This is a genomic window from Halobacillus seohaensis (assembly GCF_042663045.1).
GTDB classification, from domain to species: Bacteria; Bacillota; Bacilli; order Bacillales; family Halobacillaceae; genus Halobacillus_A; species Halobacillus_A seohaensis.
This window is the reverse complement of the sequence record NZ_JBHSZV010000032.1, coordinates 425-115,767: the sequence shown is the minus strand read 5'-3', so window position 1 is coordinate 115,767 and position 115,343 is coordinate 425. Positions and strand designations below refer to the sequence as shown.

Here is a 115,343-nt window from a genome sequence, read left to right as displayed (position 1 = left end):
CGTAGTTACTATGAATTTTTGTTTTTCTGATTCACTTATTATGTAATCCTCTTCAAATTTTACTTTCTTAAACGAAGCTATAAGATTATTCATCACACTATCTATACTGCTAATTCTCATATACAAGTTAGGAGGTATACTTACGTAATCAAATCTGCGTAAATCATCTTGTTTGGATTCAAGTTGAACAGCTAGGTCTTTTAACAAATTTACAATGCGTTTTGTATCGTTAGTAATCTTAAGTTCTTCTATACACTTTTCAAGATAGTTAATTTCTCTGCTAAGTATATTAGAAATGTCAGTAAATACTTTGATGAAGTTATCTAACTCCCTTTTTCTTTCCATATCCCTAGCGAATACTAACTGTTTCTTTACAGAGCTCAAAGTTACTAATCCTGCGATTAAGGTGCCAAGAAATGCACCACCGATAGCCCCGAAAAATTGTAGCCAATCTACAATACTAATGCAATCCAAGCCTTTGCAACTGTTCACTATTTCTACATTGAGTTTATCCAAGACAATCCCCTCTCATTAAACTGACTATTTAAAACAATAGTATCATGTAATCGAATGCAGAGAGAAGCCACACAAGCAAATAACTTTCGTAAAGACGGGGGTTAGTCCGTTAAAATTCGACACAGAGCGATTCTCGTTAAACTCTTGCAAGTACGCGTTATGAAACGTATAATTAGCATTAGGGAAACGGGTTTTACGTGTCGTACGCTAGTTAACCCGTCTAATGTGCGTAGAAATGAACGGTGTGCCCTTCGTGAAAGCCTCCGAAGAAACGATTATCGCATGGATCACTATCTTTGCGACTCAAAATCGTGTTCCTCTGGAGTGCCGGTTCGAACCCGGCCACCGGTACTAAAAAGAACTTAACAAAACGTTAATTTTGAAGACTTTTTGCATATTGCAGAGGGTCTTTTTTGTGTCTTATTACACACTATTTTTTGCCCTTATGTAGTGTGCCATAGTAGTGTGCATTGCCCTATCAATTACACTAATTGAAGGGAAGGCAATTTAACAATGAGAAGAAATAACCGCTTAAATACTGAAGAAATTTAAAAGATTTTTGATGGGGTAACCAGTGATGAAATTGACTTTCGAGAAGCACTAAATAAGTTCCTTGAAGATTGCAACATAAGAAACCTTAGAGGGCATACCATCAAATTTTATCAGAATGAACTATCAACCTTTTATAAAATAATGAAGGAACAAGGAATTGAACCTGCCCCTTCATCTATAACCAGTGAACACATTAAAAGAAATGTGATTCTTTACATGAAAGAAGAACAAGAAAGAAAAATTGTAACTATTAATGCACGTATAAGGGCGGTTAGAAGCTTCTTTAACTTTCTGCATAGGAAAGGATATATAAGAAAGAAGCCCGTTCAAGGTATCAAGCTTTTGAAAGATAGAAAGCAAGCAGTTGAAACCTTTTCACGGGAACAGTTAAAAGAACTGTTCAAGATTCCTGATTTAAGAACGTTCACAGGTATGAGGGATTATGTCCTTATGTCTCTGTTACTGGAAACAGGAATAAGGGCAGATGAGTGTATAGGAATCACTGTAAGGGATGTGAACCTTAAAGAGGGTACTGTCCTAATCAGGAACGCTAAAACCTATAAAGAACGGCTTGTCCCAATTCAAAAGCCTATGCAAAACCTATTGACGAAATACTTGCACATAAGGGGCAGGGTAGAAGATACAGATGCCTTGTTCCTAACAATGGATGGCACCCCAATGTCAAAAAGAAAAATAGAATTACCTTCTATGGAAGGAAAGCAGATATTCAAGGGGTTAGATGCAGTGCTCATACATTTAGGCACACCTTTGCCAAACTAAGTGTAAAAGCTGGGGCAGATATTTTCACACTGCAAGCGATATTAGGACATTCTTCTATGGAAATGGTACGTAACTATGTGAACTTATTCAGTGATGATGTACTAGAAAAGCATAAGGACTTTTCACCACTAAAGAATTTAAAGAGTAGGCTTTAAATTTTTTAAAAAATGAAATCACGGATTTAAAGTAATAATATGGGGCAGTCCCAAGATTCTCTTTAGAAAAGAACAGTAGGGGATTGCCCTTTTTAATTATCACGTATTTTTTTCTTTCTTCAAGTTTTACACAAAATTTTCATACAGTTTTTTGTATATACCTACACTTTTTCAATCCACATAGGGTTTTTCCTTCTTAACATCAAATATTAGTTCACTATACTTGATTTGACTGAATTTCAAATCGACAACACTAAATAGACTTACATATATAGTTATTTATTGGAGAAACTGAAGGTTAAGGAATACCCTATTTTGGAGGGATGAAAATGGATTCTACTCAAGAAAACGATATCAAATTAACATCGGCAGAGATAACAAATCTATGGGCTGCATACATGAATGATAGTGGTACCATCTGCCATTTAAAATATTACCTAAATACAGTGGAAGATACGGAAATTAAATCTGTAATTCAATATGCATTAGACATTTCACAATTGCACGTTAACACAATAACCGAGATTTTCACTCGGGAAGGTTACCCTGTTCCTCATGGTTTTAATTTAAACGAAGACGTTGATGTGACTGCACCAAGGTTGTTTTCTGATACTTATTTTTTAAATAATGTTAATCAGTTGGGAAAGATTGGTTTAAATGCATATAGCATGGCTTTACCTGTTGCAGTAAGAGAAGATGTTTATAGCTTTTTTAGTCAATGTTTAAGTGAATCAGATAACCTTATCAAACAAACGAATGATATATTATTGGCAAAGGGTCTGTTTATCAGGTCACCATATCTCCCAATACCTGAATCATATGATTTTGTAAAACAGAAAAACTTTCTTGCTGGTTATTTTGGAGAAAAAAGACCCCTTACAGGTACCGAAATCACAAACCTATATACCAATTTTCAAAGGAATGCATTAGGGATAGCCACCCTTATTGGTTATAGCCAAGTTGCCCAGGATGAAGAAGTAACACAATTCCTATTAAGAGGAAAGCAAATCGCAAATAAGCACTGTGAAATATTTGGTTCATTTCTAAGAGAAAGTGATTTACCTTGTCCTATGACATGGGATACAGAGGTTACTGATTCTATTACGTACACTTTTTCTGACAGGAAAATGATGTTTTACACTACAGCCTTAATCGCACTTAGTGTTGGATACTATGGAAGCAGTATGTCTATGAGTCCTAGAAGAGATATTGGTGTAATGTATAGCAGACTTGTAGGGGAAATTTTAAAGTATGCTGATGATGGGGCTAAAATCCTGATTAAACATGGCTGGATGGAAGAACCGCCACGGGCACTTGACCGTGATGAATTAGCAAAAAAGGAATAGTGAAAGTGCATTTCGATTGCTTTTAATGGACTGATAAGTAAAACTTCAAATCCTTAGATGTTTTATGTTCGTTTAAAAGAAACTTTAGTATATTCCAGTAACGGGTTAGGTTTAAGGGTACAAAACATTAAATCAACAAAAATAATCAGTCCAATTAGCATATAAATTGGAGTGGTTATTTTTGTTGATTTAACAGAGTCAATAAATAAATGAAAGATAAAACAATCACCAAATCCTCTGTTAAAATCTTAATAATCCGACAGGGGTAAAATGGATATATATGTTAGAATTAAAACAGGGTTTGTTAAATACAAGTAGAAATTTTAGAGGGGGAAATATGGTAAAGAAAAATCTAGGAATTATTTTTACTGGAATACTTCTGGTAACAGTGGTTTTCTTTTATTTTTATAATTCAGAAGAGTTATATGGAAATGATAAGGATTCCATAGTCAAGGTAATTCAATCTATTGAAGGCTATGAAACTAAACAAATTGAAATTCTTAAGATTAACGATTTCAATAAGGTTAGAATTGTAGGGTTTTTGTCTAACAGTAATCCATCTTATATCGAATTTCATAAAAATGAGGAAGGGAATTATGTATGGAAGCATATTGAATCTAAAAATGATGAATCATTTAGTCTGTTTTTATCTTCAGTGGAAGGTTCAAAAATGATGTTCGTGACTAATAATAATAATAAAATTGCTGAAATGCATGTAGAGATAAATGGGAATACATTAGAACGTAAATTCACACCTCATAAAGCGTCTGTCACTTGGATTGATATGCCACAAACCAATAAAGATAGTTACGAATTTCGGAATTATAAATACTACGATAAAGGTGGAAATCTAATTAAAAATAATTAATTCTGCAACTAACTGGTGCTTTCGTTAAACAAGAAACCAAAGTAAGGAAACGTTCGGAACTTTTTGCACCTATTTAGAAAATGAAACAACAAGCCTGTTATTTGGATCAAAAATATAATTCCAAAATAAAATACCTAAAAAGCATACTAATGCCCAATGCGATATTGATCTTAACATATGATTTTTTAGGAATTTGCGTATAATCCCGATAATTGTTTAATTTTTGATGAAAATAATAATGTTTATGGTTGTCACGAGTATTTAAGCTTGTTATACTATTCATTGTACTTTTAAAAATCACTTATTCAAAAGCTTATGAGTTGAAGACTTGATTAAAGAAAGCTAATGAATTTAATTAACGCGGGTGTAGTTTAGTGGTAAAACCTCAGCCTTCCAAGCTGATGATGAGGGTTCGATTCCCTTCACCCGCTCCATTATTATTAATGCTATTATATTTTACTACGTGATTAACGCAGTGTTTCGTTCAATAAAAACGAAGCATTGCGTTTTTTATTGAATCAAAATGGATACAACAATAAGAGGCTCTATAATGAATGTGGTGGTCATGCTTGATATCTATCAGTAGATCATGAGAATATAAAAAATGCACTCCATTCTCTCTTTTGACCCTAAAGTTGTGACACAAAAAGGCAAAGGAGAGGTGTAATAACACAATTAAAGTATTAAAATGCAACTCTTACGGAATTAAGAGATATGAACGCTTAAAGAATAAGATTTTATGGCAACAAGAAATGAAGAACTTAGGATTTTAATCATTGTTGTTTTGGATAGATAAATGGTTGAGGAAACCATCTAACAAGCAGCCAGAATACACGTAGACTCACCCTGCAGAACGCGAAGTGATTTAGACTGCCGTGGCATAGGCAACAAACTATGCGAAAACAGCTAAATCAAAAGGGTGATGGAGATCATTCTCCATCACCACATTTGACAGGGAACCTAATAAGAGAGGAAAGGAGATGCTTATTGATGAATCAACTAAAAAACTTACTTAAACAAATTGATGGAAAAAGTTATAAAGGGTATAAACAAATACAGGGAAGTTATTCTTTTTCTTCTTATGAGTTAAAGATCGATTATGTGCAGGGAGACCCTTTTGCGGCTCCTTCTAAAATCCGCATTCAAGTTCCTAACCGAATAAAGTCAATTGCTCCTGCTTGGAAAGAAACGAAAAACCGTCAAATCTATTCGGAGGATATGATTGCGCGAAAGGTGGCTTCAGTTCTTGAGAAGAGCCATTCTAACGTAAAAGGTTCCGGGAAGAGTGGAATGGTATCGATTGACGAACCGAAGCAGGAGATTTTGGATCGCACGGCGGTTAGTATCGATGGTGATCAGACAACGGTTTGTTTTACTGTAGGTTTACCTGCTAATGGTAGACGCATTAATGGAAAAGAGGCAGACAAACTATTTTTTACGGTGTTGCCTAATGTTATTAAGGAATCGGTTCTCTCCATTAAAGATGAGGAATTTACTGAATTTGTACAGTTGGCTGATCAGCATGATGCTATTTTAGATAAAATGCGAAAGGAAAATCTTGTTTCATTTATTGCTGATGATGCCATTTTGCCAAGAGCAAGTGGTGTAAGTGATCGTCCGATGAAGGAGGCTGTTCCTTTTCAGAGTCCTGAGGTTAATCGGGTCTCTATAGAGGTTCCTCATCGCAGTGAACCTCTTACAGGGATGGGTATCCATAAAGGCATTGTATTAATTGTTGGCGGGGGTTATCATGGAAAAAGCACCCTACTAAATGCGATTGAACGCGGAGTATATCCTCATATCAATGGAGATGGCCGTGAATATGTCTTAACTGATCCGAACGCTGTTAAAGTGAGAGCTGAAGATGGACGTAAGGTGACGAATGTGGATATTTCCCCATTTATTAAAAACTTGCCACGTAAAGCTGACACCACTCAATTTTCTACAGAAAATGCGAGTGGAAGTACATCTCAGGCGGCTAATGTGATTGAGGCGATTGAAGCAGGTGCACAAACATTGTTAATCGATGAAGATACGAGTGCTACGAATTTTATGATTCGAGATGAACGAATGCAGGAATTGGTTGTGCGTGAGAAAGAGCCGATCACTCCGTTTATTGATAAGATTAAGGGAATGCGTGATGAGCTCGATATCTCGACTGTACTAGTTATGGGTGGATCTGGTGAGTATTTCACAGAAGCTGATGATGTGATTATGATGGATGAGTATGTTCCATATAATGTAACAGATCGCGCGAAGCAGATTGCTGAGAAGTACCCAAGCACGAGACAAACCTATAAAGAAGATTTCGGTTCTTTGCCTTCTCGTCATTTTCTTCCTCAGTCTGTTCAGCCTTATAAAGGTAAGAAAGAAAAGGTACAAGCTAAAGGAAAAACGCTTATCCTTATGGGAGCAACAGAAATTACTCTTGATGGCGTAGAACAACTGGTTGACGCTTCTCAAACGAGAATGATTGCCGACTTAATTATGCATTTATATAAAAAAGGAAAACTTAAGAAGCAGCAACCGATTAGTGATTTGCTTGATGAAATAGAAGATCAACTTGATCAAAAAGGGTTAGCTTCCTTTGCACCATTTCAGGATCAGCACCCTGGGGAACTAGCTCGTCCGCGCCGGTTCGAAATTGCTGCAACATTGAACCGCATTCGTACAGCAAAAGTGAATGATATAAGAGGATAGAAAGGAGGTAGTCAAGGTGGACTTTCATCAATTTAAAGAAGAAGTTATCGCTTATAGTAAAGAGATTGGTATTGATAAAATTGGATTTGCTTCTGTCGATGTATTTGGCGAACTAAAGGCGAGACTTAAACGACAACAATCCCTTGGCTATCAATCTGGATTTGAAAAGGGGTCTGTAGATGAACGATCAGAACCAACTCGGTTATTACCAGAAGCCCAATCAATTATTTCCATTGCTTTAGCCTATCCATCTAAAATGAACGATGCCCCCAAAAGCAAAAAAGGAGATCGTCGGGGTATTTTTGCTCGAGCATCGTGGGGACGAGACTATCATGACGTTTTACGAGATAAATTGAATCAACTTGGTTCGTTCTTAAAAGAGCGTTTTCCTGAAGTAGAACTCAAGTCTATGGTAGATACAGGAGAGCTATCCGATCGTGCTGTCGCTGAGAGAGCAGGGATTGGATTCAGCGGGAAAAACTGTGCCATTATCACTCCGGAATTTGGCTCCTATGTATATTTAGGAGAAATGGTAACAAATATTCCGTTTGAACCTGATGAGCCAGTTGATGATAGCTGTGGTGACTGTAATATTTGTGTGGATACATGTCCAACGGATGCACTTATACAAGGAGGCCAACTCAATGCTCAGCGCTGTATAGCCTTCCTGACACAGACGAAAGGGTTCCTTGAGGAAGAATACCGTACAAAAATAGGAAATCGTCTGTATGGTTGTGACACGTGCCAGACCGTTTGTCCTAAAAATAAAAAGAAAGATTTTCATAACCATGAAGAGTTTGAGCCGGATCCTGAGATTGCTAAACCTAGATTGATTCCATTATTATCGATATCCAATCGTGAATTCAAAGAGAAATTCGGACCCATTTCGGGATCTTGGCGCGGGAAAAAGCCGATCCAGCGAAATGCAATTTTAGCATTAGCTCACTATAGGGATGAAACAGCTATCAGTGAACTCATCCGTCTTATGGAGCAAGATCCGCGTCCTGTAATAAGAGGGACTGCAGCTTATGGACTTGGTAAAATAGGAACGAGAGAGTGTTATGAAGCGATTGAAAGCGCAAAAGCTAATGAACATGAAGAAGATGTCCTTTTTGAAATGGATAAAGGACTCAAATTTCAAGAAGTTTAAGCAAAACATCCTTTTCAGAATATAATAGGTTTTGTATAATAGAAAAAACTGTTTAAAAAGAGGGGTTTATTATGAGCTATCAATCGATAATCTATTACGATGCAAGCGAAACTCCTGTAGGATCCCTAACGATTTTGGCAACGGACGAAGGCATTTTACGAATTGATTATGGACATTTTGATGAACTTGTAAGTTTTTATCAAACGTGGACTAAAAAACATTTACTCAAAGGCTCATTTGAACGTCATCCCAATCATCATTATGTCATGCAAGCTAAAATGGAAATTCGTGAGTATTTTGCAAAAGAACGAGAAGTCTTTTCTCTTCCTTTAATTTGTTATGGTACCCCTTTTGAAAAAAGTGTGTGGAGAGCGTTAAAGTCTCACATTCCTTTTGGTGAAACAAGGTCTTACAAAGATATAGCGATCACTTTGAAAGCTTCTCAATCTGTTCGTGCTGTAGGAGGGGCCGTTAATAAAAACCCTTTTTCTATTGTTGTTCCTTGTCATCGAGTGATAGGTAGTAACGGTAAACTTGTAGGTTATGCTGGTGGTCTAGAACGAAAAAGAAAGCTTTTGGATCTGGAATCCAATAAAGAATTAATTAAAGTGCATGGATAACTCCCTTTAACGAGGGAGTTTTTGTATGTATTTTATTTCTTCTTCATATAGTTGTATGAAGGGGGGATTAAGATGGAAGCTATTAAATTATATTGGCAAGATATTTTATCAAGGTTATTAGTGCAAGTAGAAGAACCGTGGTTAGAGCGTAAAGTTCAGGGACTGCTTGAGAGAGGGCAGAAAGTTGAAAGAGCTACATTTTTTATTCAACCCTACCATCGAGTTACATATGAGGAAATAAGAGAAATAACGTACTCTCTAATGATTCGACTATATATTAAAGACATTCATAAATCGTATGTAGAAGAAGGGGTATATCACTGTCAGGCCACGATAAACAGGGGGAATATTTTAGAGCAATCAACCCTAACAGAAAATATTTTACCAAAAGATAAGGTGCGATTAGCTCCGCAATTTTTAAATAAAGAATGGGGAGGAGATCGTGCTACTTTTTATTATGACAGAAGAGAGGCTATTCGTTACGCTGAACAATGGTGGGATAACTATAATCCCGCTTTTCAAAACTTTGATGTAGATTGCACAAATTATATTTCACAATGTTTACATGCGGGTGGGGCACCGATGTGGGGACAGTCTAATCGTAGCAAAGGGTGGTGGCACGGGAATAATAACTGGAGCTACAGCTGGTCCGTTGCACATTCGCTTCGATGGTATTTAAGTGGATCTCGGCAAGGCTTAGTGGCTAGTGAAGTGTCAGAAGCGAGTCAGCTTTCGTTAGGTGATGTCATTTGCTATGATTTTCAAGGAGATGGGCGTTATGATCATACAACAATTGTAGTAAGTAAAACGAGTCAAGGCGAGCCTTTAGTTAACGCTCATACGACGAACAGTCGACAACGTTTCTGGGATTATACAGACTCAACTGCCTATACACCGAATATTGATTATAAATTTTTTCATATTGGAAGTTGATGAGTATGGTATAATGATCAAGTTGATAATGCAACTTGTATAGATCGAGGTGAAAACATGGCAAATCATATTGTACTTTTTGAACCAGAGATTCCCGCCAATACAGGGAATATTGCGCGAACGTGTTTAGCCACCAATTCTCAGCTTCACTTGATTCGTCCATTAGGTTTCTCAACGGATGACAAAATGTTGCGACGAGCGGGGCTAGATTACTGGCATGATGTGACCATTCATTATTATGATTCCATCGAAGAACTTTATGAAAGAAACCCCAGTGGTGAGTATTATTATATAGAGAACTTTGGAACCAAATCTTATGCTGATTTTGATTTCAGTGATGAGGATCAAGAGTGGTTTTTTGTTTTTGGCAGAGAAACAGACGGGATTCCTACGAATCTGTTAGAGGGACTAGAGGATCGTTGTTTGCGTATACCTATGACAGATAAGGTGCGGTCATTAAATTTAGCTAACACGGCTTCTATCATTTTATTCAATGCTTTGAAGCAACAAGGCTTTCCGAAGTTAATAAAATAAATGTCATAAAAAAATCGCATCCCTTATAGAGGTGCGATTTTTTGTGTTATTTTTTTGGGCGTCCTGGTTTCAAATCGTAACCAGAAGCGAAGATGGATACTAAGTATGATACGCACACTAGAATAATTAACGTTAATTTCATGTGAAAAGGCCTCCTTTATTATCTAAACAGACAAGCATGACTGTCTGCTATTATACCCCATTTAGCCGAGTATGTGAATTGTTTGAAAGGATTTGTTATAAGAACAGGTTTTTCCGCTCAAACATATAATGGAAAGTGAACATATGGTGAAATGTAGATGAATAACCCGTGTTCTTAATGGAGGGATCAAATGCTACCTGATGACGCTCATTTTTATGAAATGAATGAGGATATGCGTAGGGCAGACCCGTATTACTATGAGGAAGAACGATTCTTCGGAGGCCCTTTTGTCGGAGGACTTCTTGGAGGATTTATAGGAAGTGCTATTCCACCACTCTTTTTTGATGGAGGATTTGGAGGGGGCTATGGAGGATATGGACCCGGTTATGGAGGGTTTTATCCGCCGCCCTATTACGGTCCGCCTGGTCCGCCCTTTTATCCAGGATACTACTGGTAATGAAAAAACCGCCTCTTTGGGCGGTTTTTTTAATGTGTATATTGATGAATTAAAAGGTTTTGTCTAATGTTTCACCTTGAGACTCATAGCCTTGAGCATACTTAATGCGGCGCTGAGCAGATGTTTCGTTCACTTGCTCATCGGCGTGATAAGAAGAGCGAACCATTGGTCCAGCTTCACAATGTCTAAAGCCTTTCTCCATAGCGATTTTTTTAAGTTCTTCAAATTCGTCTGGGTGATAATAACGTTCAACGTTCAAGTGCTTTTTCGTTGGCTGCAAATATTGACCGATCGTCATAATATCAACGTTATGTGCGAGAAGGTCATCCATTGCTTGTTCGATTTCTTCTTTTGTTTCCCCTAAACCAACCATAAGGCTTGATTTGGTAGGAGTATCTGGACGTATCTCTTTTACTCGACGAAGCAGTTCTAAAGAACGATCATACATTGCACGAGCACGAACCTTTTTCGTTAGGCGTCTGACCGTTTCAATGTTGTGGTTGAAAATGTCTGGCTCTCCGCCCATAAGGGTGTTTAAACTATCGTAGTCACCTTTCATATCAGACGGAAGAATTTCTACCGTACAACTTGGCACACGTCGACGAATTGCTTTTACCGTTTCGCCAAAGACAGCAGCACCTCCATCATTTAAGTCATCACGTGCCACTGCGGTAACAACGACATGCTTAAGACCCATGATTTCAACGGATTCAGCCACACGTTCAGGTTCTCCTAAATCGAGTTCATTAGGTAAGCCTGTTTTAACCGCACAAAAGCGGCATCCACGTGTACAAGTATCTCCAAGGATCATAAAGGTTGCCGTTTTTCGTTCACTCCAACATTCGTGGATATTCGGACAACGGGCTTCTTCACATACGGTATTTAGTTTTTTCTCTCGCATTAGTTTCTTTAGGCCTGTGTAGGATTTGTTCGTGTTGATTTTGATTTTTAACCAATCCGGTTTACGTATGTACTCATCTTTTTTTGGCAAGTTGATCCACTCCTTTTTTTATCTTGCAAAATTCCAATCGTCATGGTTGTACCGTTTTTCAGCAAGATCATAAACTTCTTTCCATTGTTCATCAGTTAAAGTAAAAGGTTCTAAATTAATATCCAAGCCTTTTTCAAAACCTTTCTTAAAAGCTTTGCGCGTTTCGTCAAAACCAATCGGCTGCTCGACTAAATTGTTAATGGAAACAGCTTTATCTCCAAAAGACTGACGAGCTCTTTCCTTAATTCGTTCGTTTTTATAAATAAACATATCAAAAAGCTTCGTTTCATCTACATTGATCGGGATCGATCCATGCTGGAGTATTACACCTTTTTTCCTTGTTTGAGCACTGCCTGCTGCTTTCTTACCATCTACAATTAACTCGTACCAGGAAGGTTCTTCAAAACACACAGCTGACCCATTTGAATTTAATTTTTCCTCTGGAATAGCGAACTCTGCAGAAATATCAAGTTCTTTAAATCCTTCCAGTAATCCTTGTGATAAGACTAAATAGGCTTGTTTTACGGAAGCAGGCATTTGTGAGTGACCTTCTGATACTATTACACTATATGTTAACTCATCATCGTGAAGAACAGCTCGTCCACCCGTTTGTCTCCTCACTAATTCAAATCCATTCTTTTTAATAGCATCAAGGTCAATCTTGCCTTTAACTTTTTGAAAATATCCAACAGAAAGACCAGCTGGCTTCCATCCATAAAAGCGAAGAACAGGTGGGATTTTCCCTTCACTATGCCAATTCAAAAGTGTTTCATCTAATGCCATGTTTACGGCTGGCGTAAGATGACCTGAATCAACAAAGTACCATGTTTCCATCATTTTGACCTTCTTTCCATAGAATATCCTTTATTCAATTAAAATGTTCAAGATAATTCTAACAAGGGAGGGAAAGGGTGTCAAAATAGTTCCAAGGACTTTTTTGATAAATTGCGTTAATTTTGCGTCAATTGCGTGATCACGCAAAAATTGAATTGTGTTGAAATTGTGTGGTACCTGGTACTACACAATTTGGTACCACACAATAAAGGATCGATAGTTTATAATAAGGTTTGGGAGGTGCTTTATGCCGAGAAAAACGAAGAGTTTGGGTTCCGGGTGCTATGTATCATATCACAGCTATAGGAAATAGAAAGGAGGATATTTTTTTATGTAATGATGATCGTAGAATGTATTTAAATCTTATAAAATACACCCAAGTAAAAGTAGGGTACAAGCTACATGCCTATTGTTTAATGAGTAACCATATTCATTTACTTATAGAAACCATTGATTCACCCCCAGGCAAAATCCTGCAACTTCTACATTTGAATTACTCCAAACACTTCAATAAGAAATACAAGCATGTCGGACACGTTTTTCAAAATCGATATTATGACAAAATCATAATGGATCACTTCTATTTCACCTCTGCCTGCAGCTACATCCACTTAAACTCCTCACGAGAAAGCCTCGTAGAATATGAAAATGATACACTTTGGTCCTCTCATAATTATTACCTCAAAGGAGAATCCAACAGCCTCATGACTAAGGAATTACTACTCAGTTACTTACCTTATAAAAACTACCGTGATTGGTTCACCAGCCAAAAAGTAATTTCTCTCAAAGAAAATTAAATTGTGTTGAAATTGTGTGGTACCAGGTACGCATAAAGAATTGTGTGGTACCTTGTACCATTAAGAGAATGAATCTCTTTTACTGCGCATAGGATGTATTAATCTTGTTAGTTACGACGAGGGAGGTCGTTGAGTGGATATTATTAAAAGAATACAGAACCATCGCGAACATGAGGAAGAGTTGAAGTGGGAAGGGACATTTGGGGATTATTTGGAGCTATTAAGAGACAAACCGTACTTGGCACAAACTGCTCATTCTCGTGTCTATAATATGATTACTGAAGCGGGAGTGAAAGAGGGAGAGTCCAATAAAAATTATTCATTTTTCGATGACGACATTTATGGCTTAGAAGATTCCATGGAGAAGCTTGTTGAAGAGTATTTTCACCCGGCAGCTCGTAGACTTGATGTGAGAAAGAGAATTCTCTTATTAATGGGTCCAGTAAGTGGCGGGAAGTCAACGCTTGTTAATTTATTGAAACGTGGTTTAGAAAAGTATTCGTATACGGATAAAGGTGCTGTTTTTGCAATTAAGGGGTGCCCAATGCATGAGGATCCTCTTCACATGATTCCTCATCATTTAAGGGAAGAATTTCAAGCAGATTATGGAATCAGAATTGAAGGAAGCTTGTCTCCTCTGAACACGATGAGATTAGAACAGGATTTTGGGGGACGAATTGAGGATGTATTAGTAGAAAGGATTTTCTTTTCAGAAGATAAACGGACTGGTATTGGAACGTTTAGCCCTTCGGATCCAAAGTCTCAGGATATTGCTGATTTGACAGGGTCGATTGACTTTTCAACGATTGCTCAATTTGGATCAGAGTCGGATCCTCGTGCCTATCGTTTCGATGGGGAACTAAATAAGGCAAATCGTGGCATTATGGAATTCCAGGAAATTCTGAAATGTGATGAGAAGTTTCTCTGGCATTTACTAAGTCTGACGCAAGAAGGAAATTTTAAAGCTGGACGTTTTGCCTTAATATCGGCTGATGAATTGATTGTGGCTCATACGAATGAAGCAGAGTACCGTTCGTTTATTGCGAATAAGAAAAATGAGGCGTTGCATTCACGAATGATCGTTATGCCAATTCCTTATAATTTGAAGGTAGCAGAAGAAGAAAAAATTTATGAAAAAATGATTCGCGATAGTGATATCCGGGATGTTCATATTGCCCCCCACACCCTTAAGGTAGCTGCGATGTTCACCATTCTCACTCGTTTAAAAGAGTCGAAAAAGGCTTCCATTGATGTACTTAAGAAAATGTATTTGTATGATGGGGAAGTTCTTGAAGGTTTTAGTGACGTCGATGTGGATGAGCTTAGAAATGAATTCTCTGATGAAGGTATGAGTGGTATTGACCCGCGTTATGTGATTAACCGAATTTCTTCTACGATTATTAAGAAAGAGATGACGTCAATCAATGCTCTTGATGTTTTACGCTCACTTAAGGACGGATTAGGCAGTCATGCTTCCATTTCTAAAGAAGATCAAGAACGTTATCTAGAATTTATTTCTCTTGCTAGAAAACAATATGATGATTTAGCGAAAAAAGAAGTTCAAAAAGCGTTCGTTTACTCGTATGAAGAGTCGGCACGAACATTACTGGACAACTATTTAGACAATGTGGAAGCATATTGTAATAAATCGAAGCTGCGTGATCCTTTAACGGGTGAAGAGATGAATCCAGACGAAAGATTGATGCGTTCAATTGAGGAACAGATTGGTGTATCCGAAAATGCGAAGAAGGCATTTCGTGAAGAGATTTTAATAAGAATTTCTGCTTATGCTAGAAAAGGGAAGAAGTTTGATTATCAGTCTCACGAACGGTTAAGAGAAGCGATTCAGAAGAAACTGTTTGCCGATCTTAAGGACATTGTCAAAATTACCACATCAACGAAGACTCCAGATGAACAGCAATTGAAAAAAATGAATGAAGTGGTGGCGACGTTAGTGGATGAACATGGTTATAATCCCACTTCTGCGAATGAACTTTTAAAATATGTTGGTAGTTTACTGAATAGATAAAATTTGTAAGGGGCTCTAGCATATGCTAGAGCCTCTTTATGATATAATGTGCAAAAATGTAGAGTAGGTGGAACAAATGTCAAAACGTTATTATGGAATCATTGATGTCGGCTCCAACTCCATACGGCTAGTTATTTATTTAAGGGATAAAAGCGGGCGCTTACGTGAAGTTGAAAACGTAAAAGCGGTAGCACGGTTGAGCACATACTTACAAGAGAATGGTCGACTGTCAGATGCAGGTATCGAAAAAATGATCGTAACATTAAGAAGCTTTGATGAAGTCCTCCAAACGTATCATTTGGAAGAGTCGATATGTGTAGCAACAGCGGCAATCAGACAATCTACAAATCAAAAGGAAATCGTGGAGCAAGTCACTAAACAAATTGGATTTACTATGCGTGTTTTATCAGAAGAAGAGGAAGCCTACTATGGCTATTTAGCTGTGGTGAATTCTACTTCTATTTCTGAAGGATTTACAGTAGACATTGGCGGGGGAAGTACGGAAATTACGTATTTCAAAGATCGCAAGCTTGTGCATTCCCACAGTTTCCCATTTGGTGCCATAACCTTAAAAGAACTCTTTTTTAAAGGTGAACTTCCAACAGAACAAGAATTTATACAGCTGCGTCAGTTCTTAAAGGAACGTTTTCAATCATTGCCTTGGTTAAAAAAACAAAATGTTCCCTTAATTGGAATTGGTGGTGGAGCTAGAAACGTGGTGGAAATTGATCAAAACCTTAAGGAGTATCCGTTAGCGGGACTCCATCAATATAAAATGCTGGATAGTGATTTATCGTTTATTAAAAATTATTTATTTACGCTGCCAATGAAAAAACTGCAAAAGGTAGAGGGCTTATCGAAGGATCGTGCTGACATTATCCTGCCAGTCACGGAAGTTTTTCATTCTTTATATGAACTTACTCAAGCAGATGGTTTTATTTTAAGTCGAAAGGGTCTAAGAGATGGTGTGTTTTATGAGTTACTTACGCAAGGTACAGGAACTCACCTGTTTCCCAACGTTCTTAAAGAAAGTATTCAAGAATTGGTTAATGATTATGACCTGAATTGGGAACAAATTCATCACGTGCAGCATTTAGCAAAACAATTATTTGATCAATTTCATGAGAAAGGAATTGGATCACTTACAAAACAGGACTGGAAAGACGTGAAACGGGCGAGTTATGTATATAATTTGGGAGAATATATTGATAACGAGGCGAGTGCGCAACATACGTTTTATTTATTAGCTAATCGTACAATCGATGGACTCATGCACATGGATCGCTTAAAGCTTGCACTGATGGCTTCATTTAAAAGTAAAACCGTATTCAAACAGTTTATAGGTCCTTATAAAAAATGGTTTCTACACGATTGTCAAAAGCACATAAGAATGCTTGGAGCATTGTTAATGTTTTGCTACAGCCTCGACAGTACTCGAAGAGGAGCAGTTACAGACGTAGAAGTTAATTTAAATAGTGAGACGATAGAAATTAGTTTACTTTGCAAAAAAGACTTTATGCCAGAAGAATATCAAACTGAAAAGCAAAAGAAGCATTTGGAAAAATCATTAAAGCGAAAAATTGAGTTATTTTTTATTTATTCCTGAAATGGTTATAGTTTACAAAAATTTTATATCAGCTTCATTTTTCTATAATAACTATGTAGTAAGCTGAAGGAGAAGACTGTCGAAATGAGGTGAATCATGGATATTGAAGATCTAGATCATCCTAATTATTACAATAATCGTGAGCTTAGTTGGCTTGCTTTTAATGAACGTGTCCTTGAAGAGGCGAAGGATCAGAGCACACCGTTACTAGAACGATTGAAATTCCTAGCAATTTTTTCATCGAATTTGGATGAGTTTTTCATGGTTCGAGTAGCCGGCCTAAAGGATCAAGTAAGAGCTGGATATAATAAACCTGAGAATAAAGCAGGTTTAACCCCTAAAAAGCAACTTAAAGAGATTGCGACTATTAATCATGGGCTTGTAGAAAGTCAGTACGAAACTTATCAACTTATGAAACCATATTTAGATCAAGAGGGTATTTCGATCGTAGCTGTTGACGATTTATCGGATACTCAAGTAAAAGAGCTTGAAAAGTATTTTGATGAGGAAATTTTTCCAGTACTCACTCCTATGGCTGTAGATACGTATCGTCCATTTCCCATCCTGTTAAATAAAACGATTAACTTAGCGACTTTTTTAAAAAATAAAATGGACCACAGTGATCATGCTGAGAAAACAGCTATTGTTCAAGTACCTTCTCTCCTTCCTCGCTTTGTGAAAGTGTCAAACTCATCAAAACAACAGTTTATACTCCTTGAAGAAACAATCAGTTATTTTATTGGGAAATTATTTAAAGGTTATGAAGTGGATTCAATCACTGAATTCAGAATCACTCGAAATGCAGATATGACAATCCATGAAGAGGGTGCTCGCGACCTTCTTAAGTCGATTGAAAAAGAACTAAAGAAACGAAAATGGGGAGCCGCTGTACGTTTAGAAGTTCGCAAGGGTAAATATGAAAACAATATGGTTCGCTTTTTGTTAAGCGTTCTAGAAATTCATGAAAAGGATTTATACATCACAGATGGTCCTTTGGATCTAACATATCTATTTAGTTTCTATAATGAATTAGCTGAGTCTAAAGAACAACTGATTTATGAAAAATTGATCCCTCAACCTTTGCGTGATGTTGAAGCGGGGGAGGATATATTTTCTGTAGCACGTAAGCGTGATATTTTTATGCATCATCCTTATGAGTCATTTGAGCCTGTGGTGGAGTTTGTTTCAGAAGCCGCCAATGATCCGGACGTATTAGCTATTAAACAAACTTTATATCGTGTTAGTGGTGATTCACCGATTATTGACGGCTTAAAAAGAGCAGCAGAGAACGGTAAACAAGTTACAGTTCTTGTAGAGTTAAAGGCTCGATTTGATGAAGAAAACAATGTGCAATGGGCTAGAGAATTAGAGAAAGCTGGTTGTCATGTGATTTATGGAATGACTTACTTAAAAACACATAGTAAAATCACTTTAGTTGTTAGAAAAAAGAAAGATACAATTGAGCGTTTCGTCCATCTAGGAACAGGGAACTATAATGATCAGACAGCCAAGGTATATACGGATATGGGATTGATTACAACTGATGAGGAGTTTGGTAATGATGCAACTAATTTCTTCAATTATTTAAGTGGTTATACAGAAAAGCCTAGCTTTAATCACATTTCTATGGCTCCATTTGATCTCCGCGATGATTTCATCAAGTTTATTGATCAAGAAATCATTTTTCATGATAAGCATGAGAATGGACGTATTATTGCGAAAATGAATTCCTTAACAGACAAGCTGATGATAAAGAAATTGTATGAAGCATCACAAGCAGGAGTGAAAATTGACCTGATTGTGCGAGGTATATGTTGTTTGAAACCCGGAATTGAGGGTATAAGTGAAAATATACGAGTTATTAGCATAGTTGGTCGTTTTTTAGAACATAGTCGTATTTTTTACTTCCATCAAAATGGAGATGAAAAGGTGTATTTGTCATCCGCCGATCTTATGACGAGAAATATGATGAAGCGAGTGGAATTGGCTTTTCCGATTTATGATCCAATGATTAAGCAACGATTAGTTAAAATTTTAGAACTAACTTTAGCTGATAACCTAAAGGCACGAGAACAGGATCAACAAGGAGAATATCACTATGTATCTCCTTCTTCTAGTCGTTTAACAATCAATAGTCAGATGCAATTATTTGATTGGGCGTATCGCGTCCTTGAAGATGAGGAATAAAGTTTCTACTAAAAATGAAAAAGACGTACCAAATGGTGCGTCTTTCTTGTTATAATGTAATTGGTATTCAGACAAAAGAAAAAAAGAGATAAATGTTGAATTTGAGAACGTTTCAACTCTATAATAGTATATGTGTTTGCAAACGTTTACGTTCCAGCATTAGACAACAACTACTTGGAGGTATTTGACGTGGCTAATCAAGGCGCCAGCGAAAGATTTTGGGAAGAATTTCACGGCCCTAATATGGGCTATATTGAGGAACAGTATGAGTTATTCGAAAAAGATCCGAAATTAGTCGATCCTAGTTTAAAAGAAGTATTTGAAAAACATGGAGCTCCTGAGTGGATAAGTGCTTCCGTTTCCCCATCTTCAAACGGAGAAGCTCAAGCTTCCTCTGTAGATATGGTTAAAGTAACCTCAGCACTTAAACTTGTTGAGGCTATTCGACGTCATGGTCATTTAGACGCAAAAATTTATGCGGTAGGAAGTAATGAGAGAGCTGCGACTAATATGCTCGATATCTCAAGATATGGACTTACCGAGAGTGATTTAGAAAATATGCCAGCCGAATGGGTGTGGCCTAATTCCTATATTAAATTAAGTAATGCACTTCAGGTCGTACGTAAACTGAAAGAGACGTATGCGGGAACGATTTCATTTGAATATGATCATGTAAGTCATGAGAATGAAAGACAATGGCTACAACACCAAATAGACACCTCAGATTTCCAAGTGAATCTAAGCAATGAAGAAAAAAAACAATTACTTAGAAGATTAGTTGATGTAGAGGGATTTGAGAACTTTCTAGCAAAAACGTTTGTTGCTCAAAAACGTTTTTCTATTGAGGGGCTCGATGTTATGGTTCCGATGCTTGACTACATTGTTCAAGCATCGTCCCGGGATCAAATTAGTAACATTATGATGGGGATGGCCCACCGTGGGCGATTAAACGTACTAGCCCATGTTCTAGGTAAGCCATATGATCGAATCTTTTCAGAGTTTCATCATTCTCCAGACAAAGAGTTGATTCCTTCTGAAGGTTCAACGGGAATTAACTATGGTTGGACAGGAGACGTGAAATATCACTTTGGCGCACAACGTGAAGTCGGAAATGGGGAAAAGTCTACGACTCAAGTAACGTTAAGCCACAATCCTTCCCATTTAGAATATGTTAATCCTGTAGTTCAAGGGTTCACAAGAGCGGCCCAGGATGATCGTACAAAAGTAGGATATTCCAATTTAGATGAAGAAGAAGCTTTTGGTATCTTAATTCATGGAGACGCTGCCTTTATTGGCGAGGGTGTTGTAGCTGAATCTTTAAATATGAAAGATTTACCTGGCTACCGTACAGGGGGGACTCTTCACCTTATTGCGAATAACTTAGTTGGTTTTACGACCAATCGTAAGGATGGTCGTTCTACGCGCTATGCAAGTGATTTAGCAAAAGGTTTTGAGATTCCGATCGTACACGTGAATGCCGACGATCCCATTGCTTGCTTATCAGCGATGTCTCTAGCTTATGAATATCGTCAGAAATTCAAGAAAGACTTTGTTATCGACCTTGTCGGGTACCGTCGTTATGGACATAATGAGATAGACGAGCCTCGTTCAACTCAACCAACACTTTATAATGAGATTGATAACCATCCAACGGTTCCTCATCTGTTTGAAAAACAGTTAGTGGAAGATCAAGTAGTTGAAGAAGGTACATTAAATCAAATGTTTGAGGAAGTAGGAAGTAAACTACGTGAAACCTACAACAATATGAATGAAAATGAAACAAAAGAAGCCGACGTTAAAGATCGTCCAGGTGGAGTGGAAAGACCACTTGATGAAATCGTTACAGCAATTGACTTAGAGCGATTGAAAAAATTAAATCGAGACTTATTAAAGCGTCCAGAAGGTTTCAACGGCTTTAAGAAGCTCGAAAAAATACTTCAGCGTCGCGGGGATATGTTAGAAGAAGGTAATAAAGTAGACTGGGCGACAGCGGAGTCCCTTGCCTTTGCATCCATTATTGAAGACGGTAAGCCTATTCGGCTAACGGGACAAGATACGGAGAGAGGAACCTTTGCTCACCGTCACATGGTTCTTCATGATGTGGAAACAGACGAAACGTATTGTCCTATGCATGGGTTAGATCAGGCTAATGCTTCTTTTGATATTTATAATAGTCCGTTATCTGAAGCGGGTGTCTTAGGTTTTGAATATGGTTATTCTGTACAGGCTCCAGAGGCTCTTGTTATTTGGGAGGCTCAGTTTGGAGACTTTGCCAATGCCGGTCAGGTTATTTTTGATCAATTTATCGCAGCAGGACGAGCTAAATGGGGCGAAAAGTCCAATATGGTTTTCCTTCTTCCACATGGATATGAGGGGCAAGGACCTGAACACTCAAGTGCTCGTTTAGAACGTTTTCTACAATTAGCTGCAGAAAACAACTGGACCGTTGCTAATGTGACATCGTCAGCTCAGTATTTCCACCTCCTTAGACGTCAAGCAGCTATTAGTAATCAAGAAGAAGCAAGACCACTTGTGCTAATGTCACCTAAGAGTTTATTAAGAAACCAGCGTGTAGCTGCTGAGGGTAGTAAATTTAGTGAGCTGAACTTCCAGCCGATTTTAAGACAACCTGGTTTAACGAAAGAAACGAAAAAGGATAAAGCAAAAGTTAAATCCCTATTGCTAGGAACTGGAAAAATGATGGTTGAAATTGAAGATTCTGTTGAAAAAATTGAAAAGCAGTCTTTTGATACGATAGATGCTTTACGTGTGGAACAAATCTATCCTTTCCCAACAAATTATTTGCAGGAGATTTTAGACGAGTATCCGAACTTAGAAGAACTCGTTTGGGTGCAAGAAGAACCGCAAAATATGGGGACTTGGTATTTTGTTGAAGGTATTCTTCACAAAATGCTTAAAAAAGGTCAAATTCACCGTTATGTTGGAAGGCAACATCGTGCTTCTCCATCTGTTGGTGAGCCAAACATCCATAAAACAGAACAAAACCGAATAATTAATGAAGCGCTACAGTTGTCTAAAGGAGGAACTAACAAATGAAGGAAATTAAGGTCCCTGAATTAGCTGAATCTATCACAGAAGGTACTATAGCCGAATGGCTCGTGAAAAAAGGTGATCAAGTTGAAAAAGGAGATGCAATCCTTGAGCTTGAAACAGACAAAGTTAATGTTGAAGTGAATGCAGATGCAAGCGGAATACTTGCTGAACTTGTAAGAGAAGCAGGTGAAGATGTAGAAGTTGGTGACGTCATTGCCAAGGTTGATGAAAATGGTGAAGCTGGTGGATCTTCTAATGAAGGAGATACTTCCAATGAATCAAAAGCAGAACCTGAAGAAAAGTCTGAACAAACATCAGAGCAAAAACCTAGTGCTCCAGCTGCAAGTTCAGAAGACGTATCAACAGAAGACTCTTCTTCTGAACAAAAAGGGTCCAAAGGTGATGTAGTTGCTACACCGGCTGCTCGAAAGCGCGCTCGTGAATTAGGCTTGAATCTTAGTGATATTACTGCAAAAGATCCTTTAGGCCGCATCCGTCCTGAAGATGTTGATGCTGCTGCCCAAGGTGAACGTAAGAAAGAAGAGAAGCAAGCAGCTCCTAAACAAGAGAAAAAAGCTAGCAAACAAGAGTCAAGTGAAAAAACAGAGTTTGATAAACCTGTTGAACGCGAGAAAATGTCTCGTCGCAGACAAACCATTGCCAAGCGTTTAGTGGATGCACAGCAAAGCTCAGCTATGCTGACTACTTTTAATGAAGTTGACATGACGAATGTGATGAAGTTGCGTAGTGAACGCAAAGAGTCATTCCAAAAGAAGCATGACGTAAAGCTCGGATTCATGTCCTTTTTCACAAAAGCTGCGGTTGGAGCCTTAAAAGAATTTCCACTAATCAACGCTGAGATTCAAGGCAATGAAGTGATCAAAAAGAAATTCTATGATATTGGTATGGCCGTTTCAACTGAGGAAGGTTTAGTTGTTCCGGTTGTCCGGGATGCGGATCGTCTAGACTTTGCGGGAATCGAAAATGGAATTATGGATATGGCCCAAAAGGCTCGTAATAAAGAACTTCAACTGGATGATCTACAAGGAGGATCCTTCACGATTACTAATGGAGGTATATTTGGTTCAATGCTCTCTACACCGATCTTGAATTCACCTCAAGTTGGAATTCTAGGATTGCATAACATTGAAAAACGTGCGAAAGTAATGCCGGATGACTCAATTCAAGCTCGTCCGATGATGTATATCGCACTTTCCTACGATCATCGTATTGTAGACGGTAAAGATGCTGTGCAATTCTTGCGTCGAATTAAAGAAATGATTGAAGATCCGTATGACCTTTTACTAGAAGGCTAAGTATATGAAACCTCTCGCTAAATTTTTAGGCGAGAGGTTTTTTTGAAATTATGAAACTTATCAACATGTGTATTGCTGATATTTGTGAGTAGTTTGTCCGTTGATATACTAATGGATCCTCAGAGGTTATGGTTATCTATCCAAACAGGAGTTTCTGAGATCCAATTCTCCTAGTGAAAAACAAGTTATATTCTATTTTGTCCTCATCCATTGGACTTGTCCTGCATATGATAGAGTAATCCACGTACAGGAGGGGGAAAATGTGATGAATGAAAAGAAGAATTTTGTCATTGCTGAAGACAACTGGTCCCTCCATCGTAAAGGCTATGATGACCAGAGGAGACACCAGGAAAAAGTCAAAGATGCCATGAACAAACAGCTTCCTGACTTAATAACAGAAGAGAATATTGTTATGTCTAACGGAAAACGCGTTGTGAAGATACCGATTCGGTCACTCGATGAATATAAAATTCGTTACAATTATGAGAAGAATAAGCATGCCGGTCAAGGGGATGGGGATAGTGAGGTTGGTGACGTTGTAGGTCAATCGCAAGAGGCACAAAAAAAACCGGGTCAAGGAGAAGGTGCAGGAGATCAAGAAGGGGAAGATTATTACGAGGCTGAAGTAACCTTATCTGAGCTTGAAGATGCATTCTTTAAAGAGCTGACACTACCCAACTTAGCTGAGAAAGAGCAAGACAATATTATCACTGAGGATATAGAGTTTACAGATATCCGAAAAACAGGATTGACTGGAAACATTGATAAAAAACGAACAATGCTTGAAGCTTTTAAACGTAATGCATTAGGTGGGGACTCTACTTTTGCTCCTATTTATCCTGAAGATGTGCGTTTTAAAGCTTGGACAGACCAAGAGAAGCCTGAATCAAAAGCAGTAGTCATTGCAATGATGGATACGAGTGGTTCGATGGGACAATGGGAAAAGTATATGGCACGTAGTTTCTTCTTTTGGATGAATCGATTCCTTAATAAAAATTACGAAACCGTTGATGTCGAATTTATCGCTCATCACACTCAGGCGAAAATTGTGTCAGAAAACGACTTTTTCTCTAAAGGAGAAAGCGGGGGTACGATTTGTTCATCCGCTTATAAAAGAGCCTTAGAACTAATTGAGAACAAATACTCTCCTGAACGCTACAACATCTTTCCTTTTCACTTTTCTGATGGAGATAACTTAACATCGGATAATAAACGCTGTGTTTCGTTAATAAGTGAACTTATGGAAGTATCTCAAATGTTTGGTTATGGAGAAGTCAATCAATATAATCGTTCTTCTAGTTTAATGCAAGCTTACAAATCAATTGGTGACGCTAAATTTCGCTATCATGTACTTCGAAAGAAAGCAGATGTATTTTTTGCGATGAAACACTTTTTTAGAGAAGAAGAACAAGAAGTAGCGTTAAAGTAAAGGGTCAAGGATAAATACCTTGGCTTTTTTTGTTTATTTCGGAAAAATTTAATGTTTTCCTCTTAAAACTAGTTCATTTAGGGAAAAGAACACTTAGTTGTGATGAAGCTTTCTCCTGAATGAGCTTTTTTTATTTTTATACAAGATGAGTTATTCTAATAATGGGGAGGGATGTTGTTATAATAAGAAGAGAAAGATACATAAAGGGGTTTCGTAGATGATTCATCAAATTTTACAGTCCAATCAATTTATTATGCTTGTAGCTTTGTTATTAATTATGAGCATAGTTGTGACTAAATTCTCTACTCGTTTAGGCGTGCCATCGCTTGTTCTATTTATTGCTGTGGGTATGGCTGTTGGAAGTGATGGTTTAGAATTAATTTACTTCGACAACGCAGAAATTGCCCAGTTGGTTGGGATCTTTGCACTTATTATTATTTTATTTGAAGGTGGTATGCAGACGAAATGGAGTGCCATTCGTCCTGTTCTTGCTCCATCGATTACGCTAGCCACAATTGGAGTAATTCTTACGAGTTCAATTGTGGCAGTGGCAGCAAAATATGTATTGGGATTGTCTTGGATTGAAGCTTTTTTACTTGGCTCAATTGTCGGATCTACCGATGCAGCAGCAGTGTTTGCTGTTCTCAAAGGGAAAAATATTCGTGATAAGCTTGAAGCGACCCTAGAAGCAGAGTCGGGTACGAATGATCCTATGGCTGTTTTTTTAACGATTAGTTTTATTCAAGTATTAACGGCCAATGAAGCGAATATTTGGGGAATGGTTGGTTCGTTTTTCTGGCAAATGGGGGGCGGATTAGCGGTCGGATTGGTAATTGGTTACGGAGCTAGTTTTGCTCTTAACAGAATTAATTTAGATTCTAGTGGTTTATATCCTTTATTCGCTCTTGGTTTTGCGTTTTTGACTTATGGTGCTAGTTCACTGATTCAAGCAAGTGGTTTGTTATCTGTTTACGTTGCGGCAGTATTAATTGGAAATGCGGAACTGGCTTATCGCTACTCTATTCTTCGTTTTCACGAAGGATTTGGTTGGATGGCGCAAATTCTAATGTTTGTATTACTGGGTTTATTTGTTTTTCCTTCAGATGTATTTACCTGGCCAGTTATCGTTGATGGTATGCTTATTTCTTTAGTTCTTATTTTAGTAGCACGTCCGATCGCCACTTTTATAAGTTTAATGTTCTTTAAATTCCATTGGAAGGAGAAGGCGTTTCTTTCATGGGCGGGATTACGTGGTGCTGTTCCCATTGTTTTAGCTATTTTCCCTTTATTAACGGGAGTAAATAATAGCCAATTAATGTTTAATATTGTTTTCTTCATTGTTATCTTATCTACACTCGTTCAAGGATCTTCGATTACGTGGGTAGCTGAGAAGTTTAAATTGGTATCAGAAAGGAAAACGAATCCTATCCATTCCTTAGAATTAATATCAATGGGAAAAGCGAATGTTGAGATGATGCAATATGATGTAAATAAGAGCAATCTAATTGTTGGTCAGTCGTTAGAGACTTTGGACTTACCTAACAAAGCATTAATCAGTGCTATTATTCGAGACGGAGAAGTCATTACACCTTACGGACAAACGACGATCCAATCCGGTGATACGCTTTATATTATGGTAACTAAAAAGGTGAAGAAAGAGGTAAGAAGAATATTGGAATCTGTTACGCAAGAAGAAATAAAGGTAGAAAAGAAGGACAACGAAAAAAACCGAGCTTGAAGGTAGCTCGGCTTTTTTCGTAGCAGCTATGATATTTGTGGTCAATCGTTATGATATGAAGAATACACTGTTAATTATAGATAAGCTTCACCACTTTGTAAAGGCTTTATCAATAAAACATGTATTTTTTACTAGTAGTACCAAGGATAAATTTTCCTGTAAATCGTTATAATTTTATGAAAAGAGTTACATTGTCGTCCTTCAATTTATCATATACAATTGAAGACACGATAGAGAGGGGTTGGTTTTGTGAATAAGAAGATAGGGTTTATAGGATGCGGACAAATGGGACAAGCGATGATTCAAGGAATGATTAATTCTCAAATCGTGGAAGCCCAGCAAATATCTGCTACTGCTGTATCAGATGAGACGATAGACTTTGTGGGTGACGAATATGGCATTTATATTTCAAATGATAATAAAGAATTAGCTGCTTCTAGTGATATTTTGTTTTTAGCAATAAAACCATACATTTATGAAGGGGTTATTCAAGAAATAAAATCTTCTGTTAGCGAAAATACAATCGTTGTAACTGTAGCTGCAGGGATTACTTTAGAGAAAATGAGGAATTCCTTTGATTTTAATCTTAAAGTAATTCGATCAATGCCTAATACCCCGTCGTTGGTTGGAGCCGGAATGAGTGTGCTTTGTCCTAATGACTTTGTGACTGAGGAAGATTTAGCTGTAGTAAAAGAACTTTTTGAAAGCTTTGGCGAGGCGGAGATTATTGAAGAGCGACTTATGGATGCTGTACCTGCCGTAAGTGGTTCTTCTCCAGCTTTCGTTTATATGTTTATTGAGGCGATGGCTGATGCTGCGGTCCAACAAGGCTTTCCAAGAGACAAAGCGTATAAGTTAACTTCTCAGGCTGTACAGGGAGCAGCCAAAATGGTGTTTGAAACAGGAAGACATCCAGGCGAGTTAAAAGATACCGTTTGCACACCAGGTGGCACGACGATTGAAGGGGTAAATACTTTAGAACAAACAGGCTTGCGAAGTTCTATTATTCAAGCAATGAATGCATGTACGGAACATTCAAGAAAATTATCGAGTGGGCAACAGTAATCATTGAATCCAGGCTGATCAGTCTGGATTTTATTTGAAATTGAAACGTTCTGGTTATTCATTCGTATAAGTAAAGAAAGTTAACTGTGAGGAGGCTAGAGCTAAATGAATGAACCAACCCAAAGGATATCGATTCGAGCACTTACGTTATGGCGAATTCATGGGATGATTCAAGCAGGAATCGTTTCATTAATCGCTATTGGTATCGGTATCCTTACTTATAAGTTTGATTGGTCCTTGTGGCCAATGATAGTCATTAGTATAGTACTTGCACTAGAAATCATTTTCTTTATCTTTGTTATTCCTGCTGTAAGGTGGAAGCGTTGGCGTTATGAGGTAAGAGATCAAGAAATAGAGTTGCAATATGGGTTTTTTATAGTCACAAGAACCCTTGTTCCAATGGTGCGTGTACAGCACGTGGACACCGAACAAGGACCACTATTAAGAAAGTATCGTTTGGCTACTATTAGTATTTCCACTGCTGCGACTATTCACAAGGTTCCTGCTTTAGATCAGCAGGAAGCGGAGGAACTGAGACATTCTATTTCTTCATTGGCAAGGGTGGCGGAAGATGATGTTTGAACCAAAGAGGCTTCATCCGATTTCTGCATTAATCAATTTTGTGAAAGGTTTAAAAGATGCCATCTTACCACTTATTGCAGTTTTCTTTTTAAATAACAACCGTGGAGATGGTTTGTTAGGGTCACTTCCACTAATTATTTTAAGTTCGCTTCTATTATTTATTCTGCTATCCGGGATTTTTAGGTGGCTGCGGTTTACATATCGGGTAGAAGAAGGGGAATTGCGGATAGAGCATGGGATGTTTTTAAGGAAAAAGCGATATATCCCAATCGATCGTATTCAAAGCCTGGACTTTTCAGAAGGGATTTTCCATCGTCCTTTTCAACTGGTGAAGGTTACGGTGGAAACGGCTGGATCTTCAGCTTCCACGGAAGCTGAAGCAGAGCTAACGGCTATCCATAAAGAAGAGGCGAAACAATTGGAATTATTGTTGGATGAACAAAAGGGTCAAGAAGTGGTAGGTGATGATGAAGAAAACGTTGAATCAAGCCGAAAACTCGTTTATCAAATGACTAGGAAAGAAATTATCCTTATGGCTCTTACTTCTGGAGGAGCGGGCGTGGTCATCTCAGGTGTTCTTGTCTTTCTATCTCAAGGGATGGAGTTCTTACCTATAGGTGCGATCTATGATGAAGTCATCAATTGGCTGCAAATTGGGCTGCTAATTGTCGCGGTTGCAGTTTTAGTTGTATTGTTTTTGGCTTATGGAATTTCTGTGCTACTTACCATCTTTCGTTATAATAACTTTTCGGTTTATCTTGATTCAGGAGATTTGATTATGACGCGAGGATTATTAGAGAAAAAGCAGGTTACCATTCCGTTAAATCGAATTCAAGGATTAAGGATTGATGAGAATTTGATTCGTCAACCTTTGGGTTTGGCAACCGTAACTATCATAAGTGCGGGGGGATCAGTTAACAGCGATGCTGAGCATACATTAAGAATCTTACCTTTAATTAAGCGTGCAGAGGTGCAGCGTGTGCTGCAATCAATATTAGGTGAATACCAATTGGATGAACCATTAAATCGACCACCACGCCGTGCGCTCTTTCGTTATTTAATGAGGTTTAATTCACTACCACTCATTGTTGCAACAATTGTAAGTATATATTTTTATCCGTTAGGTTTATTATCCCTTTTATTGATTCCTTTGTTTTCTTTACTAGGATACCTAGCTTATAAAGATGCTGGATGGAACCTATTAGACAATCAACTAACTTTTATTCATCGATTTATTATTAAACAGACGTTTGTAATGAAGAAGTATCGAATTCAATCTTTTCGAAAAGATCAAACCTTATTGCAAACACGAAAAAACTTAGCTTCGGTTGAAGCTACGATGAAGTCTGGAGTTGGAGGGGCAGCCGCTCGTGTATTGTATTTAGAGGAAAAAGACACGGAAACAATTATGGAATGGTATCGTCATAAACAATAGTTATTTAAGAGGATTTCCCTTGGATTTTAAAGAGGGAATCCTTTTTTAATGGATTAAAGACGAACGATAAAAACTAACACTTGAAATATGTTCGGAAAACGAATATTATATTAAATGTTGATTATTTCATTCGGAAAGTAAGGTGTTTGTTGTGTTTAAGATGTTTCGCTTGCAGGAAAATCAAACAAATGTACGAACGGAAATACTAGCTGGGATTACGACATTCTTAACAATGGTCTATATAGTTATAGTAAATCCAGCTATTTTATCAGAGGCGGGATTACCTTTTGAACAAGTGTTTATGGCAACAGTGATCGCGGCGGTAATAGGAACATTAATTATGGCGCTTGCTGCCAATTATCCTATTGCTATCGCACCTGGTATGGGGATGAATGCTTACTTTGTTACAGAGGTGATTCAACAGGATGTTAGTTACTCTGTTATTTTAGGAACGGTGTTTTTAGCGGGGGTTCTTTTTGTTATTTTAAGTTTAACGCGTTTAAGGGAAGTACTTATTACTGCAATTCCTAATTCTTTGAAATATGGGATTACATCTGGAATTGGTTTGTTCATTGCATTTCTGGGGCTAAGAATGTCAGGTGTGATCGTTTCAAGTGAATCAACGCTTGTTACGTTAGGCGACTTAGGTTCACCGGAAACGTTTCTAACGATTATAGGATTATTTATTACATTAGGCTTAATTGCTAAACGTGTAACAGGAGCACTATTTGTGGGAATGTTGATTACTGCAATTATAGGTATGTTTACCGGTCAACTATCTTTTGAAGGGGGCTATGTCTCAGCTCCACCCGCGCCTGTTTTTTGGGATATGGACATTGCTGGTGTATTTAGCAATGGATTATATACGGTGATTTTTGCATTTTTACTTGTAACCATTTTTGATACGACAGGAACGATGATTGGCGTAGCTGAACAAGCTGGTTTTATTCGAAAAGATGGGAGTTTACCAAGAGCACGAGCTGCCTTAATGGCAGATGCGACTGCGACAACTGCAGGTGCAATGTTTGGGACAAGCCCTTCCTCTGCTTATATCGAATCTTCCTCTGGAGTTGCTGTAGGGGGAAGGACTGGATTAACAACTATAGTCGTTGCTATCCTATTTATTATTTCTATCTTCTTTTCTCCTATTGTAGGAGCAGTTTCAGGTTTGCCTGCCATCACGGCTCCTGTTCTTATTATTGTAGGTTGCTTCATGATGGAGGGGTTAGCTAGAGTTGATTGGAAAACGTTTGATGAGGCCTTCCCAGCTTTTATCATTATATTGACGATGCCTTTAACATCAAGTATTGCTACAGGAATTGCAATCGGCTTTATTACTTACCCTCTGTTAAAATTGTTTAGCGGGAAAGGAAGCCAAGTGCACTGGATTTTATATATGTTTGGAGCTATTTTTATCATTCAAATGATCTTTTTCCCTGGTCATTAGATCATCACTTCAAGAGTGATGTATTGCAAGCCAACTGGTTAGGAAATGGAAGTATAAATTAATTTAACTTTAATTATCATTTATGAAAACTTTTTTAGGGGTTGTTTCGTCTATTATATAGAAGTGCTTTAAAGCGCTGGTGTATTTACTGGCTAAAGACTTCTGAGAGAAAGCTAGCACCTGATTAATCAGGCTACGTTTTCAAACGATATACCTCCCCTTAGGTATAAGCCCCCTCTGTCTGACCAACGGAGGGGGCGTTTTTATGTGCTTTTAATAGAAATTAGAATTAAAATTGATGATAATGGGAATAATTTTTAAAGAGAGTTGCTGATTATATATATTATTTTCAGTAATTTTTTTTGAGCAATCAAAAAAATTATATACCTCTCACTTAAGGGATCAGGGTATATAAGAAATGAATGAAAATTCACTTTTTTTAAATTGTATTGCAAGACGTCTGACAACCTGTTAAAATCCGTAGTAGAAAGATAAAATGTAAGCATTTTCATGATGTTTACAAGACGATTTAAAACTTTTGAGGGAGAGATTAGTGTGGGTATATTATTAGGTCTTTTAGCGATTGGTATTATTCTTGGTATTGCCTTCTTAATGTCAAATGATAGAAAGAAAATTAATTATTTTGGCATAGGTGTGATGCTGTTAGCTCAAGTTGTTACGACTTTTGTTATGTTTAAAACTGAGATTGGCTCCGTTATTATCGGCGGAATTTCTTGGGTATTCGAACAACTTATTGCTTTTGGTACAGAAGGTGTAAATTTCATTCTAGGTGGATTGGTTGTGGAAGAAGGAGGTTCAGTTTTCTTCTTTAACGTACTACTTCTTATTGTCTTCTTTGCAACGATCTTATCTGTTCTCACTTATTTGAAGGTTCTTCCATTCATTATTAAGTATTTGGGACAAGCTCTTTCCTTTATTACCCGTTTACCTAAGGTTGAATCATTCAACGCAGTAAATAGTATTTTCTTTGGTCAGTCTGAAGCGATTATTGCAATCAAATCTCAGTTCAAGCAGTTGAGTGATAACCGTTTGTATATTGTTAGTGCTTCAGCGATGGGGTCTGTGTCTGCATCAATTGTAGGTGCATATCTTGAAATACTTCCGGCTGACTATGTATTAGTTGCTCTGCCGCTTAACATGTTCAGTGCATTAATTATTGCATCTTTAATTGCTCCAGTACGTGTGCCAAAAGAAGAAGATTACGTAGATGTACACGATGTTTCAAATTCGAAAAGCTTTTTCGAAGCAATGGGAAATGGAGCGCTTGATGGTGGTAAAATTGCATTAATCGTTGGTGCTATGTTAATCGCCTTTATTGCATCTTTAGAACTCGTAAATGCGGTATTCTCTGGCCTCTTCAATGGACTTACTTTACAGGAGACTTTAGGTTATGTGCTTGCGCCAGTAGGTTTCCTTATGGGGATCCCCGCTGGAGAAGTTGTTGATGCAGGCGCAATTATGGGGACGAAGATTGTAACAAATGAATTTGTAGCAATGCTTGAATTTCAAGGAATGGTGGAAACTGTTTCAGAGAAAACAGTTGGTATTGTTACTGTATTCTTAACAAGTTTCGCGAACTTCTCATCCATTGGTATCATTGCTGGTACTGTCCAAGGTATTGATGCTGATAAAGGAGCGCGTGTATCAAGGTTTGGTATGAAGCTATTAATTGGTGCTACACTCGGTTCATTGCTATCTGCAACGATGGCAGGACTATTCTTATAATAAGTTTTACAAGCCTGATGAGAGTTTTTCTGAACGAGTTCACTTGTGAGGTATAAATACTAAATCATAGGGGAAATTACAGAATTATTTACAGGGTTGTCGCAATACGATTCACATTCTTAACAAGGCTTAGAGAAATTTCATCTCTAAGCCTTGTTTTTATGTATTTTCTTGTTCAACTAAAGCCTCAGATTGTGGAAGACTCAGTTTCGAGACGTTTCGGTGGTTTCCGTTACCAAGGATGGCGTTAGAAGGTCCGGGAAATCACTCGCTTTCCGTGGGCATGAGGTGAGCTTCCTCAGGCTACGCCTTGCGGGATCTCACCGATCATGTTCATCCCACAGGAGTCTCACAATTTCCCGGACCTTCTTGCTTTCGTAAGGAGAACGGAAACATCTTCACGTGAGCAGAAGCCTCATACGTGAAAATCGGGGGTGCTGTGTAATTATTGCCATTGAAATGATCCACTTCTGCCCTTATGTGGAAGACAGTTTCGAGACATTCTGGTGGTTTCCGTTACCAAGGATGGCGTTAGAAGGTCCGGGAAATCACTCGCTTTCCGTGGGCATGAGGTGAGCTTCCTCAGGCTACGCCTTGCGGGATCTCACCGATCATGTTCATCCCACAGGAGTCTCGCAATTTCCCGGACCTTCTTGCTTTCGTGAGGAGAACGGAAGCATCAGATGTGGTAATTCAAGTGAAAAGCAATCACTGAAAAACGTAATATAAGAGAACAAGAATTAAAACAATCAATATAAAGAAGGAAAAGTCGATGGGATCACCGATATCGTGGGTGGTCTCATAATATTTTCCTTTGTAATGAATTTTTTAGTGCCCTCGCTTTGCTCTGTGCGTCTCGTCTAGTCCGCTTTTCCCGCCCCTCTCTGCTTTATTTTCACGAATGGACCTGAATAGGAGGCCTTCCTCCATCATGAAAATAGTGGATAAACATGCTGTTATAACAATAGCTACGTGCAGACTTCTTAGATTCGCAGATGTTCCGTCCCTCTTCTTCATGGCAAGGTGGTCGGGGAAATGACGTGACTCCTGTGGGATTAGAGGACATGGTGAGACCCCGCAGCGAAGCGAGGAGGCTCACCGTACTCCCACGGAAAGCGAGTTATTTCCCCGACCTCCTTCTCTTCCTACGATGACGGAACAGCCACACAATCATCTAGGAATCGAGTCTTCAACAATCCTGCTAATTTAGTTTAAGTGAATTATTTCACAAACGAAGTAAATCAACATAAATATCAAAGTGCTTTCTGTTCTTATTACAATTCATATAAGAAATCGCAGCAAAATCACAGGGTGGTGTAAATATTTATTTCCACCCTTGTGAAAGGAGGTGTGAGTTATCCAGTGTTTTTACTAAAGGGTATTAACCTTTATATAACAATAAAAAAAGCTGTGAATTGCTTGTTTGCACCCCTGTAGTGAAGCCGTAAGAATTTTTCTCTTCAGGCTTTTTTTGTGAAATTTACATATCAATCCCTTCCTAGAACAAAGTAGAATGAAACTCCCTACCATTTTGCGTAAGAGGGAAACCGTACTATGATTTAAAGAAAGGTAGGTGGAAGAATGAAGAATAAGATAGCGATTGTTACTGGTGCAAACTCTGGAATGGGATTAGCAACTACGATTGAATTGGCAAAACAAGATATTCAAGTAATCATGGCTTGTCGAGATCAAAAGAGAGGTGAACAGTCACTTTCCATAGCCAGAGAACAAAGTCAGAGTAACCATATTGAGATGATGATTTGTGATTTAGGTAGTTTAGAAAGCATACGAAAATTTGTGAACCAATTTAAAATCCAATACGATCGATTAAATATTTTAATCAACAATGCAGGGGTCGTCTCATTAAAAAGGCAATTAACTGCAGATGGCTTTGAGACTCAAATGGGAGTCAATCATTTGGGGCATTTCTTGCTAACGAACTTATTGTTAGAGGAGTTAAAAAATGCAGAGGATGCAAGAGTTGTCGTAATTTCTTCTGGTGCCCACAAATGGGGGGATATTTACTTTCAAGATCCGTATTTTGAAAAAAGCAATTATCACGTACTGAAAGGGTATGGTCAGTCAAAACTCGCTAATGTTCTGTTTACTAAAGCTATAGCTGAAAGAGTAATTGATCATTCCATATCTGTAAATGCAGTTCATCCTGGTGCTGTAGCAACCAATTTGGGTATCGATAGAGATACGGGGGTTGGAAAAATGATAACATCAATGCTGAAACCATTTTTTAAAACACCTAGACAAGGTGCTGGAACGGCTATATCTTTGGCTGTTGACCCACAATTTAAGGGAGTTACGGGGGAGTATTTTTATAATAAAGAAATCGTTCCTATCTCTAGAAAAGCAAAAGATCGGCGGCTGGCTGAAACGTTATGGATATGGAGTGAAAGAGAAGTCGGAATACGCCCGCTTCTAAACTAAACTATTCTTTATTCTAGTTTAATCTATGACTATTAAGGCTATAGGGTCAATAGATTGTATTTAAAGGAGATGTCACTTTATGAAGAATGAATATCAATTATATATTGATGGTGAATGGGTAAAAACTAGTGATCAACTAGAAGTACTTAATAAATATACACAGGATACTTATGTAAAAGTTGCAAAAGCATCTGAAAAAGAAGTAGATCTTGCTGTGTCGGCAGCAGAACGTGCATTTAAAAAAGATACGATGTCCCCTTATCAACGTTATGAAATCTTAAAGCGCGTGAGTGAATTATTACAAGAGAATAAAGAAGAGTTAGCGCGGAATATAACAATGGAAGCTGGAAAACCTTTAAAACAAGCGCGAACAGAGGTGGATCGGGCGGCACTAACTTTTGAAATTTCTGCTGAAGAAGCCAAACGCATTCATGGCGAAGGAGTACCTGTGGAAGCAGCACCGGGCTCAGAAAACCGAATGGCCTTCACTATTAAAGTGCCTGTAGGAGTAGTTGGTGCAATTAGTCCATTTAATTTCCCGATTAATTTGGTGGCTCATAAGATCGCACCAGCTATTGCTGCAGGAAATGCAGTTGTACTAAAACCAGCGAGTAAAACACCGATCTCTTCATTAAAATTAGCGGAGCTTTTTCATGAAGCTGGATTGCCGAAGGGATTCTTAAATGTTGTCGTCGGTTCAGGATCAACAGTAGGTAATCAAATGATGGAGGATTCAAGAATACAATTATATACTTTCACTGGTAGTGCTGAGGTCGGTATGAAACTTAAACAAAATACAGGTTTAAACAAGCTTATCTTAGAGCTCGGTAATAATTCACCTGTAATTATTGATAAAGAAGCTGATATTGCAGCAGCAGCAAAAAACAGCGCAGCAAAAAGCTTTGCTTTTGCTGGTCAAGTTTGCATTTCCGTTCAGCGTTTATACATTCATGAAGAGGTTAAGGAAGAATTTCAAAACAAGTTTATCGAAGCTGTTAAAAAATTAAAAATAGGTGACCCTAATGATCCAGACACTGATGTTGGACCGATGATTGCTGAAGATGAAGCAATACGTACGGAGCAATGGATAGAAGAAGCAAAGCAGGCTGGTGCAAAAGTTGTTTATGGTGGGCAGCGAGAGGGAGCCCTTGTTTATCCTACTGTATTGTCTAATGTAAAGCCTGATATGAAAGTCGTTTGTGAAGAAATCTTTGCTCCTGTTGTTACACTCATTCCTTTTACTAATATTGAAGATTGTATAGAGGAAGTAAATAAGTCTCCATATGGACTCCAGGGGGGAATCTTCACACAAAACTTAGATACAGCTTTCTATGCGGCCAAAAATGTCCAAGTAGGTGGTTTTATGATCAATGATGCCTCTCAATACCGCGTCGATCTAATGCCTTATGGCGGCGTGAAAGATAGTGGCTGGGGAAAAGAAGGTCCGAAATATTCGATAGAAGAAATGACAGAAGAGCGACTAGTTGTCATGAATTTAAAAAATTGATTATGATAAATGTTAATATTGAAATTTACGGGGCGAAGTTTAAGCTTATTTCATTAAAATGCAGTTATCAGTAGTAAACGTACAAAACATAATCATGGTTCTGTAGAGGGGTCCTTTGAAGCAAGCTATTTCCCGGACCACCTTCTCCTCCTACTGATGTCGGCAAACGTTTATGCATCGTTTGAGCAACTGACGGTTAACTTATAGTGAAAAATGTGTAACAAAATGCATTGGGGACACAAAGTTATGTACCTTTAAATTCACAAAACAAATTCACTTCAAAAACGTGGCTTAATGCTTTTATAATCAACCAAAAAGCCTAACAAAATTAACAATTTGTTAGGCTTGTAGGATGCATTTTCTTTGTTTGCAATAGGTAACGGAACCCATTACAATTTTCGCGATCTTTTTTCAATTCTCATAATTGTATTTTCTTATATTTTTACGCTGAAGATGAAGCATACGGATTAATAAGGTAATCGCACCAGCAGTTAAACCGATTATTAAACTCATCCAGTAACCGAAAGGCCCGAGAGACGTATAGTTTGCCAATATATAACCGCTTGGTAAACCTATCAACCAATAAGAAATAAAGGCCATCAGCAAAGTGATGTTCACATCTTTATATCCGCGAAGAATACCTTGAAGAGGAGCCCCAAACCCATCAGATAATTGGAAGAAAATCGCAAAAAAGATGAAACTTGTCGTTAATTCAATGACCTGTTCATTGGAACTATATAAGCTAGCAACTGATTCATCAAAAATGTAAAGAATAGCTCCAGCTAATACCGACATTCCAACAGCCATGATAATTCCTATATAGGAGTATGTTCTCGCATCAATAAATCGCTTAGCACCAACTTCAAATCCGACTGTAATAGTAAGGGTGAAAGCGATACTCAATGGCATCATATATAATAACGAAGCAAAGTTAATCGCTGCTTGGTGGGCTGCAATGGTATAAGTATCATACGCTGTCATAAAGAACGTGACAGCCGAAAAAATACTAGTTTCAAAGAATATCGCAAACCCAATGGGAACACCAATGGTTAATTGCTCATACCAACTTTTAAAGGATGGTCTGATCCATTTAGAGAAAATTCCATATAAACGAAGAGGATGTGTTTTATGTATAACAGCTAAGATAATACCAAATGCCACCCAATACGTTAAAGCGGAGGCTAGTCCAGCACCTATCCCACCTAAAGCAGGCAATCCCCATTTACCAAAGATTAACACATAATTGAATAAAATGTTCGTAGGTAGTGTGAGTAGAATAATGCCCATAGATATCTTGGTTTGTCCAAGTGCATCAATAAAAGAACGTAAGATATTAAATACAAATAAAGGAATGATACCTAACCCTAGAGTTATTAAATAGTATTTTGCCACATAACTTACTTGATCATCTATATTGAATAGTGAGAGGATGGGGTCTAATAAGAAAAGTCCAATTCCTCCTATAATTATGGCAAGGACAACAGCTAAATACACTCCTTGTTTAACTGATTCAGGAATTTCTTTTTCTCTTCCCGCTCCTTTTAGCTGGGCAACGATCGGCGAAATAGCCATCATAATCCCATTGAGTCCAGTGAAAACTGGTAACCAAATATTTGAACCTATTGCTACTCCTGCAAGTTCATCAGGACCTGCTTGTCCAGACATAATGGTGTCAAAGAAGTTCATAGCATACATTCCTAATTGAGTGATTAAAATAGGAACTAAGATTACCGTGAATAATTTTAATTTTTCGCGTAATGTATTTGTTTCGTACATAAATGTTCTCCTTTTTGATACAATTCCATTAGGACACGAGGATTATAGCACAGATGTGTGTTGTAACCTAACAGCAGGTATAGAAGAAAGGACGTTGAAGATTGAGCCAGAAACGTATTTTATTTACCGGAGGCGGGACAGCAGGTCATGTAATTGTCAATCTTGCTCTGATTCCCGAATTTCAAAAACAAGGCTATGAAGTTGATTATATAGGTTCATATGAAGGAATTGAGAAAGTTTTGATTCAGTCACTCGAAGGAGTTACGTATCATGGTATTTCTACTGGGAAATTAAGGCGCTATGTTTCGAAAGAGAATTTTAAAGACCCTTTCAAAGTGGCGAAGGGGCTCTACCAATCTTTACGTATTATTGGCAAACGAAAGCCTCAAGTCATTTTCTCAAAAGGAGGATTCGTATCAGTTCCTGTTGTAGCAGCGGCAAAACTTAAAAAGGTTCCAGCAATTATTCATGAATCAGACTATACTCCGGGGCTCGCCAATAAACTTTCCTTTCCCTTTGCACAAAAAGTATTGGCTACTTTCCCAGAAACAGTGAAGTATTTGCCGGAAGCGAAAGGGGAATATATAGGAGCTATTGTAAGAGAAGAATTGTTTGAAGGGAACCGCCATCGAGGCCTAAGATTATGTGATTTCACAAAGTCGAAGCCAGTTGTTCTCGTGATGGGTGGTAGTACGGGTTCCAAGAAGATAAATGAGTCTATACGAGAAAACTTGGATGAACTTTTACACGAAGTTCAAATCGTACACATTTGTGGAAAAGGTCATAAGGATGGGTCAATCAATCGTAAGGGATATAGCCAGTTTGAATATGTAAATGAAGAATTAAAGGATTTATTTGCAGCTTGTGATTATATTATTTCAAGAGCTGGTTCTAATGCTATTTTTGAATTCTTAGCTCTCAGAAAGCCAATGTTGCTTATCCCATTATCTCGTCAAGCGAGTCGGGGAGATCAAATATTAAATGCGGATTCTTTTGTAAAACAAGGCTACGCTCTTAAGCTAGAAGAAGAAGAGTTGAATTCCGATAGTCTGTTAAGAGAATTTAAGCTTTTAATGGAAAAGCATCCTGACCTTCTTCGAAATATGGAAAAATACGAAAATAAAAAAACGAAAGACAAGGTCATTCAGCTTATTCAACAAGCTGAAAGATAATCTATCAAAGGCAATCCTTGTGTAGGATTACTTTATTTAGTAGGCTGTGTTAAATCTTATTGTTGATTTTTGTTACAAAAAGTATGGGACTTCTTTATTAAGTGCGTTGCTTATTTTATTGCGTTAAGCCACTTATCTAAGAAGTAGAAGGAGTAGACCGGGCAAAAAGTCGCGCTATTCGGAGTATACGATGAGCCTCATGGGGTCTCAATATGTCCATGTTTCCCTCGGAGTCTCCCCGTTTCCTCCGATCCCATACCATATGGAGGGCAATTTAACCACGTTAAGTTGAAAAAATAAGGCTATTTTATGTAAACCTCCTTTAGCAACACTTTCATCCTGAGTTTTGTGACACTAAATCAAAGAAAAGCCGTTGGAATATATCCGGATTCTACCATTTAATCGACGTGGCAGCTGAGAAATTGTCAATGCCTTTATTGAATTGGTGTAACTATCAACATTAACGTTTAGCAAAGCCATTTAGTAAACGCAATCATGTTGAATTACGGTATAATAGAAGGAAAGAGAATGTTGAAAATTTGGTTATAAAATTAAATGAAGGTCTGAGGTAGATACCATGGGTACAAAGGTATGTCGCTATTGTTTTAAAGAAATTCGTGATCGGGATGAACTTGTTACAGCTTCTAATTGGTTCAGGATTCGTCCTTTTCATTATCGTTGTTTTGAGTTAGTAGAAGAAGATACGAAAACGATCGCTGGAACGTGGAAGCCTATAAATGGTCGGGCAGGCTTAGTGAATGTATTCCTCATGTTAGTGTTAGCAGTTTGGATGTTAACGACGGGTACTTTGGGTGTCATTGGAGATTTATTAGGGTTTCTTGCTTTATATCCTATTTTATTACGAGTCCTATCCTTTGTGTTAATTGAAAGTCGATTGCCAAAGTTTCTGGAAGATAAAAGTCACCGGTAGAAATAAGGCTGCTGTTGTTGATTGCCTAGGAATCTTTGCTCGCTTGACGGATCGGCCGAGTTTCCCTGTTTGGTCACTCACTGCTGGATCTCGCAATCCCGTTTTTTCGCTAGAGTCTCGCAGATTTCCATTCTATTAACACCGAGAGAAGGATAACAACAGAAGGGTTATTAGTTCTAACATTGACTACATTCCCATGAATGGGAAGGGTAACGGTTTTGACTCCAGCTGAAGTAAGATTTACCATAGATTAAAGGTGAAAGAATAAACAAGGAGGTTAGATGATTTATGAGCTTAATAGATACAGTTACACTGCAAAATGGATTGAAAATGCCGCAAATTGGACTAGGTGTATATAAAGTGGAAGAAGGAGAAGAAGTCTACCAAACGGTGAAATCTGCACTTGATATTGGTTATCGTCATATAGATACGGCTTCTTTTTATGAAAATGAAGAAGGTGTTGGTAAAGCGGTTCAAGAAAGTGGAGTGGCACGGGATGAATTATTCATTACGACAAAGGTTTGGAATGATGAGCAGGGATATGAGGAGACATTGGAAGCTTTTACGCGTAGCTTACAGAAGTTAGAAATGGATTATGTTGATCTTTACTTGATTCATTGGCCTGTTCCTAATAAATTCAAACAATCGTGGAAGGCTCTTGAAAAGCTTTATCAAGATGGAAAAGTAAGAGCTATTGGTGTGAGTAATTTTATGGAGCACCATCTTGAAGAACTGTTAAAAGATGCAGAGATTCGTCCAATGGTCAATCAGGTAGAATTTCACCCAGAACTATATCAAGAAGATCTTCTCGATTATTGTCAGCAACGCGAAATACAATTAGAGGCCTGGTCTCCACTTGGACGAGGTCGATACTTGGATGATCCGGTTCTTAAGCAATTAGCTGATAAATACGGGAAAACTTCAGCTCAAATTATTTTGAAATGGGAATTGCAACACGGTATCGTTACAATTCCAAAGTCATCTCATAAAGATAGACAACAAGAAAACGCTGATCTTTTTGATTTTGAATTAACACTTGAGGAGATGGAACAGGTTAATGGACTTGATAAAAATAATCGTGTAGGAACTCATCCAGATCATTTTAATTTTTCATCCTAAACCCACAATTAATGTTCCACCATCTGCTTGAAGGGTGTTGCACACTTCATCTATGGGAAGATCGTAAAATAAAGAAACCTCAGTTCACTGAACTGAGGTTTCTTTATTTTAGCGACAAACCCCACTACAAATACGATGGAAGTAGTGATATAAATTAAGCTGCAATTTATAGTGGTATTCCGGATTTGTGATAGGAAACGGTACTCCTTAATGAATAAGACGGTTTAATCATCCTGTCGTTCTATAACCTTTTTCTTAGCTCTTACTTCTTCAAGGTAAAAAAGCAGGAAAGGTAGGATCATTACAACTACGATATAAGTAAATAAAAGGAACTTTGCGACCCCATCCATTAAAAAAAATAAGGTTATAAAAAACAAAGCAATTAAAAGTAATGGAGAGATATACGCTATGACAAAATTCATCAGATCTTCCTCCTTGTGACCGCTTGAAAGAGTTGACACAGTTTTTGCTTATTAAAATACAACACTTTTTTCCAGTTAAGGACTGCCCTTATATTTTTAACAATATCGATGCTCGCGAAAAGTGTATACATACGAATAGTTATGCACATTGACGAAGTTGTGCTTGTTGCGCTAACTTAGCAGGATTGTTGAAGACTCGATTCCGAGATGATTATGTGGAGAAGGGGCGGTGGGGAAGGAGTCGCTTTCCGTGGGCGTGCGCTGAGCCTCCTCAGGCTGGCGCGAGGCCACTGAAAAAGTCCTTTTCTATTAATAATGAACTTTTTGGAAAAACACTATCCCAAAATCACGTTGTTTTTCTAGTAATAGTGGAGTATTAAGTCCAATTTACCCCTAATTTATAAACCGAAAGTGGGGATGGAATTTTTAGGGATTTGCTTTTCTTAAAATTTACCGGAGTTTTTCAGTGGCCTCGCTGGCGCCTTCCGGGGTCTCATCTAACCCGCGTATCCCACAGGAGTCTCCCCCTTCCCCACAGCCCCTTGCCGTATGTTTCTATCGAAATCGTGCCGTTCTACCGTCCCTGTTAAAGCATGAGATATCTGATATAACGCCAATTGAAGCCTAATACAGATCAGGGGATATGGCCATCACAGATTGAACCATTAGATAAGTTAAAAACGGGTGTGATAGCGTGTTTATATGAAGGTTAGGAAGATTACCTGTTGTGTATGCCTACCCATCCCCCATGCTCCGATGAAAAGCAACGGAACCATGATTCTTTTATTGAATAATCCGAATCTTTAAGCGATAGGCAAGAAGGTCCGGGAAATTACGAGACTCCAGTGGGATGAACATGATCGGTGAGATCCCGCAAGGCGTAGCCTGAGGAAGCTCACCACATGCCCACGGAAAGCGAGTGATTTCCCGGACCTTCTAACGCCATCCTTTGTAACGGAAACCACCGTATAAATCAGGACAATGATTAACAAATGTTTTGTTATTAGAGGCTGCAATTCACTATAAAATGGGGATAATAATTTCCAGTAAAGTGTGTCAGTTATTTTAGCAGAAACTGTTTCATTTTAAATGACGGTCACACTCCTATTTCGTTCACCATTATTCTGAACAAAAAGAGTATACATTATAACCATAATGTGAAGAATAATTGTTATCAACTTATGGATTGTTTAGCTAAGGAGTTCGCTTATGTGGAAATGGAGAAAAAATAAAGAACAACAACAAATATCACCCCCAAAAATAAACGACTCTGATATCACGTTGGAAGAATTGTATACTTTGCTCAGTAAATCCAGGGACTTTGTCGTTCATGAGAATTATGGTGCTACTAATTGTACAATTTCTTATATTAAAACAGTGAGTGACTCTAAATTATTGAATCAATCCATTCTACCTGTTCTAAAGAAAAACTCCTTTTTCTCTCTAGAAGAAATAAGATCTAAATTATCAATAGATAATATAGATATAACGACGGATCCTACTGTAGTCAGAGAAAAGATGATGCAAGGAGATACCTGCATTCAGATAAATGGTAACAACCGAAATGTTCTAGTCATACCTACAGCTAATTTAGAAGGACGAAAAATTTCTATTCCAGAAGTGGAATTTAGTGTAGTTGGCCCCAAAGAGGCTTTCGTGGAATCTATCGACACAAATATAAACCTTTTGAGGAAAAGGTTAAAGATCCCCGAATTTACGTTGAAGGAAGTTATAATAGGTGAACTTACAAAAACCCGTGTAAATGTAGTTTATATAGAGGGTATTGCCGATCAAGAAAATATAAACACTGTGATTCAAAGGTTGGAAGAAATTGATTATGATCAAATGATTGATAGTTCATATATATCTCAGATGATTGCTGATAATTCAAATTCTCCCTTTCCTCAATTTTTAGATACAGAAAGACCTGACCGTGTAGTGGAAGTTTTAGCAGAAGGGAAAATATCAATTTTAGTTGATGGTTCACCACATGCTTTGACATGTCCGACAACTATTGTTGAATTCTTTTCCGCATCTGACGATTACTTCCTACCATGGCATTTAGCAAGTGTCTTTCGATTAATCCGGGTATTGGCCGTCATATTTTCAGTTTTAAGTACAGCTATATATGTTGCCGTATTAACGCATCATCATGAGATGATACCTGAAGAGTTAATGTCAACCATTATATCCTCACGCGCGGATATACCTTTCCCACCGATCTTAGAAGTGATTGTTTTAGAATTAACTATTGAATTGCTCCGTGAAGCTGGGGCAAGACTTCCTACAAAAATCGGTCAAACAATAGGTATTGTTGGGGGAATTGTAATTGGTACCGCAGCGGTTGATGCAGGGCTGACAAGTAATGTGTTACTAATTATTGTTGCATTAGCTGCATTAGCTTCGTTTACGACACCAGTCTATCAGATTGGTAATACCATTCGAATTATTCGTTTTCCCTTTATTATTGGTGCACAAGTGTGGGGATTAGTAGGTATTACCTTTTGTATGCTCTTTTTTATTGGACATCTTATCAAGTTAGAATCGATAGGAAGACCTTTCTTTGCCCCATTGTATCCATTTAGATTTGTGGATTTTAAAGACGCTTTTATTCGCTTTCCATTTAGTAAACAAGTTAAGAGACCTTTACAAACTCGTCCTGTCCATTCAACCCGTTTAAACTATAAAGACGCCAACGAGAAGAGAGATATAGATGAGTAAATTTAAAGAAAGTATTAGTGAAGTAAGAATTTCTGAAAATTTCTTAATTACTCCAACTTTTGTATTTTTTATCATCGTATCAATGCAAATTGGAGTGGGCATTCTTGGTTTTCAAAAGTATGTTGCACAAAGTGCGGGGTTTGATTCTTGGATTTCAATTTTAATCGCAGGTGGAGCCATTCATATCTTATTATGGATGGTTTATCATATTTTAGAAGATGGTGGCGGAGATATTGTAGCCGTTCATCGTAACATTTTTGGTAAGTATTTCGGAGGTTTTCTTAGTATCGTTTCTAGTTTCTACTTTCTGTTATTAAGTTTAACTGTACTAAGAACGTTTATAGAAGTAGTCCAAATATGGATCTTCCCCAGATTGCAACTAAGTATTTTTACACTCGTTTTTATTTTGCTGATTTATTATATGCTTACTGGTGGTTTTCGTTTAATTACAGGCCTATGTTTAATTAGTGTAATCTTAACTATTCCGTTATTAGCATTTAAAATCTTTCCTATTCAAGAAGGTTTTGTCACATCTTTATATCCTGTCATTAATCATTCGATTCCGGAGCTGCTTGTATCAGCTAGACAGTCTGTTCTCAGTTTTCTAGGATTTGAGCTACTATTAGTATTTTACCCATTTATAAAAGACCCTAAAGCTTCAAAAAAGTGGGCTCACTTTGGTGTTTTTTATGTTATTTTAGTTTATTTAGCAAGTCTATTAGTAGCTTTTATATATTATAGTGAGGAGCAGCTTCAACAAGTCACCTGGGCTACCATATCCACGTGGAAAATAGTTGAATTTCCATTTTTTGAACGCTTTGAGTACATAGGAATTGCGTTGTGGGTATATGCGGTCATCCCTAATATTTGCTTAGGTCTTTGGGCGGCAAGTCGAATACCGAAGCGGTTATTTAAATTTAAACAGAAGTATACTGCTTGGGTATTTTGCGGTTTTCTTTATATAGCTACTCTACTGTTAAATGACCGCCAATTAATAGAACAACTGAATGTAACCACGGAGAAAATTGGTTTATATGTATTGCTTTATATTCCCATTCTATTTATCTTAACAAAGATATTAAAAAAAGTGAGGAATTGAAATGTTATATAAATGGGTAAGTCGATTATTTCTATGTTCGGTTGTATTTATAGCAGGATGTATGCCAAGTTATAGTATTGAGGATAGAGCGATCGTCCACATCATGGGATATGATTATATAAAGGACGGAGAATTTAAAGGGACAGTAGCTATTCCTCAATACGGTCGTACAGAAGAAAGTTCTGCAACCGAATTATATTTAAATACGACAGCTGATTCGCCTAAGAATTTAAGTATGAAGTTGGAAGGGGAGTCTTCTAAACCTTTGTCTATAGGTAAGTTGGAAGTCGTTCTCTTTGGTGAAGAGTTAGCAAAAAATAACATAACAGACTTTTTGGATATTTTAAGCCGCGATGCACGAATTGGGAGAGGTATTTATCTCGGGGTTGTCAAGGGTGATACTCAGGAATTGATTGAGGGTGAGTATAGTGAGGACGAAACGACTGCTAAATACTTAAATGGTTTGATCGAGAATAACTATTATAAAAACATACCGCAAGTTAATTTGCACAGATTCCTATATGCGTATCATGCAAAGGGAATGGATGGGTACCTTCCTATTTTAAAGAAAGAAAATGGCAATATACGAATCGATGGTATTTCCTTCTTCAAAGGAGGAAAATTAGTATTTAATGTTCCTTTTGATAAAACCCTTTTCTTTAAAGTGATTAGAGAAAGTACAACGAGGGGGGAACAGAAGCTGAATTACGAAGGCGGCAGTATCTATATGAATCATATTCGTTCAAATGTAAGTTACAGTATTGAAGAAAATGGTAATAATCCAAAGCTAATGGTACAAGTTAATTTACAAGGGAGTATATCTGAAATGGAAGATTTGAAACAAAAGAAGAAAGAGTCATCTTCTTTTGTGAAAGAATTAGAGCAGGCTTATATAGAACTATTTGAGAAAGAAAGCTCACAATTAATCAAAAAGTTTCAAGAAGAGAACGTAGATCCATTGGGGTTCGGAACTGTATTAAATAGAAGAAGTAAAGAGTTTGATATGGACAACTGGGAAGAGATATATCCTGAAGCTCAAATAAGTGTAAATTTTGACGTGAAAATAGTAGAGACCGGAATAACGAATTAAAAAGATAAATACAAAAAGGACTGGCTGGATATTTAAATTCCCATCAGTCCTTTTAAGATGGATTAGACTGCTTCTCTGAGACAGATAGGATAATCCATCTTATCCCGAATCCAACAATAATCCCAGGGATAATAGACAATATCGGTAACCATATGGGACCTAGTAAAATTCCAAATAATTTAAAATGGGGAGAGTAAATTAAACCCACGGTTATAAAATAAGCAGAAAATACAAAGGGCAAAAAGGCATAGGGAGGCGGGTTTATTTGAGAGTTTTTATAAGCGTCCCAGATGGCAAAAACATAAAGACATGGATAAAACATTAACCATTGATAATTAGTAACTTCTACAGCTTCCTGAATTTCTCCAGTAAAGCTAAGTTTGATCGCAGTGTTAAATAGACTGTTCATGTTGATAATTACTTCAAACAAGATGAAAACAAGCCCTTTTATAAAATGATGATTTAATAACTGACCAAAACCTGGAAACGCTATGCTCCATAGTAAAATTTCTAATTGTCGATGCTTCATATCGAGTTATTAATCTTTCTATTTTGTCTACGGTCGATGGCTTGTGGAGATTCTTCTAACCAGCCATTTTTGATCATTAAGTCTAAGCCATCTTTTGCAAATAAAGCGATCTCTACAGAAAGTCTTTGATACGTTAGTACTAAGTCATATCGTAAGCTTGCTGTAGAAGATGTTGAATAATTTCCTTGGCCAGTCGCACTTAATACACTCATAAGATAAACGACCAGCTTATCAGAGTATGGAGCAATCTCTGAATTGGTTACATAAGCATCAGATCCCATTGGTGTATTAATATCAGATTCCTTGAAAATCGTGGTAAACGTTTGGATGTGCTTACTTGAGATCTCTTTACCTCTATTCATGTATTTTTTAATATCAGTAGAGTTAGTTGTTTGGGCAAAACCTGTACAAATTAACTCTCCTAACATATTTGTTTTTATATTCTCAAATAGATGAATCATTTCTACTGTATTTAGAGAACGTTTGAAAAATGGACTTAAGTATTTTTTACTTTGAATATATTCCACTTTGTCTTGAACTTCAATATGTGGGGCTTTAATATATACACCCTTGTCTAGGGAAGTATCGATACAGTTATTAAACAAGTTGGATGTTTCTGAAAGGGTATTAGATAATAAAGTACGAACATCCTTTCGTACTGTTCCAGCTAGTGTAGTCCCATGAATTAATAATCCAGTTTTTGCTAAGGTTTCAACAAACATTAACATAAATGAATCAGAAAATAACCTAGGGGCTTCCCGATTCACATCATGCTCATCGAATCCTATAGGTACAGGTAATTCTTCTGTCTGAAATAATTCCCTCATATTTGTTGTTAAACCTTCATTAATTTTCAGAGCTTGATCTATTATCTCTTTTATATTAGAATCTTCTACTTTTTCTGAAAAATATAGAAGGATTTGTACACTCATACTACTTTGCATATATTGAGTCCAAATTAATCCAATTTCACTTGTCGTTAATCTTTCATTTGGCATTTTCGAACTCCTTTATACTCTTATGACCTAGTTGCTATTTAAATTATTCATATCGTTAGTATCTGAAAAAATGGGTATTTTATTAATAAAACTAATAAAAAAGAACGTTAGCTTTTTAAAAAATGGGTAAAGAGGTGAAGGCATGAGTTTGCAGTTAATTGAAGTCCATGTTCCGGCATCACACCTAGAAAAGTTTCAAGGTCAAATGACCTCTTATGACTATAAGTCCTTTTGGGTTACAAAAGAATCAGATGGGAGGACACAATTTAGGATATTACTGCATACAAATCACGTTGAGGATGTATTAAACGACCTAGAAGGTGTCTCTAGTAACGTTGAAGGGTTTGAAACATTACTAATTCCTGTTCGTGCCTATTTTTCGAAGGAAACAGTGAAAGAAGATGAAGACAAAGAAGAGGATGAAGATGATGAAGCAAAGTTGCGGAGGGCAAGTCGACAAGAATTGTTATCATCTGTAGAAAAAAATAGTAAAATTACGTTGAATTACTCGTTATTAATTGTATTATCAGCCTTTGTTGCTACGGTGGGATTTCTAAAAGACAGTGAAGCAGTAGTGATAGGGGCAATGGTTATTGCTCCTATGATCGGCCCTGTTATTGCAGTGGCATTTTCATCTATATTAGGAGATTACAAATTGCTGACTAAAGCAGTGGCCACATCTTTATTGGGTGTCGGAGTTGTTATTGTTATTTCCATCTTATTTGCCTTTTTTACTCAATTAGAGTTAACCACTGATCAATATTTAAGCCGTACAAAGATTGAATTTATTGATATCATTCTAGGAATAGCTTCAGGTGCAGCTGGTGCTCTTGCCTTTCTTAACCGTTTATCAGGGAATCTCGTTGGTGTTATGGTAGCAGTTGCTTTGTTACCGCCTTCTGTTGCGGTAGGTATGTCTATTGGAGATGGTAATTGGGAATTAGCGTACGGATCTTTTTTACTAGTGACTGCTAATATTATGTCTATTTTACTTGCCGCGGTTATTATTTTTTCAGTTAGTGGGATTCGTCCTGTTCAATGGAGAGAAGTTCAAAAAGCTAACGTTTCTCGGCCGTTGTCCATTACTTTCATTCTAATAATTGTTTCTGTGCTTGTTTTACTAATCTTTATCGGTGAATGAGATGGTTTACCGAAAACTAATAATCCTGAGGTTTGTTTGTGAAAGCATACGTCCCCTACGTATGCTTTTTGTAAAGAAATACATAGTCACAAAATTCCTGTGCGTTTTCTAGTATAATTTGTCGAATGTAACATGAATGATGAAAAAATTTCCCGGGAAATGGCGATTCAATCTTTAAAGCAATAGGTTCCAATCCTATTCAACGAAAAAACCACTCAAGATTATGATACACTTTTGCAGGAGAAGGGATATTATCTATAATGGTAGAGGCGGTTATCCTCCTTTCCAAGTGTTACTTTTGATGCTGTACATTTATACTAGATGAAATGACTTAGCAAGAAATCAACGTGGTAAAATTATGTAACAAGTAATCACGCTTAATTTAGATGTGACCTGCTCCATTAAATTTGCCAAATGAAAAAGATGTTATGGAGCAGTCTGCCTTTAAACATATTTTCTATTCTATAAGTTCACGAGGTGTAGATCTAATGCGTAAACAAGATGATGAGGATAAAAGTAAAGATATTATTGATCAAGATTTATATGAAGATATAGACGAAGAAGAAATGAATGAGCTTGTTGAGATTGAAAAACGAAAAGCACTCGATCGTTCCCGAAAGGAAAATCAGAATTCAAAGAGAAAGCGTCCATTCCCCAAGTGGATTTTTTATTTAATTGCTTTTATGATGGTTGCTAATATCGTTGCAGTATTGCCAAATACTTTTTCCATTCCAGCGATTGATTTCTTAGTTACATCAGCTAAGCTATCCACAGATGAAGAAATTAAAGATTATAAGGAATCAGTTGTCGTTGTTGAAGCCGGACAAAGTAAAGGAACAGGTTTTTCTATTCAAGGAGATGGAACAATTATAACGAACCACCATGTGATCGAAGGAAAGAAAAGAATTTCTGTTGTCTTTCCCAACTCAGGTTTGCACCAGGCTGAGGTAGTTGACGTATTCCCTGCGATTGATTTAGCTGTATTAAAGATTGAAGGAGAAGGATTGCCTCATCTTGAACTTGCTGATCAAACAACCTTTACTGTTGGCGAAAACTTCACTTTTGTAGGCAATCCCCTAAGTTTTACTGGGATTGCTAATCAAGGAAATATCCTTGATTACACCTCATTGGAAGGTTGGGATCAGCCTGTTCTTATGCTTGATGCTCCAATTTATCGTGGGAATTCAGGTAGCCCTGTTATTAACGAAAAAGGGGAAGTTATAGCGGTTGTTTTTGCAACTTCACATAGAGATGAGCATGGAAGAGTTGGTTTGGCGGTACCGATTGATTATTATTATGATTATAAATAATGGCCCCTCTAAACATAGCGTGTAGAGGAATGTGCAAATATTAATAGGTATAAAGAACTGTTCATGATTTATTAGTTAAATAATAATCTGCTTAAAATAAATCCATAAGTCATAAGGCCTTATTTTTGAAATGATTATTTAACAAAATGTAAATGCCATGTGGTGGAATTATAGTAGAATATTCAGTATTATAGTCATGCTCACTACAATACCAAAAACATACCTACAATAATATGTTTGGAAATAGCACTTCAGTTTCATGTGGTTGATACACAAATGTAATCTAAATGAAATTTTTTTGAAAATACACCCAAATAATAAATAACTGTAACGAAAATATATTAATGGCTGGAGGCGATGAAGGTTGATGAAACGTCTGTTGCAACATAAAGACACCTCCCTCGATGACAAAGTAGCAGCGGCTAAAGAGGGAGACGATGAAGCTAAAAATGAAATGCTTAAACAGTATCAACCTTTTATCGCCAAAAGTGTTTCTGAAGTGTGCAAAAGATATATTGACCCTGCCAGGGACGATGAGTTTAGTATTGGTTTACTAGCTTTTAATGAAGCTATTCATGCTTACTCCTGTGATAAAGGAAGCTCATTCTTATCATTTGCAAAACTTGTCATAAAGCGAAAAGTTATTGATTATATTCGCAATGAACAGAAAAGACCAAAGGTGGTTTCTCTGGACGAGGACTATGTAGATGATGAACAAATGGAGAATCCTTCTGAGGTTAAAGCAGCTAAAGATCGTTTTGTTCTTGAAACTGAATCTTGGTATCGAAAAGAAGAAATTCTCGAGTTTCAAAAACAGCTTCAAAAGTATAATTTAACTTTTGAAGAATTGACGGAAACTTCACCTAAGCATGTAGATGCTAGGGAATCGGCTATTCAAGTGGCTCGAATTGTTTATGCTGACACGAATTTACGAGGACAAGTTCTCGAAAAGGGACGTTTACCTATGAAGGACTTAATTCAAAAAGTCGATGTTAGTAAGAAAACTTTGGAGCGTAATCGTAAGTTTATCATTGCCATGGTACTTATTCTTGCAGGGGATTATGTTTACCTAAAAGAATATTTGAAGGGGGTGGGTATGTGAGGAAAGGTATTGTAATGGAGCAGAGCAAAAATTGTACCATTGTCATGATGAATGATGGTTCCTTTCACAAAGCAAAACGCCTAAAACGAGCGGAAATTGGTATGGAAGTTCATTTTCAACCTTTACACGAGTCAAAATCAGTCATGAAACAAACATTTTTGCTGCACAGAACGAAAATAGCAGCTGTTTCAATAGCTTTATTATTAACTTTGTTTCCTGCGTATTTTTGGCATGAAGATAATAAAGCCTTTGCTTTTGTCAATGTTGATATAAATCCAAGCGTTGAGCTGAAAGTTAACGATGATATGAAAGTTCTGAGCATGAATCCGCTTAATAAAGAAGCAGAAGAAATGGTCGCGAGTATGAAAGCCTGGGAGAAAAAACCTGTTTCAGAGATTGCTCTTGATATGATTACGTTTAGCAAGGATAAGGGCTATATGAATAGTGAGCAAGAGGTTTTGATCGGGGTAAGTTATATTAATAAAAATAGCTTAGATTTTTCGGAGGAAATTGAGGCCTTTTTAAAGAAAGAGACGGACGATCTTTTACTAGCAGCCTACGATGTACCTAAGGGAGTTCAAGAAAAAGCTGAACAAGGGAAAATTTCAGTGAATGAGTTAATTTCAGAATCTATAAAAGATGTTGACCAAACTAGTTTGGTCGATGCAGAGGAAGAGATTGGCTCTATTGGAGATGAAGACAAAGCTATTATACAGTCATTTTACAATGAGAATGAGACCTCAACCGACGATGGTAAAATGGAAGATGAAATACCAGAAGAATCTTTTAAATCCCCATTAAATAATTCGGAGATGACGCCCCAACAAAAATTTGAACGTGGAAATTCCTCAAGTGGTAATAATAATTTAGTTCCACCTGGCGCTAACGGAAAACCAAACAAGGGGAAGTCCGACAATCAAAATAAGGGGAAGTCCGACAATCAAAATAAGGGGCAAGGGAATTCCTCGAATAATAGCTCATCGAACTCCGAAAAGTCTAATGATCATTCTTCACAAAACTCGGAAAAAGCAAAGAAAGCAAAGGAAGAAAAAGCAAAAAATCGTTCTAATCAAAATAAGAATAAAGATCATCCTACTAACAAACATAGTCATCCTTCTGATCAAAAGCAAGACAAAGGAAACCAAGGAAAAGGTAAACCAGGAAAAAACAATAAACACAATAATAGAGATAAGTAATTGTAATATATCACACTTCCATGATAAGGAAGTGTTTTTTTGTGACGTAAATAGTGAATACATATAAAATAGAACTAGAGGGGGAATAGTCAATGACGGAAATATACTTAGGGATTAAAGATGGGCAATTAGCACCGTGCCCGAAATCGCCGAATTGCGTTTCCACGAGTACAGAGGATTATGATAAAAGTATGGAACCTCTTCCTTTACTAAGATCCTTAACTAAGACAAAGAAAACGATACGGTCATTAATTCATCAAATGGAAAGATGTGAAATTATTGAAGAAACAGATAATTACTTATATGTGATTTTCAAATCGAAGGTAATGAAATTTAAAGATGATGTGGAGTTCTATTTAAACGAAGAAACGGGACTTTTGCATTTTCGGTCGTCATCTCGAATCGGCTATTCGGACTTTGGAGTTAATCGGAAACGAATGGAGAAATTCTCTGAAAGCTATAATCAAATATATGAAAGTGAGGATTTTCATGAACTATGATTACCAGTTAGCCGTTATAGGTGGAGGGGCTGGTGGTCTCACGGTGGCAGCAGGGGCAGCTAGCTTTGGTTCCTCAGTAGCGTTGATCGAGCAACAATCTGAAGTTGGTGGGGATTGTTTGCATTACGGTTGTATTCCTTCAAAAGCTCTTATTCAAGCAGCAGGGGAAGTAAACGTTACCGCTCAACAAGCAGGATTAACAGAGGAGCAGTATAATTATATTTTTAAAAATGCAATGAAATGTGTCTCGGAAGCTATAGATGATATTCAAAGTCATGATTCTAAACAGAGATTTATTGATATGGGAATCGACATTTATCAACATACAGCAAGATTTGAGGATGAACACACCTTACAAGTTGGTCAGGAATTTATTACTGCTAAGCGAATTGTTATCGCAACAGGTTCCTCTCCTACTTTACCTAGTATTGATGGCCTAGATACGGTTCCATACCTTACGAATGAGTCGATTTTCAACTTAAAAGAGAGACCAAGCTCTCTTGTTGTAATTGGAGGAGGTATAGTTGGTGTTGAGCTCTCACAGGCGATGGCACACTTAGGGGTTAAGGTAACAATTCTTGAAAAGTCTGACCATATTTTATCTAATGAGGATACTGAAATTGCCAAGATGGCTCAAAACATATTATCTGAGGATTTGACGGTTATGACAAGGACGCAGGTTAACCAAGTAGAGTTAGCGGGAAATCAAGTGTGCGTTCATTTTACAGAAGGAAATCATAAGGGGACAATAGAAGCGAGTCAGTTGTTAGTTGCCACAGGGAGAAGAGCGAATATCAAAAGTTTGCAACTCGGAAATGCTGGTGTTGATACAAAGGAAGGTACTATTCAAGTTGATCATCATTTACGAACGAATAAGAAACATATTTATGCAGTTGGAGACTGTAATGGATCGATGCCGTTCACCCATGTTGCAGGAATGGAAGGTAAAACAGTCGTTTCAAATGCTGTCTTTGGATTGCCTAGTAAAGTATCTTACGAGCAAGTACCCTGGGTTATCTATACTTCGCCTGAAATTTACCATTTAGGCTTAACTGAACTAGAAGCTAAGGCTAAATATGGTCACGAACTGTTAACATTTAAAACACTACTTGAGGATTCAGATCGTTTTATAGCTGAGAGAAATACAAGCGGTATAGTTAAGGTTATGACCAAAAGCAATGGAAAAATTGTTGGAGCTCATGCATTTGGTGTAGGAGCAGGGGAATGGATGCAGGAAGTAGGTACACTTCAATCCCTTAATAAAAAATTTCAAACTTTATCGAACGTCATTCATCCATACCCGGCTAGAAATAATGTGCTTTCTCAGACCGCTGACTTATACTGGCGTGATAAACTATTTAATAGTAAATGGAATCATGCGATTAGGTGGTATGTACGCAAATTTCGTTAAAAGTTAAAGGTTTAATAAGACTATGAAAGAAAGGAATCATGTGATGTCTAAGCTTGATTTATCTCAGTTTGAGAAAAAAATGATCGTTCGAAACACTCAGGATGGAGATATAGATCAGTTATTTGAGTTACAAAAAATTTGCTTCCCGGATATGGAACCATGGGAACGGGAGCATCTACAAAGTCATTTGAGGTATTTTCCAGAAGGGCAATTTGTCGTAGAATTTGATGGAAATATAATTGGAAGCTGTTCGAGTTTGATTGTTAATTTTGATGAATATGATGATAAGCATACATGGGATGACATAACTGATAAAGGGTATATAACGAATCACGACCCTGAGGGTTATAATTTATACGGTATTGAAGTCATGGTTCATCCGAAGTTTCGAAGAATGAAAATAGGCCGTCGTTTGTATGAAGCCAGAAAGGAGTTAGCCCGTGAATATAATTTAAAAAGCATCATCATTGGTGGTCGAATTCCTAATTATCATAAATACGAAAGTGATTTGTCACCAAGAGAGTATGTAGAGGAGGTACGCAATCAAAATATATATGATCCTGTACTTACGTTCCAGATAATTAATGGGTTCACAGTAATGCGAATTAATCCTAATTACTTACCTGATGATGAAATGTCGTCCAAGTACGCTACGTTAATGGAATGGAATAATATCGACTACCGAACCCGTACGAAACGCCATTTTAAGACGAGTCATCCTGTTCGGATTATGGTGATTCAATATATGATGAAAAACATTAATTCTTTTGAGGAATTTAGTCGTCAGTGTGAATATTATGTAGATGTTGCAGCTGATTATGGAGCTGATTTTGCTGTATTCCCTGAAATTTTCACTACTCAACTAATGTCTTTTTTAGAAGAAAAGGTACCTTCTAAAGCTGTGCGGCGGTTATCGGATTATACGGAAGACTACATTGAAATGTTCACACACTTAGCGGTGAAATATAATGTGAATATTATTGGAGGATCCCACTTTGTAGAAGAAGATGAACAAATTTACAATATCTCTTATTTATTTAGACGAGACGGTACGATTGAAAAGCAGTATAAAATTCATGTTACACCCAATGAACGTACGTGGTGGGGAATCCAACCTGGGGATGCTGTCAAAGTGTTTGATACGGATTGTGGAAAAATAGCTATACAAATTTGTTACGACATTCAATTTCCTGAACTTGCCCGTTATGCTGTTGACCTAGGGGCAAATATCATATTTGTACCGTTTTGCACAGATGATCGCCAAGGTTATTTACGCGTACGCTATTGTGCCCAAGCAAGAGCAGTTGAAAACCAAGTATATACTGTTATTGCGGGTACGGTAGGAAATATGACTCAAGTCGAGAATATGGACATTCAATACGCTCAGTCAGGTATCTTTACTCCATCTGACTTTGAATTCGCTAGAGATGGTATCGTTGGAGAATGCAATGCTAATGTGGAAACAGTTGTTGTAGGGGATGTGGATCTAGAAATTCTAAGAAGACAAAGGAAATCTGGTACAGTTAGACAACTGCGCGATCGCAGAAGTGATTTATTTGACTTACATTATAAAGTTAATACAGAATATAAACCAGAAAGAACATAAAAAAAGTGGCCACCCATTTAGGGTGGCACATTTATACATATAGTTTATCATGCGTCGTAGCTTGAGCATGGTCTATATAGTGTAATAAGTTTTCGTGTGATACATATAGGACAGCTTCATGATTTGGATAATGATAAGCATGGAGAAAGGTTTCAATTTTTTTTGACAAAAAGTGATCACGTGTTCTCACCATAAGAACAAGCAAGTCATCCCATTGCCCCCATATCATAAAGTGTAAAGCTTTCTCGTAATCGTCTGAATACATTACAATCACTTCCTTCAAAGAAAGGAGTGTTTTTATTATCTCCTGGAAGGGTAACAATGAAACAGAGAGTTCCTCACATTAATGGAAATATCGACATCTAACAAAAAGTGAATAAATTTTATATGACGTGAGATAACCGTTAGGAAAAATGGAAGGAGAAATTGTTACATGAGTGAAAAACAGTGGATTTGGATTAACTTAGGAGGTATACTAACTTTTGGTTTATTTCTGCTTATAAGCTTGATCACAAGAGGACAAAATGCTCTAGTGGTTATGACAGAAATCATTGGTTTTATTACCTTAATATTTGCTATTATAACTTTTATTTATATAAAAAATGACAATAGGTGGTTGTGTATTTCAATTATTGCCTATACCATACCATGGATCGTTTTTGGTGTAGGGTATGAAATTGGAATAGAAGAATCGATGAACAATTTTAATTTATGGTTTGCCATTTTTTATGGTTTCATAATTGCAAGCTTTGTCTTTATGCAAAGGAGTTACCATAATTTAACGAACATTTTCAAGTTAGTTCCCGCCTTTTTTTTATTTTTTCATTCAATCTTATTGTTATACATGGTTGTATTACATATTTGGTGGTTGCTTCCTTTTTAGAATATTTTCCAAGCCTTCTTATTTAAAGAAGGCTTTTTTTGTTTATTTCAAATACATAGTTGATCGCATATTTCATTGTTCCTTACACATACTACGAGTAAGCTTGGAAGGAGGGATGATCAAGATGAAATTAAAAGTATTTACAATTGGTTTACTGGCTAGTTTTTCACTTGTTGCTTGTCAAGCAGAACAAGAAACTGGTCAAGAAGAAGGAAATGGAAATAATAATGGAGTAGAAAATACTCAATTTGAACGAACAACAGATCAGGATAATAATGAAGCGAATATGAACAAGCAAGGCGATAATGATCGTGGAATGCAACACAATACAAATTATGATGTTGCTGATAAAGCCGCAGAACGTATTAGCAAAGATGTAAAGAATGTAGAAAATGCCTACGTTTTAAAAACTCGTAATAACGCGTATGTGGCTGCAGAGTTAAATAATCAAAATGGAGATGCAGAAGACGTATCTGGTGAGGTTGAAGATCAAATTACTAAGATCGTTAAGGATACAGATCAGGATATAGACAATGTTTATATTTCAACCAACCCAGATTTTGTAGATTTAACGAATAATTATGTAAATGACGTTGATGAAGGTGAACCCGTCCAAGGTTTCTTCCGAGAATTTGGTGAGATGGTCGACCGTGTATTCCCAGATGCGAACGCTTAATTTTAAAAACCAGGGTTTCTCACAAAGAGAGCCCTGGTTTTTGTATAAAGAAAAAATTGTATCTTATTCTGAAAAATATCCGATCATGTTCATTTAATTTGCTTTCCCTCATATAGATAACTATGGATATCTAAGGAGGGGGCATCGTATCTTGAAAGTAGAAGAACAGGAAAAATTAGAGCGAGCTATCCGGGAAATAACTGAAATTGCTGATGGATTTGGTCTGGATTTTTATCCGATGCATTATGAAATTTGCCCTGATGATATTATTTATACTTTTGGTGCTTATGGTATGCCAACACGTTTTTCTCATTGGAGTTTTGGGAAGCAATATTATAAGATGAAACTGCAGTATGATTTAGGACTAAGTAAAATATATGAGTTAGTTATTAATTCAAATCCCTGCTACGCTTTCCTATTAAATTCGAATAGTTTGATTCAAAATAAATTAATTGTTGCACACGTGTTAGCCCATTGTGACTTTTTTAAAAATAATGCCCGATTCCAAAATACAAAGCGGGATATGGTCGAAAGCATGGCAGCGACTTCCGAACGTATAACTAGTTATGAGAAGAAACATGGTAAGCAAGAGGTTGAATCATTCTTGGATGCAGTCTTAGCTATTCAAGAACATATTGATCCTTCCCTTGTGCGACCGAGACTTTCGTGGCAAGCCGAGCAAGCTCTGCCAAGTGAAAGTCCAGCACCGAAACGACGCACGCCCTATGATGATATATGGAAAATCGGAGAGTCTCCAGATGAAATCATTAAGAAAAGTAAAAAATTCCCACCACAACCAGAAAAAGATTTGCTATTATTTATAGAGCAATTCAGTCGTGATTTAGAGGAATGGCAGCGCGATATTATGACAATGATGCGTGAAGAAATGCTTTATTTTTGGCCACAGCTTGAAACGAAAATCATGAATGAGGGTTGGGCTTCTTACTGGCACGCTCGAATTTTAAGGGAGATGGATTTAACGAGTGGAGAGGTTGTAGATTTTGCAAAATTGAATGCAAGTGTAGTACAGCCTTCTAAAACACAATTAAATCCTTACTATTTAGGGTTGAAGATTTTTGAAGATATTGAAAGGCGTTATGATAATCCTACAGAAGAAATGATTCGACATGGAATAAGTCCAGGGTCAGGAAGGGAAAAGATGTTTGAGGTTCGTGAAATAGAATCAGATCAAAGTTTTGTACGTAACTATTTAACAAATAAATTAATTAGAGAAGAAGACCTTTACCTATTTCAAAAACAAGGGCAAAAATATAAAATTACCGATAAAGAAAATGACGCTATACGTGATCAACTCGTGACGATGAGAGTAAATGGAGGTTTTCCATATATAACAGTAGAAGACGGTGATTATATGAAAAATGGAGAACTTTATTTGAAGCATCACTATGAAGATGTAGAATTGGATTTAACTTATTTAGAGAAAACGCTCCCTTATATTTACCAAATGTGGGGACGACCTGTCCATATGGAAACAATTGTAGAAGATCGTAATGTAGTTTTTAATTTTAGTGGGAAAAAAGTTCAGAAAAAATATTTATAAAGGTTCACCTGGAATTGGTCACCTACATTAGGTGACCAATTTTAGGTAAATCATATTATATTCAGAAGATTTCAATATTTAAGCGACTAGGTTTAGTTTTTTTGATAAACTATTCGTTAAATAGAAATTAGCTTGGAGGCATTTAGAATGAGTGTTTATGAATATGTTTTAACTCAAACTAACTTTGTGCATAAAGATGACTTGAAGTATCCGTTTGAAGAAAGAGGGTTACAATTTGGTGACGGTATATATGAAGTCATCCGAGTATATAAAGGTGAATACTATTTAATCGATGAGCATGTAGAAAGACTGTTCCGTTCAGCAGAAGCGGTGAAAATCACTATTCCTTTTACTAAAAAAGAAGTGTATAGCCATTTAGATGAATTATTAAAGAAAAATAATATTACTACTGATGCAAAAGTTTATCTGCAAATAACAAGAGGATCTGCACCAAGAGATCATGCTTTTCCACAAAATATTGAGGCTAACTTGTACGCTTACGTGCAAGACTTACCGAGAAAATTGGAAATGATGCGTGGTGGGGTCTCTGCGATCACTCAGGCAGATGTTCGTTGGGACTGGTGCTACATTAAAAGCTTAAATTTACTGCCAAATGTGATCGCAAAGCAAGAGGCTAGCGAGGCAGGGTGTTTCGAAGCTATTTTACACAAAGATGGCGAAGTTACAGAGTGTAGTTCCTCTAATGCTTATTTAGTCCGTGATGGAAAAGTGTATACTCACCCAGCCAAGAAAAATATTTTGCATGGATGTGTCCGATTGCGGGTTAAAAAGTTTTGCCAAGAAGAGAGTATTCCATTTATTGAAGAAGCTTTCCGTGTAGAAGATATTCAATATGCTGACGAACTATTTCTGTCAAGTAGCACAGCCGAGGTTATGCCGATCACTGTAGTAGATGGAAAAACTGTGAGCAATGGTAAGGCAGGAGTAATTACCCAAAAACTCCAGGAGAAATATGAAGAAGATGCTAAAATTAGTGAAGCAACCTCTATCTTTGCTAAGTAGTATGAAGATAGGAACCCTATAATAATTATGCTATAATAGCCCTGCATATATTACATGCAGGAGGGTTATCATGAAGAAGGTACACCTAGAGATGAATGAAAAGCAGTATCAAACACTGGTGGAAACTGTATTCTTAGGAACGTGGATGGTTAACTCTACAAAATTAGAGTTGGATGAAGACTTTGAAGAGATTAGAGAGCTGGTTCTTGCCAAATATAAGGATGCTGGTCTTGAAGACAAGGTTAGTTATCAAGAAGCCTTTGACATCCATGATTTGCAAAAGGACTATGAAAAGCAATTATTTGAAAATTATGTTGATGAATATGAAGAATTTAGCTTCTGGGATATGTTGATTGAAAAACTATCTGAAAAGCGATTAAAGCAAGAGTATGGGGAACTGAGTACGCCATTATCCAACGAAATGATGGAGCGTCGTCTTCAAATTGAAGAAGAACTTGGAAAAGAGTTGGAAGCACGAGGAATTACAAATTTGGAATTGAAATAAAGGAAAGTGCCACAAAGGTATACAGTTAATGTTAAGTAGTTCCGATACTGTGGAGAACATCTAAAATAACAGGTGCTAAACATACTAAAACCCACTATGTTTAGCACCATAAATAACAGTACAAATAACAAACAAGAACGCTTGGATTTTTAATGCCCAAGCGTTCTTGTTTCTATTTCCTGATTAAACTAAAGCCCCAGATTGTGGAAGACTCAACTTCGAGACATTTCGGTGGTTTCCGTTACTAAGGATGGCGTTAGAAGGTCCGGGAAATCACTCGCTTTCCGTGGGCATGTGGTGAGAGCTTCCTGAGGCTACGCCTTGCGGGATCTCACCGATCATGTTCATCCCACAGGAGTCTTGCGATTTCCCGGACCTTCTTGCTTTCGTGAGGAGAACGGAAACATCTTCACGTGAGCAGAAGCCTCATACGTGAAAATCGTGGGGCTGTGTAATTATTGATATCAGGGAAAAATAAGAGAGAAAATCATATGCGATTTGGTCTACTAATTCGTATGTTTCTCCACCGAAACGGAACTACTTAAGCTAATGTATATCCTTTGTTATTTCTTGACATTTTCATGACAGAAAATTAAGATTACTTCAAGGTATTGTCTCTCAAAATTTTATTTTAATGCATATATTTGTAAAAATTTATATTAAATGGTGAATATTTCATGTAAAATGAAGATGTTGTATTTATGTGGTATTCGTTACCTTTTTGGACAATCATTTGAGTTTCGAATGGTACATATTGAGAAACGTTTGAAACTCAGATGTTGTTATAAAAAATTTTAAGGGGAGGAATTTATTTGTTTAATAAGAAGGGGCTATTAACTATTTCCATGCTGTTCTTGCTTTCCTTAGTTCTATTCGCTTGTGGCGGTGGAGCATCTGACGGAGGAGGAAGTGGCGATGATTCTGAAGGCGACGCTGGAGGCGGAGATGAAGAAGGAGAACAATTTATTCAAGTACTTACAGGTGGAACAGAAGGAACCTATTATCCTTTAGGAGGTACCTTTGCACAAGTTATCAATGATAATCTAGATAACGTTGAAGCAAATGCGACATCTACTGGTGCATCTGTAGAAAATATGAACGCCATTAGTGAAGGTGATGGAGAAATTGCATTTACGCAAACAGACATTGCTGCTTATGCAGCTGGTGGTGAAGTGATGTTTGAAGAACCAAACGAAGACTTCGGTGCAATTGGAACACTTTATCCCGAAACCATTCAAATTGTTGCTACTCAAGACAGTGGAATCGAAACGGTAGAGGATTTAGAAGGTAAGACTGTATCTGTGGGTGCTCCTGGTTCAGGAACAAACGCAAATGCCGATAACATTCTAGAAGTACATGGTTTAGATATCAATGAAGATATTCAAGCTCGTGATCTTGATTTTGGAGACTCTACTACTGGGATTCAAGATGGAACGATCGACGCGGCTTTTATTACTTCAGGTACTCCGACTGGAGCAGTTGAGAGTCTAGCCGCAACTTCAGACGTTACTATCGTTAACATTTCAACTGAAAAGGCACAGGAATTGATGGATCAGTATAGTTACTACTCTGAGGACGAAATTCCAGAAGGAACATATGGTTTAGAAGAATCTGTATCGACCGTAGCTGTTCAAGCTATGCTTGTCGCTCATAGTGATCTTAGTGAAGACTTAGTTTATGAAATGACAAAAGCTATTTTTGAAAATACAGACCAAATTTCTCACGCTAAAGGTGAACTGATTAGTGCAGAAAGCGCCCTTGATGGAGTAGGTGTTGATCTTCATCCAGGTGCACAGAAATATTTTGATGAAAATGGGATTAGTGAATAATGGATGAAAAAATAATTTGAGTCTACGGGACTGTCCCAGTTTTTATCACACTTACTATAATTTGAGTGGTAGAAAACTGGGAGCAGTCCTTTCTCTTGTAATATAGTTACTGAAACATTTTTATTTTTAACAAAATATTTACTTACCTAGTATAGGACGGATAGGATGAAAGCTATTGGGAGATCCATCATTATAGGGATTGCAGGCTTGGGAATGACTTCTCTTTGGATGTTTTTTCCTTACCAATCTGTTGTTTCTTTTGAAAAGTTAGATCGGCAAGGAAAAAATGTTTATATGCCTATCAAAGAAGGAGAGCACTTTGATTTAAAATTCACTCACTCTGTTCATTTGTCTGATGTGATAGAAGAGTATGAAGTGAAAAATGAACGCTTATATCCGGTACAATTGACTTATGAAGATACAGCTATTGGAATGCCTTCTAATGGATCAGAAGGAGAAACGTTTGAAATGAAGGATGGGAAATACTACATTACAGACTTACAAGGGTTTCATGAATCGATTAGCTTATCTGTTGGTCAAGTTAGAGCTAATCACACAATCATATACAAAGATCGTTCCTATTTATTAAAGGATTACGTAGGAGCTGGTTCTGTTATAAATATTGAAGCTGATCATGTTTCAAATTTGGAGTTGATGAGAGGAGTGACCTTTGATGAGTGAGGAAAATAATTCAGTATCGACAGATAAACAAAAAGAGATCATGGAAAAATATGATCCTGATTCAGGAAAACGTGAATTAACGGGTTGGTTGGCGAAAGTTGCATTTATAGGGTTACTCTCTTTTTCTTTATTCCAATTATATTCTTCTACCATTTATCCTCTCCCTGCCCAAATCCTTCGATCGGTACACGTAGGTTTTGGGTTAGTTTTAATATTTTTACTATTCCCTGCTAGTAAGAAAAATCGTTCTAAAGGAAAAATTGCCTGGTATGACCTCGTTCTCGCACTTTTAAGTATTGTTGTAGGAACATACTGGATATTCTTTTATGAAGCGATTGTTTCTAGTGCAGGCTCCCTAACAACTCTTGATTTTTATGTAGGTTCCCTTGCAGTACTTCTTGTCTTAGAAGCTACTCGACGAGCAGTAGGTATCCCAATCACAGTGATTGCGGTTGCGTTTTTAGTGTACGCATATTGGGGAAGACAAATGCCAGGGTTCCTGTTACACAGGGGTGTTGATATTGATAACCTCGTACAATCGATGTTCTTTACAACAGAAGGAATATTAGGAACTCCTATTGCTGTATCATCTACATTCATCTTCTTATTCTTGCTTTTTGGTGCTTTTCTAGTGAAGACTGGAGTTGGCCAATATTTCAATGACTTAGCTGTTACTCTTGCAGGGAAACGGACAGGTGGTCCAGCGAAAGTAGCAATTTTTTCGAGTGCTTTGCAAGGGACAATTAGTGGAAGTTCCGTTGCTAACGTAGTAACATCAGGTGCTTTCACAATACCTATGATGAAAAAACTAGGTTATCGTAAAGAATTTGCTGGGGGGGTAGAGGCGGCTGCCTCTACAGGTGGACAACTTATGCCTCCTATTATGGGAGCTGCAGCATTTTTAATGATTGAGTTCATTGGAATTGATTATTGGACAATTGCAAAAGCAGCATTAATACCAGCCGTTTTATATTTTACTGGAATATGGATCATGACTCATTTTGAAGCCAAAAGAACAGGTTTAAGTGGTTTAAGCGACGAAGAAATGCCTGACCGTAAAGAAGTGTTTAAAAAGCTTTATTTGCTTCTTCCGATTGTAGCTATCATCTTTTTCCTTAGTAGCGGGATCAGCGTTCTTCGCGCTGCGTTGTATGGTATATTAACAACTATTTTAGTTGGATTACTGAGGGAAGAAAAATTCCGTAAAATTTATATTGCAGCATTCGGAATTGGTTTTATTGGTTTTGCCGTTTATGGCGCACTTACTGGAGGATTTGATTTAGCTTTTGCGCTTATAGGAGCTACTATGGTGACCATTGTTGTTAGTTATTTATTTGATGGTAACTTTGTAGAAACAATAGAAGCTTTAGTAGATGGTGCTCGAACTGCACTTGGAGTGGTAGCTGCAACAGCTGCTGCCGGTATTATTGTAGGTGTTGTAACGAAGACGGGACTTGGATTGAAATTAGCAAATAGTTTAGTAACAATAGCTAACGGTCAAATCCTACTTACTTTGTTCTTTACCATGATAGCTGCGATTATTCTTGGGATGGGTTCGCCAACGACGGCAAACTATGTTATTACTTCAACAATAGCAGCACCTGCTGTTATTTTGTTAGGTGTACATGATCTCGCTGCCCACTTATTCGTATTCTATTTTGGAATAATAGCAGATATTACGCCGCCGGTTGCGCTTGCTGCATTTGCAGCTTCAGGTGTTGCCGGTTCCGAACCAATCCGAACCGGGCTGAATGCGGCTAAGCTTGCCATTGCAGCCTTTATCATTCCCTATATGTTTGTGTTAGAGAATCAACTCTTGATGATCGATGTTAGTATTATTGAACTTTCATGGATTCTTATAACAGCCATTTCCGGAATGATAGCTATAGGCGCAGGGCTTGTTGGTTATTGGTATCGCAAAGTGGAGTGGTATGAAAGGATTCCGGCTGTTCTCGGTGGATTATCGCTAATTTATCCAAGTACGATGAGCGATATTGTAGGGGTGACGGCTTTTGTTATCCTATTGGGGATGCAGTTCCTTATAAAGAAAGACAAAATAGGGGTGCCTGTTTATAAAGCTAGGCCAGAATCTTCCCGCGAAGCTTAGTCGATAAAAAATACGAGCCCCATTTAAACAAGTAGTTCAGTTTCAGATTACAAAAGTTAAAATCATAACCTTAATGGTATGCAAATTCGTAATTGAATTCGCATACCTCTTTTATTGTAGTTTTGGATAGCGGATTCAGTATTGAAAGTTATTTTATTTTCGCTTGATTTTACAAGGTATTCTGAATATTTATGTTAAAATAAATACAGAGATTGTGAAGAAATGCACTTAAACCCAGCAGGATTGTTGAAGACTCGATTCCGAGATGATTGTGTGGCTGTTCCGTCATCGGTAGGAGGAGAAGGTGGTCGGGGAAATAACTCGCTTTCCGTGGGCGTACGGTGAGCCTCCTTGGACTTCGTCCTGCGGGGGCTCACCATGTCCTCTTAATCCCACAGGAGTCTCGTCATTTCCCCGACCACCTTGCCATGAATAAGAGGGACTGAACATCTACGATTCTAAGAAGTAGGCACGTAGCTATTGTTATAACGGCATGTTTATCCTCTATTTTCATTATGGAGGAAGGCTCATTCCGAGATCATGCGGGTTCGCTACCGTATAGAGGTAGGGGCGGCTTTGACAACTCGCTTTCCTGCGGGGGAACGGGCGAGCTTCCTCGGGCTGCGCCCTGCGGGATCTCGCTTAGCTCCTTCTCCCGCGGGAGTCTCGTCGTTTCAAAGCCACCCCATTCGACATGGAAATGAACGAACCCCTCGGCATAGGAGAATGTGTCTTACCTATGCTATAGAATAGAGCATCCCCCCACACACGATTCTCACGTATGAAGGTTCTGCTCACGTCAACGCCACCCTTTGTAACGGAAGCCAGCGGAATGTCTCGAAGCTGTCTTCCACATAAGGGCAGAATTGTTGAAACTCGATTCCGAGATGATTATGTGGAGAAAGAGGCGGTGGGGAAGGAGTCGCTTGCCGTATGTTTCTATCGGAATCGTGCCGCTCTACCGTTTCTGTGAAAATATGAGGTATTTGTTATATCTATTGAACTACTTTGATAATTAGCGTGGTATAGCTAGGAGCTTAATTGGCGTGTATGCCTAACCTTGTAAAACCATTTCCAAATTTACATTACAGGTTAATTTGTTGTCCTAAGTGGAACATTTCAATGGCAATAATTACACAGCCCCACGGAAAGCAAGTGGTTTCCCATCCTCCATGCTCCGATGAAAAGCAACGGAACCGCCATTCTTTTATTAAACAATCTGGGGCTTTAGTTGAATAAGCAGTTGAAAATAAATAGAAGAAAATCTCAGTTCACTGAACTGAGATTTATTAATTTTAATTACAACCCCCTTACTTTTGTTCAGATGAACGGAGCGTTATGATGAGAGTCACCATAGATGATCTCGATTCGATCTACAGGGGACCGGAGTGTTTTTCAAAAGCTGTACTCCAACTGAACTACTTACCTATTTAAAGGACTCACGCTTTACTTTTTACTAGCAGATTTATTCCACATTTGCGCGATAGGTCTAGAAAATTGGTAAGACCATTGAATAAGGGGACCTAAGCTTAAAGCAACGACAAGAGTTCCAATCCCTACCGGAGCACCTAATAAAAAGCCAACAAGAGCCATCCCAGATTCTGTGAAGATTCTAACTATACTTTTAGATTGATTAGTTCGATCATTTACGATCATCATAAAATGGTCAAGTGGAATTCTTGGAAATGGTGTGCGCAAGTATATAGCGATTCCTATAGCGGTCGCTAGCAAGCCAAGGAAGAAAATCCCCCACTGAGCATACCAAGCTTCAAAATTAACATCAGCTAACATTCCATACAGGAAAATATCAAGTGTACGTCCACGGATAATGATTGGTAGGAGTGATTCAAACTGAGGTCTTTTGTGTTCAAGTTTTGCATTTATTAGAAGCAAAATAACGAAGGCGATAATAAAAACGTTTCCTACTGTAATAGGGGTATGCATTGAAATTCCAACGGCTACACTATCCCCAGGCCCAACACCGAGTCCAGACTGGATGATAAGAGCAAGCCCAAGACTTGAAACCACTAGCCCCACTGCGTATATAATAAATAAGTAAAAAAATTTCATAGCTGTCTCCTTCATGAGAAGAATTCTTTATTTATCATATATGTTGGTAAAATGATTGTAAAGTTATAAAGTTGACAAATGTTTTTAACTGTTCAAAGTAGGGAAATAATAAAGTATCTTAAAAGGAGGACAATCCATGAAATATGCAATTGTTACAGGAGATTCAAGAGGATTAGGAGAAGCTATTGCTCAAAAGTTTTTAGAAAAAGGAATACATGTAATCGGGGTGTCGAGAACATATAATCAAGAACTAGAAAAATTCGCTCAAAAAAAAGAAGCGAATTATTCGCACATAAAATGTGATTTTAGTGACACAGATGATCTGGCACAAGGAATTGATAAAGTAATGTATGTAGCTTTCCAAAGTGACGCAGAATTTGTGTATTTAGTAAATAATGCAGGAGTTATTGAACCAATTCAAACCGTAGGCGACCTTGATGCTAACCTTGTTTATAAACATTTGCAGGTAAATGTTACAACTCCGATGCTTTTCATCAATCGACTTTTAAAAGAGGCCAATGAACAACAAGTCAAAGCAAGAATTATAAACATTACATCAGGGGCTGCTGAGCGGTCGGTGCATGGTTGGAGTGTGTACGGTGCAGGTAAGGCGGCAATTAATCGGTTCACACAAACTATAGCTCTTGAACAAGAACAGGCAGGTAATGATCATAAGGTCATTGCTTATAGTCCAGGAGTTGTTGATACGGATATGCAGGAGGAAATTCGTTCAACAAACGAGTCGGCTTTTGCAGATGTTTATAAGTTTAAGGAGATGAAAGAGGAGGGAAAACTCCGAACTCCTGAAAATGTTGCAAAGGTATTAATGGACGTATTAGATCAATCCTCTACCATCGAAAATGGAAAAATATATAAGTTGTACGATCTAATTCAAGAATAGTCAGGCTGAACCTCAATGAGACCAGCCTGAGAGCTAAAATTCAATTAAGCGTACAGATACATGGTGGTTACTCGCAGATAGTTGGACTTTTCCCCCGATTGGAAAGGTGAATTGAGGGGTTGTATGTCCAAAACTTGCTTTGGCTATTACTGGAATTGATGTTAAAGTGTCTTTAGTCTGAATGACCTCTTTAAGAGAATCTAAGCTTACATTTGATGCTTCTTGAAATCTTCCTATGATCAGTCCTTTGACATTGGCAAAACCAGGTTGATGAATTAATGACTGTAAATCACGGTCGAATGTTTGTACGTTTGAAAGCAGGTCATCTTCTAACAATAAGATAGCACTTTCAAGAGGTGGCATAAACTCTGTACCTTGCAGTAAGTTAAGAGTACATAAATTCCCCCCTATACTTGTTCCGACCGCGTGCCCTTCGTTAATGATCTCATATCCATCATGATTATGAAAAATACGTTTCTCCTGATCAAGGAACCAGGCGTCATCACTCCAGAGGTCTGAAGTTTGAATAGTGAATGGAACATCATTGAAAAAAGTGTTTTTAAAATGTTCAACGGTATAACTGATGCCTTTTTTCATTCCCAAAGTGGAAAAGTGTGGACCTGAGTAGGTAACCAGACCTGTTTTTTTGTAAATGGCATTAGCTAGAGCTGTAATATCTGAAAAACCGCAGAATATTTTCGGTTTTTTCGATATTAAATCATAGTCAATATAGCTAAGTAATTGGTTGCTATTATAGCCGCCAATAGTTGTTAAAATAATTTTAACATTTGGGTCCAGAAAAGCCTCATGTATGTCGGATACCCGCTGAGCAATCGATGGACGATCTTCATATGCGTATGTACTGAATGAAACTATAAGTCCCATCTCTTCCAATCGTTTTATCGCTAAATTTCTTGTATCATCATTAATCAGTGTCATACTTTCTGCTGGTGAAATCACTCGTAATTCATCTCCAGCTTGTAGTTTCATGGGTATCACTGAAAATTCCTCCTTTCTAAAAATTTACAAATATTATAAATTCATCATATAGTAAAGGAAGTTAAAAGAGAAGGGCTAAGCATAATGCAATAATGTAATAAATCCTGGTTTTATACGAGTTGTTATTCATCAATAAACTCGTTTACAAGACATAGGATTAGCTTGCCTTCCCATGAATTTTACTGCTTTAACTCACTGGATTTGTTGTTATTATCATTAAATGAAATAAGTCTGATTAATCTTCTCTGGGCGAAAAGGGAAGATTTTTTATGTTACGGATCCGTGCAATGAATATACATGATGAAATGAGAGAAATAATTATAGTGATAGAACTTCCATAAAGAGGATCGAGTTGGCTTAGTTGTCAGGTGCCAATTTCTTGAGGAACACCTTTTATTAGCGATGACAGATGGGCAAAATAATATTAGTCAGTGATATTAACTGAATAAAATATCCAATGGGAGAAAGTTCCCAAAACTTATCTGAGTCACCTTTAGCTAAGTGAATGTGTGTGGGTAAAGAAAGCATTAGCATATTTATTATCATGAGAATATAATGTACTAATATTTTTTCTACCACTCTTGGTTGAAGTTTTTATTAGAAAGAAATTAAAATATCCAATTGAAATGGTTGCAGGTAGCTGGAAAGAGTGGGAATATGAATAGAATAAACCTGTCGTTAGCACCGATGAGGGTTCTAGAATTCTGGTAACACAGTTCCACTGCCTATCGTAAATGAAGATTTAGAACAATTGGAGAAGGAATATGAACAGATATTAGAGAAGTTAAAAAAGAGTCGAATGTAAAGGAGAGGATTATTTGACTTACCCAATATTGGATGGACATAATGATACATTATTGAATTTTCACATGAAAGATTCAGGAAAAGGACGTTCCTTTTTTGAAGAATCTTCCATTGGACATATCGATTACCCAAGAGCAAAAAAGGGAGGATTCAGTGGCGGATTTTTTGCTATATTTCCTCCTCCGAATGCTAGTCTATCTGTTCCTAAACCTGAACACTACCTAACAGAAGATGGATATGACATACCTCTTCCAGAAGCGGCTAATCCAGAAGCTTGTTATAAGGTCACAAATGAAATGATGCAACTCCTTTATCAAATCGAAGCGGATTCCAAAGGTTGCTTTTCTGTGGTGAAAAATATTCCTGACTTAAAAAAGGCGCTAGAAAATAAGCAAATGGCTGCGATTCTTCACTTTGAAGGAGCAGAGGTAATTGACCCAGATATAAAAAATCTTGTGGATTTTTATAATCAAGGATTGCGCTCTCTTGGACTCGTTTGGAGTAGGCCTAATGCATTTGCTCAAGGTGTACCCTATCGTTATCCATCCACTCCTGATATTGGCCCAGGTCTTACGCTAGCTGGTAAGGAGCTTGTGGAAAAGTGTAATGAGCTAGGCATTATGTTAGATACCTCTCATTTAAATGAAAAAGGATTCTGGGATGTAGTAGAATATTCTAATGCACCGATTGTAGCGACTCATTCAAATGCTCATACTCTTTGTCCAATATCTAGAAATCTTACAGATAAACAGCTTGATGCTATTGCTCATACAGATGGTGTAGTTGGTGTGACTTATAGTGTGAACATGCTGCGACCAGACGGGAAAATGAATAAGGATACATCTTTAGATGATATTGTCCGCCATATTCGGTATATAACGGATCAAATAGGTGTGGAGCATGTTGCTTTAGGGTCTGATTTTGATGGAACGACTCTTCCAAATGATATGAAAGATGTTACAGGTGTTCCAAAGGTCATTAAGTTACTGGAGGAAGATGGTTTTTCTATGAGTGATCTTAAAAAAATAACACATGAAAATTGGATTCGAGTTTTAACAGATACTTGGAAATAATTATGAAGTGGTTGTTGGCTAGATTAAGTTAAGTTTTGAGGTAAAAAAATTAAAAGTATATATGTAAATGGAGTATTGAATTGTGAGCAATTCAGTACTCTTTTTTTTGACATATCACTCATTTACTACTGTGAAATACAGCTGATCAGGAGAAGTTTTGCATGCAAATGGTAGAGGTAAGTTGGAAGGGTTAAAAGCCCAAATTTGGAAGTAGCGATATCAGGAGATATATTATCTGAAATGGGGGGGGGTGATTGGAGCTCTATTCCTATATTCCAGATAACTACTCTTTTTGTTTTATCATATAAATTACAATTGATCTTTTGATATAAACAATTACCTATGCAATTTTCGTGCACTTCCCTCCTTATAAATAATTTTAAATGAAAAAGCAGTTCAATTAAGGGTTACAAAATTATGTGCACCAAAACTGAACTACTTACGTATAGAAGTCAACTATTTTTAGGCGATGTTTTAGCTTCTTTATTGTTGCGTAAAAACATATAAAGAGAGGCACCGAAGATGGTAATATACCCTAATATACTAAGCCAGTCAGGAACTTGACCGAACAAAAATATACTAATTAAAGCTGAATATACTACAGTGGAATAGAAAAATATCGAAATTTCTCGAGCTGGTGCAAACTTATAAGCGATCGTTAATCCGAATTGTCCGACTGTAGCGAAAGCACCGGCAGAAAGTAAATAAATCCATTGTTGAACAGACATCGGCTCATAAAAAGCGATCGTAAATGGTAATAATGACACGGTTGTGAAAAACGAAAAGTAAAAGACAATCGTATAAAACTTCTCTTTATCACCTAGCACCCTTAAGAGTGTGTACGCTCCTGCAGCAAAAACTGCCGAGAAAAAACCAGCCATATACGGAATCAAATCCACTGAAAACTGTGGTTTAATAATGAATAAAGTACCGATAAAAGCAATAATAATAGCTATTATCTGATAGGGTTGAACCTTTTCCTTTAGAAAAATAGCTGAAAAAATAATAAGGAGAAACGGACTAAGTTTGTTCAGCATATCTGCATCCGATAAGACGAGATGGTCGATAGCGTAGAAGAATAGCACCATTCCTATTGTCCCTAATGCTGACCTTGTGAGTAGAAGTTTTTGGTTTTCTTTTTTACCAAATATGCGCTCTTTATGATAAATTACGAATCCAAAAGCTATAGCTGCAGAAACTACATTGCGAAATAATGTTTTTTGAACTGTTGGAACATCTCCAGATAACTTAACAAAAGCAGCCATCATGGAGAATCCAAAAGCTGAAATAAGTAATAATAAAATTCCTTTATTGCGATTGCTCATGCTGTTTCCTCCGTCAATCTTATCTTTTACAAAAACACCTCTATTATCCTAATACAATCCCTTAAGGAATGAAAGGAAAAGGTGCTATCATTGACTTGAACCATAAGGATAGATAACCTTTAGGAAATACTATTAGTTATTAGTAGAAGGGAGGAAGCCTATTGATTTATTCACAGCCGATTGTGTGGACGACAAGGATGATCAAACATAATCAGCAACATTATATCGAAGAAGAATCCTCGATTGATTTATATCATGACGCGGTAATAACCCCGTTTGACAGGTTTCACATTCGAGAAATCCACGATGCTTCCTACCGTCCCTTAACTGGTCGATTAGGTTTTTTCTATTTACACACAATAAGGGGAGTCTATACTTTTAAAGTGAAAATATCGCCTGAACCTTGGATAGAAGAATATAAAAAAGTTCAAATCAAATAAAAGGTCATAGCCCCTAAAGAGGGCTAGCCTTTAGTGTGTACGAATAAGTAGTTCCGATACCGTGGAAAAAATCTAAAATAACATACTTAAACACACAATGTTTAGCAACATAAGAACAGTATATTTTCTTGTTAAACTAAAGGCAGATTGTTTAATAAAAGAATGGAGGTCTTTTCATCAGAGAATGGGGGATGGGAAACCAATCGCATTCCACGGGGAAGACGGCAAGCCTCCTCGAGCTAAAGCTCTGCGGGTTCTCGCCAGTCTATCCTTACCCGCAGGAGTCATATGATTTCCCATCCCCCATGACTATGAAGAGTGGAACGGAACCCTTTTTATGAAAATTGGGGTGCTGTGTGAATATTGTCATTGTGGCGTTTGAAGGTCCGGGAAATCACTCACTTTCCGTGGGCATGTGGTTACGCCTTATAAGGACGAAGGCTACATGCTACATCCGTTCATCAATCCTATCAGCGTATCCAGCTCCAGCGCGAACATCGAATCACGATGTTCTTCGTGTTTCCTTTATCTCCGACAGCTCAGTCCAGTCCATACGCCGCTGACCAAGGCGCCTCCGCTTTTAAAGGTAGGAGTCTCGCAATTTCCCGGACCTTCTTGCTTTCGTAAGGAGAACGAAAACATCTTCACGTGAGCGGGGTGGTGATGCTCTATTCTATAGCATAGGTAAGACACATCCTCCTATGCCGGGGGAGGGGGGATCGTTCATTTCCATGTCGAATGGGGTGGCTTTGAAACAAAGAGACTCCCGCGGGAGAAGGAGCTAAGCGAGATCCCGCAGGGCGCAGCCCGAGGAAGCTCGCCAGTTCCCCCGCAGGAAAGCGAATTGTTTCAAAGCCACCCCTACCCCTTATACGGTGACGAACCCCATGATCTCGGAATCGAGCCTTCAACAATTACTTTATTGTTTCTCCACCTAAACGGAACTACATACCCTAAGGAGGGCTGACCTTTATTCATTTCTTTTGAAGAATAGAATAAAAGTGTGTACGAATCACTTTCTTTAGGATCACATGACTTAAAATCGAAAGGAGAGTAAAGACAACTAATAATACTATACTTGTTAACCACAAGCCTTCAAATAGTTTAATGTTCCATAAAAGAAGAATGATGCTACCAAAAACTACAACTTCGATTATTAAGGAAAGAATACCAATCATCCTGCCTTTGAAAACTTCTCGTTCGTCTGTCCACTTTAAATGGGGTGTATACAAATCGAGTGTAGTCCCGGCTATACATGTAATCCAACTAATAATGAGTGATAATCCAATCCAAATTCCCCCAATAGTAATAGGGATTTTTGCAAAAATGAAAGCTACTACACCGATCACGATTATAGTGAGCAAATTAATACTAAAAGCGGCAACGACTTTACTCATAATGACAGTCTCAGCCCGGATCGGCATATATAAATGGTTAAACCAGTTTTTACCATCCCGTGAGATTGATGAGATAGCAGCAGGGTTGATACCAAGAGCAAACACTGTAAATCCTAGCAGAGAGAGAATAACTTTTTTCTCATCTGCTTGTTCAATCATAGGACCTAAACTTAAAACCGAAAACTGTCCTCCACCAGAATCAAAGACAACAATCACAATAAATAAGATGGGGAATACGAGTGATTGAACAATGATTTGTGTGAAAAATGTAGGGGTACGAAGCATTATCCGCATTTCTTTTAACCAGCTAATAAATAGAACATTGCCCTGTTTCATTTGCTTTAAAGCTTTTTCTTCATTAAATACTTTTTTAGAACCACCAGATAATCCTAATACACCTTTAAAATAAAGTTTTTGTCCGGCCGTTAAGTAAATGAAAAATATAGCAATAGTTAGTAATACAGTTAACAAAAGAAAAACAATTCCCAGGGTTGTATCAGGCTGAGTTAAACTTATTGAGCTTAAATAAGCATGAGGAAATAGCTTAGTAAACATCTCGATTAGTGCGTTTTGTTCGGTTATGATCTGAGCAAACTCTTCCCCTGTTTCAGTGGATGACGTGTTAAGTCTAAATACGATATTTATACCGATTATAAATATAAACATAAATAAGCCAGCAAATATCTTCATACGGTCTTTATTTTTAGAAATATTAAGAAACCGCATCAAATACATAATGACAATAGCTGTAAGTACAAAAGGGAGAATGGGTGTGATCAACCATATAATTACGGAGTAAATATAGTATGTGATACCAGCTTCACTATGTAATCCATAAATAAAAAGAGCAGGTGCTAATATGGCTGTATTCGTTAAATATAGGGTCAAAAAAGGGGTTGCCGATTTTCCTAACATAATTTGATAAGGTTGAAATGGTAAAGTAATAAATGATTCAATATCCTCTGCAAAATAAAATGAACTTAAGATCGAACCGATACTTACAAATACAAACAGGACGAACATCATCATAAGTAGGATACCTAAAATAAAGCTCTCGTTGCCTGTAGGAGCAAGGACATCATAAAGCCCACCAATAATTCCATCTAAAGCAAAAAAGATAAAAACCGAGAACGGAATAGCAAATAAGAGTAAAAATAAGTAGCCCATTTTTTCACTGGTGCTCTTTTGAGCGAGGGAAAATTGCATTTTTAGCATAATCCGTATTAATTTCCACGTTTTACTCATCTTGCGTCAGCTCCAGGAATAGTTTTTCCAAGTTATCGTCGTCTTTGAATTGTTGTTTCATATCCGTCATGTTTCCACGAAATTCGATATGACCGTTATTAATAATCGCTACTTCGTCACAAAGCTGTTCGACAACTTCTAAAACATGAGTAGAGAAGAAAACAATGTTACCTTTATTAGCGTGTTCCCGCATCATTTCTTTTAAAGTATATGATGACTTTGGATCTAGTCCTGTTAATGGTTCATCCAATATCCAAACTTCAGGATCATGAAGCAATACTCCTGAAACTACTATCTTCTGTCTCATACCATGAGAGTAGGTAAGAATGTGATCATTTAAATCCTCATAAATACCAAAGCTCTTCGTCAAATACTCGATTTTTTCTTTCCTTACTTTGGTAGGAACTTGATAGACATCCGCAATAAAATTTAAGTATTCAATCCCTTTTAATCGTAAAAACACATCGGAGCGATCAGGAACATATCCAATCAGCTGTTTAGCTTTAAGAGGGTGTTTCGAAATGTCAAAACCATTGATAGCGATTCTTCCTTCTTCAACAGGAAGGATCCCAGTTAACATCTTAATAGTTGTTGATTTACCAGCACCATTAGGACCTAAAAATCCAAAAATCTTCCCGTTTTCAACTTCTAAGGTAAGATCTTTTACTGCCGTTTTTCCTGGGAATTCTTTTGTAACGTTTTGAATTTCAATCAAAGTGAATTCTCCTTTCACGTGCTTTCTTTAATACGTTTAAAAGCACGCATTCGTTTCAACTTTAAATAAATAACTCCATCCAGTACTCATCTAGATATCGATCTTTCAACTTAATAGCTCGATGTTCTGTCCCATACACCTGGAATCCGATTTTTTCATATAATTGGATAGCGGGTGTATTATTCGTAACTACTGCAATATGCAGAACCTCAATTTCTAAGTCTTTAGCCCCTTCGATAACTTTTTGAATTAGTAACTCTGCTACCCCTTGATTTCGAAATGAAGATGTCACATAGAGAGCAAGTATGGATCCTTTATGTGCAAATTTAGGGTGTTTCTCTTGTGTTAGTGTAGCCACTCCTACTAATCGCTCTTTATTAAATAGACCTACTGTAGAAGTATCTTTAGAATCAAGATTTTCGGCTGTAGAGTTTATCGGGTTTGGTTGTTGTTTTTCCTGTTCATAGGTTGTAATAAATGCATCAGGATTGTCTAACAATGCTTCAAGTCTAAGTTCACGATAAGCTTCAGCATGTTCAGCAGTCAACGTAATAATGTTCATAATACCATTCCTTTCTCTTCTAATTGTTCCAAGGTTAGCGAACCAGTATGGTAAAGTAAAGGGAGAATGAGAAATTAAAAAAGCTGGGTGAAAATATTATGACCGAAAAAGAAAAAATGTTAGCAGGAGAACTTTATCAATCAAAGGATGAAGAACTTATCTTTGAACGTATGCGAGCGAGTCAACTTTTGCATACTTATAATCAATCCAAAGTGACTGATGAACATTATAGGAAACAATTATTGCATGACCTGCTCGGAGAAACTGGGGGAGGAGTTTATGTAGAACCTTTTTTTCAATGTGATTATGGATACAATATAAGTGTAGGTGATGATTTTTTTGCTAATTACAACTGTGTATTACTTGATGTTTGTCCAATTACAATAGGAAATAGAGTCTTATTAGGACCAAACGTACAGATTTATACAGCAACACACCCTTTGGACAAAGAGGCGAGAGCAAGTGGTTTCGAATCTGGAAAACCGATCACCATAGGCGACGATGTTTGGATAGGTGGAAGTGCTGTGATCAATCCGGGCGTAACGATTGGAGATGGATCAGTTATCGGGTCTGGTGCAGTAGTGATCAAGGATGTTCCAACGAATGTATTTGTGGGAGGTAATCCTGCAAAAATCATTAAAGAAATATAAGGCCTCATGCTAGTCGTAAGCCTATTTTTTCGTTATTATACTAGAAGGTGTAAGCTACAGTAAGGAGAGGGATCGGAATATGATAAAAAGAAAAAGTAAGCGTGAAATTGAACTGATGCACGAAGCTGGCAAGCTGCTGGCTAATGTCCACAAAGAACTGAGTCAGTTTATCAAACCAGGCGTAACAACCATGGAAATTGAAAATTTTGTTGAAAAATACTTAGCCAAACATGGAGCGACTGGGGAACAAAAAGGTTATCAAGGATATGAGTATACTACATGCGCATCCGTCAATGATGAAATCTGTCACGGATTTCCTAGGCATGAGAAGTTGACAGAAGGAGATATTGTAACCATTGATATGGTGGTTAGACTTAATGGCGCTTTGGCAGATTCTGCCTGGACTCATCCAGTTGGAAAAATCAGCGAGGAAGCTGAACGTTTATTAGATGTAACAAAAACTTCATTATATAAAGCAATCGAGCAGGCACAAGTAGGCAATCGGATTGGTGATCTCGGTTATGCCATTCAATCGTTTGCAGAAGGGGAGGGATATTCGGTTGTTCGTGATTTTACGGGCCACGGGATTGGAGAGACCATCCATGAGGATCCTTATATTCCGCACTTCGGAGAAGCAGGGAAAGGGGCCCGTCTAAAAGAGGGGATGGTTGTTACCATTGAACCAATGATAAATATAGGAACCTACGCAAATAAGATGGATGAAAACAACTGGACAGCGCGCACACTTGATGGTTCGTTATCTGCGCAATATGAACATACGATTGCGATTACAAAAGATGGACCGTTAATTTTAACTGACCAGGATGCAAAATAAATCCAAAAGAAAAAGCTCCCAAATTGGGAGCTTTTTTATATTATGCTTTTTGAACATTAGCAGCTTGAGGTCCGCGTTGTCCTTCTTGGATTTCGAAGTTTACAACTTGTCCTTCTTCAAGAGATTTGAAACCTTCTTCTTGAATAGCGGAGAAGTGAACAAATACGTCGTCTTGTCCTTGAACTTCGATGAAACCGAAACCTTTTTCTGCGTTAAACCATTTAACTGTACCTTCAACCATGTAAAATTCCTCCTGCGTGGATCTTATGCCACAATGTATTACTATTCTTGCTCTTCAGACAATAAAGATGAAAATTACTAGCTAGCAACTTCTTTCTTTTAATCGTATCCGAACAACAATAACTGTTATTAGTATAACAAATTGGATAAGTAATTGATACTATTTCCTGCTAAAATTTTACTGACTTCAGAAAGTCTTACAATTAAAATAAAAAGGACTTCCACTTGGGAAGTCCTTTTTATCAAAAAGTTTATTATACTTTTTGAACGTTAGCAGCTTGAGGTCCACGCTGTCCTTCTGTTACTTCGAAGTTCACAACTTGTCCTTCTTCAAGAGACTTGAAACCTTCTTCTTGAATAGCGGAAAAGTGAACAAATACGTCGTCTTGTCCTTCAATTTCGATAAAACCGAAACCTTTTTCTGCGTTAAACCATTTAACTGTACCTTCAACCATGTAAAATTCCTCCTGTGTGGATCTTAAAATCCACATTGTATTACTATTCTTGCTCATCATATTCAATCAAAACGGAATCACTATAAAGCTATCTTCTTTGTTATGAATTTCACCGAACAACAATAACTACGAGTAGTATAACAAACCACTCAAATTTATGATACCCGTTTTTAAAAATTTTATTAAAAAATATAAGGATTAACCTGTGTTAATGATTGTACTTTGTTTTATGTAAATAAAAAAGACTCCCGATTGGGGAGTCTTTTTGTAAAAGTTGCTTACGCTTTTTGAACGTTAGCAGCTTGAGGTCCACGTTGACCTTCTTGAATTTCAAAGTTTATAACTTGTCCTTCTTCAAGAGATTTGAAACCTTCTTCTTGGATAGCAGAGAAGTGAACGAATACGTCGTCTTGACCTTCAACTTCGATGAAACCGAAACCTTTTTCTGCATTAAACCATTTAACTGTACCTTCAACCATATAAAATTCCTCCTGTGTGGATCTAGTCCACATTGTATTACTATTCTTGCTCATCATATTCAATCAAGACGGATTCACTATTACGCTATCTTCTCTGTTATGAATGTAACCGAACAACAATAACTATTTGTAGTATAACAAACTAATTGTGGAATAGCTACTCTTTTTAAAACAATTTTATTTTGACTTGTTAAAAACTTAAAGTGAACGGTCGTTATTACTTTTATGTAATAAAAAAAAGACCCTCCGGAAGGAGAGTCTTTTTTATAAAAGTTGCTTACGCTTTTTGAACGTTAGCAGCTTGGGGTCCGCGTTGTCCTTCTTGAATTTCGAAGTTTACAACTTGCCCTTCTTCAAGGGATTTGAAACCTTCTTCTTGGATAGCAGAGAAGTGAACGAATACGTCGTCTTGACCTTCAACTTCGATGAAACCGAAACCTTTTTCTGCATTAAACCATTTAACTGTACCTTCAACCATGTAAAATTCCTCCTGCGTGGATCTTAAAAATCCACATTGTATTACTATTCTTGCTCATCATATTCAATCAAGACGGAATCACTATTACGTTTCTTCTCTGTTATGAATCTTATCGAACAACAATAATTAACTTCATTATAACAGAATAAAATTAAAAAGCAAATTTTGCTTAAAATAAGTTATTCTTGAGACTGGATGTATTTAGTTTCCTCCATAACTTGATAAAGAGCTTGCTCAATTAGTGAAGTAGTTTGGTCTTCTCCGACCATTTGTAGATCCGCTAATGTATATTCGGATTCTAATAAATGTTTGGTAACTACCCACCCAACGAATCCAGCTTCGTTTATATAACCTGAAGCTCCTGTTCCTTTAGTAAATGAATACATAGCTTTATAATCTGTTCTACGAAGGTGCGGAAGAATGTTCATCATAATTCGTGTTGGTTCTTGTCTACACTTAGCCATCCACGGATAAAGGTTTGAGTCATTAAATTCGGAAGGGGTGACTTGATGAGTGGTATGTAAGGCTAACCCCTCTAAGAAGATAACATGGGCAATATTTTTGATTGAGATAGGATTGAGTTTTGACTGATTCAAGTGAATCACTTTAGCTAATTCATTGGCAAGGAGGGAAGGAGTATATTCTATTTCTATTGGAAAATATAGGGTGAAGGACTCGTTAACTTCTTTTTCAATAAAAGGATCGGTTTCAAAGTCACCCACGAAAAAGACAATGGATAATTGCATGGGTTCAAATGCACATAGTTCCTCACGAATTAAAGACAATAAGTTATAAATTTCAGATTCATTAGGATGAAAGCTTTCAATTCGATGCAATGCTTCTTCGTATTTTGGGTAGGCCATTTCAAGCATTTCTTTGGCTAACTGATCGCTTGAATCTTCTTTTACATAAGGATTGAAACCATAGTATTTTTTCCAAATGGAAAATCTGTCCGTTTCTCGTGAATTAAGGGCTGCCTGTTGGTAAAATGACAGGAATTCATTTTTATAATGAGAAATCTTGATGGCGTCCATTTTATCCTCCTTCATTTACTAATTATTTATGAACTCAAGGCGCTTCTTCCAGACATTTGTAGCATTTTCACCAATCCATATAAGGTGACTATCTGACTTAACTTCGTATATCTCACACTTAGGTACATTCGATTGAAGTGACAGTGCATTTGAATAATCAACACTCTTGTCTTTCTGAGTATACATACCAAGAACGGGTACTTTAATCTGACTCATATCTAATACTTTGTGATTAATATCTAACATAAAACCTTTTCCAGATCGTGAAGAAAGTAGTAAATCATAAATGAATTGGCGGTCATTTGAAGAAAGTTTACTTACATAATCATCAACGGAATCGGTGGTTAGTGAGCTCATAATCTGTTTCACAGCTAAATTAGGAGAAACCTTTAACATCAAGCGGATGCTTTTCCAAATTACCTTTCCACCTCGTCCAAAAAATAGGCGAGCCTGTCTTTTCGTTTTAGGGTTCCACGCTGTAGTTAAGGCAGCTTCCAGGATAAGTTTATTGATTCGATATGGATGGTTAACAGCTAAAGCAATAGCTGTTGGACCGGCCGATGATATGGCAATAACTGTGACGTCCTCAATCTCAAGTTGGTCCAAAATCTCAGTGATTGTCTGAGCAAATTCCTCAGGTGTGCGACCAGTAGACACTTCCGTATGATCGTATCCTGGACGAGAAACTGTTAAAAGCGAATACCCCTCGTAAATTAAACCACTGTGTGACAAGTCGGTTTCCCGGCTAGAGTGGCCGCCTTTTAAAAGAAGTAAAGTGGGCCCTTCGCCTTGGTAAGAATACTCGACCAATCCATTAGAAGAATCATACAACGTTGCTGTCACACTGTTCATCCTTTCTAACTTTTTTCCTTAATCTAAATATAAGCTATAATGAAATAAAATGAAACATCAGATAATTCTGAAATAAGGAGTGGTCCTATTCGAATTGTGTCGATTTGCCCTAGTAACACTGAAGTTGTCGCGTATCTAGAACAAACGGAATTGTTGGTTGGTGTCGACAATTTTTCTGATTTTCCAAAAGAAGTGAACGAGCTTCCAAAGCTTGGCCCTGATCTATCAATTGATATAGAACAAGTAGCTTCTTTAAATCCAGATTTAGTTTTAGCTTCTTTAAGTGTTCCAGGGATGGAAAAAAATATTGAAGGGCTTGAAAAACATGGCCTTCCTTACATTATACTCAATCCTAACTCAATTAAAGAAATTGCTGAAGATATTAAAAAAGTAGGAGAAGCCATCCAAAACAAAGATCTAGGTATAGAAAAAGCTAAGCAATTTTTAAAAGAAATTGAAAGCTTCCGAATAAAAAGCTTAGAATTTAAAACACGTCCATCTCTGTATTGGGAATGGTGGCCGAAACCTATTTTCACTCCTGGACAAGCCAATTGGTTAACTGAAATCAGTGAATTAGCGGGTGGATATAATATATTTGCTACCGAAGAAGAAGCTAGTGTTCAGACGGATTGGGAAGAAGTAAGGCGGCGAAATCCTGACCATATATGTATGGTGTGGGTAGGGGTGAAAGAGGAAAAAATGAATCCAGAACTAGTGAAGAGACGTCCTGGTTGGGGAGAGATGTCAGCTATCCAGCAAGGAAATATTCATGTTTTAGAGGAATCTCTTTATTGTCGTCCAAGCCCACGACTTTTAAAGGGGCTAGAAAAACTTCATAGTCTCTTAGAAAGGTATAAATAAAAAAAGACCGATTATAAAATAAGAAGTACCGTTATTGTGTAAGTAGTTCTGTTTCGGTAGGAAAACTTACGAACTAGCAGGATTGTTGAAGAGTCAATTCCGAGATGCTTGTGTGGAGAAAGAGGCGGTGGAAAGGAGCCGCTTTCCATGGGCGTGCGCTGAGCCTCCTCAGGCCGGCGCCGAGGCCACTGAAAAACTGTTTAAATTTAATACGGGCAGAGAATCACAGTCAACATGTTGATTTTAAATAAAATATCAATCGTACATATAGTGGTTACTTGAGTTGATTCTCTTAATAAATTCACTTTTTCAGTGGCCTCCCGGCGCCTATCCGGGGTCTCATCTACCCCGCGTATCCCACAGGATCTCCCCCTTGCCCTATGTTGCTATCGAAATCGCGCTGTTCTATCATGCATGTTAAAGAATGAGATCTCTGACTATAACGCAAATGGAAGCCTGATACAGACTAGGGATTATGGCCATCACACAGATCTATTGAGCCATTAGGTAAGTTGTTGAAAAGCGGGTGTGATAGCCTGTTTGTATGAATTGTACCTATTAAGGAACCTTGTAAAAAACTCTGTGGCAATAATTTCAGGCCATGAACCTTACCAGGTTTATCACTACTTCTCCTTGTGAAGACCGTTTCTGAATTTATATTACCGATCAATAGTACAGGGTCTATTAATGGCAGAAGTGGATCAATTTCATGGCACTAGCAGATCATTTCAATGGCAATATTCATACAGTACCCCCGATTTTCATAAAAAGGGTTCCATTCCACTCTTCATAGTCATGGGTGATGGGAAATCTCGAGACTAAGGATAGACTGGCGAGACCCTGCAGAAAGTGAATGATTTCCCATCCCCCATTCTTCGATGAAAAGCAACGGAACCGCCATTCTTTTATTAAACAATCGGGGGATTTAGTTTAACAAGAAAATATAAAAAAGAACGCTTGGACATAAAATTCAAGCGTGTACCTTTACAGTCTTAAGTTTTATGGTTTTAAATTTGTGAATGGTAAAGCCGAATTCGAAACAAGAAGTTATATAGGCTTTACCATACCTGATTAGCAATAATTAGGAGAGTTAAAAACATTCTGTGTGAATCGAGCGCATGATCGGTATGGGCATCACTACGCGTCGAGACAACGAACTACTTCGTTATAAATTCGGTCTTTAGTGCAGTTTATTTTTGTGTTTAGGGATGGCTAATTCTTTAAAGTTTAAAGCTAGTTCGCTAAGTTGGTGTTGTAGGTCCTCTCCTTCCATAGGTAAACCATGCCCTGTTAACGCAGTTTTTGGGTTTAACGCCGCTAGCTTTTTAACGGAACGTTCGGCTTCACGCCAGTCGGGAGTGAAGTAGGCTGGAGGCCCGTGAACATGTTGATGTTGGATGAAAACGGCCATGACTGACTCTTGTTTAACAGTAATAAAGGCATCACCAGATAATAGTGTTCGATCACGATCACGAAAAAATGATACGTGCCCAGGTGTATGACCGGGGGTGTGAATCGCTCGCCATCCTTCTAAAAACGGCAGAGAACCATCTTCTGGAAGCGGATGTATCCAATCTTCTAAATTAACGGATTCTGATGGATAGAATGGCGAAAGAATAGACATTAAGCCTCCACCTACCGTTGGGTTACCTCCGGGATAAGATTTTTTTCCTGTGACATAATCCATCTCAAGAGGGTGAATATAAATTGGTACATTAAAGTGATGAGCTAACTTCTTGGCAGAGCCGACATGATCAAAATGACCATGGGTGAGAAGAATGCACTGGGGCGGGGTAGAACCGTAGCGCTTTTCGGCAGCTTCGATAATTCTTTCGGCATAGTGACCAATTCCGCAATCTACAAGTATCCAATTGTCGGATCCAGCTTTACCGATAAAGCCTACATTAACCATTAATGTCCTGTAATAAGCTAAATCTTCGAGAACTTCTTCACTTTCCGCATGATCCATACTTAATTCTTCGTCCTGATGGTCGTCAAAGTGTTCTTCTTTCAATAGTCCCCACTCCTTTTCCAAATAGTTTGGCTGAAGTAGATAGGTTCTATTCATATAAGAAAGGTTATAAAGGTTTGATGTTGGTGAATATCTGAAAAGCTGATAGCATCGATCACGTAAAACTTATTCGGATAAAATAAGCAAGGAAGCCTTGAGGCTTCCTTGCTTATAGATTGTTTTCGTTTGAAGCAGGTGTAAGTGTCTTACCAGTAAGACCAAATAAAATGGTGAGCAATGGACACAGCAGACAGAAGAATGCGAAAGGTAAGTAATCGAGAACAGGGACACCTAATACTCCAGATAAAAATACTCCGCAAACACTCCATGGTACAAGAGGGTTAATTACTGTTCCGGCATCTTCTAAGGTTCTAGATAAGTTTTTTCTAGCGAGATTCACCTTTTCATAAAAGTCTTGATAGGCTTCACCAGTTAATAGAATAGATAAATATTGTTCTCCAATCGATATGTTAATACCGATTGCTGTAAGGGCAGTAGATAACGTAACCGATCGTGCGGATTTAAGTCCGTGCTGAACTTTGGATAATATAGCGGGAATTACCCCAGTTACGAAAAACAATCCTCCAAGAGCAAGGGCGAGAATAACGAGTGAAATGGTAAATAACATATCGTTCATGCCACCTCTAGTTAATAATTCATTAACAACTTCATGACCCGTGTTGGCTGAATACCCGTTAAACCAAGTACTCCATAACTCATTCCAAGGGAGGATTCCTCTAAATCCTGCAATAGCTGTAGCGACAAAACTTGTGATAGCAAGAGCGATAAAAGCTGACTGCTTACTGATCGTCAAAATAACGAGAATGACAAATGGTATCCAAGAACTCCAGTGTAATAAGTTCGTTGTTAGCAAACTTTCTTGTAAAGAAGATAATTCTCCACTGCCTGCTTGTTCAGAAGGGGAGAGAATGGCGAATAGAACAAAGCTAATAACAAATGCTGGAACTGTGGTCCAGGTCATATTTCTAATATGGTCAAATAAATCAACTTTAACGACGGTAGAGGCCAAGTTCGTCGTATCGGATAATGGGGACATTTTGTCACCAAAAAATGCACCAGACACAACGGCTCCTGCAGTAATAGCTAGAGAAAAATCAGAAGATTGAGCCACTCCGATAATTGCTACACCAATTGTTGCTGCTGTCGTAAAAGAACTGCCTAGTGCTACTCCCATAATCGCAGTGATCGCAAAAGTTATCGAGTAAAACCAAGGCCCACCAGTAAGAGAAAAGGCTGCATTCATTAGAACGGGAATTGTACCACTGGCCATCCAGCTTGAAATTAAGATACCGATTAGAAAGAACAATAAAACGGCACCTAATCCAGTTTGTGCTCCCTGAATCATTCCTTCTTGAAGCTTTAAAAACGGCATCTTCTTAAAAGATCCGTATGCTACCATAATAAGTATACCGAGTAATATTGGTATGTGAGGGACACTTTCAAAACCTATAATAAAATAACTTATAATTGCCATGATGCCTAGGATGAGAGCGGAAGACTCGATCAATCCTGGAAGTTGTTTGGGACTTAAATGAAACATATTGATTCCTCCTACTCATAATAAAAGCTTCGTCCCTAATAATTAGGGACGAAGCATAAACTCCGCGGTACCACCCTAGCTGGCGGAATAACCATCCAATTGTGTTTACCTATCGCACGTTAAAGAACCTTGTAATTCAAATAAATGCGCATGAATTCTAGTGGCTATTCAGTCTCTAGTCTGCGAGATTCGAGATCCATTTTTATTGTCTTTCTTTTTTACTGGAACGCTTTTCAGTGGTGAAGATATGTGTAATAGTAAAATAGAAATTATGAGATGTCAATTCATTTTCAATCATGTATAATAGTGGAAATTTATAGAAGGAGTTTGAGAAATGGAATCACAGGCAGTAAAATCAAGTACACATCAAATAAAACGTTTGCATATGGCTAAACAAGGTATGATTGCCGGATTTCCCATTATGTTAGGTTATATTCCTGTAGCGTTAACTTATGGTGTTTTAGCAGGACAATCTGGTATGAGTAATGTGGAACTGACATTAATGAGTATGCTCGTATTTGCAGGAGCTTCTCAATTTTTAGCGGTAAGTATGATTGCAGCTGGTACGGGGGCTGTAGAAATTATTATTGCTACTTTTGTATTGAATTTTAGACATTTTGTAATGAGCTTGTCTTTTATGAATCGGTTAAGGGCTATTGGGCTTCGAGCCAAAGTCCCCTTATCCATAGGATTAACGGATGAGACGTTCACCATGTCTTCTTTACATAAAAGACAGGCTAAAGAAGAGTTTGGAACTTGGTTCTATGCGGCACTAATGTTAACCGCTTATGTTTCTTGGGTAGGAGGTTCTTTCTTAGGAGGATTCTTGGGTGATATCATCCCTGAACGCTTAAGTGAGAGTATGGGGGTAGCTCTTTACGCAATGTTTATTGGTTTACTTATTCCCTCAGTAAAAACGAAGTACCGTATTGCTTATATTGCTTTATTAGCCATGGTGATTAATTACATATGCCAACTATGGGGCATGAGCCAAGGATGGGCTATTGTAATTGGAACACTTTTAGGTGGTTTCAGTGGTATTTGGATATTAGATGATGAGGAGGATGAAGTATGATCATTTGGATGATTATCGGGATGTCTATTGTGACTGTGGTTCCAAGGTTCCTCCCAGCATTTATTGTAGATAAAGTGAATTTTCCAAAGTGGATCGATCGCTGGTTAAACGCTATTCCTTATGCAGCTCTTGGCGCATTAATATTTCCAGGTATTTTAAATGTAAAACCTGAAGCGCCTCAAATTGGGGTGATTGCTGGATTGGTAGCTATTTTGTTAGCGTGGTTGAATTTTAATATTATAATTGTAGTTATTGGAGGTATTGCTTCCGTTTTTCTAATGACTTTCTAGCACGCCCATCATCTTTAAGCATAACGTATATTGAATCTCCATGAAGGGAATTGATCGTTATGCATAGACAAAATGGATTTCCATGGGGGCAATCACCAGGCGGCCCCGGCCAGGGTGGCCCGGGAGGATACCCGGGAATGGGTCCAGGTCAAGGTGGCCCAGGCGGCCCGGGAGGATACCCGGGAATGGGTCCAGGTCAAGGTGGCTCAGGCGGTCCGGGAGGATATCCAGGAATGGGTCCAGGTCAAGGTGGCCCAGGCGGCCCGGGAGGATACCCAGGAATGGGTCCAGGTCAAGGTGGCCCAGGCGGCCCGGGAGGATACCCAGGAATGGGTCCAGGTCAAGGTGGCCCAGGCGGCCCGGGAGGATATCCAGGAATGGGTCCAGGTCAAGGTGGCCCAGGCGGCCCGGGAGGATATCCAGGAATGGGTCCAGGTCAAGGTGGCCCAGGCGGTCCGGGAGGATATCCAGGAATAGGTCCAGGTGGAGGCCCTCAGCAACCACCGCAAGGTTTACCGTTTTCAGGAGATCAGCTTCCACCACCGCCAAGTTCTCCGCCTTCCCAACAAGGCCCAGGACTATACGCTGTAGATCCAGGATCATTATATGGATGTTTATATCGTTACACTTGGATGCGGTTAAATAATGGGCAACGTTTTTGGTTCTTCCCTATATTTATTGGCAGAACCTCTGTAGCCGGGTACCGATGGAACCCCAACCGTCGCAGATGGAATTACTTTGGAATTGACACCGATCGTATTGCAAGTTTTCAATGTTAAAGGGTTATGAAAACAGTAGTCTACAAACAATTTTTCTTTAATTAGAAAGAGGTGTCACAAGCTTGATGCCTCTTTTTCTGCTAAAATATAAACTACGATTAGGGTAAAAGGGGAGATAATAAATGGCACAAGTGAGAATCGCTCAATTTGAGGATGCTGAACAAATTGCAAACATCCATATCCAAAGTTGGAAGTCTACATATAAAGATTTAATTGATGAACAAGATTTGAGTAATACCACGCTTGAGAATCGAGTGGCATTGTGGGAAGCCATTTTACGCACTCCTATTAATGGACAAATCGCTTATGTTATTGAGAGTAATGATGGACAAATTATAGGCTTTGTTTCAGGTGGAAAAGAACGAACCAAAAATTATAGCTACGATGGCGAAATTTATGCCATTTATTTATTAAATAAGCATCAGCGTATGGGTTATGGAAGTATGCTCTTAAATACTTTTTCTAAAGCTATGAAAGAATCGGGATATCAGTCTTTACTAGTGTGGATCCTGACTCATAATCCTTCTGTGAATTTTTATGAAGTTCTTGGGGCTAAACCTGTGGAGGCTGAAGAGGTTACCATTGGACAGGGTACATATGAAGAAACAGCCTATGGGTGGGGGGATATTAATGAACTCATAGAGAAATTCAATTAATAAAAAGGAAACAGCCGTAAACCTTCCTAAAGGAGATTGTTTATGGCTGTTTTTTTAATAGATCCTTTATTATTCTTCGTAAGGTTCAATATGAATATGAGCATAAAAAATATTTAACCGTTTTTCTAAGATCGCTTCTACCTCGTCTGTAATTGTATGAGCTTCCTGAATGGTGATTTGTGGATTTACGTGGATAGTTGCCTCTACTAATTTTCTGTTTCCTTGTAATCGGCCTTTTACATCTTTTACTACCCACACGTTAGGGTGAGCTTCAATTAAATCACGAATCGATTCAATTTCGTTTTCATCATATCCATCCGTTAGACGATGACTCGAATCAGTGAAAATATCCCATGCAGTTTTACAAATAATTATACCAACGACAAGACCTGCTAGAGGATCTAGCCAGAAAACGCCTAACTGAGCACCAAAAATACCTACTGCTGCTCCTATACTTACTAGAGCATCCGATCGATTATCCTGTGCAGCTGCGTATAAGGCATTGCTATTTACTTTGGCTGCTAATTTTAAATTATACCGATAGACCCCAAACATAATAATCGCTGCAATCAAGGCAGTCCATGCGGTTAATAAGGCAGGTTCATTCGCTCTTTGGTTAATGATGTCCTGGAGTGTACCGAAAATAACTTCTAGGCCAACCGTCATCATAATAAAAGCAGCAATTAAAGAGGCAATTGTTTCGGCACGAAAATGCCCGTAATGGTGGTCTTTATCGGGAGGTTTTCTGGAAATTTTCAAACCAATTAATACGGCAACTGAAGCTACAACATCTGTGGTATTGTTGAGACCATCAGCTCTTAGTGCTTCTGAGTTGCCAATGGAAGCAATGAATAACTTTGAAATTGCAAGTATTAAATAAGCAATTATGCTTACCCACGCTCCACGCTCACCTTTTCGTAAGTTTTCATATTCACCCATAATACGTTCCTCCACTCCGTAACTTAAAGCATGGTATAGCTTACCAAATCAAACCCAATTGGGTCTAGAGAAAAAAAGCTATCCTCATTCACATCCCTTGAGTGAAGTAAGTTTCTTTGCATTCACTCAACTTATTTAGGGTTAAAGGATGGGGAGTTGGGGTACACATCTTATAAGTTATTGTCATTTTCTTATATTGACCAGAGAGGGGATTAATTATGATCCAAGAAAAGATCATTATTGAAGGTGATATCAAAGGAATGAGGTTTTCAAAGGCGATGAGCCTTGCTTATGACCCCGATCAAGCAACAATTGAAGAGTCAATTATTAATTATTACAACAGTCAGGTGTCTTCCTTTGAAGAACTAGCTATTGAACGAGGTTGGCAGGATGCTTATTGGACGTACCCGACATATATATTGATTTAGTTATTTGAACCTTACTTTAATTAGTAGAGTCTATTTTTGGTGTAAAATCCTAAGGTCAACTTTTCTTTATTCATTGTGATGGATATATAGAAAGATGAATTAAGTGATTTTTATGTGGTTAGAATAAGATGAAGGTATTGATATAAAAGGAGAGATTTATGAATGGCAAATGTAAAATTAGCGATCATTTATTACAGTTCAACAGGCACGAATTACAAAATGGCTCAGTGGGCTGAGGATGCAGCTAAGGTAACTGGAGCAGATGTTAAGTTAGTTCGTATACCTGAACTCGCGCCAATGGAAGCAATTGAACAAAACCCAGCGTGGAAAGAGCATTATTTGGCCACAAAAGATCAGGTTCCTGAGGCAAAAGTGGAGGATTTAGACTGGGCTGATGCATTTATCATTAGTTCTCCTACAAGATTCGGAAATCTACCTGCCCAAACCAAGCAATTTATTGATCAAGCCGGTGGTTTGTGGGCTGAAGGAAAGCTTATGAATAAAGTAGTTAGTGGGATGACTTCTGCACAAAATCCACACGGTGGTCAAGAAGCGACACTTCTTAATTTATATACAAGCATGTTTCATTGGGGGGCAATTGTAGCTGCACCAGGTTATTCTGACAACGCTATTTTCTCAGCGGGTGGTAACCCCTATGGGACAAGTGTAACTGTAGATGGAGAGGGGAATATGAAGGAAGATGTAGAGGGAGCGGTTCGTCATCAGGTGAACCGTACCTTGGATGTGGCTAGTAAAATTCTAAATGGTTAATAATGAAAAGCCATCATATTAAAAAGAGAGCTAATCACCTGAATTATAGGAGGTTAGCTCTCTTTAAGGTCTTAAAAGGCTCTGTATAAGGGAGAAAACATTTTGTGAAAGCAGAATTTTTATATACTATTCACGGTGAAAGATTAGTGCTAATTATTTTCAGAAACTCCTCAATTTAGCTGGCAGGGTTGAAAAAATAATTTTTTTACTTAAAAAGGCTTCATAGAGGTTTAGAACTTAATTATTTGGGAAATATATAACTAAATATTCAGAATATTATTGCTAAATGGTTGGAAATACGGCATAATGGAAAAAAGCAATAGGGGGTATTCTCATGAGAAAGCAAAAAAAGCTTATATATGTGCTGCGTCGTGATCCTGGATTTAAAAACCGTGAAGTCACTGCCAAAAGAGAATTGTCCTTTGGGATTAAGCTCGCCTCAAGACTGCTTCTAGACGAACTAAGTTTTCAGTTTAATAAAGACAGATTAGATGATGAAATAAATACTGCCATAGAGAATAATGATCGTGATGAATTCGAACGCTTAAGCTTGAAATATCAACATTATACGTGGGATTAGGGGAAAGGTGGTGCTGCTCATTTTGTTGAGTAGCACTTTTTTTAAACTTTGTACATCCACTTCTCATCAATGTTATAGTTGATAAGACTATTCTACATGTGGGAAGGTATTTATTTATGAAAGAAGTAAGATTAGCAATAATTCTTTTATCATTGAGTCTATTCTTAGGTGCTTGTTCTTTAGATGATTGGACAAATCAAGCCGATGATTCTGAGGAGTCACCGTCTGAAGAGGAACAGGTAGAAGAACAAGAGAAAGATGAAAATGATGAACAACAACAAGAAAATGAGCAGATAAGTGAAGATAATGAAAGCAATAATCCGAATGCTTATGCCAATGAATTAGATGAAGAAGTGGATGAAGATGGATTAACGATAATAGAAGAACCTGATATTAAGGAAGTTGTCGTCAATAAAGATCGGAAGTTACCTGAAGGATACGAACCTGACGAGTTAGTTGAACCAAATGTACGTTTTCCTTTTGAAGAAGATCACCCAAAGAAAATGATGCAGCCTAAAGCTGCGAGGGCATTGGAGAATTTATTTGCCGCAGCAAACAAAGAAGGCTTAGGATTATATGCAACTTCCGGTTACCGCTCTTATGAGACTCAACAGCGAATATATGAAAACAATGTGGCTGAACGGGGTCAAGAGGAGGCGGATAAATTTTCTGCTCGACCAGGGACAAGTGAGCATCAAACGGGGCTAGCAATGGATGTGACTTCTGCGGAAATGGAATTTAAACTGGATCAGTCGTTTATTAATACACCTGAAGGCAACTGGCTAGCTGAGAATGCGCATGAATATGGTTTTGTCGTTCGTTATTTGAAAGGCACTATGGATATTACAGGTTATGAATACGAACCGTGGCATTTGCGATATGTCGGAACCGACTTATCTACACAAATACACGAAAGTGGTGGAACTTTAGAAGAATTTTTTGGTTTTTATCCGCAATAAAAAAGAAGTCTCCATTAAGTAGTTCAGTTTTGAGGTGCAAAACGCAAATTGCACCCCTTAACTGAACTGCTTTTTTTATATGAATTTACAACCGAAACTACAGTGAATGGAGAGAATTGTTTTATAATGGGCATACGTTTGAAAAAGGATGTTTCGTTTCAGGCTATAGATTAATAACTTAGACCAACACGTGTATTTTGGTACCCAGGGTTTATAAGTTCTTTAAAAGCAAATAAAGCAGTATCTTCAACTGTGATTTTCTTACCATCTAATGGTAAGAAAATTTCCTCATGACGAACTAGCCCCTTTGATTCTCCATCAGGCAAATAGGTCGGACATAAAATCACCCAATCCAAAGTACTCTTAACTAACAAGGTATATACTTTCGCGTGCTCTTCGGCAGCAAATGTCGAGCGACGTTTTGATTCGCCAGACTGAAATCTATATTTGTCTTTTTCAAACCGACTATTTAGTATTCCAGCTGTTCCAACTGTAATGATCCGATTTATTCCATGTTCATTCATACCATCAATAATAAGAGGGGTAGCTTGGGATAATGTGAATGTTTTGTCCGTACTCAAAGCACTGAATACGAGGTCACATCCTTGTAAGGTTTGTTCGATACTTTCTTTGTTCGTAGCATCTCCTTCAATTAAGACAGCTTTACCGATCACCCTCTTAGCCTCTTCTTTATTTCTGACTAAAGCTTGTACTTCATGTCCTTCCGCTAGTGCAAATTGTGTGACACGTGAGCCTACTCTACCGGTTGCACCAAAAATAGCGATTTTCATTTAAAAGACTCCTTAATTTTTAGAAAGTTATAATATTTGCTCTTTTTTCCCGACTTATTTGATAAGCTAACCACAAGACCTTAAAGAGAGAGGAGAACTCTTATGAAAAAGAAGCCTGTTATGAGCTGGATTTTATATGACTTCGGCAACTCAGCTTTTGCAACAACGATGATGGCTGCCGTTCTTCCGATTTTCTATTATGATGTAGCTGCCAAAGGGCTGAATGAATCGTTAGCAACGAGTTATTGGGGTTATTCCCAATCCATTGCTGTTTTAATCGTAGCCATTTTAGCACCGATCTTAGGGGCAATTAGTGATTATTCAGTAGCCAAGAAACGATTTCTCATGTTTTTTGCATTCATGGGTATTATCGCAAGTGTTCTATTAGCGTTTGTAGGTGAAGGTGACTATCTTCTAGCATCTGGTCTTCTTATTGTTGGAACGATTGGTTTTTCTGGAGGAAATGCGTTTTATGATGCTTTTCTACCAGAGGTTTCTGATGAAAAAAATATGGATAAGGTTTCTTCATGGGGATTCGCATTTGGTTATATTGGCGGAGGCATTCTCCTTGCGATTAACTTACTAATGATCATGAAGTATCAATGGTTTGGTCTTCCTAATACGTTGGCTGGGACGAGGTTATCATTTATTTCTGTTGGAATATGGTGGCTAGTCTTTTCTATTCCTTTATTTAAAAATATCGTAGAAGAGAAGAAACAACAAACGAAAAGAACTCAGTCTTACGTAAAAATCGGGTTTAAACGAGTTGGGAGCACGTTAAAGGAAATTAAGCGGTATAAGCAGTTATTAATATTTTTAATAGCTTTTTGGCTTTATAATGACGGGATTTCTACCATCATAAAAATGGCCACTATTTATGGACGGGATATTGGAATTGATAGCAACTCTCTTATTATTGCTCTATTAATCACACAATTTGTTGGCATTCCTTGTACATTTTTCTTCGGATTTTTAGCGGGAAAGATTTCCCCGAAAAAAGCATTGTCTCTCTCCTTATATATATACTTAGCTATTGTTGCTCTTGGTTATTTTATGACTTCCGCGCTTCACTTTTACATGCTTGCTATTTGCGTAGGGATTGTTCAAGGCGGTGCTCAATCTTTGAGTCGTTCGATCTTTGGGAGAATGGTTCCAGGTGACCGTCATGCGGAGTTTTATGGATTTTACGGAGTTTCAGCGAAATTTTCTGCGATATTTGGACCTTTTGTTTTTGCGCTTGTTGGTCAGTTAACAGGGTCTAGTCGATTGGGAATATTATCTTTAGTTGTATTTTTCATTGCAGGAATTATTTTATTGAAATTTGTAGATATCGATAAAGGGCAAGAACAAGCGAGAGCCCAAACTGATTCTGACTTAGAAACCGTGATCAAAACATAAGAAAAGTAGATGAAATAAATTTGCAAGCAAAACATTGGAATAAGGTTAGACACGGTTAAAACATGAATTCTTTGTGATAAACATTACTCTAAGCTGAAAGGATCATGTCTTTTCACCGTGTTAGGCGTTTGATAGTATGCGATTTTGCACGAATTTGTGATACTAAATCAAGGGGAATCTGTTGGAATATAACCGGATTAAGTTGATCATCATATAGGGTGTTGCTGCTGAACGATGTAACATGTTTCACCGTTTACTGATGAAAGTGATAACGTATTATATTTTAGCTTTCTTATGGATTAATATAAAAGATATCTGCTTTTCAGATAATAGGTTCACTATAAAGGTTATCCAAATTTCTAGATAAAGGCAGACCAGTGTCGTAAGAGATGTGATCTAATAAAGTACTAACTTGTTTAAGATTCACTGTTCCGTAAGGATTCCAATACTCGAGGATCATCTCAAAAAGCGAAGAAGCTTCTTGTAATGCATCATTGTATAACTTCTCAAAAGATAAGTTGCTTGGAACATTTGTTGCGGAATGCTTCCATTCTCTCTGTTTTGTATTCAAGTAGTCGATGTTTTTATCGAGTGGTTGGTGTGAAAAGGACGAGACCATACTTCCAAGTAACTTATTTTTCCAGTGATAAGGATCAAACAAAATAAGTTGAGCCCACTTCATATCTCTAAATGATTTCTCAACAAAACCGTGAGGCAGTTGCTGGACAGAAAAATGATTTTCTATGCAAGGACTTAACCAGGAAGAAATAGCTGCTCTTTCCCTTTTAGTTAAACATATTTCCTTGTGTACACGAGTTTTCCAAGTATATAAATTACGATGTTTTTCAAGCATTATTGTATCGATGGCAACCTCAAGTGCTTGATGTTTATTTCCTTCATATCCAGATTTATAGTGAATGTAAGGGTGTGTCGCTCTATCAAGTATATGATGACTAACAAAACCTAAAATGTAGGTTTGTGAATGATTTTTTAATAATTGTCCGTATTCAATAATATCAAGTAAGAAGTCTCCACATTTTTCTTGATGTAATTTCAGGCCGATGTCGTTTACACCTTGATCGCTAATTTTCGGCCAAAAATTGTAGTAAAAAAAAGGATCCGGTCCTTGAGCACCAAGATAAAGAAAGCGAGAAGAGGTAGTTAAAAGATCTTCTCTTTTAATTGTATGGCATAGATCTTCAGCAAATAATATATGTGTCCATATATTTGGTATGTTCTCACCCCATTTATATGCAAAAAAAAGAGCCTACCCAGGCTCTTTTTTAAAACATTTACCCATTGGAATAGAATTAAGCAAAAACAGTTACAGTTCTCCAAACTTCCTTAACGGTGTTTCGGACAGTCTGTTTCTGCCTCCTTTCTAAATGTTACCCTCATGTTACATTAAATTCTGAAAAATGTAAATAGTTTGTTTATTATTTTTTGAAATCGTTTAATGATTGTTTGTAAGAATATTGATACAATTGAAAATGGAATATAAGTGCACATAAAGGGAGGAATCTTCATGGACTATCGAATTGAAAAAGACACACTTGGTGAAATTAAAGTACCAGGCGATAAGTACTGGGCAGCACAAACTCAACGAAGCAAAGAAAATTTTCCGATCGGTGAAGAAAAAATGCCAACGGAAGTAATTGAAGGATTTGCTATCTTGAAAAAAAGTGCAGCTTTAGCCAATTTTGAATTAGGTTTATTAGAAGAAGAAAAGGCAAAGGCTATTGGCCATGCAGCCGACCTAATTTTAAAAGGTGAGTTAGCTGAACACTTCCCTCTAGTCGTGTGGCAAACAGGAAGCGGAACACAATCTAATATGAACGTGAACGAAGTGATTGCTTACGTGGGGAATGAATGGCTGACTGAACAAGACAGCACCCTACGACTTCACCCAAATGATGATGTCAATAAATCACAAAGCTCAAACGACACATATCCAACAGCAATGCACATTGCTTCTGTGCGAAAAGTCGAAGAAGTACTATTGCCAGCTGTTGTACAACTTAAGCATACATTAAAAGAAAAAATGGAAGCGTTTCAGGACATTGTAAAGATCGGCCGTACGCATTTGCAAGATGCTACTCCACTTACACTGGGGCAAGAAATTAGTGGATGGCACCGTATGCTTGAAAAAACGGAATCAATGCTCGTTGATAGCACGAAGTACGTGAAAGAGTTAGCTATTGGAGGAACAGCGGTTGGAACTGGTTTGAATGCTCATGTTGAGTTTTCTGAACGAGTTGTTAGAAACATTAACAATGAAACATCTAATACCTTTATTTCTGCACCTAACAAGTTTCATGCGTTAACTTCCCATGATGAATTAGTACACACACATGGAGCTATAAAAGCTTTAGCGGCTGATGTCATGAAAATTGCAAACGATGTTCGCTGGTTAGCAAGTGGACCACGATGTGGAATAGGGGAAGTAACTATTCCTGCTAATGAGCCAGGCAGCTCTATTATGCCTGGAAAAGTAAACCCAACCCAAAGTGAAGCGATTACGATGGTAGCTGCTCAAGTCATGGGAAATGATGCAACAATCGGATTTGCAGCTAGCCAGGGGAACTTCGAACTAAATGTGTACAAGCCAGTTATTGCTTATAACTTTTTGCAATCAGCACAACTGCTGGCTGATAGTCTTGTTTCTTTTGATGAACGTTGTGTTAGAGGGCTTGAACCTAATCATGAACAAATTGAAAAAAACTTACGCGATTCCCTTATGCTTGTGACGGCTTTAAATCCACACATTGGTTACGAGAATGCAGCAAAGATTGCTAAAACAGCTTTTGAAAAGGATCAGACACTTAAAGAAACAGCAGTGCAATTAGATTTATTAACTGAAGAACAATTTGAGCAGTACGTCGATCCAAAAGCTATGACCAAACCAAACGCTTAAAATACTGTTAGCCATTTTTTACCTCCATGTACCTGTAATTACCAGTTAAATTCTGTGATAAAAACAATGGTGAGTGATCATACTATAATTACACACAGGAGGTGAGACAACATGGCTAACAACAACAGCTCAAACGAGTTAGTAGTACCTGGTGTACAACAAGCTCTAGACCAAATGAAGTTTGAAATTGCACAAGAATTTGGCGTTCAGCTTGGTGCTGATTCTACTTCCCGTTCTAACGGTTCTGTAGGTGGAGAAATCACTAAGCGTCTAGTACAAATGGCTGAACAACAGTTCGGCGGACAAAGCAAATAAATATGAGTGAAGGAGGAGAAAGGGTGCGCCCTTTCTCCTTTATTTCACTCTAAAACGGAAAGCGTGGCTTTATTTATAGGGCTGCGCTTTTCGTATTTTATTCTTTATTGTACGATTATCTAATATTCACCTAAAGGGTGGTGGACAACAGAAATGTTTATCCCTCACAATAAATATGTTTAGCTAACTTAAAAAGTGCTTAGGGAAAAGTGATCATAGAAAAACGGATCGCATTCTTACATAGTGATATTGTAATCCCAATCTATCTGGATTGCTTTTGCAAATGCAACTTGCTTGCCATTTTAATTGCAATCATAAAAAAGTAGTTCAGTTGAGGGGTACAATTTGCATTCTTGTACTTCGATACTGAACTACTTTTTTAAAAGTGTTGCTTTTTATTTATCTTTTTTTAATTTAGCGGATGCGTTTTTCGCTTTGAACATCAAAGAAGTGTACTTTGTTCATATCAATTGCCAGTTCAATTTGGTCTCCACCGTCTACATCAGAACGTGAATCTACTCGCGCAATAAACTCTTGATCATTTAAACGTGAGTATAGATAAGATTCAGCCCCCATTAATTCTGCAACTTCTATGTCAACGAGGATTTTTTTGTCAGGATTGGCATCAATGAAGAGCTGCTCATCATGCATGTCTTCAGGACGTATCCCTATAATAATTTCTTTTCCGATATAATTTTGGTCACGTAATGTTTTGAGTTTTCCTTCAGGGATAGCGACTTTTACGTCACCTAACTCTAAGTGTCCTTCGCGAAGAGTACCTGTAAAGAAGTTCATAGCAGGTGATCCAATGAATCCGCCAACAAACACGTTATCTGGTTTATCATATACTTCCTTTGGAGCTCCTACTTGCTGGATCAACCCATCTTTCATAACTACAAGACGAGTAGCCATTGTCATCGCTTCGGTTTGGTCGTGGGTTACGTAGATTGTAGTTGTCTGTAAACGCTTGTGTAGTTTTTGAATTTCTGCTCTCATTTGAACTCTTAATTTGGCATCTAGGTTGGAAAGCGGCTCATCCATTAGGAAAACTTTCGCGTCACGTACAATGGCTCGTCCTAAAGCTACACGCTGACGCTGACCTCCTGATAGCGCTTTCGGTTTTCTATCTAGTAAAGCTTCCAGACCTAATATTGATGCAGCGTTATTTACTCGGTCTTCAATTTCCTTTTTATCCATCTTGCGTAATTTAAGACCAAATGCCATATTATCGTAAACGTTCATGTGTGGATAAAGCGCGTAGTTCTGGAAAACCATTGCAATGTCCCGATCTTTAGGTGCTACATCATTCATACGTTGTTCGTCAATAAGGAAGTCTCCGCCTGTTATTTCCTCTAGACCTGCGATCATACGTAAAGTTGTTGATTTACCACACCCTGAAGGCCCTACAAATACGACGAATTCTTTATCGTTAATATGTAAATTAAAGTCTTCAACGGCTTTCACTGATTTGTCATATACCTTTTCAATACGATCTAGCACTATCTCTGCCATGTATAATTCCTCCTATTTGAAATCGCTTTCTTTTATCTGTCCTTAGTTTAGCGAAATTTAATATATAGGTAAATGGACAGACTGCACAAAGAATTTTCTGACTCTTTGTGCAGTCTGATCATAGCTTTGAATGTAACAGCAGTAAATATACGATAGCAGCCTGATCGAATTGTTTAACGTCTACACCTGTTTTTTCAATAAATTTGTCGACGCGATATTGTAAGCTGTTTCTGTGCATAAACAAAAGCTTAGAAGCAAGCGTAGTGTTGGAACCGGCCTCAAGAAAGACTCGAATGGTGCGGAGAAGCTCTTTATCTTCCTCAACTTCTAGTAACATTGATTGTTGTAAAGAGGTAAGGTCTTGATCAGATAAAGCATTGATAAAAACATAAGGGATAACTTCCTGAAATTCTACAACCTTGCCTAGTTGATATTTTTTGGATAATTCGAAGCATTTATAGGACCAATTGTATTTCTCCTGACACTTGCTTAAATCATGAATATCTTCACTGATGAAAAAGTGCATTTTTGTATAAAAATCACTAATTAGAACATCAATTACGTTATCAAAAGAGATAGGTTCTTGATCCTCCCCGAGAAATTCTTCAATGATAATTCCTTCGTAATCATTTCGCCAAATAAGCGGCATTTTTCTAGGGAAAAGGGATTGCAGAGCTTCTTGAAAGGAGTCAAGTTCGAGCATTGAATCAGATAAAGAGAAAAATATAAATCGAACTTTATTAAGGTTTTCAGGCAAAGTAAGATGATTTGTCTTTCCTTCTAAAAATTCTTTCCATAAACGTTCTTGTTTAGTTAGCTTTAGTTCATGAGTATCGATTGGTTGTAGAAATGTAGATAAAAGGTGTATCTCACGATCATTGATTTCATCATTTTCAATACCGATTGTTTGTTCATCCTGCGTACGAAATAGTTTATATGAATTTGTCGGCAATCGATCATAAGGCCCTATTACGATTAAAGAAGGATAATTTAGTTTTAATTGGTTAATAAGTGACATAGGATACTTCCTTTTTTTTATGAAATTTACTATTATGATAAGATAAAGCTTAAATAAAACTATATTATAATTTAGTATACATGATGTTTAACTGCCAATTAACCTTAAATTAGGAGGAAATCAACGTGACAGATGTGAAAGATAAATACGAATACAACCAAGAAACTAAGAATCGTCTCAAGAGAATTGAAGGCCAGGTACGTGGAGTTTTAAAAATGATGGAAGAAGATAAAGAGTGTAAAGATGTTATTACTCAACTTTCAGCAGCTCGATCGGCTATGGATCGCGCCATTGGTTATATTGTAGCGAAAAATTTGGAAACTTGTATTAAAGAAGCGGAAGAAGAAGGGGGATCAGCTGAAGATCTCATTAATGAAGCGGTGAATATGATTGTAAAAAGTCGGTGATTTGGGGAGAAGAAGCATTTTTTAGTAAGTAGTATAGTTAGGATGCAAAAATCAAAACCAAAGAGGTATACGAATTCTTAATTAAGAATTCGTATACCTCTTTTTATTATTGTCATAATTAAGACAAGCTTCTTCATACGTATAAGTGTGAGGAGGTCATAACGATGCAACATTTTTTAAGTATGTTGGAGAACGCAATTGAAAATGAATGGGCGGCTAATGAGTTTTATCAGCGATTAAAAAGAGATACAGATAACAAGATATTTAAGGATTACATTGACCATGCCGAAGAAGACGAAGCTAAACATTATTACATGTTCCAGAATCTACATTGCCAACTTACAGGGGAATACCATCGTTTCGAACCTACAAGAGTGGAGTATGATTCTTTCGAGGAAGGTGTTATTCAAGCTCAACAAGATGAGTTTGAAGCTGCTGAAATGTATCGTGAAATGTTATTTATGATTCCTCATCCATCGGCTTATCAACCTCTTTTTATCGCCATGACAGATGAACTGGAACATGCTACCCGATTTGGAACGATATATGGTCGGTTAAACTAGGAGCTAAAGATCACCTAATGAAGGTGGTCTTATTTTTTTGGATTGGCGAAGCAACTTTAATTGTTCTATAATTGGATTCAGTTCTTTGTTTGAAGAGAGGTTAAATTATGAATTCAATTGTATTAATTATTTTAATGATGGTTATCGGTGCTGCGATCGGTGGAATTACTAATTCATTAGCGATTAAAATGTTATTTCGTCCTTATAAGGCGATTTATATCGGTAACTACCGACTTCCCTTTACACCGGGATTAATACCGAAACGTCAAAAGGAATTAGCTAGACAACTGGGACGAATGGTTGTTGATCATTTGCTGACAGCAGATGGATTGAAACGAAAAATCGAAGGACAAGAGTTTCAAAATGAGCTAACTAATTTTGGCCAAAGAGAAGTTGAAAAAGCATTGTCACATCAGGGTACTCTTCCTGAATTATTGCAAGACTACGACATACATTTGGATAATGATAACGTTAAACAATCCGTGTCAACCTGGGTGGAAAATCGCTTTGAAGTATTGATGGATGATTATCGTCACCAAAAATTAAAGAATATTATATCTGAAGAAGGTCAGCATAGAGCAGAAAACGGTGTAGATCAACTGGCGGTATATATTCAAAACAGAGCTCATCTATATCTAGAGAGTGCTGAAGGAAAAGAAAAGGTTGGAGCTTTAATCGATGATTACTTAGATAATCAAGGGTTTTTGGGTAACATGATTCAGTCTTTCATGGGGTCTGAGCGCGTGATTGATAAAGTACATCCTGTTATTTTAAAGTATGTCTCTACTGGAGAAACTACAGAATGGTTACAGGCCATGCTTCAAAATGAGTTGACATCAGCGCTTGAGCAGCCCATTAGTCATTTCGAAGATCAGATAGGTAAAGATACGATTTCTTACGGTTTAGGTCATGCTGTCGCTAATGCATTACCAATTGAGCAATGGCTGAATAAATCTGTAGCTGATTGGACGAAGCCGCTTCAGTCTAAAATCATCTTGGATGTGGTGCCCGCACTTGTGCCAAAAGCTACAAGTTTGATTGCCTCTAAAATTGAATCGATGATGGAGTCTATGCATTTATCAGAAATTGTTCAAGAAGAAGTTGAATCATTCAATGTTGGACGTTTAGAAGAAATGGTCTTGGGCATCTCTCGCAGAGAATTTAAGATGATCACGTATCTCGGTGCTTTACTTGGTGGAATGATTGGACTTTTACAAGGATTTCTTGTGCTTTTCTTCGGATAATTCCTATTCCTATACATGACGAAACATGTTTGTTATAGTGAGAAAGGAGTTTAAAACTCAACTATTTAGGAGGTTCATTTAATTTATGGCTAACATGTACGATCATGCATATGATCTTGAAAAAGCAATTCGCAACAGTGAAGAATTTACAGGTTTGAAAGATGCTTATGAAGCAGTAATGGGCGACGAAGAAGCTAAGAAAATGTTCGAAGATTTTCGTCAAACTCAAATGACACTTCAACAAAAGCAAATGCAAGGCGAAGAAATTTCTGAAGAAGAGGTTGAACAAGCTCGCCAAGTTGTAGAAGTCGTTCAACAACACCCTCAAATTTCTAAGCTTATGGAAGAAGAACAACGTCTTAACACTGTAATTAATGATATTAGTAAAATTATTACAAAACCTCTTGAAGATCTTTACGGTGAACCGGAAGAGCCTCAACAGTAAGTTTATAATAGACATTGGGAAAGCTGCTCATTATGGGCAGCTTTTTTTTATCAAGCCCCTTGGAGAATTCTGTTAGAAAAAGCAGGAAAGATTTATACTTTGACGAATTGAATGATTAAGTACAATCTATAGGGGGATATCCATGAGTTTTTTTGAAATAGTGAGGAATGGACCAATTGTTCATGTGAAGTTAGATCGTGGTAAAAAATATAATGCGCTACATGTAGAGATGCTTCGAGAGTTCGCCGATGTAGTTAAAGAAATTAAAAACAATGATGCGCAAATTGTTGTGTTATCCGGTAAAGGTGATGGTTTTTGTGCGGGTGGCGATATCTCTATGATGAAGGATGTAAATGATCCTAGTGTTTATAATCAAGTAATGGACGATATTGAAGCAATTGTCACCGGGTTTTATACGATGCCTAAAATGGTAATAGCAGCTCTTCATGGGCCAGTAGTGGGATTAGGCTTGAGTATAGCATTGTCTGCTGACTATTTAATGGCAGATGCTAACGCTAAGTTATCCATGAATTTCATTGGTATAGGACTTGCTCCTGACGGGGGAGGTCACTTCTTTCTAGAACAGCGATTAGGTACACATCGTGCCAAACAATTTGCGTGGCAAGGTGAACAGTTAAGAGCAAAGGAAGCCTTTGATTTTCAGTTAATTGATTTGGTATGTGATGAGAATATTCACCAGGAAGCGGAAAAGTTAGCTCATAAATGGAGTGAACGACCTATACAATCTATGATTGCCACAAAGAAAATATATAATGAATATAAGGTAGATCAGTTGGTTCAATATTTGGCTAAAGAGAGAAAGTCTCAGTGGAAACTTCGAGAAACATTTGATCATCAAGAGGGAGTACAAGCTTTTATTGAAAAGCGTACACCACATTTTAAAGGTGAATAAAAATTTGTGATCACACTGGGAAGTATAATTATAGAATTAAAACTGTAGGGGTTTTATGCTACAAAAGTAAATACAAATATGTAATGACTTGTTCTTAAACGAAGCAGTTATCTGTAATAAATGGTAGGGCCAGAATCAGGGTCTGGCCATTGAGAGTAGTAGGGAAAGAGACTCAGGTGAACGGTTGAAACCACTGAAAAAGTCTTTAAAATAAAGGGAGGGAATACCTACTAGATATTGGTGATTCCCTTCCTGTTTTTTTATGTTTTGTTTGTATGTTTAGGACCATAAATAACAAATAAAAACTCTTGGTGTTTTACAATTTCTTGTTAAAATAAAGCCTCAGATTGTTTAATAAAAGAATGGCAGTTCCGTTGCTTTTTATCGGAGAATGAGGTCCGGGAAACCACTCGCTTTCCGCGGGGAAGACGGCAATCCTCCTCGATTGATCTGTAAATTCAGAAACGGTCTTCACAAGTGGTGATGGCGAGTTGTTTCAAAGTCACCATATACCTTATACGGTAACGAACACCCATGACCTCGGAATTGAGTCTTCAACACTCCTTCACAGGGGGAAAATAAGAGACCAAATCATATGCGATTTGGTCTGCTAATTCGTATGTTTCTCCACCTAAACGGAACTACTTAGTTTACGGACTACTCTTTTTATTTACCTTTTCAGATTTTGCGACTCAACCGTATCTGTTATTCTTTACACCACATTACCTATGAAAAAGAATAAGACGTCCTTCAGGTGCCACACATCGGTGGGTATATTCAGAAAATCCTTTTTCTTCTAGCTTATCTTTTCCAATTTGTTTTGCTTCTGACTCATTGTTAGCTTCAAATGTTTCATCAAGTACATTGGTGCCATTTTTTTCGAATACAGTAAGATAGTATTTTTTCATGGAAGACCTCCCTAAGATGAATGGTGACTCATTTTATATATTAGGCAAATACATGTAAAATTCCTGCTTGATTTAAAAAAAATGAAACAAATGCTAAAACTTTCTCGTATTAATAAAAGAAGAAGGAGGAATTTATACCGTGACACTTAAATTACATAATGTAACAAAACAATTTGGTTCATTTACTGCTGTAGATGATTTATCGATTGAGATCCCAGAAAGACAAATCTTCGGTTTTCTAGGAGCAAATGGAGCAGGAAAAACGACGACATTTCGTATGGTCCTTGGATTAATTGAAGAAACGAGTGGGGATATATCTTGGAATGAAGGAGACATTGGTTACGATCAAAGTCATTTGATTGGTTATCTTCCAGAAGAGCGTGGGCTTTATCCTAAGATGAAAGTTCAGGATCAGCTTGTGTATTTGGCTAGGTTAAGGGGCATGAATCGTGTGGAAGCTATATCAGAAATTGAATATTGGTTAACTAAATTTAAAGTACCTGAGTATCAAATGAAGAAAGTAGAAGATCTGTCAAAAGGTAACCAACAAAAAATTCAATTTATATCAGCTGTGCTTCATAAACCGAAACTCCTCATATTGGATGAACCATTCTCTGGGCTTGATCCAGTAAACGTTGAAATGTTAAAGGAAGCCGTGGTGGAACTAAAAGAAGCAGGTACATCGATTGTATTTTCTTCCCACCGAATGGAGCACGTAGAGGAACTTTGTGAGCATTTATGTATTTTGCATCACGGTAGACCTGTAGTCCATGGCAAACTGAAAGATATTAAACGCTCCTATGGTAAGAAAAATGTTCGCGTAAGTGCAGAATTTGATTTGCAATTTTTGAAGGATATTCCAGGTGTTACAAAATTTAAATCCTACGGAGACAGTTGTGAAATACAAGTAGAGAATGAAGATATTTCTCAAAAAATCTTTGCAGAGTTAAGTGGACGTGGATTTGTTCGGACATTTAATATAGAAGAGCCTTCATTGAATGATATTTTTATCGAGAAAGTTGGTGCTTCCTATGAATAAATTTCTAATAATGGTCGCCCATACTTTTAAATCACGTGTGAAATCTAAATCGTTCATCATTACAACTATCGTTACTCTCGGTCTCATTTTTCTAATTAGCAATATTCAAAGTATTATCGAAACGTTTGATAGTGGTAATAACGGTGAGGCTAGCCCCTCAGAAGTTGCTGTTATTAGTGACAATGAAGATTGGGCCAACTTGTTAGGCGAATCATTATCAGCTCAAGCAAACTTTTCGGTGGATGTGAATGAACAGTCTGTTGATGAGGCAAGAGAACAGGTTGAAGAAGGAGAGTATGATTCTGCTGTTGAGGTCTCAACTGGAGAAAATAATCTCCCAGAAGCTACGCACTATAAAGGAGAAGATACATCATCTGCTAATGGTGAAATCGTCCAACAATCTTTACAACAAATGAAAATGGCGATTGCAGCGGAAGAGGCACAAGTGGATCAAGCGACACTTGAAGCGATCAATACCCCAGTAGAATTTAACACTGTTTTGTTAGGTGGAGGTAGTACAGAAGAAGAAATGGAACAGACAAGAGGTCTCGTTTATGTCATGCTATTCCTACTTTACTTATCGGTTATGATGTATGGCAGCATGATTGCTACAGAGGTCGCAACAGAGAAATCTAGTCGTGTTATGGAAATCCTTATTTCTAGCGTTTCTCCTGTATCACAAATGTTTGCTAAAATTGTTGGGATTGCCTTATTAGGTTTGCTGCAATTTTCTCTAATTCTAGGAGTTGGCTACGTAGGTGTTCAGCAAAATGCTGAAGAAGGATCTTTTTTGGAAGGGTTTGGTCTTGGTACAATACAATTGGACATCATTGCATTTGGTATCCTGTTTTTTATACTAGGTTATTTCTTGTATGCAACTTTGGCAGCCACTTTAGGTTCCCTTGTCAGTCGTTTAGAAGATGCTCAGCAAATGATTGCTCCTATGATGTATTTGATCATAATAGCATTCTTCATTTCTATTTTTGGTCTGAATGCCCCTGATAATATGTTTATTACTGTTACTTCATATGTTCCATTTTTTTCACCTCTTATAATGTTTTTAAGAATTGGAATGTTGGATATACCAGTTTGGGAGGTAGTTCTATCAATTGCAGTTTTGGTTGGTTCTATTCTTCTTCTAGCCCTTATAGGTGCCCGGGTTTATAAGGGTGGTGTTCTGATGTATGGAAAATCTTCATCACTAAAAGATATTAAAAAAGCGATGCAGCTATCTAAAAAAGAAAATAAATAATGTGTTTAAGTAGTTCCGTTTCGGTGTAGAAACTTACGAAATAGCATACGAATTAGCAGACCAAATCGCATATGATTTGGTCTCTTATTATTCCTTGTTATATCAACGATGATCGGTATTTAACATATAAATTAGCATACAAAATCAGAGATTGTGCTTGAATTCGAGATGTTTGTGTGAATGTAGGGGCTGCGGGAAAAGGTTCGCTTTCCATGGGGCGGGCGCTGAGCCTCCTCGGACTTCGTCCTGTGGGGTCTCAGCTGTCCCGCACATCCCATAGGAGCCTCACCGTTTTACCATATAAGTGTCTCGATACCACTTCAAGAAAAGGCAGCCATTCCTAAGTTTGCATGCAAATCTTGATAGCGGGCGGTCCCATTAAAATCCTTCATATAGAGAGGTTCATTGCAGTAGAAGCAAAGAATGGGTGGCTAGGAAATGGGGAGATTCCCAAGCCACCCATTCGATGTGTGAGAAACGAATCCCTTTCCCAGAGGGCTATCTTCCACTATCCGTGCCCTACTGCCATGAGTCGTCTTCTGTGTTCGCTACACCATATGGAACAAGTGTGCAGTTGCAAAATCTCTTCTATGAATAGCCTACAATTTGAAGAACCAATTACTGAGGTTTCCGTCTGCCTCACAATGGCAAGGAGGGCCGGGAAATCGCGAGCTTCCACTTTAAAAGCGGAGGCGCCTTGGTCAGCGGCGTAAGGACTAGACTGAGCTGTCGGAGATAAAGGAAACACGAAGAACATCGTGATTCGATGTTGACTTATCGTACAGAAGCGAGGAAAGTCTCACTAGCCGCTAGGCGCCGGAGTTGGATAACGCCCGATAGGATTGATGAACTAGATTTAGCCTTCATCCTTATAAGGCGTAAGGGCTATAGCCCGAGGAAGCTCGCCACACGCCCACGGAAAGCGAGTGGTTTCCCATCCCCCATGCTCCGATGAAAAGTAACGGAACCGCCATTCTTTTATTAAACAATCTGGGGCTTTAGTTTAACAAGAAAATAACAAACAAAAACGCTTGGGGCATAAAAGTCCAAGCGTTTTTGTTTGTTATTTCACCTGTTATTCAGATTTTCTCCACGGTATCAGAACTACTTATAATGTGTGCAACTCTTCTAATAGGAAGAGGGGGATTTGTGTTATTATGTGCGGTTTTGGGGAGGAACTGTATGGGTAGCTTAAGTGACTTATTATGTTTATCCCCGTTTTTTTCACACTATTTTTGCATTACTTTCTTATATAGAGACGCTTGTGACATAAAGAATTAAAGGACGCCTGGCTTATGCGAGTCGTGTCTTCAAACGCGTTTTCACGTATTATATCGAACGTGCATTCGTGAATTTTGTCTGATAAAATAAAAGGATAGTAGGGAGGGGGAGTATAATGCGTTCATTACGTTTCATACATAGTGCAGATTTACATTTAGATAGTCCTTTTAAAGGGAAAAGCTATCTTCCTGATGAGTTAAAGGAACAGCTCCGTGCTTCCACTTTTGAGGCTTATGAGCGGTTAATTAATCAGGCTATCCACCATCAAGTCGATTTTGTTTTAATTGTGGGTGATTTATTTAATGAAGAAATGAGGAGTTTAAAAGCCCAAGTCAAACTTCGTGAAGGATTTCAAAGATTAGAACACTATGGGATACAAGTGTATGTAAGTTATGGCAATCATGATTATATCCGTGGAGTTCACTACCCAATTTCTTACCCGAGCAATGTACATATTTTTAAAGATGAAGAAGTAAGATCTCTCCCGTTCTATCGTGATGATCGATTGATAGCGAATATTTATGGTTTTAGTTATGAACAACGCTCAGTAACTGAAAACAAGGCTCAATTGTACAATAAGCAGGGAGAAGCCGACTATCATATTGCTATGTTGCACGGCAGTTTAGAGACAGCTCAAGCTAGCCATGATGTATATGCTCCGTTTACCATGGCAGACCTCGTTCGGAAGTCTATGGATTACTGGGCTCTAGGACACATTCATAAACGACAGCAATTATCTGATTTACCACCTGTCATTTATCCTGGTAATATTCAAGGGCGATCATCTAAAGAAAATGAGGCTAAAGGATGTTACCTTGTGGAATGGAAGGGCGATCAGTTTGTTCCTTATTTTTTACCACTCCATAGTTTCATTTATGAAAATGTTGAACAGATTTGTAAAAACCTTAAACATCCAGAAGATTTAGAAGCACTCCTTGAAGAAGCAAAGCAATCGATTATTTGCGATTCTCCCATTCTTTTAACTATAACTCTTAAAGGGGATCAAGGCTTGCTTGAAAAATGGAAATATGAAGGTGTTTTAAAACAGTGGGTAGAGATCGTCAATGAACGTGAAAACATAGATCAAGAATGGATATGGATTGACCAGGTTTTTATCGAAGATCAACCATCGTGGAACGAGAGTGAGCTGAAAGCGAGTGCACACTTCACTGGAGAAGTTCTAAGGAACTTTGATAACTTATCTAATGATGATATCCAGGATTACATGGCTCCTCTATACAAACATCGCAGGGCTTCTAAACACTTGAATGATTTTTCTGATACAGAACAGCAGGAGATTATGGAGTCAGCCAAATCTCTAGTCATTCAACAATTACTCAAGGGGAAGGAGGTAGATTCATGAAAATTTTATCGTTTCATATTTACGGATTTGGTAAATGGAAAGATTATTCTTTATCTTTAGCTGAGCAACCAATGAATATAATTATAGGAAATAATGAAGCGGGTAAATCAACCATTCAACAATTTATATTATTTATATTATTTGGCTTACCACCTAAAAAAAGAGAGTTCTTCCAACCGAAAACAGGAGGAACAGTTGGAGGACGACTTGTCCTGGAAACTAAGGATTATGGAGAAGTTGTCGTGGAGAGAATTCATGATCGTAATCAAGCGGAAGCAGTTTGTTGGCTGGCCAACGGGGAAAAATATGAAGAGACGTTTCTAAGGAAATTACTAGGGGGATTGTCACGATCTGTTTATCAATCCATTTATAGTTTTAATGCAGAGGATTTAAATGACCTTCAGCAATTAACAGGGCAAGAGTTGGGAGAAGTTCTCTTAAATATTGGCCTCACAGGATCTGACCAAATTTATCAAACAGAAAAATTTCTAGAGAAAGAACTAGAGCAGCAGTTTAAACCAAAAGGTAAAAAACCGAAACTTAATCAAGAATTGCAAAGTTTAGATAAGTTATCGACCCAACGTAGTGAGGTAGAAAAAAATGTTGGTGATTATCAAAAGGTTGTGGAAAAAATCAACCAATTGAATCAAGATAGTGTTGAATTAGATGAATTAATGGAAAAGAAGAGGTTAATGTACTATAGTTACTCACAAATAAAGAAAGCTATCCCAATTGTTCAAGAGTATCATCATGTGAAAAATAAAGATAACTTTGATTTTTCCTTCTCTTTCCCAATGAACGCTAGGGAAGAAATGCGTCAATTTCAAGAAAAAATTCTCCCTTTAGAAAGTGAACAACGGTCAATCGAAGAGGCTAGAAGAGAAAAAAGTGAACACTTATCATTAATTAAGCAAGAGCAGCAATCATTTTCAGAAGAAGATATCCACGAAATATTAAATCATCAACCTACTTATGAACAATCTAGTCTAGAATATCAAAGGCTGAAGAAGCAGTTAGAACATACAGGTCGAGAATTGAAAAGCGAACTTTCTAATTTAGACATTCCTATCGACGAAGATAGTTTAATGGATTATGATTTTCCTTTTTACTTAGAGGAGACGTGGAGAAGTTTAAATGAAGAGATACGTCAACTTAATCAAGAGGAATCCCAACGAATTGATGAAGAAAATATACTTAAGCAGCAGTATCAACAAACCGAAAGACAGATTAGTGATTTAGAAAAACAAACAATTGGTGATGATGAAGCTTCTGAAAACAGTGAACTAATCGATCGGTATATTCATTCAAACAACGATAGTCATCAACAAAAAGAAGTACCTAACTACTGGAACAAACCTTATCTTATCATTACACTAGTTGTCATGGCTGGCATGCTTTTATCTATACTTACTTCGAATATTTTTCCGGTCTCTTTAGCTATATTTACTAGTATTGGTGTTATCAGCTATTTTTATAGCAAGAGCCCATCATATAAGCAGGGTGAAGCCCCAATTTCAGATAATCAACGCACAATTACAAAAGAAATGTATACGAAAGCTAGGCAACTGTTGCAACAATATGAGCAGGCTAAAGGGGAACTTGCTTATTTACGAGAGTATAAAAAAGAACTGGACCAAAAAGATAGTAGAATCATGCAACAAAAAAAGAAGATAAACGAGAGCAAGAAAAGATTAGATGAAATAGTGCAAGAGCAATATCGACTATACCCATTTTTAAAAGCGATTAAAGTTGTACATTGGGAAAAACTTTATCACCTTTTAAAACAGCTTAAAGATAAGCAGAGGGTTGTGCAATCAAATCGCGATGAAATGGACACTCTTGAAAAACGTATGGTTGAAATCGAGAATTTAATTGTGAGGTTTTTTGATAAACAAGATTGGAAGAATACTGAAGAGCTTACTAATGATAAATTTTTAAAAATTTCGGATTTCTATCATCGTCAAAGCAAATTACAAGAAGAACAAGGTCATTTGAATCAAGAGCTCTCTATACTAAACGACCAGAAAGAACGAGTAAAAGAAAAGGTGCAACCAGTTCAGATGATGAAAGACCAACTGTTACAATCTGTGGAAGCTACAGATGTTGAACAATTTTATAGTAAGTTAGATAGGCATGAAGAAATAAAAGAGAGACAAAAACAGGAGAGTACCCTGAAATCTCAAATTCATATGATGTTGAGCAAGAAGGAACAGGAAATGTTCAACGTATGGTCTGTTTCACCAAATGAGAGTGAGATTTCTTTCCAACTAGAAAAACAAGAGCAAGACATTCAACAAGTGAATCTAGAACAAAAAGACTTGCAGCAGGAGCGGGCAAATTATAGCCATAAGAAAGACCAACTTGAGAGTTCTGATCACCTATCATCTTTGAACCATCAATATGAGCTGGACCGTGCTCAATTTAATGAACAGGCGAAGGAATGGGCAACCTATAAGATAGCTCTAGATGTATTAGAAAAGACGAAAGAGATCTATCAGAATAACTATTTACCGCACGTACTAGAAGTGGCCAAGCAATATTTTCGTAAAATTACGCTTGGAAAATATGTGAATTTATATTTAGATCCTTTACATCAAAAAATTATGGTTAAAGATTGTAATGAGTATCACTACACGACGGAAGAGTTATCGAGAGGTACGGCTGATCAATTATATATTTCTTTACGCTTGGCCCTAGCTAAAACGTTGTCTTCTGACTTTGCTGTTCCTTTTCTTGTTGATGATGCATTTGTACATTTTGATGAAGCTCGTTTATCTATTATGCTTGAGATCTTTAATGAACTGTCGAGCAGTAATCAAATTTTGTTATTTACGTGGAGGAAAGACTTACTAACCAAAATAGATCGTCCATATGCTAAGTCTTTTCAACTAAATGAGGGATAAGGTCGCAAATCTGTATTATTAATGATAAAATGTTGGCAGATTAAATCACGATGTAGTGAATGGAGGGTGGCCCTTTGCCAGAACAAGTAAATCAGGATTGGGTGAAATATCAAAATACAATCGAACAATTTATCCAAGTTATCGCTAAGAATATGAGTTTATATGGGGTTACGCCGTCCATTGGCCGACTATATGGTGTTCTTTATTTTGCTGAAGAAGCAATGACTCTTGATAACATGCGAGAGGCACTTGAGATGAGTAAAACGAGTATGTCTACAGGAGTTCGTACACTTTCAGATATGAAGATGGTGGAGCCCTCATTTAAAAAAGGCATCCGTAAAGATTTATATAAATCAGAGGAAGATTGGTATAAATCGTTCACCTCTTTATTTGGCAGTCGATGGAGACATCATACGGAGACGAATATTGAAGAAGCGGACGAAGCGATTCAAGAACTCCTGAATCTTAGGGAACATACAACTGATGAATCGTTAAAAGAAAAAATTGAAATGGATATTGAGCGGCTTGAGTATGCTCAAGATTATTATCGATGGCTCATGCGGTTTATCTACGTTGTAGAATCTGGAGAAATATTTGAGTATGTTCCTAAGATTAAACAAACCAGAGGAAAGAAACAATAGAAAGTAAGACTGTTCCGGTAATTCATCATTATTAGGTGAGGCTACGCGTGGGAGCAGTCTTTTTTTATGATTTTTTTTAATTTTAGGCTCATGTTAAATGTTAGTTGCCCGAGTTGAGGAAAAAATTCATTCAACCATCGAGCAGTATTATGGAAAAAGAGTTGTAAAAAAGAATGATTCCATTAGTAAAGACAGAGGAATGGGAACGGTGTGACCGCTTGAAAGAGTTGACACAGTTTTTGCTTATTAAAATACACACTTTTTTCCATTTAAGGACTGCCCTTTTATTTGTAAGAGTGTGTATGATCGTCTTAACAATCATACAACCATTGTTACTCTTATCAATATCCACGAAAAGACTAATAGTTATGCACATTGACGAAGTTGTGCTTGTTGCGCTAACTTAGCAGGATTGTTGAAGACTCGACTCGGATATGACTGTTTGGATAAAGGGGCGGTGGGGAAGGAGTCGCTTTCCGTGGGCGTGCGCTGAGCCTCCTCAGGCTGGCGCCTTCCGGGGTCTCATCTAACGATGACGTACAATAGTCTGTGTAAGTAAGTTTTAGGCTTAAAAAAACAAGGTGGGGTATCCTTAATGTTAATCACCACAAAAAACATTTAAAGGATGT

99 protein-coding genes, 1 tRNA gene and 2 pseudogenes (1 of these 102 cut by a window edge) are annotated in these 115,343 nt (G+C 37.5%); 73 read left to right on the top strand and 29 right to left on the bottom strand.

The annotated features are described in order from the left end of the window. Window positions 1-516 carry the 5' portion of a hypothetical protein gene (locus tag ACFQIC_RS12930; RefSeq protein WP_204709679.1) on the bottom strand. Its footprint begins 171 nt before the window's first position, so the window shows 516 of its 687 coding nt (coding positions 1-516); its start codon is at window positions 514-516; its stop codon lies off the left edge, out of view. 555 nt (window positions 517-1,071) lie between these two features. Between ACFQIC_RS12930 and ACFQIC_RS12925 the strand changes: the two are divergent. The 10 genes and pseudogenes from ACFQIC_RS12925 to ACFQIC_RS12880 all read left to right on the top strand — a co-directional run bounded on the left by ACFQIC_RS12925 (window position 1,072) and on the right by ACFQIC_RS12880 (window position 10,753). After that, window positions 1,072-2,003, top strand: a pseudogene (locus ACFQIC_RS12925) (tyrosine-type recombinase/integrase). A 329-nt stretch (window positions 2,004-2,332) separates the two neighbouring features. Next, a complete protein-coding gene (locus tag ACFQIC_RS12920; protein ID WP_204709677.1) occupies window positions 2,333-3,349 on the top strand; it encodes a DUF3231 family protein in 1,017 nt (338 codons plus the stop codon). Between the two features lie 280 nt (window positions 3,350-3,629). After that, window positions 3,630-4,217 (top strand): hypothetical protein, encoded by a 588-nt coding sequence (locus ACFQIC_RS12915; protein ID WP_204709675.1) that lies wholly within the window; start codon window positions 3,630-3,632, stop codon window positions 4,215-4,217. Between the two features lie 360 nt (window positions 4,218-4,577). Beyond that, a tRNA-Gly gene (locus ACFQIC_RS12910) sits at window positions 4,578-4,651 on the top strand. 556 nt (window positions 4,652-5,207) lie between these two features. After that, window positions 5,208-6,917, top strand: a complete 1,710-nt coding sequence (locus ACFQIC_RS12905) for an ABC-ATPase domain-containing protein (protein WP_204709673.1) — start codon at window positions 5,208-5,210, stop codon at window positions 6,915-6,917. A gap of 16 nt (window positions 6,918-6,933) precedes the next feature. Further along, window positions 6,934-8,067, top strand: a complete 1,134-nt coding sequence (gene queG / locus ACFQIC_RS12900; protein WP_204709671.1) for a tRNA epoxyqueuosine(34) reductase QueG — start codon at window positions 6,934-6,936, stop codon at window positions 8,065-8,067. 71 nt (window positions 8,068-8,138) lie between these two features. Next, complete coding sequence (locus tag ACFQIC_RS12895) at window positions 8,139-8,687, top strand: methylated-DNA--[protein]-cysteine S-methyltransferase (RefSeq protein ID WP_204709667.1); 549 nt, start codon at window positions 8,139-8,141, stop codon at window positions 8,685-8,687. Between the two features lie 72 nt (window positions 8,688-8,759). Continuing rightward, on the top strand, window positions 8,760-9,620 hold the full coding sequence (locus ACFQIC_RS12890; RefSeq protein ID WP_204709666.1) for an amidase domain-containing protein: 861 nt from the start codon (window positions 8,760-8,762) through the stop codon (window positions 9,618-9,620). Window positions 9,621-9,677: 57 nt separating this feature from the next. Next, window positions 9,678-10,154: a tRNA (uridine(34)/cytosine(34)/5-carboxymethylaminomethyluridine(34)-2'-O)-methyltransferase TrmL gene (gene trmL, locus ACFQIC_RS12885; RefSeq protein ID WP_204709664.1), complete on the top strand. Its 477-nt coding sequence runs from the start codon at window positions 9,678-9,680 to the stop codon at window positions 10,152-10,154. A gap of 332 nt (window positions 10,155-10,486) precedes the next feature. Then, window positions 10,487-10,753 (top strand): hypothetical protein, encoded by a 267-nt coding sequence (locus tag ACFQIC_RS12880; RefSeq protein ID WP_390217173.1) that lies wholly within the window; start codon window positions 10,487-10,489, stop codon window positions 10,751-10,753. A 49-nt stretch (window positions 10,754-10,802) separates the two neighbouring features. Here the strand turns inward: ACFQIC_RS12880 and lipA are convergent, their stop codons facing one another. Beyond that, entirely contained in the window at window positions 10,803-11,744 is a 942-nt protein-coding gene (lipA, locus tag ACFQIC_RS12875) for a lipoyl synthase (RefSeq protein WP_204709656.1), read from the bottom strand. 18 nt (window positions 11,745-11,762) lie between these two features. Continuing rightward, complete coding sequence (locus ACFQIC_RS12870; protein WP_204709724.1) at window positions 11,763-12,578, bottom strand: lipoate--protein ligase family protein; 816 nt, start codon at window positions 12,576-12,578, stop codon at window positions 11,763-11,765. Window positions 12,579-12,862: 284 nt separating this feature from the next. Here ACFQIC_RS12870 and ACFQIC_RS12865 point away from each other — a divergent pair, with 284 nt between their 5' ends. From ACFQIC_RS12865 to ACFQIC_RS12795, 15 genes are all read left to right on the top strand, one after another. After that, window positions 12,863-13,375 (top strand): transposase, encoded by a 513-nt coding sequence (locus tag ACFQIC_RS12865; RefSeq protein WP_204709648.1) that lies wholly within the window; start codon window positions 12,863-12,865, stop codon window positions 13,373-13,375. 133 nt (window positions 13,376-13,508) lie between these two features. Beyond that, window positions 13,509-15,404, top strand: coding sequence for a PrkA family serine protein kinase (locus ACFQIC_RS12860; RefSeq protein ID WP_204709647.1), 1,896 nt, complete (start codon window positions 13,509-13,511; stop codon window positions 15,402-15,404). A 76-nt stretch (window positions 15,405-15,480) separates the two neighbouring features. Next, entirely contained in the window at window positions 15,481-17,010 is a 1,530-nt protein-coding gene (locus ACFQIC_RS12855) for a Ppx/GppA phosphatase family protein (protein ID WP_204709646.1), read from the top strand. A gap of 96 nt (window positions 17,011-17,106) precedes the next feature. Next, on the top strand, window positions 17,107-19,197 hold the full coding sequence (locus tag ACFQIC_RS12850) for an RNA degradosome polyphosphate kinase (RefSeq protein ID WP_204709645.1): 2,091 nt from the start codon (window positions 17,107-17,109) through the stop codon (window positions 19,195-19,197). Window positions 19,198-19,440: 243 nt separating this feature from the next. After that, complete coding sequence (locus ACFQIC_RS12845; RefSeq protein ID WP_390217189.1) at window positions 19,441-22,254, top strand: 2-oxoglutarate dehydrogenase E1 component; 2,814 nt, start codon at window positions 19,441-19,443, stop codon at window positions 22,252-22,254. Further along, complete coding sequence (gene odhB, locus ACFQIC_RS12840; protein WP_204709643.1) at window positions 22,251-23,567, top strand: 2-oxoglutarate dehydrogenase complex dihydrolipoyllysine-residue succinyltransferase; 1,317 nt, start codon at window positions 22,251-22,253, stop codon at window positions 23,565-23,567. The genes ACFQIC_RS12845 and odhB overlap by 4 nt, the downstream gene beginning before the upstream one ends. 265 nt (window positions 23,568-23,832) lie before the next feature. Further along, on the top strand, window positions 23,833-24,996 hold the full coding sequence (gene yhbH, locus ACFQIC_RS12835; protein WP_204709636.1) for a sporulation protein YhbH: 1,164 nt from the start codon (window positions 23,833-23,835) through the stop codon (window positions 24,994-24,996). A gap of 217 nt (window positions 24,997-25,213) precedes the next feature. After that, window positions 25,214-26,734, top strand: a complete 1,521-nt coding sequence (locus ACFQIC_RS12830) for a potassium/proton antiporter (RefSeq protein WP_204709634.1) — start codon at window positions 25,214-25,216, stop codon at window positions 26,732-26,734. 249 nt (window positions 26,735-26,983) lie between these two features. Continuing rightward, complete coding sequence (gene proC, locus ACFQIC_RS12825; protein WP_204709632.1) at window positions 26,984-27,799, top strand: pyrroline-5-carboxylate reductase; 816 nt, start codon at window positions 26,984-26,986, stop codon at window positions 27,797-27,799. A gap of 105 nt (window positions 27,800-27,904) precedes the next feature. Further along, window positions 27,905-28,381: a PH domain-containing protein gene (locus ACFQIC_RS12820; RefSeq protein WP_204709631.1), complete on the top strand. Its 477-nt coding sequence runs from the start codon at window positions 27,905-27,907 to the stop codon at window positions 28,379-28,381. Beyond that, a complete protein-coding gene (locus ACFQIC_RS12815; RefSeq protein ID WP_204709628.1) occupies window positions 28,371-29,816 on the top strand; it encodes a PH domain-containing protein in 1,446 nt (481 codons plus the stop codon). The genes ACFQIC_RS12820 and ACFQIC_RS12815 overlap by 11 nt, the downstream gene beginning before the upstream one ends. 160 nt (window positions 29,817-29,976) lie before the next feature. Further along, window positions 29,977-31,263 carry an NCS2 family permease gene (locus tag ACFQIC_RS12810; RefSeq protein WP_204709722.1) on the top strand — a complete coding sequence of 429 codons (1,287 nt, stop codon included), beginning with the start codon at window positions 29,977-29,979 and terminating at the stop codon, window positions 31,261-31,263. A gap of 555 nt (window positions 31,264-31,818) precedes the next feature. Continuing rightward, window positions 31,819-33,009: a NupC/NupG family nucleoside CNT transporter gene (locus ACFQIC_RS12805; RefSeq protein WP_204709623.1), complete on the top strand. Its 1,191-nt coding sequence runs from the start codon at window positions 31,819-31,821 to the stop codon at window positions 33,007-33,009. 1,581 nt (window positions 33,010-34,590) lie between these two features. Then, entirely contained in the window at window positions 34,591-35,448 is an 858-nt protein-coding gene (locus ACFQIC_RS12800; RefSeq protein ID WP_204709622.1) for an SDR family oxidoreductase, read from the top strand. Between the two features lie 79 nt (window positions 35,449-35,527). Continuing rightward, complete coding sequence (locus ACFQIC_RS12795; RefSeq protein WP_204709621.1) at window positions 35,528-36,955, top strand: aldehyde dehydrogenase family protein; 1,428 nt, start codon at window positions 35,528-35,530, stop codon at window positions 36,953-36,955. 411 nt (window positions 36,956-37,366) lie between these two features. On the opposite strand, the gene ACFQIC_RS12790 is transcribed toward ACFQIC_RS12795, so the two are convergent. Then, window positions 37,367-38,731 carry an MATE family efflux transporter gene (locus ACFQIC_RS12790; RefSeq protein ID WP_204709620.1) on the bottom strand — a complete coding sequence of 455 codons (1,365 nt, stop codon included), beginning with the start codon at window positions 38,729-38,731 and terminating at the stop codon, window positions 37,367-37,369. 101 nt (window positions 38,732-38,832) lie between these two features. Here ACFQIC_RS12790 and ACFQIC_RS12785 point away from each other — a divergent pair, with 101 nt between their 5' ends. The 3 genes from ACFQIC_RS12785 to ACFQIC_RS12775 all read left to right on the top strand — a co-directional run bounded on the left by ACFQIC_RS12785 (window position 38,833) and on the right by ACFQIC_RS12775 (window position 41,953). Next, complete coding sequence (locus tag ACFQIC_RS12785) at window positions 38,833-39,903, top strand: undecaprenyldiphospho-muramoylpentapeptide beta-N-acetylglucosaminyltransferase (RefSeq protein WP_204709618.1); 1,071 nt, start codon at window positions 38,833-38,835, stop codon at window positions 39,901-39,903. Window positions 39,904-40,480: 577 nt separating this feature from the next. Then, window positions 40,481-40,834, top strand: a complete 354-nt coding sequence (locus ACFQIC_RS12780; RefSeq protein WP_204709616.1) for a hypothetical protein — start codon at window positions 40,481-40,483, stop codon at window positions 40,832-40,834. A 288-nt stretch (window positions 40,835-41,122) separates the two neighbouring features. Beyond that, the gene (locus tag ACFQIC_RS12775) at window positions 41,123-41,953 is read left to right on the top strand and encodes an aldo/keto reductase (RefSeq protein WP_204709614.1); all 831 of its coding nucleotides are present in this window, start codon (window positions 41,123-41,125) and stop codon (window positions 41,951-41,953) included. 224 nt (window positions 41,954-42,177) lie between these two features. Here ACFQIC_RS12775 and ACFQIC_RS12770 read toward each other — a convergent pair whose 3' ends face one another. Continuing rightward, the gene (locus ACFQIC_RS12770) at window positions 42,178-42,375 is read right to left on the bottom strand and encodes a hypothetical protein (protein WP_204709612.1); all 198 of its coding nucleotides are present in this window, start codon (window positions 42,373-42,375) and stop codon (window positions 42,178-42,180) included. A gap of 1,209 nt (window positions 42,376-43,584) precedes the next feature. Between ACFQIC_RS12770 and ACFQIC_RS12765 the strand changes: the two genes are divergently transcribed. The 3 genes from ACFQIC_RS12765 to ACFQIC_RS12755 are packed head-to-tail and all read left to right on the top strand — an operon-like array spanning window position 43,585 to window position 47,285. Then, window positions 43,585-45,096 carry a spore germination protein gene (locus ACFQIC_RS12765; protein WP_204709610.1) on the top strand — a complete coding sequence of 504 codons (1,512 nt, stop codon included), beginning with the start codon at window positions 43,585-43,587 and terminating at the stop codon, window positions 45,094-45,096. Then, a complete protein-coding gene (locus tag ACFQIC_RS12760) occupies window positions 45,089-46,195 on the top strand; it encodes a GerAB/ArcD/ProY family transporter (protein WP_204709608.1) in 1,107 nt (368 codons plus the stop codon). The genes ACFQIC_RS12765 and ACFQIC_RS12760 overlap by 8 nt, the downstream gene beginning before the upstream one ends. A gap of 1 nt (window position 46,196) precedes the next feature. Beyond that, a complete protein-coding gene (locus ACFQIC_RS12755) occupies window positions 46,197-47,285 on the top strand; it encodes a Ger(x)C family spore germination protein (protein WP_204709605.1) in 1,089 nt (362 codons plus the stop codon). A 52-nt stretch (window positions 47,286-47,337) separates the two neighbouring features. On the opposite strand, the gene ACFQIC_RS12750 is transcribed toward ACFQIC_RS12755, so the two are convergent. Together ACFQIC_RS12750 and ACFQIC_RS12745 are read right to left on the bottom strand one after the other, a co-directional pair. Beyond that, on the bottom strand, window positions 47,338-47,814 hold the full coding sequence (locus ACFQIC_RS12750; protein WP_204709603.1) for a hypothetical protein: 477 nt from the start codon (window positions 47,812-47,814) through the stop codon (window positions 47,338-47,340). Beyond that, complete coding sequence (locus tag ACFQIC_RS12745; RefSeq protein WP_204709601.1) at window positions 47,811-48,812, bottom strand: DUF3231 family protein; 1,002 nt, start codon at window positions 48,810-48,812, stop codon at window positions 47,811-47,813. Before ACFQIC_RS12745 ends, ACFQIC_RS12750 begins: the two co-directional genes overlap by 4 nt. Window positions 48,813-48,954: 142 nt before the next feature. Between ACFQIC_RS12745 and ACFQIC_RS12740 the strand changes: the two genes are divergently transcribed. The 7 genes from ACFQIC_RS12740 (at window position 48,955) to ACFQIC_RS12710 (ending at window position 57,078) form a co-directional block, all read left to right on the top strand. Further along, on the top strand, window positions 48,955-49,953 hold the full coding sequence (locus ACFQIC_RS12740) for a TIGR00341 family protein (RefSeq protein WP_204709600.1): 999 nt from the start codon (window positions 48,955-48,957) through the stop codon (window positions 49,951-49,953). A gap of 488 nt (window positions 49,954-50,441) precedes the next feature. After that, window positions 50,442-51,263 carry a S1C family serine protease gene (locus tag ACFQIC_RS12735; protein ID WP_204709599.1) on the top strand — a complete coding sequence of 274 codons (822 nt, stop codon included), beginning with the start codon at window positions 50,442-50,444 and terminating at the stop codon, window positions 51,261-51,263. Window positions 51,264-51,630: 367 nt separating this feature from the next. Then, window positions 51,631-52,365 carry an RNA polymerase sigma factor SigI gene (gene sigI, locus ACFQIC_RS12730; protein WP_204709721.1) on the top strand — a complete coding sequence of 245 codons (735 nt, stop codon included), beginning with the start codon at window positions 51,631-51,633 and terminating at the stop codon, window positions 52,363-52,365. Further along, entirely contained in the window at window positions 52,362-53,561 is a 1,200-nt protein-coding gene (locus ACFQIC_RS12725; protein ID WP_204709598.1) for an anti-sigma factor domain-containing protein, read from the top strand. Before sigI ends, ACFQIC_RS12725 begins: the two co-directional genes overlap by 4 nt. Window positions 53,562-53,653: 92 nt before the next feature. After that, complete coding sequence (locus ACFQIC_RS12720; RefSeq protein ID WP_204709597.1) at window positions 53,654-54,061, top strand: DUF1499 domain-containing protein; 408 nt, start codon at window positions 53,654-53,656, stop codon at window positions 54,059-54,061. After that, window positions 54,051-55,472, top strand: a complete 1,422-nt coding sequence (locus ACFQIC_RS12715; protein WP_204709596.1) for a dihydrolipoyl dehydrogenase family protein — start codon at window positions 54,051-54,053, stop codon at window positions 55,470-55,472. Before ACFQIC_RS12720 ends, ACFQIC_RS12715 begins: the two co-directional genes overlap by 11 nt. 43 nt (window positions 55,473-55,515) lie before the next feature. Beyond that, window positions 55,516-57,078, top strand: a complete 1,563-nt coding sequence (locus ACFQIC_RS12710) for a GNAT family N-acetyltransferase (RefSeq protein ID WP_204709595.1) — start codon at window positions 55,516-55,518, stop codon at window positions 57,076-57,078. Between the two features lie 31 nt (window positions 57,079-57,109). On the opposite strand, the gene ACFQIC_RS12705 is transcribed toward ACFQIC_RS12710, so the two are convergent. Beyond that, window positions 57,110-57,343, bottom strand: coding sequence for a YhdB family protein (locus tag ACFQIC_RS12705; protein ID WP_204709594.1), 234 nt, complete (start codon window positions 57,341-57,343; stop codon window positions 57,110-57,112). 168 nt (window positions 57,344-57,511) lie between these two features. On the opposite strand from ACFQIC_RS12705, the gene ACFQIC_RS12700 reads away from it, so the two are divergent. The 8 genes from ACFQIC_RS12700 (at window position 57,512) to ACFQIC_RS12665 (ending at window position 66,343) form a co-directional block, all read left to right on the top strand. Next, window positions 57,512-57,961, top strand: a complete 450-nt coding sequence (locus ACFQIC_RS12700) for a hypothetical protein (protein WP_204709593.1) — start codon at window positions 57,512-57,514, stop codon at window positions 57,959-57,961. 124 nt (window positions 57,962-58,085) lie between these two features. Then, the gene (locus ACFQIC_RS12695) at window positions 58,086-58,637 is read left to right on the top strand and encodes a YhcN/YlaJ family sporulation lipoprotein (protein ID WP_204709591.1); all 552 of its coding nucleotides are present in this window, start codon (window positions 58,086-58,088) and stop codon (window positions 58,635-58,637) included. A 151-nt stretch (window positions 58,638-58,788) separates the two neighbouring features. Next, window positions 58,789-60,198 carry a SpoVR family protein gene (locus ACFQIC_RS12690; RefSeq protein WP_204709583.1) on the top strand — a complete coding sequence of 470 codons (1,410 nt, stop codon included), beginning with the start codon at window positions 58,789-58,791 and terminating at the stop codon, window positions 60,196-60,198. A 147-nt stretch (window positions 60,199-60,345) separates the two neighbouring features. Next, the gene (gene dat / locus ACFQIC_RS12685) at window positions 60,346-61,221 is read left to right on the top strand and encodes a D-amino-acid transaminase (protein WP_204709581.1); all 876 of its coding nucleotides are present in this window, start codon (window positions 60,346-60,348) and stop codon (window positions 61,219-61,221) included. Window positions 61,222-61,291: 70 nt separating this feature from the next. After that, on the top strand, window positions 61,292-61,726 hold the full coding sequence (locus tag ACFQIC_RS12680) for a hypothetical protein (RefSeq protein ID WP_204709579.1): 435 nt from the start codon (window positions 61,292-61,294) through the stop codon (window positions 61,724-61,726). An 812-nt stretch (window positions 61,727-62,538) separates the two neighbouring features. Continuing rightward, window positions 62,539-63,555: a TAXI family TRAP transporter solute-binding subunit gene (locus ACFQIC_RS12675; protein ID WP_390217163.1), complete on the top strand. Its 1,017-nt coding sequence runs from the start codon at window positions 62,539-62,541 to the stop codon at window positions 63,553-63,555. A gap of 165 nt (window positions 63,556-63,720) precedes the next feature. After that, entirely contained in the window at window positions 63,721-64,236 is a 516-nt protein-coding gene (locus ACFQIC_RS12670; RefSeq protein ID WP_204709577.1) for a DUF1850 domain-containing protein, read from the top strand. Next, window positions 64,229-66,343: a TRAP transporter permease gene (locus ACFQIC_RS12665; protein WP_204709575.1), complete on the top strand. Its 2,115-nt coding sequence runs from the start codon at window positions 64,229-64,231 to the stop codon at window positions 66,341-66,343. The genes ACFQIC_RS12670 and ACFQIC_RS12665 overlap by 8 nt, the downstream gene beginning before the upstream one ends. Before the next feature lie 1,446 nt (window positions 66,344-67,789). On the opposite strand, the gene ACFQIC_RS12660 is transcribed toward ACFQIC_RS12665, so the two are convergent. After that, the gene (locus tag ACFQIC_RS12660) at window positions 67,790-68,413 is read right to left on the bottom strand and encodes a YczE/YyaS/YitT family protein (protein ID WP_204709573.1); all 624 of its coding nucleotides are present in this window, start codon (window positions 68,411-68,413) and stop codon (window positions 67,790-67,792) included. 136 nt (window positions 68,414-68,549) lie between these two features. On the opposite strand from ACFQIC_RS12660, the gene ACFQIC_RS12655 reads away from it, so the two are divergent. Then, window positions 68,550-69,314, top strand: coding sequence for a (S)-benzoin forming benzil reductase (locus ACFQIC_RS12655; RefSeq protein ID WP_204709571.1), 765 nt, complete (start codon window positions 68,550-68,552; stop codon window positions 69,312-69,314). A 33-nt stretch (window positions 69,315-69,347) separates the two neighbouring features. Here the strand turns inward: ACFQIC_RS12655 and ACFQIC_RS12650 are convergent, their stop codons facing one another. Beyond that, window positions 69,348-70,313: a S66 family peptidase gene (locus tag ACFQIC_RS12650; protein ID WP_204709569.1), complete on the bottom strand. Its 966-nt coding sequence runs from the start codon at window positions 70,311-70,313 to the stop codon at window positions 69,348-69,350. 818 nt (window positions 70,314-71,131) lie between these two features. On the opposite strand from ACFQIC_RS12650, the gene ACFQIC_RS12645 reads away from it, so the two are divergent. Continuing rightward, complete coding sequence (locus ACFQIC_RS12645; protein WP_204709567.1) at window positions 71,132-72,190, top strand: dipeptidase; 1,059 nt, start codon at window positions 71,132-71,134, stop codon at window positions 72,188-72,190. 452 nt (window positions 72,191-72,642) lie between these two features. On the opposite strand, the gene ACFQIC_RS12640 is transcribed toward ACFQIC_RS12645, so the two are convergent. Next, the gene (locus ACFQIC_RS12640; RefSeq protein WP_204709565.1) at window positions 72,643-73,515 is read right to left on the bottom strand and encodes a DMT family transporter; all 873 of its coding nucleotides are present in this window, start codon (window positions 73,513-73,515) and stop codon (window positions 72,643-72,645) included. Between the two features lie 161 nt (window positions 73,516-73,676). Here ACFQIC_RS12640 and ACFQIC_RS12635 point away from each other — a divergent pair, with 161 nt between their 5' ends. Continuing rightward, on the top strand, window positions 73,677-73,955 hold the full coding sequence (locus ACFQIC_RS12635) for a hypothetical protein (protein ID WP_204709563.1): 279 nt from the start codon (window positions 73,677-73,679) through the stop codon (window positions 73,953-73,955). Between the two features lie 974 nt (window positions 73,956-74,929). Here the strand turns inward: ACFQIC_RS12635 and ACFQIC_RS12630 are convergent. The 3 genes from ACFQIC_RS12630 to ACFQIC_RS12620 form a co-directional block, all read right to left on the bottom strand. Continuing rightward, the gene (locus ACFQIC_RS12630) at window positions 74,930-76,597 is read right to left on the bottom strand and encodes a putative ABC transporter permease subunit (RefSeq protein ID WP_204709561.1); all 1,668 of its coding nucleotides are present in this window, start codon (window positions 76,595-76,597) and stop codon (window positions 74,930-74,932) included. Further along, window positions 76,590-77,312, bottom strand: coding sequence for an ABC transporter ATP-binding protein (locus ACFQIC_RS12625; protein ID WP_204709559.1), 723 nt, complete (start codon window positions 77,310-77,312; stop codon window positions 76,590-76,592). Before ACFQIC_RS12625 ends, ACFQIC_RS12630 begins: the two co-directional genes overlap by 8 nt. A 61-nt stretch (window positions 77,313-77,373) precedes the next feature. Next, entirely contained in the window at window positions 77,374-77,874 is a 501-nt protein-coding gene (locus ACFQIC_RS12620; RefSeq protein WP_204709557.1) for a GNAT family N-acetyltransferase, read from the bottom strand. 98 nt (window positions 77,875-77,972) lie between these two features. Between ACFQIC_RS12620 and ACFQIC_RS12615 the strand changes: the two genes are divergently transcribed. Together ACFQIC_RS12615 and map are read left to right on the top strand one after the other, a co-directional pair. Beyond that, on the top strand, window positions 77,973-78,524 hold the full coding sequence (locus ACFQIC_RS12615; RefSeq protein WP_390217158.1) for a sugar O-acetyltransferase: 552 nt from the start codon (window positions 77,973-77,975) through the stop codon (window positions 78,522-78,524). A 79-nt stretch (window positions 78,525-78,603) separates the two neighbouring features. Further along, the gene (map, locus tag ACFQIC_RS12610) at window positions 78,604-79,359 is read left to right on the top strand and encodes a type I methionyl aminopeptidase (protein ID WP_204709555.1); all 756 of its coding nucleotides are present in this window, start codon (window positions 78,604-78,606) and stop codon (window positions 79,357-79,359) included. Window positions 79,360-79,399: 40 nt separating this feature from the next. Here map and ACFQIC_RS12605 read toward each other — a convergent pair whose 3' ends face one another. From ACFQIC_RS12605 to ACFQIC_RS12580, 6 genes are all read right to left on the bottom strand, one after another. Beyond that, on the bottom strand, window positions 79,400-79,600 hold the full coding sequence (locus ACFQIC_RS12605; RefSeq protein WP_204709553.1) for a cold-shock protein: 201 nt from the start codon (window positions 79,598-79,600) through the stop codon (window positions 79,400-79,402). Window positions 79,601-79,853: 253 nt separating this feature from the next. Next, window positions 79,854-80,054, bottom strand: coding sequence for a cold-shock protein (locus tag ACFQIC_RS12600; RefSeq protein ID WP_204709552.1), 201 nt, complete (start codon window positions 80,052-80,054; stop codon window positions 79,854-79,856). Between the two features lie 278 nt (window positions 80,055-80,332). Next, window positions 80,333-80,533, bottom strand: coding sequence for a cold-shock protein (locus ACFQIC_RS12595; RefSeq protein ID WP_204709550.1), 201 nt, complete (start codon window positions 80,531-80,533; stop codon window positions 80,333-80,335). 277 nt (window positions 80,534-80,810) lie between these two features. Further along, window positions 80,811-81,011 carry a cold-shock protein gene (locus tag ACFQIC_RS12590; protein WP_079529279.1) on the bottom strand — a complete coding sequence of 67 codons (201 nt, stop codon included), beginning with the start codon at window positions 81,009-81,011 and terminating at the stop codon, window positions 80,811-80,813. 179 nt (window positions 81,012-81,190) lie between these two features. Then, window positions 81,191-82,045, bottom strand: coding sequence for a hypothetical protein (locus ACFQIC_RS12585; protein WP_204709548.1), 855 nt, complete (start codon window positions 82,043-82,045; stop codon window positions 81,191-81,193). An 18-nt stretch (window positions 82,046-82,063) separates the two neighbouring features. Then, complete coding sequence (locus ACFQIC_RS12580) at window positions 82,064-82,888, bottom strand: alpha/beta hydrolase (protein WP_204709546.1); 825 nt, start codon at window positions 82,886-82,888, stop codon at window positions 82,064-82,066. Between the two features lie 96 nt (window positions 82,889-82,984). Between ACFQIC_RS12580 and ACFQIC_RS12575 the strand changes: the two genes are divergently transcribed. After that, window positions 82,985-83,758, top strand: a complete 774-nt coding sequence (locus ACFQIC_RS12575) for a cobalamin-binding protein (RefSeq protein ID WP_204709718.1) — start codon at window positions 82,985-82,987, stop codon at window positions 83,756-83,758. Between the two features lie 1,180 nt (window positions 83,759-84,938). Here the strand turns inward: ACFQIC_RS12575 and ACFQIC_RS12570 are convergent. Together ACFQIC_RS12570 and nhaC are read right to left on the bottom strand one after the other, a co-directional pair. Continuing rightward, window positions 84,939-85,727, bottom strand: a complete 789-nt coding sequence (locus tag ACFQIC_RS12570; RefSeq protein ID WP_204709717.1) for an MBL fold metallo-hydrolase — start codon at window positions 85,725-85,727, stop codon at window positions 84,939-84,941. Between the two features lie 211 nt (window positions 85,728-85,938). Next, complete coding sequence (gene nhaC / locus ACFQIC_RS12565; RefSeq protein WP_204709544.1) at window positions 85,939-87,330, bottom strand: Na+/H+ antiporter NhaC; 1,392 nt, start codon at window positions 87,328-87,330, stop codon at window positions 85,939-85,941. 334 nt (window positions 87,331-87,664) lie between these two features. Between nhaC and ACFQIC_RS12560 the strand changes: the two genes are divergently transcribed. From ACFQIC_RS12560 to ACFQIC_RS12545, 4 genes are all read left to right on the top strand, one after another. After that, window positions 87,665-88,405 carry an AzlC family ABC transporter permease gene (locus ACFQIC_RS12560; RefSeq protein WP_204709543.1) on the top strand — a complete coding sequence of 247 codons (741 nt, stop codon included), beginning with the start codon at window positions 87,665-87,667 and terminating at the stop codon, window positions 88,403-88,405. Continuing rightward, window positions 88,402-88,695 (top strand): AzlD domain-containing protein, encoded by a 294-nt coding sequence (locus ACFQIC_RS12555; protein WP_204709542.1) that lies wholly within the window; start codon window positions 88,402-88,404, stop codon window positions 88,693-88,695. Before ACFQIC_RS12560 ends, ACFQIC_RS12555 begins: the two co-directional genes overlap by 4 nt. A 59-nt stretch (window positions 88,696-88,754) precedes the next feature. Continuing rightward, entirely contained in the window at window positions 88,755-89,474 is a 720-nt protein-coding gene (locus tag ACFQIC_RS12550; protein ID WP_390217154.1) for a hypothetical protein, read from the top strand. A 122-nt stretch (window positions 89,475-89,596) separates the two neighbouring features. Then, the gene (locus ACFQIC_RS12545; protein WP_204709541.1) at window positions 89,597-90,130 is read left to right on the top strand and encodes a GNAT family N-acetyltransferase; all 534 of its coding nucleotides are present in this window, start codon (window positions 89,597-89,599) and stop codon (window positions 90,128-90,130) included. A gap of 69 nt (window positions 90,131-90,199) precedes the next feature. Here ACFQIC_RS12545 and ACFQIC_RS12540 read toward each other — a convergent pair whose 3' ends face one another. Next, window positions 90,200-91,069 carry a cation diffusion facilitator family transporter gene (locus ACFQIC_RS12540; protein WP_204709540.1) on the bottom strand — a complete coding sequence of 290 codons (870 nt, stop codon included), beginning with the start codon at window positions 91,067-91,069 and terminating at the stop codon, window positions 90,200-90,202. Between the two features lie 218 nt (window positions 91,070-91,287). On the opposite strand from ACFQIC_RS12540, the gene ACFQIC_RS12535 reads away from it, so the two are divergent. The 4 genes from ACFQIC_RS12535 (at window position 91,288) to ACFQIC_RS12520 (ending at window position 93,807) form a co-directional block, all read left to right on the top strand. Next, a complete protein-coding gene (locus ACFQIC_RS12535; RefSeq protein ID WP_204709539.1) occupies window positions 91,288-91,497 on the top strand; it encodes a hypothetical protein in 210 nt (69 codons plus the stop codon). A gap of 162 nt (window positions 91,498-91,659) precedes the next feature. Continuing rightward, window positions 91,660-92,268 carry an NAD(P)H:quinone oxidoreductase gene (gene wrbA / locus ACFQIC_RS12530; RefSeq protein ID WP_204709538.1) on the top strand — a complete coding sequence of 203 codons (609 nt, stop codon included), beginning with the start codon at window positions 91,660-91,662 and terminating at the stop codon, window positions 92,266-92,268. 334 nt (window positions 92,269-92,602) lie between these two features. Next, window positions 92,603-92,848: an IDEAL domain-containing protein gene (locus ACFQIC_RS12525; RefSeq protein WP_204709530.1), complete on the top strand. Its 246-nt coding sequence runs from the start codon at window positions 92,603-92,605 to the stop codon at window positions 92,846-92,848. Window positions 92,849-92,964: 116 nt separating this feature from the next. Further along, window positions 92,965-93,807, top strand: a complete 843-nt coding sequence (locus ACFQIC_RS12520; protein WP_204709528.1) for a M15 family metallopeptidase — start codon at window positions 92,965-92,967, stop codon at window positions 93,805-93,807. A 170-nt stretch (window positions 93,808-93,977) separates the two neighbouring features. On the opposite strand, the gene ACFQIC_RS12515 is transcribed toward ACFQIC_RS12520, so the two are convergent. Continuing rightward, window positions 93,978-94,598: an NAD(P)-dependent oxidoreductase gene (locus ACFQIC_RS12515; RefSeq protein ID WP_204709526.1), complete on the bottom strand. Its 621-nt coding sequence runs from the start codon at window positions 94,596-94,598 to the stop codon at window positions 93,978-93,980. A 102-nt stretch (window positions 94,599-94,700) separates the two neighbouring features. On the opposite strand from ACFQIC_RS12515, the gene ACFQIC_RS12510 reads away from it, so the two are divergent. After that, complete coding sequence (locus ACFQIC_RS12510) at window positions 94,701-95,996, top strand: MFS transporter (protein ID WP_204709524.1); 1,296 nt, start codon at window positions 94,701-94,703, stop codon at window positions 95,994-95,996. Between the two features lie 322 nt (window positions 95,997-96,318). Here ACFQIC_RS12510 and ACFQIC_RS12505 read toward each other — a convergent pair whose 3' ends face one another. Beyond that, window positions 96,319-96,678, bottom strand: a complete 360-nt coding sequence (locus ACFQIC_RS12505; RefSeq protein ID WP_390217150.1) for a hypothetical protein — start codon at window positions 96,676-96,678, stop codon at window positions 96,319-96,321. Window positions 96,679-96,762: 84 nt separating this feature from the next. Further along, window positions 96,763-97,209, bottom strand: a pseudogene (locus ACFQIC_RS12500) (zinc dependent phospholipase C family protein); the annotation flags it as partial. Window positions 97,210-97,521: 312 nt separating this feature from the next. On the opposite strand from ACFQIC_RS12500, the gene fumC reads away from it, so the two are divergent. Both fumC and ACFQIC_RS12490 read left to right on the top strand, forming a co-directional pair. Beyond that, window positions 97,522-98,910 (top strand): class II fumarate hydratase, encoded by a 1,389-nt coding sequence (fumC, locus tag ACFQIC_RS12495; protein ID WP_204709522.1) that lies wholly within the window; start codon window positions 97,522-97,524, stop codon window positions 98,908-98,910. 111 nt (window positions 98,911-99,021) lie between these two features. After that, entirely contained in the window at window positions 99,022-99,225 is a 204-nt protein-coding gene (locus tag ACFQIC_RS12490; RefSeq protein ID WP_204709521.1) for a small, acid-soluble spore protein, alpha/beta type, read from the top strand. Window positions 99,226-99,639: 414 nt separating this feature from the next. On the opposite strand, the gene ACFQIC_RS12485 is transcribed toward ACFQIC_RS12490, so the two are convergent. Beyond that, window positions 99,640-100,737, bottom strand: coding sequence for an ABC transporter ATP-binding protein (locus ACFQIC_RS12485; protein WP_204709519.1), 1,098 nt, complete (start codon window positions 100,735-100,737; stop codon window positions 99,640-99,642). 118 nt (window positions 100,738-100,855) lie between these two features. Then, window positions 100,856-101,755 carry a PucR family transcriptional regulator gene (locus ACFQIC_RS12480; RefSeq protein WP_204709518.1) on the bottom strand — a complete coding sequence of 300 codons (900 nt, stop codon included), beginning with the start codon at window positions 101,753-101,755 and terminating at the stop codon, window positions 100,856-100,858. A 134-nt stretch (window positions 101,756-101,889) separates the two neighbouring features. Between ACFQIC_RS12480 and ACFQIC_RS12475 the strand changes: the two genes are divergently transcribed. The 5 genes from ACFQIC_RS12475 (at window position 101,890) to ACFQIC_RS12455 (ending at window position 105,327) form a co-directional block, all read left to right on the top strand. Continuing rightward, window positions 101,890-102,162 (top strand): metal-sensitive transcriptional regulator, encoded by a 273-nt coding sequence (locus ACFQIC_RS12475; RefSeq protein WP_390217186.1) that lies wholly within the window; start codon window positions 101,890-101,892, stop codon window positions 102,160-102,162. 164 nt (window positions 102,163-102,326) lie between these two features. Beyond that, window positions 102,327-102,725, top strand: a complete 399-nt coding sequence (locus ACFQIC_RS12470) for a ferritin-like domain-containing protein (protein WP_204709516.1) — start codon at window positions 102,327-102,329, stop codon at window positions 102,723-102,725. A gap of 107 nt (window positions 102,726-102,832) precedes the next feature. After that, a complete protein-coding gene (locus ACFQIC_RS12465; RefSeq protein ID WP_204709515.1) occupies window positions 102,833-103,969 on the top strand; it encodes a DUF445 domain-containing protein in 1,137 nt (378 codons plus the stop codon). Window positions 103,970-104,054: 85 nt separating this feature from the next. Further along, a complete protein-coding gene (locus tag ACFQIC_RS12460; RefSeq protein ID WP_204709514.1) occupies window positions 104,055-104,414 on the top strand; it encodes a YlbF/YmcA family competence regulator in 360 nt (119 codons plus the stop codon). Window positions 104,415-104,556: 142 nt separating this feature from the next. After that, on the top strand, window positions 104,557-105,327 hold the full coding sequence (locus ACFQIC_RS12455; RefSeq protein ID WP_204709513.1) for an enoyl-CoA hydratase: 771 nt from the start codon (window positions 104,557-104,559) through the stop codon (window positions 105,325-105,327). 722 nt (window positions 105,328-106,049) lie between these two features. Here the strand turns inward: ACFQIC_RS12455 and ACFQIC_RS12450 are convergent. Next, window positions 106,050-106,235 carry a YhzD family protein gene (locus ACFQIC_RS12450; RefSeq protein WP_204709511.1) on the bottom strand — a complete coding sequence of 62 codons (186 nt, stop codon included), beginning with the start codon at window positions 106,233-106,235 and terminating at the stop codon, window positions 106,050-106,052. A gap of 139 nt (window positions 106,236-106,374) precedes the next feature. Between ACFQIC_RS12450 and ACFQIC_RS12445 the strand changes: the two genes are divergently transcribed. From ACFQIC_RS12445 to ACFQIC_RS12425, 5 genes are all read left to right on the top strand, one after another. Beyond that, window positions 106,375-107,274: an ABC transporter ATP-binding protein gene (locus ACFQIC_RS12445; RefSeq protein ID WP_204709509.1), complete on the top strand. Its 900-nt coding sequence runs from the start codon at window positions 106,375-106,377 to the stop codon at window positions 107,272-107,274. Next, window positions 107,267-108,526 (top strand): ABC transporter permease, encoded by a 1,260-nt coding sequence (locus ACFQIC_RS12440; protein ID WP_204709507.1) that lies wholly within the window; start codon window positions 107,267-107,269, stop codon window positions 108,524-108,526. The genes ACFQIC_RS12445 and ACFQIC_RS12440 overlap by 8 nt, the downstream gene beginning before the upstream one ends. Before the next feature lie 1,396 nt (window positions 108,527-109,922). Further along, window positions 109,923-111,170, top strand: coding sequence for a metallophosphoesterase family protein (locus tag ACFQIC_RS12435; RefSeq protein WP_204709505.1), 1,248 nt, complete (start codon window positions 109,923-109,925; stop codon window positions 111,168-111,170). Continuing rightward, a complete protein-coding gene (locus tag ACFQIC_RS12430; RefSeq protein ID WP_204709503.1) occupies window positions 111,167-114,073 on the top strand; it encodes an ATP-binding protein in 2,907 nt (968 codons plus the stop codon). The genes ACFQIC_RS12435 and ACFQIC_RS12430 overlap by 4 nt, the downstream gene beginning before the upstream one ends. 74 nt (window positions 114,074-114,147) lie before the next feature. Then, on the top strand, window positions 114,148-114,714 hold the full coding sequence (locus ACFQIC_RS12425; RefSeq protein WP_204709501.1) for a GbsR/MarR family transcriptional regulator: 567 nt from the start codon (window positions 114,148-114,150) through the stop codon (window positions 114,712-114,714). Window positions 114,715-115,343: the final 629 nt, after the last annotated feature.

Excerpts from the sequence above, each read along its gene's own strand:
- ACFQIC_RS12850 (WP_204709645.1), top strand. The coding sequence starts at position 17,107 with ATGGATATTGAAGATCTAGATCATCCTAATTATTACAATAATCGTGAG.
- ACFQIC_RS12670 (WP_204709577.1), top strand. The coding sequence starts at position 63,721 with ATGAAAGCTATTGGGAGATCCATCATTATAGGGATTGCAGGCTTGGGA.
- ACFQIC_RS12480 (WP_204709518.1), bottom strand. The coding sequence starts at position 101,755 with ATGTCACTTATTAACCAATTAAAACTAAATTATCCTTCTTTAATCGTA.
- ACFQIC_RS12720 (WP_204709597.1), top strand. The coding sequence starts at position 53,654 with ATGACGGAAATATACTTAGGGATTAAAGATGGGCAATTAGCACCGTGC.
- ACFQIC_RS12615 (WP_390217158.1), top strand. The coding sequence starts at position 77,973 with ATGACCGAAAAAGAAAAAATGTTAGCAGGAGAACTTTATCAATCAAAG.
- ACFQIC_RS12655 (WP_204709571.1), top strand. The coding sequence starts at position 68,550 with ATGAAATATGCAATTGTTACAGGAGATTCAAGAGGATTAGGAGAAGCT.
- ACFQIC_RS12435 (WP_204709505.1), top strand. The coding sequence starts at position 109,923 with ATGCGTTCATTACGTTTCATACATAGTGCAGATTTACATTTAGATAGT.
- wrbA (WP_204709538.1), top strand. The coding sequence starts at position 91,660 with ATGGCAAATGTAAAATTAGCGATCATTTATTACAGTTCAACAGGCACG.
- map (WP_204709555.1), top strand. The coding sequence starts at position 78,604 with ATGATAAAAAGAAAAAGTAAGCGTGAAATTGAACTGATGCACGAAGCT.
- ACFQIC_RS12855 (WP_204709646.1), top strand. The coding sequence starts at position 15,481 with ATGTCAAAACGTTATTATGGAATCATTGATGTCGGCTCCAACTCCATA.
- ACFQIC_RS12920 (WP_204709677.1), top strand. The coding sequence starts at position 2,333 with ATGGATTCTACTCAAGAAAACGATATCAAATTAACATCGGCAGAGATA.
- ACFQIC_RS12570 (WP_204709717.1), bottom strand. The coding sequence starts at position 85,727 with ATGGATCATGCGGAAAGTGAAGAAGTTCTCGAAGATTTAGCTTATTAC.
- sigI (WP_204709721.1), top strand. The coding sequence starts at position 51,631 with ATGAAACGTCTGTTGCAACATAAAGACACCTCCCTCGATGACAAAGTA.
- ACFQIC_RS12525 (WP_204709530.1), top strand. The coding sequence starts at position 92,603 with ATGAGAAAGCAAAAAAAGCTTATATATGTGCTGCGTCGTGATCCTGGA.
- odhB (WP_204709643.1), top strand. The coding sequence starts at position 22,251 with ATGAAGGAAATTAAGGTCCCTGAATTAGCTGAATCTATCACAGAAGGT.
- ACFQIC_RS12665 (WP_204709575.1), top strand. The coding sequence starts at position 64,229 with ATGAGTGAGGAAAATAATTCAGTATCGACAGATAAACAAAAAGAGATC.
- ACFQIC_RS12455 (WP_204709513.1), top strand. The coding sequence starts at position 104,557 with ATGAGTTTTTTTGAAATAGTGAGGAATGGACCAATTGTTCATGTGAAG.
- ACFQIC_RS12695 (WP_204709591.1), top strand. The coding sequence starts at position 58,086 with ATGAAATTAAAAGTATTTACAATTGGTTTACTGGCTAGTTTTTCACTT.
- ACFQIC_RS12905 (WP_204709673.1), top strand. The coding sequence starts at position 5,208 with ATGAATCAACTAAAAAACTTACTTAAACAAATTGATGGAAAAAGTTAT.
- ACFQIC_RS12765 (WP_204709610.1), top strand. The coding sequence starts at position 43,585 with ATGTGGAAATGGAGAAAAAATAAAGAACAACAACAAATATCACCCCCA.
- ACFQIC_RS12795 (WP_204709621.1), top strand. The coding sequence starts at position 35,528 with ATGAAGAATGAATATCAATTATATATTGATGGTGAATGGGTAAAAACT.
- ACFQIC_RS12490 (WP_204709521.1), top strand. The coding sequence starts at position 99,022 with ATGGCTAACAACAACAGCTCAAACGAGTTAGTAGTACCTGGTGTACAA.
- ACFQIC_RS12735 (WP_204709599.1), top strand. The coding sequence starts at position 50,442 with ATGCGTAAACAAGATGATGAGGATAAAAGTAAAGATATTATTGATCAA.
- ACFQIC_RS12680 (WP_204709579.1), top strand. The coding sequence starts at position 61,292 with ATGAAGAAGGTACACCTAGAGATGAATGAAAAGCAGTATCAAACACTG.
- ACFQIC_RS12620 (WP_204709557.1), bottom strand. The coding sequence starts at position 77,874 with ATGAACATTATTACGTTGACTGCTGAACATGCTGAAGCTTATCGTGAA.
- ACFQIC_RS12775 (WP_204709614.1), top strand. The coding sequence starts at position 41,123 with ATGAGCTTAATAGATACAGTTACACTGCAAAATGGATTGAAAATGCCG.
- ACFQIC_RS12430 (WP_204709503.1), top strand. The coding sequence starts at position 111,167 with ATGAAAATTTTATCGTTTCATATTTACGGATTTGGTAAATGGAAAGAT.
- nhaC (WP_204709544.1), bottom strand. The coding sequence starts at position 87,330 with ATGTTTCATTTAAGTCCCAAACAACTTCCAGGATTGATCGAGTCTTCC.
- ACFQIC_RS12465 (WP_204709515.1), top strand. The coding sequence starts at position 102,833 with ATGAATTCAATTGTATTAATTATTTTAATGATGGTTATCGGTGCTGCG.
- ACFQIC_RS12470 (WP_204709516.1), top strand. The coding sequence starts at position 102,327 with ATGCAACATTTTTTAAGTATGTTGGAGAACGCAATTGAAAATGAATGG.
- ACFQIC_RS12870 (WP_204709724.1), bottom strand. The coding sequence starts at position 12,578 with ATGGAAACATGGTACTTTGTTGATTCAGGTCATCTTACGCCAGCCGTA.
- ACFQIC_RS12815 (WP_204709628.1), top strand. The coding sequence starts at position 28,371 with ATGATGTTTGAACCAAAGAGGCTTCATCCGATTTCTGCATTAATCAAT.
- ACFQIC_RS12545 (WP_204709541.1), top strand. The coding sequence starts at position 89,597 with ATGGCACAAGTGAGAATCGCTCAATTTGAGGATGCTGAACAAATTGCA.
- ACFQIC_RS12820 (WP_204709631.1), top strand. The coding sequence starts at position 27,905 with ATGAATGAACCAACCCAAAGGATATCGATTCGAGCACTTACGTTATGG.
- ACFQIC_RS12595 (WP_204709550.1), bottom strand. The coding sequence starts at position 80,533 with ATGGTTGAAGGTACAGTTAAATGGTTTAATGCAGAAAAAGGTTTCGGT.
- dat (WP_204709581.1), top strand. The coding sequence starts at position 60,346 with ATGAGTGTTTATGAATATGTTTTAACTCAAACTAACTTTGTGCATAAA.
- ACFQIC_RS12705 (WP_204709594.1), bottom strand. The coding sequence starts at position 57,343 with ATGTATTCAGACGATTACGAGAAAGCTTTACACTTTATGATATGGGGG.
- ACFQIC_RS12770 (WP_204709612.1), bottom strand. The coding sequence starts at position 42,375 with ATGAATTTTGTCATAGCGTATATCTCTCCATTACTTTTAATTGCTTTG.
- ACFQIC_RS12535 (WP_204709539.1), top strand. The coding sequence starts at position 91,288 with ATGATCCAAGAAAAGATCATTATTGAAGGTGATATCAAAGGAATGAGG.
- ACFQIC_RS12505 (WP_390217150.1), bottom strand. The coding sequence starts at position 96,678 with ATGAAGTGGGCTCAACTTATTTTGTTTGATCCTTATCACTGGAAAAAT.
- ACFQIC_RS12540 (WP_204709540.1), bottom strand. The coding sequence starts at position 91,069 with ATGGGTGAATATGAAAACTTACGAAAAGGTGAGCGTGGAGCGTGGGTA.
- ACFQIC_RS12755 (WP_204709605.1), top strand. The coding sequence starts at position 46,197 with ATGTTATATAAATGGGTAAGTCGATTATTTCTATGTTCGGTTGTATTT.
- ACFQIC_RS12555 (WP_204709542.1), top strand. The coding sequence starts at position 88,402 with ATGATCATTTGGATGATTATCGGGATGTCTATTGTGACTGTGGTTCCA.
- ACFQIC_RS12810 (WP_204709722.1), top strand. The coding sequence starts at position 29,977 with ATGTTTCGCTTGCAGGAAAATCAAACAAATGTACGAACGGAAATACTA.
- ACFQIC_RS12520 (WP_204709528.1), top strand. The coding sequence starts at position 92,965 with ATGAAAGAAGTAAGATTAGCAATAATTCTTTTATCATTGAGTCTATTC.
- ACFQIC_RS12880 (WP_390217173.1), top strand. The coding sequence starts at position 10,487 with ATGCTACCTGATGACGCTCATTTTTATGAAATGAATGAGGATATGCGT.
- ACFQIC_RS12585 (WP_204709548.1), bottom strand. The coding sequence starts at position 82,045 with ATGGACGCCATCAAGATTTCTCATTATAAAAATGAATTCCTGTCATTT.
- ACFQIC_RS12915 (WP_204709675.1), top strand. The coding sequence starts at position 3,630 with ATGTTAGAATTAAAACAGGGTTTGTTAAATACAAGTAGAAATTTTAGA.
- ACFQIC_RS12640 (WP_204709565.1), bottom strand. The coding sequence starts at position 73,515 with ATGAGCAATCGCAATAAAGGAATTTTATTATTACTTATTTCAGCTTTT.
- ACFQIC_RS12460 (WP_204709514.1), top strand. The coding sequence starts at position 104,055 with ATGGCTAACATGTACGATCATGCATATGATCTTGAAAAAGCAATTCGC.
- ACFQIC_RS12440 (WP_204709507.1), top strand. The coding sequence starts at position 107,267 with ATGAATAAATTTCTAATAATGGTCGCCCATACTTTTAAATCACGTGTG.
- ACFQIC_RS12830 (WP_204709634.1), top strand. The coding sequence starts at position 25,214 with ATGATTCATCAAATTTTACAGTCCAATCAATTTATTATGCTTGTAGCT.
- ACFQIC_RS12790 (WP_204709620.1), bottom strand. The coding sequence starts at position 38,731 with ATGTACGAAACAAATACATTACGCGAAAAATTAAAATTATTCACGGTA.
- ACFQIC_RS12515 (WP_204709526.1), bottom strand. The coding sequence starts at position 94,598 with ATGAAAATCGCTATTTTTGGTGCAACCGGTAGAGTAGGCTCACGTGTC.
- ACFQIC_RS12605 (WP_204709553.1), bottom strand. The coding sequence starts at position 79,600 with ATGGTTGAAGGTACAGTTAAATGGTTTAACGCAGAAAAAGGTTTCGGT.
- ACFQIC_RS12700 (WP_204709593.1), top strand. The coding sequence starts at position 57,512 with ATGAGTGAAAAACAGTGGATTTGGATTAACTTAGGAGGTATACTAACT.
- ACFQIC_RS12715 (WP_204709596.1), top strand. The coding sequence starts at position 54,051 with ATGAACTATGATTACCAGTTAGCCGTTATAGGTGGAGGGGCTGGTGGT.
- ACFQIC_RS12750 (WP_204709603.1), bottom strand. The coding sequence starts at position 47,814 with ATGAAGCATCGACAATTAGAAATTTTACTATGGAGCATAGCGTTTCCA.
- ACFQIC_RS12600 (WP_204709552.1), bottom strand. The coding sequence starts at position 80,054 with ATGGTTGAAGGTACAGTTAAATGGTTTAACGCAGAAAAAGGTTTCGGT.
- ACFQIC_RS12510 (WP_204709524.1), top strand. The coding sequence starts at position 94,701 with ATGAAAAAGAAGCCTGTTATGAGCTGGATTTTATATGACTTCGGCAAC.
- ACFQIC_RS12710 (WP_204709595.1), top strand. The coding sequence starts at position 55,516 with ATGTCTAAGCTTGATTTATCTCAGTTTGAGAAAAAAATGATCGTTCGA.
- ACFQIC_RS12485 (WP_204709519.1), bottom strand. The coding sequence starts at position 100,737 with ATGGCAGAGATAGTGCTAGATCGTATTGAAAAGGTATATGACAAATCA.
- ACFQIC_RS12450 (WP_204709511.1), bottom strand. The coding sequence starts at position 106,235 with ATGAAAAAATACTATCTTACTGTATTCGAAAAAAATGGCACCAATGTA.
- ACFQIC_RS12890 (WP_204709666.1), top strand. The coding sequence starts at position 8,760 with ATGGAAGCTATTAAATTATATTGGCAAGATATTTTATCAAGGTTATTA.
- ACFQIC_RS12740 (WP_204709600.1), top strand. The coding sequence starts at position 48,955 with ATGAGTTTGCAGTTAATTGAAGTCCATGTTCCGGCATCACACCTAGAA.
- yhbH (WP_204709636.1), top strand. The coding sequence starts at position 23,833 with ATGAATGAAAAGAAGAATTTTGTCATTGCTGAAGACAACTGGTCCCTC.
- ACFQIC_RS12845 (WP_390217189.1), top strand. The coding sequence starts at position 19,441 with ATGGGCTATATTGAGGAACAGTATGAGTTATTCGAAAAAGATCCGAAA.
- ACFQIC_RS12590 (WP_079529279.1), bottom strand. The coding sequence starts at position 81,011 with ATGGTTGAAGGTACAGTTAAATGGTTTAATGCAGAAAAAGGTTTCGGT.
- ACFQIC_RS12550 (WP_390217154.1), top strand. The coding sequence starts at position 88,755 with ATGCATAGACAAAATGGATTTCCATGGGGGCAATCACCAGGCGGCCCC.
- ACFQIC_RS12630 (WP_204709561.1), bottom strand. The coding sequence starts at position 76,597 with ATGAGTAAAACGTGGAAATTAATACGGATTATGCTAAAAATGCAATTT.
- ACFQIC_RS12800 (WP_204709622.1), top strand. The coding sequence starts at position 34,591 with ATGAAGAATAAGATAGCGATTGTTACTGGTGCAAACTCTGGAATGGGA.
- ACFQIC_RS12865 (WP_204709648.1), top strand. The coding sequence starts at position 12,863 with ATGTATCATATCACAGCTATAGGAAATAGAAAGGAGGATATTTTTTTA.
- ACFQIC_RS12760 (WP_204709608.1), top strand. The coding sequence starts at position 45,089 with ATGAGTAAATTTAAAGAAAGTATTAGTGAAGTAAGAATTTCTGAAAAT.
- ACFQIC_RS12660 (WP_204709573.1), bottom strand. The coding sequence starts at position 68,413 with ATGAAATTTTTTTACTTATTTATTATATACGCAGTGGGGCTAGTGGTT.
- ACFQIC_RS12745 (WP_204709601.1), bottom strand. The coding sequence starts at position 48,812 with ATGCCAAATGAAAGATTAACGACAAGTGAAATTGGATTAATTTGGACT.
- ACFQIC_RS12780 (WP_204709616.1), top strand. The coding sequence starts at position 40,481 with ATGGGTACAAAGGTATGTCGCTATTGTTTTAAAGAAATTCGTGATCGG.
- ACFQIC_RS12560 (WP_204709543.1), top strand. The coding sequence starts at position 87,665 with ATGGAATCACAGGCAGTAAAATCAAGTACACATCAAATAAAACGTTTG.
- fumC (WP_204709522.1), top strand. The coding sequence starts at position 97,522 with ATGGACTATCGAATTGAAAAAGACACACTTGGTGAAATTAAAGTACCA.
- ACFQIC_RS12895 (WP_204709667.1), top strand. The coding sequence starts at position 8,139 with ATGAGCTATCAATCGATAATCTATTACGATGCAAGCGAAACTCCTGTA.
- trmL (WP_204709664.1), top strand. The coding sequence starts at position 9,678 with ATGGCAAATCATATTGTACTTTTTGAACCAGAGATTCCCGCCAATACA.